The organism is Planococcus sp. MSAK28401 (genome assembly GCF_018283455.1).
In the GTDB taxonomy this organism is placed as follows: Bacteria; Bacillota; Bacilli; order Bacillales_A; family Planococcaceae; genus Planococcus; species Planococcus alpniumensis.
Genome location: NZ_JAAMTH010000001.1, coordinates 2,479,879 through 2,595,221 on the forward strand (window position 1 = coordinate 2,479,879; position 115,343 = coordinate 2,595,221).

At 45.1% G+C, this 115,343-nt stretch carries 113 protein-coding genes (2 of these 113 only partly in view); 28 read left to right on the plus strand and 85 right to left on the minus strand.

Annotated features, from left to right (window positions below):
• Positions 1-343: the 3' end of an LA2681 family HEPN domain-containing protein gene (locus tag G3255_RS12620; RefSeq protein ID WP_211654784.1), read on the plus strand. Its footprint begins 1,058 nt before the window's first position; 343 of the gene's 1,401 nt are visible here — the last part of the coding sequence; its start codon lies off the left edge, out of view; its stop codon occupies positions 341-343.
• Between the two features lie 52 nt (positions 344-395).
• On the opposite strand, the gene G3255_RS12625 is transcribed toward G3255_RS12620, so the two are convergent.
• A complete protein-coding gene (locus tag G3255_RS12625) occupies positions 396-812 on the minus strand; it encodes an Lrp/AsnC family transcriptional regulator (protein ID WP_211654785.1) in 417 nt (138 codons plus the stop codon).
• A 120-nt stretch (positions 813-932) separates the two neighbouring features.
• Here G3255_RS12625 and G3255_RS12630 point away from each other — a divergent pair, with 120 nt between their 5' ends.
• On the plus strand, positions 933-1,694 hold the full coding sequence (locus tag G3255_RS12630) for an MBL fold metallo-hydrolase (RefSeq protein ID WP_211654786.1): 762 nt from the start codon (positions 933-935) through the stop codon (positions 1,692-1,694).
• Positions 1,695-1,743: 49 nt separating this feature from the next.
• On the opposite strand, the gene G3255_RS12635 is transcribed toward G3255_RS12630, so the two are convergent.
• The 5 genes from G3255_RS12635 to G3255_RS12655 form a co-directional block, all read right to left on the minus strand.
• Positions 1,744-2,025, minus strand: a complete 282-nt coding sequence (locus G3255_RS12635) for a hypothetical protein (RefSeq protein WP_211654787.1) — start codon at positions 2,023-2,025, stop codon at positions 1,744-1,746.
• Positions 2,026-2,088: 63 nt separating this feature from the next.
• Entirely contained in the window at positions 2,089-2,271 is a 183-nt protein-coding gene (locus tag G3255_RS12640) for a hypothetical protein (RefSeq protein WP_211654788.1), read from the minus strand.
• A 186-nt stretch (positions 2,272-2,457) separates the two neighbouring features.
• A complete protein-coding gene (locus G3255_RS12645) occupies positions 2,458-3,075 on the minus strand; it encodes a flavodoxin family protein (RefSeq protein WP_283092921.1) in 618 nt (205 codons plus the stop codon).
• A gap of 63 nt (positions 3,076-3,138) precedes the next feature.
• On the minus strand, positions 3,139-4,329 hold the full coding sequence (locus G3255_RS12650) for a MalY/PatB family protein (RefSeq protein WP_211654789.1): 1,191 nt from the start codon (positions 4,327-4,329) through the stop codon (positions 3,139-3,141).
• 75 nt (positions 4,330-4,404) lie between these two features.
• Positions 4,405-6,378, minus strand: coding sequence for an LTA synthase family protein (locus G3255_RS12655; protein ID WP_211654790.1), 1,974 nt, complete (start codon positions 6,376-6,378; stop codon positions 4,405-4,407).
• A 186-nt stretch (positions 6,379-6,564) separates the two neighbouring features.
• Between G3255_RS12655 and G3255_RS12660 the strand changes: the two genes are divergently transcribed.
• Entirely contained in the window at positions 6,565-6,966 is a 402-nt protein-coding gene (locus G3255_RS12660) for a DUF2512 family protein (RefSeq protein ID WP_211654791.1), read from the plus strand.
• Between the two features lie 79 nt (positions 6,967-7,045).
• Here the strand turns inward: G3255_RS12660 and G3255_RS12665 are convergent, their stop codons facing one another.
• The 6 genes from G3255_RS12665 to G3255_RS12690 all read right to left on the minus strand — a co-directional run bounded on the left by G3255_RS12665 (position 7,046) and on the right by G3255_RS12690 (position 12,016).
• Positions 7,046-8,176 (minus strand): GGDEF domain-containing protein, encoded by a 1,131-nt coding sequence (locus G3255_RS12665; protein ID WP_211654792.1) that lies wholly within the window; start codon positions 8,174-8,176, stop codon positions 7,046-7,048.
• 157 nt (positions 8,177-8,333) lie between these two features.
• The gene (locus tag G3255_RS12670; RefSeq protein ID WP_211654793.1) at positions 8,334-8,564 is read right to left on the minus strand and encodes a hypothetical protein; all 231 of its coding nucleotides are present in this window, start codon (positions 8,562-8,564) and stop codon (positions 8,334-8,336) included.
• 76 nt (positions 8,565-8,640) lie between these two features.
• Positions 8,641-9,102 carry a VanZ family protein gene (locus G3255_RS12675; RefSeq protein WP_211654794.1) on the minus strand — a complete coding sequence of 154 codons (462 nt, stop codon included), beginning with the start codon at positions 9,100-9,102 and terminating at the stop codon, positions 8,641-8,643.
• Between the two features lie 51 nt (positions 9,103-9,153).
• The gene (locus G3255_RS12680; RefSeq protein WP_211654795.1) at positions 9,154-11,208 is read right to left on the minus strand and encodes a cell wall-binding repeat-containing protein; all 2,055 of its coding nucleotides are present in this window, start codon (positions 11,206-11,208) and stop codon (positions 9,154-9,156) included.
• Between the two features lie 123 nt (positions 11,209-11,331).
• Positions 11,332-11,667, minus strand: coding sequence for a hypothetical protein (locus G3255_RS12685; protein WP_211654796.1), 336 nt, complete (start codon positions 11,665-11,667; stop codon positions 11,332-11,334).
• Between the two features lie 166 nt (positions 11,668-11,833).
• The gene (locus tag G3255_RS12690; RefSeq protein ID WP_211654797.1) at positions 11,834-12,016 is read right to left on the minus strand and encodes a hypothetical protein; all 183 of its coding nucleotides are present in this window, start codon (positions 12,014-12,016) and stop codon (positions 11,834-11,836) included.
• Positions 12,017-12,145: 129 nt separating this feature from the next.
• Between G3255_RS12690 and G3255_RS12695 the strand changes: the two genes are divergently transcribed.
• Positions 12,146-12,592, plus strand: a complete 447-nt coding sequence (locus G3255_RS12695; protein WP_211654798.1) for a PH domain-containing protein — start codon at positions 12,146-12,148, stop codon at positions 12,590-12,592.
• 70 nt (positions 12,593-12,662) lie between these two features.
• Complete coding sequence (locus G3255_RS12700) at positions 12,663-12,959, plus strand: TIGR04104 family putative zinc finger protein (RefSeq protein ID WP_211654799.1); 297 nt, start codon at positions 12,663-12,665, stop codon at positions 12,957-12,959.
• A 352-nt stretch (positions 12,960-13,311) separates the two neighbouring features.
• Here the strand turns inward: G3255_RS12700 and lexA are convergent, their stop codons facing one another.
• On the minus strand, positions 13,312-15,738 hold the full coding sequence (lexA, locus tag G3255_RS12705) for a transcriptional repressor LexA (protein ID WP_211654800.1): 2,427 nt from the start codon (positions 15,736-15,738) through the stop codon (positions 13,312-13,314).
• A 181-nt stretch (positions 15,739-15,919) separates the two neighbouring features.
• Here lexA and G3255_RS12710 point away from each other — a divergent pair, with 181 nt between their 5' ends.
• Together G3255_RS12710 and G3255_RS20400 are read left to right on the plus strand one after the other, a co-directional pair.
• Positions 15,920-16,165: a hypothetical protein gene (locus G3255_RS12710; protein WP_211654801.1), complete on the plus strand. Its 246-nt coding sequence runs from the start codon at positions 15,920-15,922 to the stop codon at positions 16,163-16,165.
• A 198-nt stretch (positions 16,166-16,363) separates the two neighbouring features.
• Positions 16,364-16,660 (plus strand): TIGR04104 family putative zinc finger protein, encoded by a 297-nt coding sequence (locus tag G3255_RS20400; RefSeq protein WP_211654802.1) that lies wholly within the window; start codon positions 16,364-16,366, stop codon positions 16,658-16,660.
• Here G3255_RS20400 and G3255_RS20080 read toward each other — a convergent pair.
• Positions 16,618-16,851, minus strand: a complete 234-nt coding sequence (locus G3255_RS20080) for a hypothetical protein (RefSeq protein WP_249222120.1) — start codon at positions 16,849-16,851, stop codon at positions 16,618-16,620. The genes G3255_RS20400 and G3255_RS20080 overlap by 43 nt on opposite strands.
• Between G3255_RS20080 and G3255_RS20405 the strand changes: the two genes are divergently transcribed.
• Positions 16,751-17,014: a hypothetical protein gene (locus G3255_RS20405; protein ID WP_442757092.1), complete on the plus strand. Its 264-nt coding sequence runs from the start codon at positions 16,751-16,753 to the stop codon at positions 17,012-17,014. The two genes, G3255_RS20080 and G3255_RS20405, sit on opposite strands and share 101 nt — an antisense overlap.
• A 64-nt stretch (positions 17,015-17,078) precedes the next feature.
• On the plus strand, positions 17,079-17,375 hold the full coding sequence (locus tag G3255_RS20410) for a TIGR04104 family putative zinc finger protein (RefSeq protein WP_211654804.1): 297 nt from the start codon (positions 17,079-17,081) through the stop codon (positions 17,373-17,375).
• A gap of 58 nt (positions 17,376-17,433) precedes the next feature.
• On the opposite strand, the gene G3255_RS12730 is transcribed toward G3255_RS20410, so the two are convergent.
• From G3255_RS12730 to G3255_RS12745, 4 genes are all read right to left on the minus strand, one after another.
• On the minus strand, positions 17,434-18,066 hold the full coding sequence (locus tag G3255_RS12730; RefSeq protein WP_211654805.1) for a hypothetical protein: 633 nt from the start codon (positions 18,064-18,066) through the stop codon (positions 17,434-17,436).
• Between the two features lie 207 nt (positions 18,067-18,273).
• Positions 18,274-18,516 (minus strand): hypothetical protein, encoded by a 243-nt coding sequence (locus G3255_RS12735; protein ID WP_211654806.1) that lies wholly within the window; start codon positions 18,514-18,516, stop codon positions 18,274-18,276.
• Positions 18,517-18,624: 108 nt separating this feature from the next.
• On the minus strand, positions 18,625-22,755 hold the full coding sequence (locus tag G3255_RS12740) for a tetratricopeptide repeat protein (protein WP_211654807.1): 4,131 nt from the start codon (positions 22,753-22,755) through the stop codon (positions 18,625-18,627).
• 497 nt (positions 22,756-23,252) lie between these two features.
• Positions 23,253-24,215, minus strand: a complete 963-nt coding sequence (locus tag G3255_RS12745; protein ID WP_211655869.1) for a N(5)-(carboxyethyl)ornithine synthase — start codon at positions 24,213-24,215, stop codon at positions 23,253-23,255.
• A gap of 442 nt (positions 24,216-24,657) precedes the next feature.
• Between G3255_RS12745 and G3255_RS12750 the strand changes: the two genes are divergently transcribed.
• A complete protein-coding gene (locus G3255_RS12750) occupies positions 24,658-25,263 on the plus strand; it encodes an REP-associated tyrosine transposase (protein WP_211654808.1) in 606 nt (201 codons plus the stop codon).
• Positions 25,264-25,629: 366 nt separating this feature from the next.
• On the opposite strand, the gene G3255_RS12755 is transcribed toward G3255_RS12750, so the two are convergent.
• The 4 genes from G3255_RS12755 to G3255_RS12770 form a co-directional block, all read right to left on the minus strand.
• Entirely contained in the window at positions 25,630-27,897 is a 2,268-nt protein-coding gene (locus tag G3255_RS12755; RefSeq protein ID WP_211654809.1) for a cell wall-binding repeat-containing protein, read from the minus strand.
• A 245-nt stretch (positions 27,898-28,142) separates the two neighbouring features.
• Entirely contained in the window at positions 28,143-28,400 is a 258-nt protein-coding gene (locus G3255_RS12760) for a hypothetical protein (RefSeq protein WP_211654810.1), read from the minus strand.
• A 158-nt stretch (positions 28,401-28,558) separates the two neighbouring features.
• The gene (locus G3255_RS12765; RefSeq protein ID WP_211654811.1) at positions 28,559-28,783 is read right to left on the minus strand and encodes a hypothetical protein; all 225 of its coding nucleotides are present in this window, start codon (positions 28,781-28,783) and stop codon (positions 28,559-28,561) included.
• Between the two features lie 334 nt (positions 28,784-29,117).
• A complete protein-coding gene (locus G3255_RS12770) occupies positions 29,118-31,658 on the minus strand; it encodes an Ig-like domain-containing protein (protein WP_211654812.1) in 2,541 nt (846 codons plus the stop codon).
• 530 nt (positions 31,659-32,188) lie between these two features.
• On the opposite strand from G3255_RS12770, the gene G3255_RS12775 reads away from it, so the two are divergent.
• Positions 32,189-33,013 (plus strand): aldo/keto reductase, encoded by an 825-nt coding sequence (locus G3255_RS12775; protein ID WP_349291437.1) that lies wholly within the window; start codon positions 32,189-32,191, stop codon positions 33,011-33,013.
• A 150-nt stretch (positions 33,014-33,163) separates the two neighbouring features.
• On the opposite strand, the gene G3255_RS12780 is transcribed toward G3255_RS12775, so the two are convergent.
• The 9 genes from G3255_RS12780 to G3255_RS12820 form a co-directional block, all read right to left on the minus strand.
• Positions 33,164-33,838, minus strand: a complete 675-nt coding sequence (locus G3255_RS12780) for a hypothetical protein (RefSeq protein WP_211654813.1) — start codon at positions 33,836-33,838, stop codon at positions 33,164-33,166.
• A 232-nt stretch (positions 33,839-34,070) separates the two neighbouring features.
• Complete coding sequence (locus tag G3255_RS12785) at positions 34,071-34,409, minus strand: winged helix-turn-helix transcriptional regulator (RefSeq protein WP_211654814.1); 339 nt, start codon at positions 34,407-34,409, stop codon at positions 34,071-34,073.
• 58 nt (positions 34,410-34,467) lie between these two features.
• A complete protein-coding gene (locus tag G3255_RS12790; protein WP_211654815.1) occupies positions 34,468-35,292 on the minus strand; it encodes a Cof-type HAD-IIB family hydrolase in 825 nt (274 codons plus the stop codon).
• The gene (locus G3255_RS12795) at positions 35,280-35,909 is read right to left on the minus strand and encodes a cyclase family protein (RefSeq protein ID WP_211654816.1); all 630 of its coding nucleotides are present in this window, start codon (positions 35,907-35,909) and stop codon (positions 35,280-35,282) included. The genes G3255_RS12790 and G3255_RS12795 overlap by 13 nt, the downstream gene beginning before the upstream one ends.
• Before the next feature lie 132 nt (positions 35,910-36,041).
• Entirely contained in the window at positions 36,042-36,578 is a 537-nt protein-coding gene (gene hxlB, locus G3255_RS12800; RefSeq protein WP_211654817.1) for a 6-phospho-3-hexuloisomerase, read from the minus strand.
• Between the two features lie 19 nt (positions 36,579-36,597).
• A complete protein-coding gene (gene hxlA, locus G3255_RS12805) occupies positions 36,598-37,239 on the minus strand; it encodes a 3-hexulose-6-phosphate synthase (RefSeq protein WP_211654818.1) in 642 nt (213 codons plus the stop codon).
• A 337-nt stretch (positions 37,240-37,576) separates the two neighbouring features.
• Entirely contained in the window at positions 37,577-38,782 is a 1,206-nt protein-coding gene (locus tag G3255_RS12810) for a mannitol-1-phosphate 5-dehydrogenase (protein ID WP_211654819.1), read from the minus strand.
• Between the two features lie 6 nt (positions 38,783-38,788).
• Positions 38,789-40,864, minus strand: coding sequence for a BglG family transcription antiterminator (locus tag G3255_RS12815; RefSeq protein ID WP_211654820.1), 2,076 nt, complete (start codon positions 40,862-40,864; stop codon positions 38,789-38,791).
• 574 nt (positions 40,865-41,438) lie between these two features.
• Positions 41,439-43,382 carry a PTS mannitol transporter subunit IICBA gene (locus G3255_RS12820; RefSeq protein WP_211654821.1) on the minus strand — a complete coding sequence of 648 codons (1,944 nt, stop codon included), beginning with the start codon at positions 43,380-43,382 and terminating at the stop codon, positions 41,439-41,441.
• A 473-nt stretch (positions 43,383-43,855) separates the two neighbouring features.
• Here G3255_RS12820 and G3255_RS12825 point away from each other — a divergent pair, with 473 nt between their 5' ends.
• The 4 genes from G3255_RS12825 (at position 43,856) to G3255_RS12840 (ending at position 47,265) form a co-directional block, all read left to right on the plus strand.
• Positions 43,856-44,125, plus strand: coding sequence for a phosphocarrier protein HPr (locus G3255_RS12825; RefSeq protein ID WP_068463656.1), 270 nt, complete (start codon positions 43,856-43,858; stop codon positions 44,123-44,125).
• A complete protein-coding gene (ptsP, locus tag G3255_RS12830; protein ID WP_211654822.1) occupies positions 44,122-45,828 on the plus strand; it encodes a phosphoenolpyruvate--protein phosphotransferase in 1,707 nt (568 codons plus the stop codon). Before G3255_RS12825 ends, ptsP begins: the two co-directional genes overlap by 4 nt.
• Positions 45,829-46,037: 209 nt before the next feature.
• Entirely contained in the window at positions 46,038-46,691 is a 654-nt protein-coding gene (locus G3255_RS12835) for a helix-turn-helix domain-containing protein (RefSeq protein WP_211654823.1), read from the plus strand.
• A complete protein-coding gene (locus tag G3255_RS12840; RefSeq protein ID WP_211654824.1) occupies positions 46,675-47,265 on the plus strand; it encodes a PIN domain-containing protein in 591 nt (196 codons plus the stop codon). The genes G3255_RS12835 and G3255_RS12840 overlap by 17 nt, the downstream gene beginning before the upstream one ends.
• A gap of 144 nt (positions 47,266-47,409) precedes the next feature.
• Here G3255_RS12840 and G3255_RS12845 read toward each other — a convergent pair whose 3' ends face one another.
• The 5 genes from G3255_RS12845 to G3255_RS12865 all read right to left on the minus strand — a co-directional run bounded on the left by G3255_RS12845 (position 47,410) and on the right by G3255_RS12865 (position 52,657).
• Positions 47,410-47,574 carry a hypothetical protein gene (locus G3255_RS12845; protein ID WP_211654825.1) on the minus strand — a complete coding sequence of 55 codons (165 nt, stop codon included), beginning with the start codon at positions 47,572-47,574 and terminating at the stop codon, positions 47,410-47,412.
• A 138-nt stretch (positions 47,575-47,712) separates the two neighbouring features.
• Positions 47,713-48,123: a hypothetical protein gene (locus tag G3255_RS12850; protein WP_211654826.1), complete on the minus strand. Its 411-nt coding sequence runs from the start codon at positions 48,121-48,123 to the stop codon at positions 47,713-47,715.
• 871 nt (positions 48,124-48,994) lie between these two features.
• A complete protein-coding gene (locus tag G3255_RS12855) occupies positions 48,995-50,413 on the minus strand; it encodes an alanine/glycine:cation symporter family protein (RefSeq protein ID WP_211654827.1) in 1,419 nt (472 codons plus the stop codon).
• Positions 50,414-50,768: 355 nt separating this feature from the next.
• Positions 50,769-51,284 (minus strand): DUF6241 domain-containing protein, encoded by a 516-nt coding sequence (locus G3255_RS12860; protein WP_211654828.1) that lies wholly within the window; start codon positions 51,282-51,284, stop codon positions 50,769-50,771.
• Positions 51,285-51,679: 395 nt separating this feature from the next.
• A complete protein-coding gene (locus G3255_RS12865) occupies positions 51,680-52,657 on the minus strand; it encodes a glycosyltransferase family 2 protein (protein WP_349291438.1) in 978 nt (325 codons plus the stop codon).
• Positions 52,658-52,908: 251 nt separating this feature from the next.
• On the opposite strand from G3255_RS12865, the gene G3255_RS12870 reads away from it, so the two are divergent.
• Both G3255_RS12870 and G3255_RS12875 read left to right on the plus strand, forming a co-directional pair.
• A complete protein-coding gene (locus G3255_RS12870; RefSeq protein WP_211654830.1) occupies positions 52,909-54,444 on the plus strand; it encodes a glucosyltransferase domain-containing protein in 1,536 nt (511 codons plus the stop codon).
• Positions 54,445-54,584: 140 nt separating this feature from the next.
• Positions 54,585-55,058: a VanZ family protein gene (locus tag G3255_RS12875; protein WP_211654831.1), complete on the plus strand. Its 474-nt coding sequence runs from the start codon at positions 54,585-54,587 to the stop codon at positions 55,056-55,058.
• Positions 55,059-55,860: 802 nt separating this feature from the next.
• Here the strand turns inward: G3255_RS12875 and G3255_RS12885 are convergent.
• The 4 genes from G3255_RS12885 to G3255_RS12900 all read right to left on the minus strand — a co-directional run bounded on the left by G3255_RS12885 (position 55,861) and on the right by G3255_RS12900 (position 59,223).
• Positions 55,861-56,478: an HAD family hydrolase gene (locus G3255_RS12885; RefSeq protein ID WP_211654833.1), complete on the minus strand. Its 618-nt coding sequence runs from the start codon at positions 56,476-56,478 to the stop codon at positions 55,861-55,863.
• A gap of 177 nt (positions 56,479-56,655) precedes the next feature.
• Positions 56,656-57,237, minus strand: coding sequence for a competence protein ComK (locus tag G3255_RS12890; protein ID WP_211654834.1), 582 nt, complete (start codon positions 57,235-57,237; stop codon positions 56,656-56,658).
• Between the two features lie 680 nt (positions 57,238-57,917).
• Positions 57,918-58,391: a ParB N-terminal domain-containing protein gene (locus tag G3255_RS12895; protein ID WP_211654835.1), complete on the minus strand. Its 474-nt coding sequence runs from the start codon at positions 58,389-58,391 to the stop codon at positions 57,918-57,920.
• 118 nt (positions 58,392-58,509) lie between these two features.
• Positions 58,510-59,223, minus strand: coding sequence for an SEC-C metal-binding domain-containing protein (locus G3255_RS12900; protein WP_211654836.1), 714 nt, complete (start codon positions 59,221-59,223; stop codon positions 58,510-58,512).
• Positions 59,224-59,515: 292 nt separating this feature from the next.
• Between G3255_RS12900 and G3255_RS12905 the strand changes: the two genes are divergently transcribed.
• On the plus strand, positions 59,516-59,815 hold the full coding sequence (locus G3255_RS12905; protein ID WP_211654837.1) for a YrhK family protein: 300 nt from the start codon (positions 59,516-59,518) through the stop codon (positions 59,813-59,815).
• A gap of 238 nt (positions 59,816-60,053) precedes the next feature.
• On the opposite strand, the gene G3255_RS12910 is transcribed toward G3255_RS12905, so the two are convergent.
• The 25 genes from G3255_RS12910 to G3255_RS13030 form a co-directional block, all read right to left on the minus strand.
• Complete coding sequence (locus G3255_RS12910; protein WP_211654838.1) at positions 60,054-61,523, minus strand: TcaA NTF2-like domain-containing protein; 1,470 nt, start codon at positions 61,521-61,523, stop codon at positions 60,054-60,056.
• A gap of 10 nt (positions 61,524-61,533) precedes the next feature.
• A complete protein-coding gene (locus G3255_RS12915; protein WP_211654839.1) occupies positions 61,534-63,348 on the minus strand; it encodes a zinc ribbon domain-containing protein YvbJ in 1,815 nt (604 codons plus the stop codon).
• Positions 63,349-63,370: 22 nt separating this feature from the next.
• Entirely contained in the window at positions 63,371-64,210 is an 840-nt protein-coding gene (locus tag G3255_RS12920; protein WP_211654840.1) for a zinc ribbon domain-containing protein, read from the minus strand.
• A 473-nt stretch (positions 64,211-64,683) separates the two neighbouring features.
• A complete protein-coding gene (locus G3255_RS12925) occupies positions 64,684-65,121 on the minus strand; it encodes a hypothetical protein (RefSeq protein WP_211654841.1) in 438 nt (145 codons plus the stop codon).
• Positions 65,122-65,234: 113 nt separating this feature from the next.
• Positions 65,235-66,794 carry an AAA family ATPase gene (locus G3255_RS12930; protein ID WP_211654842.1) on the minus strand — a complete coding sequence of 520 codons (1,560 nt, stop codon included), beginning with the start codon at positions 66,792-66,794 and terminating at the stop codon, positions 65,235-65,237.
• Positions 66,791-67,351, minus strand: coding sequence for a hypothetical protein (locus G3255_RS12935; protein WP_211654843.1), 561 nt, complete (start codon positions 67,349-67,351; stop codon positions 66,791-66,793). Before G3255_RS12935 ends, G3255_RS12930 begins: the two co-directional genes overlap by 4 nt.
• Complete coding sequence (locus G3255_RS12940; RefSeq protein ID WP_211654844.1) at positions 67,348-67,539, minus strand: hypothetical protein; 192 nt, start codon at positions 67,537-67,539, stop codon at positions 67,348-67,350. Before G3255_RS12940 ends, G3255_RS12935 begins: the two co-directional genes overlap by 4 nt.
• A gap of 12 nt (positions 67,540-67,551) precedes the next feature.
• A complete protein-coding gene (locus G3255_RS12945) occupies positions 67,552-69,249 on the minus strand; it encodes a hypothetical protein (RefSeq protein ID WP_211654845.1) in 1,698 nt (565 codons plus the stop codon).
• Between the two features lie 4 nt (positions 69,250-69,253).
• Positions 69,254-69,736, minus strand: a complete 483-nt coding sequence (locus tag G3255_RS12950; RefSeq protein WP_211654846.1) for a hypothetical protein — start codon at positions 69,734-69,736, stop codon at positions 69,254-69,256.
• A gap of 424 nt (positions 69,737-70,160) precedes the next feature.
• A complete protein-coding gene (locus G3255_RS12955) occupies positions 70,161-73,076 on the minus strand; it encodes an Ig-like domain-containing protein (protein WP_211654847.1) in 2,916 nt (971 codons plus the stop codon).
• Positions 73,077-73,208: 132 nt separating this feature from the next.
• Positions 73,209-74,933 (minus strand): outer membrane protein assembly factor BamB family protein, encoded by a 1,725-nt coding sequence (locus tag G3255_RS12960; protein ID WP_211654848.1) that lies wholly within the window; start codon positions 74,931-74,933, stop codon positions 73,209-73,211.
• Positions 74,934-75,553: 620 nt separating this feature from the next.
• Positions 75,554-76,528, minus strand: coding sequence for a UDP-glucose 4-epimerase GalE (galE, locus tag G3255_RS12965; RefSeq protein ID WP_211654849.1), 975 nt, complete (start codon positions 76,526-76,528; stop codon positions 75,554-75,556).
• A 558-nt stretch (positions 76,529-77,086) separates the two neighbouring features.
• The gene (locus G3255_RS12970; protein WP_211654850.1) at positions 77,087-78,316 is read right to left on the minus strand and encodes a flippase; all 1,230 of its coding nucleotides are present in this window, start codon (positions 78,314-78,316) and stop codon (positions 77,087-77,089) included.
• 23 nt (positions 78,317-78,339) lie between these two features.
• Positions 78,340-79,032 (minus strand): acylneuraminate cytidylyltransferase family protein, encoded by a 693-nt coding sequence (locus tag G3255_RS12975; RefSeq protein WP_211654851.1) that lies wholly within the window; start codon positions 79,030-79,032, stop codon positions 78,340-78,342.
• Positions 79,033-79,037: 5 nt separating this feature from the next.
• Positions 79,038-80,174 (minus strand): UDP-N-acetylglucosamine 2-epimerase, encoded by a 1,137-nt coding sequence (gene neuC / locus G3255_RS12980; protein WP_211654852.1) that lies wholly within the window; start codon positions 80,172-80,174, stop codon positions 79,038-79,040.
• 11 nt (positions 80,175-80,185) lie between these two features.
• On the minus strand, positions 80,186-81,232 hold the full coding sequence (locus tag G3255_RS12985) for an N-acetylneuraminate synthase family protein (RefSeq protein ID WP_211654853.1): 1,047 nt from the start codon (positions 81,230-81,232) through the stop codon (positions 80,186-80,188).
• A gap of 75 nt (positions 81,233-81,307) precedes the next feature.
• Complete coding sequence (locus tag G3255_RS12990) at positions 81,308-82,237, minus strand: polysialyltransferase family glycosyltransferase (RefSeq protein ID WP_211654854.1); 930 nt, start codon at positions 82,235-82,237, stop codon at positions 81,308-81,310.
• Entirely contained in the window at positions 82,230-83,282 is a 1,053-nt protein-coding gene (locus tag G3255_RS12995) for a hypothetical protein (protein ID WP_211654855.1), read from the minus strand. Before G3255_RS12995 ends, G3255_RS12990 begins: the two co-directional genes overlap by 8 nt.
• 128 nt (positions 83,283-83,410) lie before the next feature.
• Positions 83,411-84,214: a DUF4422 domain-containing protein gene (locus G3255_RS13000; RefSeq protein ID WP_211654856.1), complete on the minus strand. Its 804-nt coding sequence runs from the start codon at positions 84,212-84,214 to the stop codon at positions 83,411-83,413.
• The gene (glf, locus tag G3255_RS13005) at positions 84,207-85,331 is read right to left on the minus strand and encodes a UDP-galactopyranose mutase (RefSeq protein ID WP_211654857.1); all 1,125 of its coding nucleotides are present in this window, start codon (positions 85,329-85,331) and stop codon (positions 84,207-84,209) included. The genes G3255_RS13000 and glf overlap by 8 nt, the downstream gene beginning before the upstream one ends.
• A 33-nt stretch (positions 85,332-85,364) precedes the next feature.
• Positions 85,365-86,048: a sugar transferase gene (locus G3255_RS13010; protein WP_249222121.1), complete on the minus strand. Its 684-nt coding sequence runs from the start codon at positions 86,046-86,048 to the stop codon at positions 85,365-85,367.
• An 11-nt stretch (positions 86,049-86,059) separates the two neighbouring features.
• Positions 86,060-86,944 carry a UTP--glucose-1-phosphate uridylyltransferase GalU gene (galU, locus tag G3255_RS13015; protein WP_211654858.1) on the minus strand — a complete coding sequence of 295 codons (885 nt, stop codon included), beginning with the start codon at positions 86,942-86,944 and terminating at the stop codon, positions 86,060-86,062.
• 247 nt (positions 86,945-87,191) lie between these two features.
• The gene (locus G3255_RS13020) at positions 87,192-87,959 is read right to left on the minus strand and encodes a tyrosine-protein phosphatase (protein ID WP_211654859.1); all 768 of its coding nucleotides are present in this window, start codon (positions 87,957-87,959) and stop codon (positions 87,192-87,194) included.
• Between the two features lie 166 nt (positions 87,960-88,125).
• Entirely contained in the window at positions 88,126-88,824 is a 699-nt protein-coding gene (locus G3255_RS13025) for a CpsD/CapB family tyrosine-protein kinase (protein ID WP_211654860.1), read from the minus strand.
• Complete coding sequence (locus G3255_RS13030; protein ID WP_211654861.1) at positions 88,787-89,554, minus strand: YveK family protein; 768 nt, start codon at positions 89,552-89,554, stop codon at positions 88,787-88,789. Before G3255_RS13030 ends, G3255_RS13025 begins: the two co-directional genes overlap by 38 nt.
• A gap of 176 nt (positions 89,555-89,730) precedes the next feature.
• On the opposite strand from G3255_RS13030, the gene G3255_RS13035 reads away from it, so the two are divergent.
• Together G3255_RS13035 and G3255_RS13040 are read left to right on the plus strand one after the other, a co-directional pair.
• On the plus strand, positions 89,731-90,522 hold the full coding sequence (locus tag G3255_RS13035; RefSeq protein ID WP_211654862.1) for an SGNH/GDSL hydrolase family protein: 792 nt from the start codon (positions 89,731-89,733) through the stop codon (positions 90,520-90,522).
• Between the two features lie 12 nt (positions 90,523-90,534).
• Positions 90,535-91,455 (plus strand): LCP family glycopolymer transferase, encoded by a 921-nt coding sequence (locus G3255_RS13040; RefSeq protein WP_211654863.1) that lies wholly within the window; start codon positions 90,535-90,537, stop codon positions 91,453-91,455.
• Between the two features lie 209 nt (positions 91,456-91,664).
• Here the strand turns inward: G3255_RS13040 and G3255_RS13045 are convergent, their stop codons facing one another.
• Together G3255_RS13045 and G3255_RS13050 are read right to left on the minus strand one after the other, a co-directional pair.
• Positions 91,665-92,801: a glycosyltransferase gene (locus tag G3255_RS13045; RefSeq protein ID WP_211654864.1), complete on the minus strand. Its 1,137-nt coding sequence runs from the start codon at positions 92,799-92,801 to the stop codon at positions 91,665-91,667.
• A gap of 36 nt (positions 92,802-92,837) precedes the next feature.
• A complete protein-coding gene (locus G3255_RS13050; RefSeq protein WP_211654865.1) occupies positions 92,838-93,860 on the minus strand; it encodes a dTDP-glucose 4,6-dehydratase in 1,023 nt (340 codons plus the stop codon).
• 385 nt (positions 93,861-94,245) lie between these two features.
• Here G3255_RS13050 and G3255_RS13055 point away from each other — a divergent pair, with 385 nt between their 5' ends.
• Complete coding sequence (locus G3255_RS13055; protein ID WP_211654866.1) at positions 94,246-94,554, plus strand: hypothetical protein; 309 nt, start codon at positions 94,246-94,248, stop codon at positions 94,552-94,554.
• 503 nt (positions 94,555-95,057) lie between these two features.
• On the opposite strand, the gene G3255_RS13060 is transcribed toward G3255_RS13055, so the two are convergent.
• From G3255_RS13060 to G3255_RS13085, 6 genes are all read right to left on the minus strand, one after another.
• Positions 95,058-97,076 carry a bifunctional 2',3'-cyclic-nucleotide 2'-phosphodiesterase/3'-nucleotidase gene (locus tag G3255_RS13060; RefSeq protein ID WP_211654867.1) on the minus strand — a complete coding sequence of 673 codons (2,019 nt, stop codon included), beginning with the start codon at positions 97,074-97,076 and terminating at the stop codon, positions 95,058-95,060.
• A gap of 1,014 nt (positions 97,077-98,090) precedes the next feature.
• Positions 98,091-98,378 (minus strand): addiction module toxin RelE, encoded by a 288-nt coding sequence (locus G3255_RS13065; protein WP_211654868.1) that lies wholly within the window; start codon positions 98,376-98,378, stop codon positions 98,091-98,093.
• A 2-nt stretch (positions 98,379-98,380) separates the two neighbouring features.
• On the minus strand, positions 98,381-98,701 hold the full coding sequence (locus G3255_RS13070; protein ID WP_211654869.1) for a hypothetical protein: 321 nt from the start codon (positions 98,699-98,701) through the stop codon (positions 98,381-98,383).
• 325 nt (positions 98,702-99,026) lie between these two features.
• The gene (locus tag G3255_RS13075) at positions 99,027-99,401 is read right to left on the minus strand and encodes a hypothetical protein (RefSeq protein ID WP_211654870.1); all 375 of its coding nucleotides are present in this window, start codon (positions 99,399-99,401) and stop codon (positions 99,027-99,029) included.
• 237 nt (positions 99,402-99,638) lie between these two features.
• Complete coding sequence (locus G3255_RS13080) at positions 99,639-100,664, minus strand: acyltransferase (RefSeq protein WP_211654871.1); 1,026 nt, start codon at positions 100,662-100,664, stop codon at positions 99,639-99,641.
• Between the two features lie 93 nt (positions 100,665-100,757).
• Entirely contained in the window at positions 100,758-101,723 is a 966-nt protein-coding gene (locus G3255_RS13085; RefSeq protein WP_211654872.1) for a patatin-like phospholipase family protein, read from the minus strand.
• Between the two features lie 1,359 nt (positions 101,724-103,082).
• Between G3255_RS13085 and G3255_RS13090 the strand changes: the two genes are divergently transcribed.
• The 5 genes from G3255_RS13090 (at position 103,083) to G3255_RS13110 (ending at position 106,556) form a co-directional block, all read left to right on the plus strand.
• On the plus strand, positions 103,083-103,823 hold the full coding sequence (locus G3255_RS13090) for a C40 family peptidase (RefSeq protein ID WP_211654873.1): 741 nt from the start codon (positions 103,083-103,085) through the stop codon (positions 103,821-103,823).
• A 224-nt stretch (positions 103,824-104,047) separates the two neighbouring features.
• On the plus strand, positions 104,048-105,088 hold the full coding sequence (locus G3255_RS13095; protein ID WP_211654874.1) for a helix-turn-helix domain-containing protein: 1,041 nt from the start codon (positions 104,048-104,050) through the stop codon (positions 105,086-105,088).
• A complete protein-coding gene (locus tag G3255_RS13100) occupies positions 105,085-105,435 on the plus strand; it encodes an MFS transporter (protein WP_249222122.1) in 351 nt (116 codons plus the stop codon). The genes G3255_RS13095 and G3255_RS13100 overlap by 4 nt, the downstream gene beginning before the upstream one ends.
• Positions 105,436-105,754: 319 nt before the next feature.
• Positions 105,755-106,117 (plus strand): GNAT family N-acetyltransferase, encoded by a 363-nt coding sequence (locus G3255_RS13105; RefSeq protein WP_211654875.1) that lies wholly within the window; start codon positions 105,755-105,757, stop codon positions 106,115-106,117.
• A 43-nt stretch (positions 106,118-106,160) separates the two neighbouring features.
• Entirely contained in the window at positions 106,161-106,556 is a 396-nt protein-coding gene (locus G3255_RS13110) for a hypothetical protein (RefSeq protein WP_211654876.1), read from the plus strand.
• A gap of 161 nt (positions 106,557-106,717) precedes the next feature.
• Here the strand turns inward: G3255_RS13110 and G3255_RS13115 are convergent, their stop codons facing one another.
• Complete coding sequence (locus G3255_RS13115; protein WP_211655887.1) at positions 106,718-107,224, minus strand: GNAT family N-acetyltransferase; 507 nt, start codon at positions 107,222-107,224, stop codon at positions 106,718-106,720.
• 526 nt (positions 107,225-107,750) lie between these two features.
• Here G3255_RS13115 and G3255_RS13120 point away from each other — a divergent pair.
• Complete coding sequence (locus tag G3255_RS13120) at positions 107,751-108,128, plus strand: VOC family protein (protein WP_211654877.1); 378 nt, start codon at positions 107,751-107,753, stop codon at positions 108,126-108,128.
• Positions 108,129-108,180: 52 nt separating this feature from the next.
• Here G3255_RS13120 and G3255_RS13125 read toward each other — a convergent pair whose 3' ends face one another.
• From G3255_RS13125 to G3255_RS13165, 9 genes are all read right to left on the minus strand, one after another.
• A complete protein-coding gene (locus G3255_RS13125; protein ID WP_211654878.1) occupies positions 108,181-108,684 on the minus strand; it encodes a peroxiredoxin family protein in 504 nt (167 codons plus the stop codon).
• Positions 108,685-108,748: 64 nt separating this feature from the next.
• Complete coding sequence (locus tag G3255_RS13130) at positions 108,749-109,414, minus strand: haloacid dehalogenase type II (protein ID WP_211654879.1); 666 nt, start codon at positions 109,412-109,414, stop codon at positions 108,749-108,751.
• Positions 109,415-109,838: 424 nt separating this feature from the next.
• The gene (locus G3255_RS13135) at positions 109,839-110,114 is read right to left on the minus strand and encodes a hypothetical protein (RefSeq protein WP_211654880.1); all 276 of its coding nucleotides are present in this window, start codon (positions 110,112-110,114) and stop codon (positions 109,839-109,841) included.
• A gap of 3 nt (positions 110,115-110,117) precedes the next feature.
• A complete protein-coding gene (locus G3255_RS13140; RefSeq protein ID WP_211654881.1) occupies positions 110,118-110,549 on the minus strand; it encodes a YhfM domain-containing protein in 432 nt (143 codons plus the stop codon).
• On the minus strand, positions 110,546-111,115 hold the full coding sequence (locus tag G3255_RS13145; RefSeq protein ID WP_211654882.1) for an AAA family ATPase: 570 nt from the start codon (positions 111,113-111,115) through the stop codon (positions 110,546-110,548). Before G3255_RS13145 ends, G3255_RS13140 begins: the two co-directional genes overlap by 4 nt.
• 39 nt (positions 111,116-111,154) lie before the next feature.
• Positions 111,155-111,568 (minus strand): NUDIX hydrolase, encoded by a 414-nt coding sequence (locus tag G3255_RS13150; protein ID WP_211654883.1) that lies wholly within the window; start codon positions 111,566-111,568, stop codon positions 111,155-111,157.
• 31 nt (positions 111,569-111,599) lie between these two features.
• Complete coding sequence (locus tag G3255_RS13155) at positions 111,600-112,046, minus strand: NUDIX domain-containing protein (protein WP_211654884.1); 447 nt, start codon at positions 112,044-112,046, stop codon at positions 111,600-111,602.
• Between the two features lie 49 nt (positions 112,047-112,095).
• Positions 112,096-112,467 carry a hypothetical protein gene (locus tag G3255_RS13160; RefSeq protein WP_211654885.1) on the minus strand — a complete coding sequence of 124 codons (372 nt, stop codon included), beginning with the start codon at positions 112,465-112,467 and terminating at the stop codon, positions 112,096-112,098.
• A gap of 21 nt (positions 112,468-112,488) precedes the next feature.
• A complete protein-coding gene (locus G3255_RS13165) occupies positions 112,489-113,199 on the minus strand; it encodes an alpha/beta fold hydrolase (protein WP_211654886.1) in 711 nt (236 codons plus the stop codon).
• Positions 113,200-113,743: 544 nt separating this feature from the next.
• Here G3255_RS13165 and G3255_RS13170 point away from each other — a divergent pair.
• Positions 113,744-114,280: a hypothetical protein gene (locus tag G3255_RS13170; RefSeq protein WP_211654887.1), complete on the plus strand. Its 537-nt coding sequence runs from the start codon at positions 113,744-113,746 to the stop codon at positions 114,278-114,280.
• Here the strand turns inward: G3255_RS13170 and G3255_RS13175 are convergent.
• Both G3255_RS13175 and G3255_RS13180 read right to left on the minus strand, forming a co-directional pair.
• Positions 114,264-115,094: a DUF4037 domain-containing protein gene (locus tag G3255_RS13175; protein WP_211654888.1), complete on the minus strand. Its 831-nt coding sequence runs from the start codon at positions 115,092-115,094 to the stop codon at positions 114,264-114,266. The two genes, G3255_RS13170 and G3255_RS13175, sit on opposite strands and share 17 nt — an antisense overlap.
• Positions 115,095-115,246: 152 nt before the next feature.
• A protein-coding gene (locus G3255_RS13180; RefSeq protein ID WP_211655889.1) for a heavy metal translocating P-type ATPase crosses the window boundary here: on the minus strand, positions 115,247-115,343 show its 3' end. It continues 1,955 nt past the right edge of the window; the window shows 97 of its 2,052 coding nt (coding positions 1,956-2,052); its start codon lies beyond the right edge, outside the window; the stop codon is at positions 115,247-115,249.

A 115,343-nucleotide genomic window follows, 5' to 3' on the forward strand; every position in this document is an offset into this window, starting at 1 on the left:
GTTCGAGGAAGAAGACTTGAAAAAGCCGCTCAAGCCATTTGTCCAGAACACGAAAAACGATGCCTTGAAAGCATTGTACTGGCAGTCGAAAGAAGTGTACGGCTATGAGAAATCGGACGAGCAAAGCCTGTTCGTGAAAAAAGCCTTGCACATCCGCAACCGCATCGACAATAGCTATTTGCAAGTGGTCGAAAAAGCGGAGCCTTTCGAAAAGGACAATGCCCGTGCACAAAGCCACCATATTACGGAAGCCGAGCTTGAGCGCATGACACTCGCCATGTGCCAAAAAGCGCGCAACGGCATGATGTACTTGCAGTTCGCCTTGGCGATCGGCAAGAAATAACTAGAGAAAAAAGCCGTGCAGTTTTTGCTGCACGGCTTTTTGTATGTATAAATCATTGCCCGTATTGCTGGATGGCAATGGTGACTTTGTAGCTCGCGAACTCGTTGATATCGTTGAGGAACTCGTCCAGTTGTTGATGCGTTGGGAAATGGCATTCAATCAAATAACAGCCTTCGCCGCTGGTCTTGAAATAACGGCTGACAGTTTCTGTCCGGCTGTTTAAGTCGTCGAGAAACTTCTGGTGACGGGGTTCGTGCATAATGGCCGTGACAAAAGCATGTACGGGATAACCGATTTTTTCTTTCGGTACCCTGATCGTATAGCCATCGATAATTCCCGCTTCCTCTAGTTTCAAGACGCGTGCAGCGGTCGCTTGCCCGGTCAAATGCACTTTTTCGCCAAGCTCTTTCATCGTCATACGGCCGCTTTGGGAAAGTTCACGCAAGATAAGTTGATCTGTCGGATCCATTGCCAGGTCAATTCCTTTCATTAATCAAGTGAAAACGCCAAAAGACCTTCACGAGGCCATCGTCTCTATAGTGAGTTACAGTATATACTAGGGTCACACCTCATGAAAGGAGTTCGAATCATGAAAATCGAACAGATCCGCAACGCTACTTTACGCATCCAATACGCAGGCAAGCATTTCCTCGTCGACCCGTTTCTCGGCGATAAAGGAAGCTATCCGCCATTCCCGAATTCCGCAAGACAAGATCAAAACAATCCTTTATCGGAATTACCGGTTTCAAAAGAACAGCTCATCGAAGGAATTGATGCGCTCATTATCACGCACCTTCATATGGATCATTACGATGAAGCGGCCAAAGAATTCTTGCCAAAACACTTGCCACTCTTCAGCCAAAACGAGGAAGATGCACAAGTGCTCCGCAACGATGGCTTCACGAACGTCACCGTTCTTGGTGAAGACACAAGCTTCGAAGGCATTCGCTTGATTAAGACACAAGGCGAGCACGGCCGTGGTGAAATCCTGAAAATGGCCGGGCTAGTATGCGGCGTTGTCTTTAAACACGAAGACGAAAAAACACTTTATATCGCAGGCGACACCGTGTGGTATGAAGGCGTTCAAAAAGAAATTGACTTGCATCAGCCAGAGATTATCGTGCTGAACGCAGGCGACAATCAATTCCTAGAAGGCGGCTCGCTCGTCATGGGCAAAGAAGATGTCCTACAAACGCATAAAGCGGCGCCGCAAGCGACATTGATCGCGAGCCATATGGAAGCCGTCAACCACTGGGCCTTATCGCGCAAAGACCTAAAAGCTTTTGCAGACGAACAAGGCTTTTCCGAAAAATTACACGTCCCGCAAGACGGCGAAGCATTCAAATTTTAACCACCAAAAAGCCAGGAACCCAAATTCCTGGCTTTTTCTTATGCAAGGATCAGGCGATCGATGCCGCACGCTTTTCCTTACCGCAGCGTTTGCAGCGATACCAGCGCATAGCCGGAACTTCTTCGACCCGTTCTTGGCGCTCGAAATCATGAAATCCGATCCGGCATAGCCAATGCTTCTCGCGATTCCCCACAAGCTGCGCAATGGCCAACACCACCAACCCGCCGACAATGAAGTAAACCGCAAATCCCTCCAAAGGAGCGAGCAGCTCAGCATCTGCAAACAATAAGATGATGCCCATCAAAATAATAAAACCTGCTAAAGTCTTCATGAACTTCCCCCTTAGAAAATCGACTATATATCAAATCTTGGCTAATATTCATTTACACATTTGCTATAAATGAACGCGCATTTGCTTTACTCCTTTAAAACTAGAGATGAAGCGGATGGCGGTGACGCCTGGGGGACTGAGTGGGACTGGCGAGACAAATGTGACGCGCTTTTTGCGGCACATTGGCTCGACGCCCCCACCAACCCGGGCAGCTGAAAACGCGACGTCCTGTCGCTTCAGCTGCATGACCCGCATCCTGCGGGCCCCAAGCGTGCCCCTTGCAACGGAATCTCCACGCCAGAAAAATTCCACTATAAACTTTCATTGTACTGTAAAACGCGTCCTGAAACAGAGTCTCCAACATTTATATGTATCTGTCCCCCCACTTCCCAATACAAAAACCCCTTCTCAAAAAAGAGAAAGGGCTCTGTTTTACAATGTATTGCCTTCTGCTGGAATCGGGTTCTCTTTCAGCATATTCGCTAAATGGTACGTATTATACGCTAAGCGCTGGATCGCTGATTTGGAGAAGTCGTTGCCATGCCCCGCTTCCAAATACGATGGCCCTGGACCGGCTTCCCCGACCCAATACGCATCCACATTCGGCGGGATGACAAATCCGATATGCGACAAGCCGTACAAGAGGGAGGCTGCTGAATGCTTCGCCCCGTCTTCATTGCCAGTAATGACGGCGCCGCCGACTTTATTATAGAAAATCGCCTGGCCTTTATCATTGGTTACGCTGCTCGATCCATATAAACGTTCGATAGCTTGTGTGGCAAGCGAACTTTTTTCGCCCAGCCAGATTGGCGTCCCGATGATCAGGATATCAGCATCTTTCACTTTTTCCAGAATCTCCGGCCATTCGTCGCCATCTTCCATGTCTTCCTCCACGCCGTAAGCGATGTAGTAATCTGCCAAACGGATGATTTCCGACTCGACACCGAGTTTTTTGTAATGTGTTTGAACATCCTTCATGAATCCTTCAGTATTGGATTCGTCTTCTGAACTCTTCAAAGAACAATTAAGAAATATTGCTTTCAAAGCCATGCAGGCACGTCCTTTCGTTTTCCGTCTCATTTTAGCTTTCCCTGAAACGGCGCGAAAAAAACATTAGTTCACATCTTCGAATTCCTTAGCGATTCGTTCCATTGCTTGTTGGATAAGCGGGCGCGGCGATGGGATGCAGATGCGCTGAAACCCTGCGCCTTCAGGACCGAACATCGTACCGTCCTCCAAAATGACATTCGCTTTATTATAGATGCGTTCATGGATTTCCTTGTCCTCGAGCCCGTAGCCGCGGAAATCGAGCCACATGACGTAAGTCCCTTCCGGAATGCGCACTTTCACTTTCGGCATGCGCTCAGCCAGGAAGTCTTTCATCCATTCGAGCGTGCCGTCAAGGTATTCATTCACTTGCCCGAGCCAGTCGTCGCCTTCTGTATAAGCAGCGATGAGTGCTGCGACTGTAAACGGCGTCGGCAATTGCATGCCGAGTTCCACAGTGAATTTCTCACGCAAGGCTTCGTTTTCGATGATGACATTCGTGCAATGCAGCCCCGCCACGTTGAAAGTTTTGTTGATGGCCGTGCACGTGATGATGTGGTCGGTCTCATCTGCTGCCAGAACCATCGGTGTGAAAGTTTGTCCGCTGCGCACCAAGTCGCCGTGGATTTCATCGGCGATGATCGTCACATTATGGCGCTTACAGATGTCCGCAAGCTGATTCGATTCTTCTGGCGTGAACACGCGCCCTGTCGGATTGTGCGGATGGCAATGAATGAATAATTTCGTATCTTCGTCTTTCGCGAGCTCCTCGAATTCTTCGAAGTTGATCGAGTAATGGCCATCTTCATCCATGACGAGTGCGTTGTTTTTCACGACGCGCCCGTTTCCTTCGACAGCGGAGGTAAATGGCGGATAAACCGGCCGCTGGATAATGACACCGTCCCCCGCTTCGGTCAAGGCTTTTACAGCGATATTCAAAGCGTGCACCGTTCCTGGGCTGAAAACGATGTGTTCTTTGGCGATCGACCAGTCATAGCGCTTGTGGAAGTATTGTTGGATGGCCTCGAAATACGTATCGGGCAAAATCGTGTAACCGAATATGCGGTGGTCAACCGTTTTATGGAGCGCATCGACAATCGGCTGTGCGACCGGCAAGTCCATATCCGCCGTGAACAGCGGAATCGTCTCGTCATCGTAGCGATCGGTGATGCCGAATTGCTTAATCAACTCCGCCCCGTCCCATTTCAGTGAATAGGTCCCGCGGCGTTCGACCGCTTCATCAAAATTATAGTTCATGCAAAAACTCCCTTTCTCGAATGGATACAACACATCTAGTGTACCGCTCCTATCCGGTGAGTTGGTGAATTTTGCTTATGGTTGACTGTTGAATTTTTTAATCATATTGCCGCTTAGCACGTCATCGGACTTCCGGAGTTCTTCCAAGCCAATTTTGAAAACTTCTTTGCACGCTTCGACATCAAGCGCTTCACCGGTTGCTCTCTCGAAACAGCTGCCATTGTCGTATAACCCATCCGAACTTGCGATAAAACTGAGTTCATTGGTGATGAACGAGCCATTGCGGAATGTCGCTTGGGCGTCTTGTGCATTCCACATATTGCTGCCGACAAAATAATGCTCGGCTGGGTCACCGCCAAGTACATCGAGTAAACTTGGAGCGAGATCGAGCTGGCTTGCCACTTGATTGAAAGTTTTCGGTTCAGCTCCAGGAATCTGAAGAATGAGCGGCACGTTTTTATTCGTCTCAAAATAGCTCAGCGGATCATCAGCCTCTGTAAATTCCACAAACGCTTCTGTATTCCCACTCATCCCCGTGCTATGGTCCCCGTAAATTACCAGCATGGTATCATCCAGTATGCCTTTTTGCTCGAGGCCATCCACAAATTTGCCGATCGCCCGGTCAACATAATGAATCGACTGCAAGTAATTATTAAAATGACGATCGTGGTAGCCATCGTATTGGCCTTCTGTATCGAGAAATTGCAGATGTTCTGGCATCTCAAACGGGTGATGGCTCGTTAAAGTGACAATATGTGAATAAAACGGCTCCGTAAATGTTTCCATTTTCTCTAGTGATTGATCAAGCAAGGCTTCGTCATTGATCGCCCAGCCGATAATTTCTGCTTCCTCAAAATCCCCTTCCGAATAAAAACGGTCGATGCCGAGTTGAGGATAAATGATGTAACGGTTCCAAAAACTAGGTTTGTATGGATGAAAGACGCTTGTTCCATAGCCTTGTTCTTTCAATATTGAAGGCAAGGCATCGAACTGGTTTTCCGCATAGAGCATATAAGCGGAACCTGCAGCAGTCGGATATAAGGAAGTGTTCAATAGAAACTCGGCATCTGAAGTCCGGCCAAGCGCCGTTTGTTCATAGAAGTTCGGGAAATAGAGATTTTCCCTCGCCAAACGGTTCAAGTTCGGCGTGATCTCTTGCCCATTCACTTCACGGTTCAGAACGAAATTCTGCAGCGCTTCCACTTGCAGAACGATAACATTCTTGCCTTCCGCCATGCCGGAATATGGACCTGGCATGCGCTCGGCATTGCGCCCGTCAAACCAATCCTGAGTCGCTGAGATTTCATCTTCGCTATACACTTTCCGGTTGATGAAATTATCGTCGATATAGCGTGTGATATTGGCACTGTGGAAGCCGAGCAAACCGGTGAAATTATACACCCGCATATTCGAAATCAATTTATTGAACTGCCACGCACCGCCGTCTTCCATCGATTTATTGAATGGCACCGCTGTCAATTGCCAACCGAGCACGAGCACCAATAACGCCGTCCCGACTTTCGCAAAGCCCGACGGTTTCGTAGCAGCCGTTTTTTTCCGGCTGATGAACAACCAAAGGATTGCCATCAGCAGTACATCTGCCAGTAACAGTGCATCACTTAAGCGGAACAAGGCAAAAATGCTTTCCCCAACATCGCCCACTTGGCGCATTTGCATCAACACCGTTACAGAAATGATGTCTTCGAAATAACGGAAATACAAAGTATCCGCTAAAATGATGAAACTCAGCACCAGGTTGGTGATGGCCATCCAAAACAACCGTTTTCGGCCATGCAACAGCAACAGCCAAAACGTACCAAGCAGGATCGTTCCGACGCTGATCAGCATTACTCCTTCAAAGATTCCTTTGCTCTCTCCCCCAAAGAGCCACGAAAAGAATTGTTGAACGTACGCGAACGGCTCAAGCGTCGTAAACAAGGTGCCGCTTACATTTGAAAAATAATACACTTTTCCAAGCAATAATAAGACAAATAAAGCATAATCCCACTGGTTAAGGAGGAATTTTCCGGCTGATTTCAATTTTTCCAATCACAAAACGCCCTTTTCTCTTTTTCTCATAATATTACCATAATGGTGATTCTTTTCTTCCATTTTTTGAATATTTTTGTGTTTTTTTGCCCACTCTTTTATTCCCAATAAAAAAAGCACGCATATCCTTCTATTGAAACGGGTAAAGGTTTTTATAGCTCATTCCAATTAAAAAGGGGGGATTCCGTGAAACATCTTATTGCACTCGCCATTAAATTCGTCATTATTACACTTGTCTTGCTGGTTATCCTGACATGGGCATTCGATGTCAGCTTCATGAATACTTTGATGATCAGCCTCGCGCTTACTGCTTTATCTTATGCAATCGGCGATTTGCTCATCTTCTTGAATGCAGGAAAACCGACCCACCAATCAACCCGCAATACGCTAGCTACATTTGCTGATTTTATCATGGCACTGGCTGTCATTTTGCTGATTGGCTGGCTGTTGACCGGCGAACTCGCTTCCATGGTCGCCCCTGCACTCGTCAGCGCATTGGTGCTGTCGGCAGGCGAATGGTTTTTCCACCAATACGTCGACCGCAGTGTTGTCCCGTGGTATAACGAATACAAATCGGCCAAAGGTTAAAAAAACGCTATCCCATTACAATTGGGATAGCGTTTTTTTGGCAGCAAATTTGCTTCACGTCTTTCAAAATCACTAAGTGTTAGGCGTTCACTTGTTGTCTCGTCTTCAGTTCGGCACCGGTTTTAATCGATGCGACCGAAACTTTATTGCGGCCGGATTTTTTCGATTGGTAAAGCGCACGGTCCGCCTGTTCGATCAATACATCAAGCGGCTGCTCTGTTGCTGAAATCGCAGCTCCAAGCGAGACCGTTAAACGCCCGCCCGGCTGTTTGTCAGCACCGTAAAACTCATAGTTCTCGATGCGTTCGCGCAAGCCATCTGCCAGTTCGAATGCCTGCTGTTCAGTCGACACCCCCGTGAAGCACAAGATGAATTCTTCACCTCCGTAGCGGGCGATGACATCTTCGGGCCTCGCGATTTCTTCCATCAGCCGGCCGATCGACCGCAGCACACAGTCTCCTGCCGGATGGCCATGCGTATCGTTGTAATTCTTGAAATGATCGACGTCCATCATGACAATCGCCATCGGAACACCGCGATACTTTAATTCACGTACCTGTTCATGGAAAAACCGAAGATTCGGCAAACCCGTCAAGGCGTCATGCGTCGAGTCGTGTTCGAGCGCTTTCCAGCGGATGATGTTGCGGTGTGTATCGTTGAGAATCCAGCCCATCGCCAATACGCCAATCGCCCCCATCAAAGCCATGATAATTGCCATACTGGCAGTCGCTGGAGTTGACCACGCCATCCACACAGATTTAATCACTTCAAATACCATAAAGCCGAGCATCATGCGTTTAATGCTCACCAGCGCATAAGGCGGCCGGTAATTTTTCCAGTCATGGAACAGGCTGCCAATCAACACAGGCAGCAGGATCCCTTGCGAAATGCCTTGCAAAACGGTCGGGCCTTCCATCATCACTCTGTAAATCGCCGGGATAATCAAGGCCACAATACCAGGCAGCCAGCCTCCAACAAAAGCGATGAAATACAAGGGCGCTTCACGAAGGTCGACTCGCATGCCTTCATGAATAAGGGGATTGTACATGATGACAAACGCCAATACTCCCATTAAAAACCCATTCAACAAGGGTGCTTTTCGCGAATTTGCAATGGTTGGCACGACATACTCGCGCGCTTTCAACCCGAGGTACATCATCGCTATAATCAACGCCATATTTTCAAGGAAATAAAAAAAATACGTTTCCATCACTACACCCCACTCTAATCAGTATCCTAAGTTTAGCAGGGATTATGTTTTCGTACATATAGTTTGGAAATAAATTAAAATTTAATAGGTGTTTAATCTGATATAACGCCATAAAAAATACCGCAAACGCTCATTTTTGAGCATTGCGGTACATTCTTTACAGATCCAACAACAATTTCGACAGGCGATGCGATTGTTCGTCCAGCTCTTCATGTTTTTTCACAAGGTCCCCGAGCTTCGCTTTCATTGCGTCGACATCTTGATCGTCTTCGAACTGTTTGGTAATCTCGACCTGTTCCTGCAATACCTGGATCGTTTGTTTTAAGTTTTCACGGTATTCGGTGCTCACCGCAAATTTTTCCTCTTTGTCTTTCAACTTATCTTTCATCGGTATCCACCTCCTGCTTGTTCTATTCCCGTTGTCTGCTATCAAAAACACCGTTTTGCCAAAATTAAAAAGGCCGTTACCAGTTGGTTTCGGCCTTCTTATCGTGTTGCCATTTAATTTTCGCGAATAGCCAGTAGCATAACAAACCTGTCGCTGCCCCTGCACTGTCGATCAAGACATCGCGAATTTCCCCACTACGCCCCGGAATGAATAATTGATGGAATTCATCGGAAGCAGCATACAGCGCACTTAAGGCGAATGCCCACAATGCTGCTCGCCCTGAAGCCATTCCGTTTTTTTCAAGCGCTCGGGCAAACAATATCCCCAGCACAAGATAGGCAAAGAAATGCGCGCTTTTTCGGAATAAGGTATGAAGCGTTTCGAACTCCACCGGGATGAATGATGCCACGGCTTCGAACACTTGCCGGACGATTTCCGAACTGATGCCGCCGGACACGCCGGCTGGTTGATGCGATAAGATAAATATAAGAACCATCCATAGGGCCGGCCACAGCCAGGCCAGCAATTGCTTTTTCATCCTGCCAAATCCTTTTCGTTCTTGTCATGCTTCCATTATAACCTAGCACTTTCAATCGACAAGCGCTTCGAGTGAACGGACCATTTCTGCATCGATCAAGTCTTCCGAATCGACGACCAAAAACGATTCATACTGCGCAAGTTGCCACTTCAATTCTTCAGTCAAGCCGCCATCATCTACCAAATACAGTGAAGCATTCCGTCTCGCTGCAGCAGTCGCCGCAGACAAAGCATCGGTGAAACTCGATGCCGGAGCTAAAACAGCCATGCGGCGCTTTGCATCTTCTTCTTTTGTGCGGGCTTCGATCGACAACCGGTCAGCAGCAAGCACGATATCGCTGCGTCCCGCCATCGCTTCGGTCGTCTCGCGCGGCAGGCGGTTGCCTTTTGATAGCAGAATTGGGTATTGATTCTGCGCCGCGAAGACTGAAGCCAGCGAGACATCTTTGAACGTCGCCCCATCCGCAACGACAGCGCCCACAGAATCAATGCGTTCCGATACCAATGCCGCTGTTTCATAGCGATTGACGCCACCGATCCGCTCGGTTTCCACGTTCATCAAAGACAATGCTTCTAGCTGCGCATCTGAAATGACCGGCGCACCGCCAAGAATAATGGCCTTTTTTACCCCGAGACGCTCGATTTCCGCTTTCGCCGAGGCGTTTAGCCGCCCTTTTTCAGTAAACAGCAACGGCCCGCCTTCCAAATAGGCCAGTGGCGCACCGGATAAAGCATCCGCAAAACTTTCACCTGTGGCGAGCACTACGGTTTCTGCCGAATCCCATACTGCCTCTGACAAGAGGGCTGCCGTTTCGTAGCCATCATCGCCGCTGATTTTCGTCACTGCTGCCGCTTTCGGTTCGGGCTCTCCACTGAACGCCGCGATGCCGCTGCCGCCATAGACATATACGGTGTCATTTATAGAAGTGAGCAGTTCACTGCCTGAAGGCACGCTCTCCTGTGCCACTTGGTTTCCATTTGCATCATAGAACTTCAAACTCCCGCCGCCAAGCACCACAGCACCGCCAGACGGAGACAGCGCCGCCGCTTCAACGGAATGCTCCAGCACTTTATTGAACCCACCGTTTGGCGCCATCACTTGCAAAGCACCGAGATGATACGAATTGCCGAGCGCACTTGTCCCTTGCTCCTGAAGCAATAGTAAGCGATGATCGTTTTGCTGCTGATGGCTCAGTGAGGATTCAGTCACGACCGGCCGGTAGCGGTCCTCAAGTGCACGGAATGATGCCGAGCGAATTGGCTGGCGCAGGCGTTCGCCCCCCTTTGCATTTAAAAAAGCCCATTCTTCGGAATCCACAAACTCGACAATCGCCCCGTTGGAATCGGCCCCGGCTAGCCTCACTTCTTCTGACGCCGGCAAAGCTTTCTCATATTTCACTTTTGCTTCATCCAGCGAGCGCGCCACCAGTGTCGGCGCATCCAGCTCTTCGTTCGGCGCTTTTATATAGTAGACGATTCCGTCTTTTACTGTGTATGGTTCCAGTACGTTGTCCGACTTCCAATTCTTGCCTTTTAAAAGTGAGAATCCATGAAGTACCGAACCATCAAAATACATCAAATACCCAGTTGAAATAACTGCTTGCCGCAAATCGCCCCCCGCTATATCTGCAACCGGCGGGCCGTCGAGTTTATGCACAAGCATTTGCGCCCCGAGATTGCCAGTGATGATGACATGTCCCGACTCGAGCGCGAGCTCCGCCCCAGAACTGCTCATGCGAAAGCCATCCGGAAGAGCAAACGATGCTGATTCTTTGCCGTCCACTAAATCATGAACCGACACTTCATTGCCGGATATCATGACAAACGACTGATCGTCAATTGCATAACGGGCTCCTGCTAGCTCCTTGCGCCATAATTCATTGCCCTCTGCGTCATAGCTGACGATTGCCTGCGCTTCCATCTGGTTCTCGAGCACCGCTATGATTTGTTTGTCCACAACGGAAAACTCGGCCGCTTTGATGCCGTCTGGAAGCTTAACCAGTTCCCGGTATTCTGTTTCTGAGGCAAGTGCTTCTTGCGTAAACATGCCCACTCCCCCCGCCGCTGCGAGCAAGGCTATGCCTATTCCCATTTTGACCTGTTTCATATATGTCCCCCTCTTCTCCTCGCTGTCTTCTGTTAGCCTAATGATAAAAGGTTAAGGAAATGTTAAAAAACCGATAAAACGCCCCGTCTGGATTGTCGGAATCCAGACGGGGCGCCTATGAGATCATACCGTTTCTTCGCGTTTCGGATGCGGCTGCCTGATATCGACCGCATACACTTCGATTTTGTTGACCATCAAGTCTTTAATGCCGTAGACCGGGCGTTCGCGGCTTTCGGCATCCACGAAGAATTCATTGCGTTTTTCTTGTAAGAAGACGCCAATCGGCTTATTGGCATCGGCGATTTGAGCCGCCGCATAGTGGAAGGACGTCTCGAAATACAAATTGGAGATTTCGATCGCCTTCAAGGTTTCTTCGTCTTTATGTAAAACGAGCACTTTATAGTAATTGCCGTACTCGTCGCGCACTAAATCCTGTTGTTCGATGTTCTGCATGCTCATCCAAATTCCTCCTTCAACTAGTGTCGATTGGAATTGCCTCAGTTATTCCTATAGATAGAACAAGGTGAGCTTAAACCATTTTTTCGAGAAGCTAGTTAATTCAGTGTCCGGCCTGAGTTTGAGAGTGAGAGGGGTACTAGCCAGCAAGGGAAAGGGGCGCTGCCGCTTACCGTTTATGCTTGCTCCAATCATAAGGTTCTTGCGTCCAGTCCAAAAATAAATAGATCGCAAATACCATACTGGCAAATAGCAGGCTATCTCCCCAATGGATTTCACCTTGGGAGAAATAATCTTTGACCGATAAGCCAATAAAAATTACCAAAGCTATTTTCATGTTTTTCTTTAGCATATGCTCTCTCCTTCATTCTTGCTAAGCCTAATTTATCATCCATTCGTTAATGTTCGTTTCAGAAAATGATCCTGAATTAATGAAGCTTTTGGCGTTTTCATCCGTATAGATGCATAGAGGTGAGCATATATGACTTTTCGTTCGAAAATTGACTCGTTTTTTATCCGTTTCATCCTGTCGGCACTCCTGATCATCGCTGCAGTCTCGTTTATTCCGCTATTTTTTGAAGGTGCTCCATTTTCAGCTTTCGTGATCGTCACGGTTACTTTCTCCGTAGCCACTGCCCTTATTCTGTGGATCGCTTTCGCCATCCGCTATGTCTTTCTGGAAAATCATCTTCTCGTAAAAGCCGGCCCTTTCAGAAGCCGCATCCCTTACGACAGCATCTCGAAAGTCACTGCGACACGCGATATTTTCACGGGCTACCGCCTATTGTCGTCGCGGGATGCGCTCGAACTGATCAACAACAAAACAATATTGGGAACGGTGAAAATCTCGCCCGAAAACCAAGGTGCTTTTATTGCCGAGCTGAAAAAGCGGTGTCCTGATTTGAAGGTTGATGAAAAGATTTCTTGACCGGTCCTCAAATAAGAAAAACAAGAGTATGATGAAAAAAACATGATGTTTTAATCGAAAGGAGTCTCTCATGCCAAATTGCCAAAACTGCGGTTTTAAATGGAGTTGGAGCGATATGATCAAAGTTGCCCTGAAAGGAAACATGCCTTGTCCGAATTGCCAAAAAGACCAATACGTCAAAAGCGGCCGGAATCTCTTCGGGGCGTTTTTGACGATGATGCCATTTGTGCTGCTGTATTCCTATCTTACTTCCGATTTCGGTTTCAGCTGGCCTTTGGCAATCACCGCGTTCGCCTTTATTATGACGCTTAGTACAGTCATGGGGCCATTCTTCTATAGATTATCGAATACGAAAGAAAGTATTTAAAAACAGCCCGCGGGTTATTTTTACTGATTCTAGAAAAAAGTAAGAAGCCATGTTTTACGAAGCTTATCGCTCGCGCCCAAGCCTCCTCAGCCGCTACGCGTCTTGCGGGGTCTCGGTCGTCTCCCTGATCCACAGGAAAGATAAGGTCAACCTACGGAAGAACTTATCTTTGCGAAAGTAATGCGCAGCATTATTGAGCAGACGGGGTTACGAGCGAACGCTTCTCCAAATACTTAGATAGATCATTGACTTTGAACGGCGAAAAGATGGTCCCATTTTAATTCATAACTGATTAATAGACTTCTTCAACACTGTAAATAAAAACAGCCCGCGGGCTGTTTTTTAATGCCTTCTATTTTTTCATTACACCAATGACCCGTCCGTTGATGTAGACGTCTTCACTGCGCATCATGATCGGTTCAAATTCGGGGTTTTCCGCGACGAGCAAGATCTCGCTGCCCATCGGCATATACTTTTTCATCGTCGCTTCGCCGTCGATGACCGCGATGACGATGTCACCGTTCGATGCCGTGTTTTGCTGGTGGACGACGACCATATCGCCTTTATCGATGCCGGCGCCGATCATGCTGTCACCTGTCACCGTCAGCAAGAAACTGTCTTTCGGCGAGACAAGCCAGTCGCGCGGCAAACTGTGCGCGGTCTCGTAATTTTCAGAAGCAAGCGCAGGAATGCCGGCAGCGACGTTTCCAATGAGCGGCACTTCCGCCAATTCATGCACCTGAATCAATACGTCTTCGCCCGCTTCACGCACTTCGATGTCCGCACCCGGTTCTTGGGCGTACTCGTAATCGCGGCCGTTCTTCAAGTTTTTATATAAGCTGCGCTGCTTCGTGTCCGGCAAAAAGCGCGGCTGGCATTTCGGCAAGTCCTGCACTTCTTCGCCTTTTCGGTCGATGATCTTCACCGATAAGCCGTCCGTCGCGATGCCGTAGAACGCCTGGCCATCCGCTTCCAAATAACTTTTCAATTGAGTCACCGCGTCATCGATGCCTGTTCCGAAACGTTTCACTTCAGCGATAATATATGGCCGCGGCACGCCGTCTACATAAATTTCGACCGCGATATCACAATAGCCTTTTTTCGAAAACTGTTGGACCGGGTATTCGAGCTGCATCATCTCATACGGGTAGCTGTAGGTTTCATGGAGTTCACGGAGGAGCCATTGACGGGTCAATTCCTCTTTGGAATGCAAATCGATCAATTGATCAGCCAAGCGGTACTCGGTCATGCTGATGGATTCGAACGGGCGAAGCGCTGCGTCTTTTCTTAGGCGCAAATGCTTGCGGTCGATTTCCTTAATGAATTTCGACGGCTTTTTCACCGACGACATATACAAGAGTTCATTCGCGCGCGTCATGCCGACGTACAATAGCTTGCGTTCATCGGAATCGATCGTCTTCTGGTCTTCGGCATCATCGTAAAGCTCCTGCGGAATGACGCCTTGATTCAAATCGATAAGGAAAATCACTTTGAATTCCAGGCCTTTGATCGAATGCATCGTCACCAGCTTCACTTTATCTGATTCAAAATCCGGCTCATTGCTTTGGAGGATCTCGCACGAAATGCCTTTAGCCGCTAAATCCGCGGCGGCGCTTTCGACCGAGCGTTTGCCGCGTGCGACGATGCACATTTCCGATAAGCGGTAATCGCCTCGCAGCCGCTCGATTTCTGCGGCGAGAAAGGCCACTTGCTGCTCGGGCTGCATGAAGAACTGGTAAATCGGCGGGTGGCCGTGCCGGTCGATGAGTGCCGGCTTGACGAAATCGACGTTCGACTGGATGGTTTCGTCCGCTTCGATCAAATCGAACGCAGCTTGCGAAATCTCCGTCGTCGTCCGGTAGTTCTTGCTCAAAGTCCGTGATTTCCCGCTCATGTCATAGCCGATCGTCGTATACGGCCGCCCTTTGCCGAGCCAGGAATCCGGGTAAATGCTTTGCGTATTGTCCGCCACAAACATCAGCGAAGAATGAGTCTTTTCCTTATACAGCTCTTTCAGGAATTCAAGCTGCACACGCGTCAAATCCTGGCTTTCGTCAATGATGATATGGGTATACTTGCCGCCGTTCGAACGCCTCATTTCCTCAAGCGCCAGTTCGTTCATTTGCTTGAATGAAACGAGTCCTTCTTTTCCCAGAAATTCACGGTATAATCTCGCTACTTCAAACACCGCTTCACGGGTCGGCGAATTTTTCAATAATTTTTGCGGCGTCCCGCTATTTCCAGAAGCCCGCCCGATACGGTCGACCGATTGGTAGGTCTCGATATCCGTCATCGTACATGCCGTAATCCATTCCGCCTCATCTTTCAAGAACTTTTGGTTTTTCGGCGTCAACAGCTTCACATCCGGATGGGATTTCTTCACTTCGTGGATTGCCTTCGTGAGTACTTGCCATTCCTTTTCTGCTGGTGCAATGGACAGCTTGCGGTTCGTGCGCCGCAAGTATTTCATAAATTGCCCGTACATGAGTGAATCGATCGTCGCGATCTTCACTTCTGCGTTCGATGAAAACAGCCGCTCCGCCTCTCCTGCAGCCGCATCCGCCAAACGCTCGTATTGAAATTTTATGTAATTGAGCAAAGTCTTGTTATACGTTACCAATAAAATCTGGTCATCTTCCTCGTGACAATAATGATCCATCAAAAAATGAATCCTCCGAATCGCCACCGTTGTCTTGCCAGATCCGGCCACCCCTTTTACCAACATCGGCCCGCCCGGCTCCACTTCCACAATGCGCCGTTGCTCCATATTCAATTTCATCTCTCGCACCCTCTCCATTTACAACTTATACCTTTATTCTAAGAATATTGTCATGCAATAGCAAGGTCATACTACACTTAATCCAGCTTATATATTGGCCCATTGACAAACTATTTATCCATAAGGCATCTTAAACCGCATAAAAGAGGTATACTAGGCAAGTAGCGAAGGAGTGGTTCTGATGATGAAAATATTGGATGTTCCGACACGGCCGATTTCTCAAGTGATGCGTTCACCGCTGGAAATTTTCCAACTGGCCCGTCAAGAAGGAACCGGCGTTTACATCTTCAACGACGAACAAGTGGCTGGCGTCATGATCAGCCAGGAACAATACGAATCGCTGAACAAAGAAATCGAATTTCTCCACGACCAACTCGCCCACCTCGTCGCTGAAAAGCGCATCTTGGATAAAGACGGGCACAAGTAAAAATAATTCCAATCTTGAAATCACCGCCATTTCTTTTACATAGAAATGGCGGTGGTTTTTTTATCAACTTATTTTCGTTAGGCAAATCAATTTGAAGGGTAGGATTCCTTAATTTATTCCCAATAATTTGGATTACTTCTGAAATCAAGGGTATATAAAAAAAGACAAGTAAAAATTCACTACGGAAGGACCATGACGATGCCTCATTGCGAAAACTGCGGAACTAAGTGGAACTGGGCCGACACGTTAAAAATCGGCTTCAAAAACAATAAAAAATGTACGAATTGCGGGGAACGACAATACGTCGTGCCTGATCTCAGCCTCAAAACTTACATACTGTATCTTTTGCCTGTAATCACCTTAATCGTATTAAATATTCTCTTTGAGTTTTCGACGGGCCTTTTCATAGCACTGGCAACCCCTTATATACTCGTTGCCATTGTTTTCATGCCTTATACAATTAAACTCTCAACAAAGCAAAAACCCATCTGGTAAAAAATCAATTGTCGAAAACCCGTTGAAGAAAGGAAGTATTTTATGCCCCATTGCCAAAACTGTAATTTCAAATGGAGCTGGAAAGATGTCATGAAGCTCAGTTTGAAAGGCAAGAAAGAATGTCCGAACTGCCATAAAATCCAGTACATATCGGCCAAATCGAATTTCTGGAGTACTTTTTTGACTTCCATGGTTTTTCTCCTTCCCATGAACTTCCTGCATGCTTATTACGAAATTAGCTGGCTATGGATTTTCCTTGCTATACCGATTTACATACCGCTTGTTTTGCTACTGATGCCTTTCTTTTACAAACTATCGAGCACACAAAAACGCTTCGGCAAAACGGTCGGATAATCAGTCATGTGCATCTAAATCTTTTAAGTCTATGTATATACGGTTACCAGAAAGGATGAACCCTATGCCTCACTGTCAAAATTGCGGATACCAGTGGAACTGGAAAGACATGTTCAAGCTCAACCTTAAAGCAAAGCAAGAATGTCGAAATTGCGACACTCTCCAATATCCAACATATCAATCGCATTTCTGGAGCTATATGCTGTTCCTCATTCCTTTTGTTCTGGTGTTCAATTACGTCCGTATCTATATGGAAGCGGGTTGGGCGATTCTTATCCTTATCTTTTTGGTGCATATAACGCTTGCTTTATTAGTAATTCCATTTTTGCTCAAGTTATCGAATACGAAACATAGTTTTTAACAACATTTTAGAGCATCAAAAAACGCAGCCGGTCGATGGCTGCGTTTCAAAATTTCCGCTATCTGATGTCTTCGATTAGTTGATCTTTATCATTAAAATCAATTTTACCGATTTTGCCTTCTTGCGGCACGATTGCCCTGCCCTCGAAATCATATTCGTCCGCCTCGCCCTCTGCTTCGTATAATACTTTGAATGTAAAACTGTACAACGTATCTCCGTTGTCACTTTGTACAATATCGATGTCCGAAGTGCTTATTCGGTAGTCGCTATCACTAAAACTATAGTAGAATGCACCGCTTCTGGAAAAATTATCATAACCATTGTCAGTAAAATACGCCGCGTAACTTTCTTCCATATAATCCGTTAAGTTCGTGTATGCAGGGGATTTTAGAAAGTCGTTATATTCTTCCTCGCTCGGATCCACGGGTTGCTTTTCAGCCATCGCATCCCATAAGTCCCTGTATTTTTCATCCGGACCATTGAATTCTTTTTCAATAACCGCGCGGATCGCTTCTTCGCTTTCATCGATCCTCTCTTCAAGTTCAGTCGTCTCCGTTGATTCCACAATTTCTTCAGATTCCGTATTCTCCGCCGATTCTTCATTTGAACAGCCTACCAGCATCATGCTCAGAAAAAGCAATATCACTGCGCATTGCAGTAAATTTCTGTACCGACTGAATCCGCTCTCCATGGCCATTCCCCCTTTCCTTTCAATGAAAATCGAATTCCAAGAAAGCTTATGACAACTATACGTTGGAACTCTTGAAAAGATTCACTTTTCTTACAATTAACTGACAGGTTCACTGCAACTTTCGAGTTTTTCTATCGGCTTATTCGAAGCAAGGGAAATCTATCTCCACATACCAGAAAAGCATAAAAAACACCTGAACAAAATTGTTCAGGCGTTGACTTTGGGTGTCTCTGGATGCAAATAGCTGTCAATGAACTGCGCCGCTTCTTCAAGCGTTTTGTATTCCCACGTCATGCCATTGGACAGGTCGCGGATGACCAGTCCCCCGGTGCTTGGCTCACACTGAACGATAAGCGTTTTACCGTCTTCGGAGTTGAAGGTCTGGGTAATGCGCACGCCGCGATATTCGAGAAGCGTGGATAAAAATGTGCGGATACTCTCTAACTTCATACGGAACGCCCCTTTCAGGTTTGTGGTCCGTGGCTCGTGATCCGTGCAGTCTTATTCTCCTACAGACTACCATAATCAAAACCGAATCACGAGAGACTATCTTCCTCTTTATGGACTAGAAAGCTCCACAAGAAATGAAGCAAATAGGTCCTCTTCCACTGCCATCTCCCAAATCGCGGAAGCCTCTTCCGTCTCGAGTAGTTCCTTTAGAATCGTCTTTGCGGCCAGTGGCTGATGGCGTGCAGCTTGTGCGCGGGCCAATTCATACTTCGCCGGCACAAAGCCTGGCATATCCGCAAGCAACGGCTCGACCATCTCTTTTGCCCGCTGCCCGTGGCGTTTCGTCGAATAGCTTGACGCCCGGGCGAGGATCAGCCATTCCGCGTAGTGCATTTCTTCCGGCAGGCTATCCTCCAATTCAATGCGCATTTCAGAATCCAGGGACTCCAAAGCATTCCATTTGCGAATATAAAGATCCGGATTGAATGGTTCCAGTGCAATGGCGGCATCCAATTTTTCAAGCGCTCCCGGAATATCCTCTTGAATTTCCAGCGCCTCGCCCCACCAAGCCAGCATTTCGGCATCAAGCGGCGTCGTTTTTTTGTAGGTTTCCAAGCGGTTCATGACGGACTCATAAAATTTCGGTTTTCCGCTTTCTTCCGCCAATTGAAGTTCGGCAAAAATCAGCATTCGCTGCGCTTCTCCAGGGGCTTTCGTTTTCGCGTATGGCTTTAATTCATCGACCGCTTCCTGTGCCATGCCGCGGTTTAAATAAAATTGCGCAAGTTGGATCGCTGGGTCTTCACGATCTGGTGCAAGCTTGGCTGCAGTTTCGCAAAGCGTGATGATAGTGCTGGCAAACATCAATCGTTTGCTGCGATGGCGCATGCGCTTGATGAATCCGGCTGGCGGATCTTCCTCCAGCTGTTCAAGCCGGTTCATCATCACACTGCCTGCCAATTCATAGGCAGTGGCCTGTGCATCTGCCGGCAACCATTTCTGCAAATTGCGCTTGAGGAAGGGAATCTTTCCGAGCTCTTCCAGTGTCAGCACGTATTCGCCGTACAATTCCTCTTCTTCAGGCGTTTCCACAAGCAGCTTCTTGAGCTCGTCCAGCGCACGTTTATGCTCGCCGTGGCGATTCAAAAATTGCACATATTGAAAACGGGAAGCAAAAGCACCCGGTTCTTTAACTGCCTGCAAAAATTGTGTCTCCGCCTTGTCCAATTCACCCGCTGCTTCTTGGACGTGGGCCTGTGCAGCATATAGCCATTCAGCCGGCACCTGGTCCTCGATTCGGTCGAGCAAGCGGTTTAATTTTTCTATCTCAGCTGGGCTTGCGGCCAATTCGGCCAAATCTGGCAAGACAGCGGATAAAGGTTCAGCTGCGATAAAATCCAGCGCTGCCGCAAATGCTTTTTGGTTTTTCCCACTCTCTCTATAGCAGCGCACTAACCCGCCCAGAGCCGGTGCATATCCAGCTTCCTGTCCAGCCGCCCGTTCATACAATGCAGTGGCCCTTGCGATCGCGCCACTCGTTTCGGCTAGCTGGCCTTGTTTGAAGAGAGCCAACGGGATATCTCCAGCCGCCTCGTAGAGATGTTTTGCAAAACGTGCATTCCCAGCCAATTCATGAAGTTCTGCTTCCAAACACAGAATCTGCGGGTCACCGGCTTTTCGCAACTCTTTCAATCCGGCGATGACCCTGTGCCGCAAACTCGGGGCAGCCCCAAACTCGCTATAGCGTTCAGCGAGCATGTACAACTCTTCCCCTTCAGCAAGCTTGAAGCCGTCTTCGATGATTTTCAATGCTTCCCCAGCAGATGCCAGATCCTCCGATTGTTCTAGGATCAAGTCAGCGGCACGCATCCGGTAGCCGGCATCTGCCCGTTCCATGTCTTGCTTTAAAAATGCTAATGCTTCGGTGCTGCGCTTTTGGCCGTATAAAGCTTGTGCGATGTGGACGGGTGTGAATAAATCTTTGGGATCTAATTCATAAGCACGCCTGTAAGCGGCCTCTGCTTGATCAAACTGCTCCTGCTCAATTGCGATATGGCCCAGATAAACATGAAGGATATCTTGATCCAATTTATTCTTTAAACCTTCTTCGATAATCTGTTGCGCCTCCACCCAGCGCTCTTTTTCCATGTACAGCTCGGCTATGCGCAAATAGGCAAAAGGCTGTTCCGAATCCAAAGCGAGTGCTTGGCGATAGCTGTCCAGTGCTTCTTCCGTTTTATCCAATGCCTGCAGGCAGCGGCCCATTTCATAGAGGAAGTAGCCATCGTCCGGATGAGTTTGGCTCAACTCCGTAAAGCGGCGGTAAGCCTGCTCGACAGCACCGTATTCATATTGGATGAGGGCGTGGGTAATTTGTGCGTACATGTCTTCCGGCAATTGGCCAATTGCGATTTTCGACCATTTATAAGCCTGGAAAATGCGCCCGCCTTCCAAATAGCAGCGCGCCAAATGGCTATAGGCGAGGGGCTGGTAATGGTCGAGTTCAATCGATCGTTTCACTAAAGGAATCGCTTGCTCCACTTTTCCTTCATTCATGGAAATGGCCGCTTTTAAAAACAATGCATACGGGCTTCTGGCATGTGCTGGTTCCCGCAAAGCGGACAACGCTTTTTGGCCTTGGTCTTTTTGGAAATATAGATGCGCTTCCAATAATTCCAATTCCGCATCGTGGGCATCGAACTCAGCTCTCAGCTGCTCCAACCATTGTTCGTGCCACTCGACGGACTTGCCGGCAAGCGCCATCGTCAATCCGATGGCCGCTGCATAGCGCTGTTCTTCGTGCTGCTCCAAAAAATCGACAAATTGCGGTTCATTGATCGGCTCGACATCAAGAAGCGCATAAATTTCCGTAAAGAACAGGTGATCTGCATCATTCAGTATTTCCAGCAATTCCTTACGGCCATCGTCCACAAACGCCATGCTCAGCGAATCCGTCATGCGGAACATTTTCGGCACTTCGTCGTAGGCAACGAGGAACGGGCCCAAATCATTCGGGTCTTGAATGACCAAAGCTTGCAAGCGGTCATCGTATCCAACCACGACCTGCACATGGGCGCTGTTTTCGATCATCATGCTGAGCAGCACGGGAACGCCGGCATCGATGAAAGTTTTATAGCGCTCAATCGTCCCTTTAAAGTAGCGGGCAGTAAAGCCGAGCGTCTCCATATAGGACATGGTCGTCTGCAATTTCGAACCCGTCACATCAAAGACGTGCGCAGCGATGTCGTCTTGCGTCGCCGGCTTGCCGAATGCTTGCAAAATCAACGATAGTGAGGCAGGGACACAATAATTAAGTTTCTGCACTTCGGGGGTCAACGAGAGTTTTTTATACTTGCCGTTCGGGTTGATCTCGACTTTGGTATAAAGACTGTCTTTCAATTCCTGGGGATGCTTGGCGACCCATTGCTGCAGTGCATCGAAGCGTTCCAATTCGTACAAGCAATGTGCTGTCAAATGAATAAACAGCTTTTTACGCGAATGATAAGGGTTCTGCTCGACCGCCGCTTCCATCTCAGCCAAGGCTTCTTCAAAACGGCCCAACTGATGCAATCTTCCAATCTGTTCCGTGTGGAAAGCATGGACTTTCGGGAACTCCTCAGCAGCCCCGATCAATAACTCCAGCGAACGGGCCGGGGCCCCACGCATCGCTAGTAGGTCTGCATACAAAAGGTGAATGCTTGTACTCCAACGGCTGTTCGTATCCGGAAGTGCCCGTACCAAAATGTTCTCTGCGCCGTCCCAGTCTCCGCTATGGAGAGCGAAAAATGCTTCCTGATCCGGTCGTGCACCGCCGAGCTCTTGCAGGCGTGCCAATTGCTCGGCAGCTTCCGGGATACGATTCAACTGGCAATAGACCTTCATCAATACATGATGCGCGTGTATCAATTCTTCGTCTTGATAACTATCGGCATGAATGCCTTGCAGCCGAGCGAGAATCTTCTCTTCCGCTTCCAGGCTGCGCCCATTTTCCATAAAACGCACGCAATGCCAGGCAAATGACCGCAACGTGCCAAAGCGTTTATAACTTGCCGTCGACAGTAAATTGCTATAGCCATATAAATCCGATTCATCCGCCATGCGGATCAAGCGATAGAATTCCTCTTCATTTGGGATACTTGTTAAAAACTCCTTTGCCGCTTTTAGCGATTTCTTCTTCCATAACTCCCCAATGACGCGAACCAAATCATCCGCTGTCTCAATGTGAACAGTCGCCATCATGTCTCTCTATCCCCTTTTTCATATAGTTTCTTCAAAATTTCAAACAGCAACTGCCTATCTTTTTGATTCTTGAGATTTTGCTTATTAAATTACATGGCGGGATGCGTGAGGGCTCCCGGTTTTGTCACTTGGCATCTTCGACATTTTTTTATGAAGGTCATTCAATAAATACAATACCCTGAAAATACAGCCGAATAAGATGCCAAAAGCCAGAATCCCACCCACTAGAGATCCCAGCATCAATAACAAATAACCCAAAATCGAGCTGAAAAATATAACCGAAAACAGTTTCATGTCATGCCTCCCTTGATTTCTTTGCCGTGAAGGAAGCTTTTTAGAAAAAATGATCAAAAAAATTTTATCACCACGACATAGATCAATTAACTTATTATATAGCGCGCCCCACTAGGTAGCAATGACTATTTTCTGAATGAATGTCCATAATAAAATCCGCCCATGTCAATGTGACAAAGGCGGATGATCGGTTTCTACTATTATTAAATTGCCATTCCACGCGCTTGGCGGAATTCGGTAATGCGCTGGTCTTTGATGATGCCGTCTTCGATGACAATGGCACGTTGAACCATTTCGGACATATGGCCTTCAAGCAATTCATCGAGCATTGGCGCAAAGCCGTTGCTGAGCACTTTCGTGATCGTATGCGGGAACATCGCCGGCGTGTTGTCGACGGCATAATGGATGACGCCGTCTACTGTGTAGACCGGGTTGTCGATCGTTGTCGGCGTCGAAGTCTCGATCTCGAGTTCCGGATCGCAGCTGACGTCAATGATCATCGCGCCTTTTTTTAAACGCTTCAAATCTTCACGGTAGATGATGCGGTCGGTGCGCGTCGTGTCCCACATGATGCAGTTGACAAGCACATCGTAATCCACCATCTTCTCGCGGAACAACGCTTCAGCGCGGCGGCCGTAAACATCCACATCCGCACCCAATCCGTGAAGGATGCGCATCGCGCCTTTAGCGGTATGGCCGTTGCCGAGAATCGCGACACGCGTCTCGTACGGCATCTTGCCACAATGCTGATAAGCCTGCAGCACAGCCGCTTCGCCTGCCACTTCACGGTTGCGATAGAAAATATAACGTCCGCCTTCAAATAACTCTTCCCAAGCGACGACCGTATGCTTGCCGGCAATGGCGCCGTCAGTGAACTTAACATCCTGGATCGCATGCGCCCAGCCGATCAACAACTTGCCGTCTTCCAATTGATCGAAATAATCCGCAAAACCCAGTTTCACATCGACAATCGCATCACAAGACAAGACCTCATCACGCGTGGCAATATTCACGCCCACCGCCCGATAATCCTCATCTGTCAGCCCCAGCACATCACCGTAGCCTTGCTCAAAATACAAGCGCTCCGGATGGGCCACCTGCTTCACATCTGCCGGCAAAATCGCCCGCCGCTTCTCGTTATTCTTGCGGCTAATTACAAATCCCATCGTCTTCAAAATTCATTCCTCCATTTTCTCTCGGCAAAGCCGTTATTCTCATATTATCATGAAAACCCTTTCAACGCCGTATTCTGACAGTGGTGTTTTTTGGGGGCGCCGGGAATGTCCGTTTTCTCTGGTGTGTCCCTGTGCACCACACAATTCGACATACTCGCATGCTTGCTGTGTAGAGGTTTTGAGGCTGTAGTTTTTGGTTTTGTCCCTGTGCATCACACAATTCTGTATACTATTTTTCACCCGTCGATTATACTGAACGAGATTACATTTTCTAAAAGAAAGAAGGGATTTTTATAAGCACATTTTTTATTCCTCCGTCTCCAGTTTCCTTATTCCCCAGCAGTTCTTCAGCCTCTACCCGAAACGCCCCGATTCCCGAACATCCTTACTGCCACCAACTTTCCAGCACCTCCCGAACGGACGGTGGCAACTCATGACGAGAAGACGCGAGTTCAACCCCGATTCCTATTACCACGTCATCATGCGCGGCAACAACCGGCAGCCCATTTTCAGCACAAAAGAAGATATGAACGAATTAAAACGCGCCTTTTTATACACCCACGAGCGCTATCCGTTCACCATTCTCGCCTGGTGTTTCATGACCAACCATTATCATATTTTGATTAAACCGAAAGAGGATTCGCTCAGCAAAATTATGAGCATGATCAACCGCCGCTATAGCTACTCCTACAGCAAGCGCTACAATCATGTCGGGCGCATCTATCAAAAGCGCTTTTTCGCGAAGGAAATCGCTTCGGCGCATGGCTTATTGGTCGTCAGCAGCTACATCCACCGAAACCCCATTCAGACATCCACGCCACTGGTCGCGCGCCTTGCGCATTATCCGTATAGCTCGTTTCCGTATTATTGGGACGAAGATCTGCCAGCTCCTCCGTTTTTAGATCGCTACTTTCTCTCCACGCTGATGCCATTTCCTCACGAAAAAACGAACGCGGCTTATTGCCAATATTGCTTGAAGTATCGACAGAAAGTGGAAGAAGACATGAAGACAGAAGAGCTTGAAGCGCCTGAAATATAGGGTGTGAGTGACAATGTGTCCCTGTGCACCACACAATTTTGGTGTCGTTCTTTCTCGGAATACCAGGCGCCGCGGGGGCTCGGTGAATTTCTTTTTCTGATGCGTCCCTGTGCGCCACACAATTTAAAGAAGCATCCAACCGTTTTCACGGTTGGATGCTTCTTTTTTCTGCTGAATTGTGTCTTGCACAGGGACAAGTGAGCAACGGAATACCGCTACGGCACGATTCTCCCCTCGTGAATTGTGTCTTGCACAGGGACAACACCTAAATCCGCTCGAATTGTGTGGTGCACAGGGGCGATCAAGTACCGAAACCCCGCCACCACAACATTCCTGCTCCGAGAATTGTGTGGTGCACAGGGACAACTACTGCTGCTTCCCAAGCATTCCTTTTACGTCTTCCGAAACCGCGCCCGTTCCTCCGAATATCGAGAAGCCGCGATATGTCGGCAGCTGTTGTTCGGTCGCAGGCGGGATTTTATCAGGGCGCACGAGTAGAATCGGCGCGTCGTTTTTCGCTGCTAAAACCGATCCCGTCAAGGCATCCGGGAAGTTCAAGCCCGTGGCGATAAATGCACGGCTATCGCCGAGTGCAAGCTGTGTTACCACTTCGTAGCCTGTGTCATAGCGCGTTTTGCCGCCGAAGCGTTCCGGATTCGGCAAGCGGCCGAATACGTCGTCACTCACCGCACCGATTCCGCCGATGACATAGCTGGAGGTGTAGTTTTCAAGAGCATCCGCCGTTTCTTTCGGCAACGCCTTGCTGCGCGTTAACAGGATCGGGATGCCGTTTTTCGCGGCATATGGCGACACCGACAAGACGTCCGGGAAGTTCAAGCCGCTTGCAACGACGGCACGGTTAGCGTCCATTTTCTCTGCAATCAAAGCCGCTGTCTCGTAGCGTGTTTTGCCGCCGATGCGTTCGGTCGCAAGGTTCATTCCAGCCAGTTCCGTTTTGACCGCATTCGACACAGCCCCGCTGCCGCCTAGAATAATCGCCTTGTCGGCGCCCAGACGTTGGATTTCTTTGCGTGTGTCGGCATGAAGTTCAGCGGAACGGGTCAATAAAATTGGCGCATCTTCTAGATAAGCAAGCGGCCCTCCGGCCAAAGCGTCCGGAAAATCAGCGGCAGTGGCGATGACCACTGTATCAGCCGACTCCCAGCCGGTTTGTGAAATCGCGATTGCGGTCTGGTAGCGGTCGATTCCGGAAATGCGCCCTGGGAGTTTCTCAGGTTGTGTTTCTTTCACGGTGATTTCCAGCGCTTCGCTTTGATTGCCGTAGCGATCGCGAACCGTCAAGGACAATACGCTGCCGGCTGCTTGCTTCGGAATGGCCACGCTGAACTTGCCCGCTCCCGCATAGCCTTCTGTACGCGCGATTTCACCATTTTCATTTTCCACAGTAATCACGGCGTCTTCCACCGCTTGATCCAAAGTGCCGGTAATTTCCACCGAGCTATCGTAGACATCGCTGACAGCCGGCTGTGCGATGTCAAAAATCATCAACGCCGCTTCTGCATCGATGCGCCCGTGGCCGAAATATGGATCTTTCCCGGCTGCGCCGAGATCGATCGAAGTATCATACAGACGCTGTGCGATCTCTTCATTCGATAAATCAGGCTCGTTCGCTTTCACGAGCGCAGCAATTCCTGCCACGACTGGACTCGCCATCGAAGTCCCGCTCATCGAAGCGAAGCTGCCCCCGGCGATCGTCGACCAAATGCCGGTGCCGGGTGCTGAGATATCCTGGTCGGCTCCGTAATTTGAGAAACTTGAAAACCGATCGGCGCGGTCCGTCGACCCAACCGCCATGACGTTTTCGTAACCCGATGGATAATGCGTATCGTCTGTAAAATCATTTCCGGAAGATGCAATCACCATCGTGCCGCGTTCATGCGCATAATCAATTGCCGCCTGATAAGGTTCGCTCCAATAATAATTTCCGAGGCTCATATTGATGATGTCGGCTCCTGCGTCTGCCGCGTAATAGATGCCTTCAATCACGTCCGAAGTATAAGCCAACTCATCTTCAAACACATCAATGGCCAGCAAACCGGCTCCCGGTGCAACGCCTGTGCCGTATGTCCGGTTATTATGCGCAGCGCCAATGATGCCCGCAACATGCGTGCCATGATCGTCTTCGCTCATGCTCGTGGCAGTGGTATAAGAACTTACGATTTGGCCTTTCAAATCGGGATGATCCAAATCAAACCCATTATCGAGCACGGCGACCAACACATCCGTCGTCCCCATCGTTCTCGTCCAAGCCAGTTCCGACCCGATCAATCCGTGATGGTACTGGAAGGAATAATACGGATCGTTCGGCACCGCCGTCGTTTTGAGCAAATGGTCTGGCTCGACCTTCGTGACGCCGGCTGTGCTGCCGAGTTGTTCTATGTAATCTTCCATGCTTTGCCCTTCCGGCACCTCGACCGTCACGACTTCATTCGCTGTGTTGATGTTCAAGGCATCGATGTTTTCTCCTGTCAGCGCCTGGCTGCTGGTTCCTTTTTCAAGTGTGACGATGACACGATCAGTCTGATTGCCTTCATCCGCTGACGCCAATCCCGCGGCCTGAAACACCGCCGCTCCCGTAAGCAACATAATTCCGAATTTCTTGGATGTATTCAAATTGTTGACCCCTTTCGCCTGTTCTCCGTGGCTGGTAAATTCCCGCTTATTGTAACATCATTATTTTCCAATTAATAGTAATTCACTTTCTTATTTGGCAATCATTTCTTTTCTAAATCGCCTGAAGCAAGTCAAATTGTGTGGCGCACAGGGACGCCAAAGCATTCCGCGCATCAAAAAACCGCATCCCCGCGCCTTTTCGGCAATGGGGATGCGGTTGGAATTGTGTGGTGCACAGGGACAGTTTACACCGCCTGCTCTTGCTTTTTCCACCGGTAATAATTATATCCAGCATCAAACAACACCGTTAGCACAAACACCACCGCGACAACCTGCAGCTGCGTTTCGGTAAAGACCTCCAGCTGATAGATCACGCCATACATCAGCAGCATAAATGGGATTCCCCATAACGCGCGAATAAATCTTCTTCTATAAGAAAGCCTTTGATAAAACAGCACAAACCCTTTATCTTTTTTCTCCTTGTCCTTCAAAATGAATTTCATGACAATGTTCACCACGATCACAATGATCAATGGAACGATTAAGTAGCCGAATATACCGATCTTCTCTTGTAAATTGTGTGATGCACAGGGACACACCAACAGTAAAACCTTGCCACAACAGCATTTCAGTCCAGCAAATTGTGTGGCGCACAGGGACATCACGAACCCATCCGGCGAACCCCGAACACCAGTCCAGCCACACCACCAATCACAGCTCCCACATACGCCGCCAGCTCATATCCTTCGAGCCCGAGATGCTCATGAATGTCCAATCCGCCCAAAAACGTACCGCCGATGACCAGTCCGAGAAAAGCGCCAATCAAGACCCCAGTAAACAATCCGATCAAAGCTCCTGCAAGTTTCGACGCGCCTCCATGTTTCATGGCCGTTTCCTCCTTATCCATTTTATCCCTTTCCCCGTATCTTCTCCACACACCTTCGGATTCCTCTTCTTATCTAGCCGTGACCTCTGATACAACCGATTCTGTGACTTAAATAAAGATGGATTACCCTGACTATTCTCTTTTGTCTGGCGCACCCGAAAAAAATACCTTCCCTAACCAAAAACCGTATTTCCACGCTTTTTCAGCAGTGGAAATACGGCTTGAATTGTGTGGCGCACAGGGACGCTCGCTCACGCCGTGAATCAATAAACCGCATCCCGCCGCCTTTTTGGCAGCGGACATGCGTTTGGAATTGTGTGGCGCACAGGGACAATCAATCTTCCAATTCTTTATCCAATAAACCTTTCACCTTATCTGACACCGCGCCCGTTCCGCCGAAGATCGTGAAATCGTCGTAATTCGGCAATAGTTCATTCGTCGCTTCCGGGATTCTATCAGGAAGAACCAGGAGGATCGGGGAATCATTTTTTGCTGCCAAAACAGAACCGGTTAACGCGTCCGGGAAATCTAGCCCCGTAGCAATATAGGCTTTATCGGTTTCAATCATTAGTCGCGTAGCGATTTCATTGCCTGTCTCATAGCGGTTTTTGCCGCCATAACGGGTTGGATCCGGCAATTCATCGAAAACATCTTCATTTACTGCTCCAATTCCACCGATAACTTGAGTAGAAGTCACGTCTTCCAACGCTTGTTCCGTCTCAGCGGGCAAACGGTCTGCGCGTGTTAAGAGAATCGGTACGCCGTTTTTCGCCGCATATGGAGAAGCTGACAACACATCGGGGAAGTTCAAGCCGCTTACCACTACCGCTTCATCGGATTGCAATTCTTCAGAAATCAAAGTCGCCGTTTCGTAACGCGTTTTGCCTCCAATTCGGTCAATCGCTAAATCCATGCCTCTTAGCTCCGCTTCAACGTTTGCAGAAATGGCTCCTGTGCCTCCGAGAATGATAACTTTCTTAGCTCCCAAGCGTTCAATTTCTTCTCTCGTTTCAGTCCCTAATTTATTATTGATCGTCAAGAGCATCGGTGCATCTTCCTGATAGGCAATCGGGCCGCCAGCGAGTGCATCCGGGAAGTTACGTGACGTTGCCAGGACTACTGTATCGGCTGAATCCCAGCCTTTTTGAGAAATCGCAATTGCCGTCAAGTAACGATTAATTCCTGAAATCCGGTCGGTCACTTCCGCTTCGACCTTAACGACTGTCGTGGTCGCTTCGTCACTTTCATTCCCCGCGTCATCAATCGCAATCGCCGTCAGCACCGTGTCGCCATCTTGCGCGTCAATCGGCAAAGTGAACGATCCGTCACTGCCGGCTTCGCCTCTCGCCAATTCTTCGGAGCCGGCCCAAATGACGACCGTGCTTCCCGCTTCAGCCGTTCCGCTGACGCTTGTCGATTTGCTGGTCACTTGATCGAGCACCGGCGCATCCGGAGCTGTCACATCTTCCACAGTGACGACGGTCTCGTCGCTCGTGTTGCCATCTTCATCTTCCAGCACCACCGTGATATCCGTTCCAGCTTCTTGCTCCGGAATTTCCACAGCGAAGTTGCCGTCTTCATCCACCACGCCTGTATACGATCCGTCTGGTGTCGTAACGATGACTTCTGCCCCCGGCTCACCGGATCCTGTCACTTCTGTCGCGCCTTCCTCTACACCATCGACATCCGGCGCATTCGGTGCGGTCGTATCTTCAACGGTAATGACGACAGCTTCACTGGTGAGCCCCGCGTCATCCGTCAAAAAGACGCCGAGTTCCGTGCCGCCCGGCTGTTCCGCAATGTCCACTTCAAAATTGCCGGACCCGTCCACCGTGCCGCTGCCGATCACTTCATCTTCTTTGGTCACCGTCACTTCAGTTCCCGGCTCACCGGTTCCCGTGACGGATGTATCCCGGTCGGTCACACCGTCCACATCCGGCGTTTCAGGTGCTGTCACATCACTCACCGTCACTTCCAACGCTTCGCCTACAGGATCTCTAGAAGAAGTATACGCTTGGACCGTCAACACAGTTCCCGCTTGTTGCTGAGGGATGTCGACGGAGTAGGGGCTATTGGCGTCGCTGTCGACTGTGCCGCTGCCGATTTCTTCATCGCCGTCAAATACCCGGATTTCTGTCGCGGAACCTCGCTTCTTGATTCCTTCAACGACTGTATCCTGATCCGTCACCGTGCCTACGGACAAATCAGTGTTCTCCAAGTTGTATAAGGAAGCTTGGGCGCCTTCATCCGTCAGTACGAACACATCGACCAGAGGAGAAGATGTCGCAGCTCCGAAGAACTCCAGTTCACCCGAATCGCTCACCGGCAAGTCTTCGCCCAGCGCGTTCAAATCAATCACCAGCTCAGCGCTTAACGTAGACGCGACGCTCAAGTTGAGAGCCTCAAAACTCGTGCCCGTGATGAGCCCGGTGGATGGATCGACATCCAAATCATCCCCGCTGATCGTGCCGCTATTCACAGGAATCAAGCCAAGTAAGAGCCGTTGTTCATACTCGATCTGTGCTGCGTCCTGGAAATTCGGCAGCGCTAAAATCTCCTGGAATGCTTCCGGGAGCTGGAAATTATAATATTGTTCGTTAAGCGCCCCGACATTCAGCAGCACTTCCCCATCAATGTCCAAGGTCAACACGCCGGTCGTCGAATTATAATCCGCCCGCAAGCCTTGGTCTTCAAGCAAGGAAATGTCCGCCAGTCCCGCTGCTTGTGCGGAGTTTTGTTGAAGCGAAATACCGTTTTTGCCGGTACTGAGCTCAGCCGACAGCGGCGACATCGCCAACACCCCTGCCATCAGTGCCACCGAAAATAGTTTCGACCTGCCATTCAACGTTAATTTCTTTCCAGAATAACTCTTCATTCATCTTCCTCCTCTTTTTTTGGTTAGCCAAAAATCAAGTTATGGTTGAACGAGTAAATTATTTCCTTTTTAAATTAAAGCCTCCTTTTTTTACTATATTTAACATAAAGGCATTAATAACTGAATATTAACACATTTATCCTTTTCCGCAATTAATAACCCAGGTGCCAAAAAGCCTCGAGCTGCAGTGATTTCTGTTAACAAAAAATAATACAGAATTTTCTATTAATAATTATTGCTAGAACCGCAAATAAACATCAAATCAAAATGAAATACAGGTCATAAGTTTGTAGCATTTGAAATTTTTGACACCTAATAGTAAAAATAACCATTTTTCAACTCGCCGCACGAATAGCTCATTAAATTGTGTGGCGCACAGGGACAAGCGCTCACCAAATCCCCTCTACGACAACAATCTCTCCACTCAAATTGTGCCGTGCACAGGGACACAAACAAAAAAGCTTAGACCCTCTAATTTTAGGGTATTCTAAAGATTGTTGTGATAAAAACACGAAAAGGAGAAATGTCCCGTGAATCATGTAACATTAAATAATAAACTCGAAATGCCCCAACTAGGATTCGGTGTATGGCAAGTCGACAGCGATCAAGCCGCTGAGGCCGTAACGACTGCACTGAAAACTGGTTATACATCTATTGATACAGCCATGATCTATAAAAACGAAGAAGGCGTCGGACAGGCGTTGAAAGAAACAACTGTCCCGCGTGAAGATTTGTTCATCACCACAAAAGTGTGGAACTCTGACCAAGGCTACGACAGCACTTTGCGCGCATTCGACGAAAGCCTTAAGCGCCTTGGCCTCGATTACGTGGACCTCTACCTTATCCACTGGCCGACACCTGAATTCGACAATTACGTCGAGACGTATAAAGCGATGGAAAAACTATACAAAGACGGCCGCGTCAAAGCGATCGGCGTCTGCAACTTCCAACCTGAACATCTGCAACGCTTGTTGGATGAATGCGACGTACCGCCGGTGCTAAACCAAATTGAATGCCATCCGTACTTGGCACAAAATGACGTAAAAGAATTCTGTGCGCAGCATGATATTTTCGTTGAAGCATGGAGCCCGCTTGACCAGGGGGGCGAAGTACTGAAAGACGAAGTGATTCAACAAATCGCTGAAGCACACAAAAAATCACCAGCTCAAATCGTCTTGCGCTGGCACCTGCAAAACAACACAATCGTCATCCCGAAATCTGTCACGCCGTCCCGCATTGAAGAAAACTTCAACGTCTTCGATTTCGAATTAAGCGAAGAGGACATGAACCAAATCAACGGGTTGGACAAAAACCGCCGCAAAGGCGCCCACCCGAACGAAATGAACGTCCGTTAATATCTCCATAAGAAAAGCCCGTTCCTTCCCTGGAACGGGCTTTTTTTGTTTGAATTGTGTGGTGCACAGGGACGAACGGGCGCACAAATACCGCCGCAACAGGATTTCCGGCCGGCAAATTGTTTGGTGCACAGGGACGTATTTAAACCATCACCGACCTCTTACTTTATTAACAGTATCCTGTGCTTCCTCATAGCTGATAGACAGCTCTTCTGCTGCCTCCCTTACAAACTTCTCCTCATCAAAGAACTCTTCTGGATCTACACTGGCACGCTCGTCTAGTACCTTATCTAGTATAAAATAATACACGTCACGTTCTTCCTTAGTAGGATACGTGCCTTCTTCATAGTCGGCGGGAATTTGACCACTCCTTACTGAACCCAGCTCAATGACAAGTTCGTGGTTCGAGTAATCACCCGCTTCCACCTCACTTGATCGCGCCCAATTCCCATAGGGAGAATGTTGGCCCTCTGCGAACGTCCGAAGTTCATCTATGGACCGCTCATCATCAATAACGTTAATCAAAACAGAATTGTACGGCCCGTCATCCTCAGCCTCATCGACTGCATCGGTAATCAATAATTCAATCTGTTCTTCAGAAATAAAAATATCGTCAGGGAGCACCCAGTAATCCCGGCGTATAATTCCCGCATCTTCAAAAACGTCCATTTCTACAATGCTGTATTCAGGGACTTCCAGCTCTTCCGATTCAGTAACTTGCTCACTTGTATTTGCAGACTCAGTCGCCTCTTGTTCTGCCTTTTCTTCACTGCACCCTGCTAAAAGTACAGCCGTTGCCATCAATCCAATATGCCATTTCTTCATCTATCGAACCTCCAATAACTTTACAACTGCTCAACACAACTTCCAAAATGTTCCTACAAGCAACCCTCGTACGATTATCAAGCAACTTCTAGATCTATGCAAATATTTTTTGAAATTGTGTGGTGCACAGGGACGCAAGCAAACCCCCAAAACAAAAAAACCGCATCCCAGCGCCTTTTCGGCTGCCAGAATACGGTTGGAATTGTGTGGTGCACAGGGACAGCACCAACAACTACTCTTTCAAATTCCGCTCCATATACCCCTTGCCCCAGTCATACATCGAGTCGAGAATCGGCATCAAGCTCTCGCCTTGCTCCGTCAGCGAATACTCCACTTTTGGCGGCACCACCGGATACACTTCGCGGTGGACGATCAAGTGATCTTCAAGTTCACGCAGTTGGTTGACCAACATACGCTGGGTGATGCCCGGCATGAGTTTTTTCAACTCGCCGAAGCGCTTCGTGCCGGATTTCCCTAAATGCCACAACACGAGCATCTTCCACTTTCCGCCGATGATGGAAAGGGTCAATTCTTTTTCGCAATTAAATGTCTTCTCTCCCAAATTGGGCATTCATTTTCCCTCCATCGTTCACGCATTTCATTATTATCCGTCTACTGAAACCCATAGCTCACTGTGCCGAATCAACCGATGCTGTCCGCGGTTCCAAAATGAATTTATTGAGTACATGCAGCACGCCTTCTTCGTTGTTCGACAAACTGATGTAGTCCGCGAGCTCTTTTAATTCGTCGACGGCATTGCCCATGGCGATGCCAAATCCGGCTGCTTTTACGAGGTCCGCATCGTTATGGTTGTCGCCGATGCCGATGACTTGTGAGCGGTCGATGCCGAGCTCTTCGGCCAAGAAGTTCAAGGCGCTGCCTTTATTCGCTTCCGGATGTGTCACTTCGAGGTAGCGCAATTTGGATTTCTCGATGCACGCTTCATCGCCGAGCATGGTCTGCAATTCTTTCTGCACCGGCGCGAGTGCTTCCGGTTCGTCGATAAACAGCAATTTCATGAAGCCGTTTTTCGCGAGCTTAAGGAGATCCGGTTCGATTTCATAGCCGACGCCGACTTCTTCGGAATACGCTCTGACTTGTTCGTTATCAACGGCGCTGTAGAGCACATCGTCTTGATACACTTGGATATGCATTTGCTTCTCCGCTGCCAAATGAATGCATTTTTGCGCGATCTCGAACGGCACGACGCGCTCACGCAGCACTTCTCCGCTCATCGCCGATTTGATCATCGCCCCTTGGTACGTGATCATTGGTGCATCGAGGCCCAACTCCAAGGCAATGCGCTGTGCGGACGGATACATTCTTCCCGTCGCAATCGTCACCACCACCCCAAGTTCCATCGATTGCCGAATTGCTGCCATCGTATCCTCTGTCACCGTCAACTCATCGTTCAGTAATGTTCCATCTAAATCAATTGCGATCATTTTATACATAAGCTCGCTCCTTCAAATAATAAGACTCTTGCGGGTGAGGCATCCGTGCCGATTAACTTCAATGGCGCCGCGACCATATAATAGTCGCCTTGTGCGACATCCTTCAACCGCAAACCTTCTATAATAATGATGTTGTTCTTGAATAAAGTTTTATGTGTTGGATGGCCTTCCTGGCTTCTCTCAATGCCAAGCGCATCGGTGCCGATGCCGCGGACACCGATTTCGGCCAAACAATTCGCTCCGTCCTGCGCCAAATACACAAACTCAAAATTAAAATGGTCGTCAAACGAATTTTGTGTTTTCAGCAGAACGAAATCATTTTTATCGATTTCAAAGCCTTCCAAATCCGCGCGTGAAATTCCGCCTGTCACCTTGGTCAAATCGACCACTTTGCAATCACCGACCAAACGCTCCAGCGGAATCGATTCAAAGGTCTCGCCGCCCGGCAGCATATGCAACGGCGCGTCAATATGCGTTCCGGTATGAACGTCCAGCTCCAACCGCGTTTCTGTTACATAGCCATCGGTTCCTTGATGGAACTTTGGCTGTTTTTCCGCCGTGTCCTTATAGACGGCCATGCCTTCAAAAATAGCACCCGTCACGTCATGTATTTTCATCAGATCATCCTTTCGCACTGTCCTCTATTCTATCAATTTTGCACCTCTGCGAGCGAGTTGTCCAATAGGTAAGCTTGGCATAAAAAATAAGCTTGAGACGGAATCGCTTCCAGACCCAAGCTTACTTCTCTGCTATTCCAAATTGGCGTGTGTGCCGAACATCGCATCGGCTGTAATGTCTTGCTGCTCCATATACGCCAAGACGAGCGCGTCGTACACCACCAATAGCGATTGCTCGAACAACGAACCCATTGGTTGGATGGATTTGCCGCTCGCGCCTTCCGCTTTGGCTTGCGCCGGAATGGTGAGGTGAAGATCGGCAAGCTTGCCGATCGACGATGCCGGATTAGTTGTCACGGCCGCGACCGTTGCGCCGATTGTTTTGGCTTTCTCCGTCATCGCAAGCAAACTGCCCGTTTCGCCGGAGCCCGAGCCGACGATGAACAAATCCTCTTCCTCCAAACTCGGGGTCACCGTTTCGCCGACGACATAGGCGTTCAAGCCCATATGCACCATGCGCATGACGAACGCTTTTGCCATGAACCCCGAGCGACCGCCGCCTGCGACGAAAATCTTGTCGGCTTGCCCCATCGCAGTAACCAACCGGGAAGCTTCCGCATCACTCACTTGCCCGACTGTATGCGCAAGTTCGGCTGAAATTTCATTCATGAATCCAGAAGCGTTCAATTTAAACCGTCACACTTTCGTTCATCAGCGCTTTGATTTTCGCCGCTTCTGATTGCTTATCGTCTTTAGACGTGATGCCGCCCCCGACGATAATCAAATCCGGCTGCGCTTTGATCACTTCCGGCAAAGTTTCAAGTTTAATGCCCCCAGCAATCGCCGTTTGCGCATTTTTCACGACGCTTTTGATGGTGCGCAAGTCTGCGAATGAATCTTTGCCTTCTGCCTGCAAATCATAGCCCGTGTGGACGCAAATATAATCCGCTCCCAGCACGTCCAGTTCAGCGGCACGTGTTTCGATGTCTTTCACAGCAATCATATCGACCAGGATCTTCTTGCCAAGTTTCTTCGCTTCTTCCACCGCGCCTTTAATCGACGAATCTTCCGCCTGCGCAAGAATCGTCACGATGTCCGCTCCAGCAGCCGCAGCATTGCCGACTTCATAAGCCGCCGCATCCATGATTTTCACATCTGCCAATACTTCCAAGTGCGGAAACGCCTCTTTCACTTCGCGTACGGCTTTCAATCCTTCTTTATTAATGACTGGTGTGCCCAGTTCCACGATATCGATCGACCCTTCAACTTCTTTGATCAATTCGATGGCTTGTGGAATATCTACTAAATCCAATGCTAGTTGTAATTTCATCTATGTGTAGCTCCTCATATGCGTATTTTGATGCTCCCCAAGTGTAAGTCCTGCCCTGCATCTTGGGAAGTACGCACTTTAACCGCACATACAGACAAAAAGTATACCGTCACGTGTGAAATTGTGTGGTGCACAGGGACGAACGGACAATCAAATGCCGCTGCGACGGGGTTTCGGCCCGTCAAATTGTGTGGTGCACAGGGACAAGCAAGAATACTCCCCGTCGAAATTGTGTGGCGCACAGGGACGCAAACCACCATCCTCAACACAAAAACCGCATCCCGGCGCCATTTCGGCCACCGGGATGCGGTTTGAATTGTGTGGTGCACAGGGACAACTACTTCTTCATCGCCCCATACTGGCGCACAACTTCTTTCGCCAGTTCGCTGTCGGCTTCGAGTCCGCTGACTTCTGTCAATACGCGCTCCGGCCCGCCTTGTGCGATCATTTCCTGGATTTTCACCGCTTCTTCGTCTTCTGCATAATCGAACAACAACGCTGCCGCGATCGCTTTCGCGAGATGCGAATACGCTAATCCTGCTTTTTGCGCTTGCACGGCCGGGCGCACGAGGCGGTCTTCCGGCCCGAGTTTGCGGATCGGCGCGCGGCCGACGCGCGTGACGCCGTCGTTCAAATAGCTGTTTTTAAAGCGTTCGATGTTTTTATCGATATACGCGAGGTGTTCGTTTTCGTCCAAGCCGTATTGTTTCACGAGGTACGCCCCGGTCTCTTTCAAGGTTTCCCGCACTTCCTGCTCGATTTTCGGATCATCCAAAGTTTCATCAATCGTCGTTTTGCCCGCGAGATAGCCGTAATACGCGATAACCGCATGCCCCGTATTGACCGTGAACAGCTTGCGTTCGATAAACGGCGCCAAGTCGTCGACAATCGTCATGCCGGAAACGTGAGGAATGTCTTCAGTCGTCTCGACAACCCATTCGTAATATGGCTCGACCAAGACATCAAGCGAATGGCCTTCCTGGATCGGTACGATGCGGTCGACTGCCGAATTAAAGAAATACACTTTCCCCGCGAGATCCGCTTTCGCTTCGTCGCTCAAATGGCTTAAAATATGCCCTTTCAAAATATCGGTCGCGCCGATCTGGTTTTCACAGGCAATGATGTATAATTTTTCCGAACCCGCGCTCATGTCCGTCGCCACATCCAAATCAGACGCCGGCACCAAATCCGGTCCCGTCGCCAAATTGCCTTTGACGCGCGCTTCGATTCCACGCGCGATCAACGGCGCGATGCGCGGCAAGATGTTCGGCCCGATCGCCGTCGTCAAATACGTCGCTTCCATGATCTTCGCAATGACTGCGTCTTCGTCTTTCATATTATTAATCCCCGACACATTCTCCACCAAGACGCTCTCTTCTCTCTCCTGCGCCATGTTGACGCGGTACTGGCCTTGTTCGTTCAACCCGTCGATGACTTGTTCCGCCACATCGACGAAACTCACGTGATAGCCGGATTCCGAGAACAACGCCCCGATAAACCCTCTGCCGATATTTCCTGCTCCAAAATGGATCGCTTGTTTCATTTCGAATCATTCCTTCATCAAATTATTTTGTAAGTATTCGTAAAACAACTCTTCCAACTTGCCGCGGATGACGCCTTCATTCGACGACGAAAAAATCATCATCGCGGCTTCGCTTTCAATCAGGCTCGAACTAATCAAGCTCATGATTTCCTGTTCGCGCTCGCTTAATTCCAGCGGCGTCAGCATCAACAACAAATTCGTCATCTGCACGTCGCGGCCGTCCATCCCTTTAACCGCACTCGGCGTATCCAAATGCACCACTTGGAACATCAACTGACCTACCGATTCATCTCGGCAATGAAACAGCGCCATATTGGTCCCCGGAATCCCGAGGCCGCCTTTCGTTTCGCGGTCTTTTAATTGCCGCAAGGTGCTCGCCGCATCCAGCAAACCGCCGGACTCCATCCCGTCCAATACATCCGAGAGCACCTGCCAATAATCGGTGCCGCGCATTTTCACGACCCCGAAATGCTCGAGTATCGCTTCCATGCCAGTTTGCACTTGCTTGATGTCGAGCAGCAAGCGCCGGAGATCCGGCCGGTGTTTCCTGCCGACTTCACTCAAATCGTCCGCCGGCAAATACTGCTTGTTGCGCGTCACTTTCTGGATATTGTGCTGCAAGTAATTTTCGATATGGCTGATGTCCTGATCGTTCAAAAGTGGACTCACCATCAAATAATCCACATCGGTCACCGGCAGGCGGATCGTCGAAATGACCAAATCGTAGTCCTCAAAATTCGCCGTCTGGAAATCGTGAATCGACAAAATCTTCACCGTATCGATTTCCGGCAGCTCTTTTTGGATGCGGCTCGCGAGCATTTTCGACGTGCCGATGCCGGTCGGGCACACAACGACTGCGTCGATCTGCACGCGCTCTTCATTCATCAATAAGGCCGATCCGAAATGAAGCACGATAAATGCCACTTCATCCGCCGAGAACTCGAGGTCGTCAAACTCCGTCTCTAAAGTCTGCTTGACCGCGAGAAACAGCATCGGGTATTTTTTCTTGATCTCGTCCGTCAACGGGTTGAACGATTCGAGCTTTTGCTTGAGACGGAAAATGAGCGGCTCCATATGCGCAAGCAAGCCTTGGTACAAGGAGAAATCCTTCGTCAAATCAACGCCTAGCTGCGCCGACACATCGCGAATCATGTTTTTGACGAGCTTCCCAAGCAGCACACTATCGTAATACAGCACGTTCGAGGCCTGGATTTTCGAGCCCTTCAATACCACTGCGAGAAACTCGATATCGCGCTCCGTCAACTCCACGCCAAGATGTGCATGCAAATCTTCACAAATTGCTTCGATGACGTGGTACTCACCGTTCGGCTCACCCACCGGCTCTTGCGCCTCCAGCAATAAGCCATTCTCGGTGCGCTGCAGCGCCAACGCGAGATGCACGACCAATCCCGTATAATCACTGTCCGCCAAACGAATCTGCTCGTCGCTGATGTGTTCGCCGACCAATTTATTCGCCGCCGCGAGATAGTCCGGTTTGAAATAGCCGAGCACTTTTTCGTCCTGGGTCTTGCCCCGCTGCAAATAATACAGGCTTTCAATGAGCTCTTCGTAGAAATGAATGAGGAAATACGCCGCCAGCGCATGGCGTTTATGCGCTTCCGCCCCATCCACTTCCACGCCGACACCGCGCTGCCTGGACAAGGTGACCGAGAACTTGCGCAGCCAATTGCCAAGCTCGTCCAAATAGGAAGTCAGCGTCGTCGTGCTGATCCCGAGTTGATTCGACAGCACCTGCTTTTTAAAAAACGCGCCTTCTTCCATTAAGATGACCAATAAGCGCAGCTTTTTCTCCTCTGGCGTCGCTTCCGGTGCGCTCGATGCCGCAAGTTTCTGCATCAGCCGGTAGATTTTCTCGTTATTGCCATCAATAAACAGCGCATCCGCCGCATTGCGCTTCATCCCGAGCCCAAACTGCTCCAAAAGCTTATCCACCGATTTCAAATCCCGCTGAATCGTCCGCGCGCTGACGTCGAGATACGTCGCCAAGGAATTGACCGTATGCTTCGCCGACATCCGCGTCACCAGCTCAATAATCGACTTTTCCCTAACCGTGACAAACATCCCCTCACCTACTCCCTTGTCACCTTTCGTTAATGAAGACTTTGTAAAATAAAATACTGAGTCATAAACCGTGTTTTCCGAAGCTTACCGTAGCCAGGAATCGAGCGGACGCTTCTCCAAACACCTGATTAATTCACTGATCATTCTTCCTATGGCTAGAAAAACTTATTAACGTACTATCTTCATTTTCTCACTACTATCCACATTCCGCAAAACAGCTAGCCTCTCATAATACTTATATTGAACTCATTCTCGGTATTCTGAAGATGGCTTTAAGTACCATAACCCGATGAAAAATGGAGCAAACCTGCGGAGCAAAAAGTACTGCTCCTACAGCGCTGCGCACTGCGTCACAAAGGTATTGCCCTCGCAAGCTTCGACAATACCTTGCCTGCGGGAAAGCGAGAAAGGCGAGACCCCGCAAGAAGCGCAGCTTCTGAGGAGGCTTGTCGCTCGCCCGCGGCAAGCGCAGCAGGTTTGCGGAATGTGTTAATTGAAATACTTAACTAAGTTCTTATAAACCAAAGAAATAGCACAAAAAGGCAGGATCTCCCCTGCCTTTTCGTGGTGTAATTTATTTACTGTTCAAGATGTCGAGCAGTTCTTTAGAAGATTTCGCGGCGACGAGTTCGTTGACGTTCGACTGCTCGGCGCAGATGACCGCGATGCCTGACAGGATCTCTAGGTGCGTGCCGTCTTTGCCAGCGATGGCGAAGATCAATTTCGCTTTCTCTCCGTCAAAATCTACCCCGTCCGGAACTTGGACAACCGTGAAGCCGGATTTGATAACCGCTTTTTTCGCTTCTTCGGTGCCGTGCGGGATCGCGACATCATTACCCATATAGGTCGTCGTGATTTCTTCGCGCTTCAACATTTCATCGACATACGATGGTTCCACGTATCCTGCTTTCACAAGTGCATCACCTGCGAAGCGGATTGCTTCTTCTTTATTGCGGAAGCGTTTATTGATGAAAATATTGTCTTCTGTGAGTAGTGGAGCGTCGCCTTCATCGCCAGTCGCTGCGTTCGCTTCGCTGTCGTCGACCAATTCACTCTGCTCTTCTGTCACACCGTGTTTCATGCGCTCGATCAAGCGGTCGTATTCCGGGCTCGACAAGAAGTTATCGACCGAGATATGGTATGCATCCGGGCGTTTGTCTTTTGCACGCGGCGTCAATTTATCCTGCGTGATGATGATTTGCGAATCGGCAGGGATGGACGAAATCGCGCTATTGGTGACTTTGATGTGCATGCCCGCTTCTTTTACTTTCTTACTCAAAAGCGAGGCTCCCATTGCGCTCGACCCCATCCCCGCGTCACACGCAAAGACGATTTTTTGGACATCGTCCGGGAACGTGCCAGCTGTAGAAGCCGTTCCTGCAGCTCCAGCGCTAGCGCCAAGTGCGCCGGCAACCGAGCTCTTCTTGCCTTTCATTTCTTCCATGCGTTTCGTTGCAGCTTCGACGTCTTCATCAGATGCTGTGTCTTTGCTGCGCTTCAACACGACCGCTGAAATTAAGAACGATACAGTCGCTGCAACCAAAATCGCCGTGAAGTTTGCGACATACGCCATGCCTTCAGGCGGTGTGACCGCTGCGATGGCGAAGATACTGCCTGGTGATGCCGGCGCAACCAAGCCGCCGCCCATCAAGACCAACGTGAAGACGCCGCTCATGCCGCCAAGGATGACGGACAATAAAAGCATCGGTTTCATTAACACGTACGGGAAGTAAATCTCGTGGATCCCGCCGAGGAATTGGATGATAATCGCACCAGGTGCCGATTGTTTCGCAATGCCTTTGCCGAAGAACATGAACGCGAGCAAGACGCCAAGACCAGGTCCTGGGTTCGCTTCAAGCAAGAACAGAACCGAACGGCCCGCTTGCTGCACTTGCTCAAGCCCAAGCGGCGTCAGGATGCCGTGGTTGATTGCGTTATTGAGGAATAAAATTTTCCCCGGTTCGATCAAAATACTGGTTAATGGAAGCAAGCCTGTTTCAAGCAACCAGTCAACGCCCGCGACCAATACTTGCGTCAATGCGCTAACGGCCGGCCCGATACCCAGGAAAGCCAGTAGCGCAAGTGCGCCGCCGAGGATCCCGGCTGAGAAGTTATTGACGAGCATCTCAAAACCGGAGCGGATCTTGCCTTCGATCAAACGGTCAAACTGCTTGATGACCCAAGCCGCAAGCGGACCCATGATCATCGCGCCGAGGAACATCGGTGTATCCGGTGCCCCGACGATAACCCCCATCGTGGCGATCGCACCAATCACGCCGCCTCGCTGGTCGTGCACAAGCTTACCGCCCGTATAACCGATCAATAGCGGAAGCAAATACGTAATCATCGGACCGACGAGTGACGCGAATTCCTCGTTCGGGAAAAAGCCCGTTGGAATAAATAATGCCGTAATGAGCCCCCAGGCGATAAACGCGCCGATATTCGGCATGACCATCGAACTGAGGAAGTTACCAAACTTCTGGACATTCACTTTAGCGCTCGAACGTTCACGTTCCATTCCTTTCATCCTCCTTCTATTGGGCTCTTGCCCTTGTGCTGTGTTTGTTTTGTTAATTCAGATTATACGCTCTTTGTGTAAGCGCATTCAATCTAATGAAAAACCAACTTTGTCGCCGCTGTCCGGACAAGGCTGTCGTTGCCGTAAATTGTGTGGCGCACAGGGACGAACCAAGAGCGGAATCCTGCTACAGCGCGAATGTGATACGCCAAATTGTGTGGTGCACAGGGACCGCTCAAAACGTCCAGCGAATTGTGTGGCGCACAGGGACGAACAAGCACCAAAACCCCGCCACAACGCCATTTCCACGCCCCGAATTGTGCCGTGCACAGGGACATGTCGCCGCCTCAACGACAACCCTGTCGTTTTTGATCCCACCTTCAAACGGCGCCCTGCTATGCAATTTCCACAGAAACTGTCATAATGGAGGGTGAATTCGCTTACATCTCACCCACCCTAAGGAGGAATTATTCATGGTAGAAAAAACATTCACAATCACAGACCCGGCAGGTATGCACGCACGTCCAGCTTCAGCACTCGTAGGTTCGTTATCCAAATTCCAATCGGACATCACGATGGAATTCAAAGACAAAAAAGTTAACTTGAAATCAATCCTCGGCGTCATGTCACTTGGCGTGCCTTCTGGCTCAACAGTCCAGATCGCCGCTGACGGTGCAGACGAAGCGGAAGCGATGGAAACAATCGAACGCGTACTTAACGAGCAAGGAATCTCGAACGAATGAACCGCATCTCCGGAATCGCAGCCTCTAACGGCATCGCTATCGCCAAGGCCTTCCGCCTGGAAAATCCGGAACTGACAGTCGACAAGAAAAACGTAGCGGATACACAGGCGGAAATCCAGCGCTTCGGTCAAGCAGTTAACGAATCGATCGCTGAACTCGAAGTCATCAAAAAACGCACCGCTGAAGAAATCAGCGACAAGGAAGCGGCCATTTTCGGCGCCCACTTGCTCGTCTTGGAAGACCCGGAATTGATCGGGCCGATCACAGACAAAATCAGCAACGACAGTGTCAATGCAGAGTTCGCGCTTCACGAAACTTCGACGATGTTCGTCGACATGTTCGAAGCGATGGACAATGAATACATGAAAGAACGCGCCGCTGATGTGCGCGATGTCACGAAACGCGTGCTCGCCCATCTTTTAGGCGTGAAGATTCAAAACCCAAGCATGATCACCGATGAAGTTGTCGTCATCGCAGAAGATTTGACGCCTTCGGATACGGTGCAATTAAACCCGAAATACATCAAAGGCTTCATCACCGATATCGGCGGGCGCACGTCACACTCAGCGATCCTTGCCCGCACATTGGAAATCCCGGCAGTCGTCGGCGCAAAATCAGCGATGAGTTCCATTGATAACGGCACGATTGTCATCATTGACGGATTGGAAGGCGAAATCCTTCTCAACCCGGACGAAGCGACACTTGCTGAATACAAAGAAAAACAAACAGCGTTCGCCGGCCAAAAAGCCGAATGGGCCAAGCTGAAAAATGAAGCAACGCTCACGAAAGACGGCGTCGAAGTCGAACTCGGCGCGAACATCGGCACGCCGAAAGATCTCACCGGCGTTCTTGAAAACGGCGGCGAAGCGATCGGATTGTACCGGACAGAATTCCTGTACATGGGCCGTGACGAGTTCCCAACCGAACAAGAACAATTTGATGCTTACTCAGCTGTTCTTAAAGGCATGGAAAACAAACCGACCGTCGTGCGCACGCTCGACATCGGCGGTGACAAGGAATTGTCGTACTTGAAATTGCCGAAAGAACTCAACCCGTTCCTAGGCCTTCGCGCCATCCGTCTATGCCTCGAGATGCCGGACATGTTCCGTACGCAATTGCGCGCATTACTCCGTGCAAGCGTCCACGGGAATCTCAAAATCATGTTCCCGATGATCGCGACACTCGATGAGTTCCGCGAAGCGAAAGCTCTTCTATTGGAAGAAAAAGCGAAACTCGAATCAGAAGGCGTCGAAGTGAGCGATTCAATCGAAGTCGGCATCATGGTAGAAATCCCGTCGACAGCCGTCATGGCAGATACTTTCGCCAAAGAAGTCGACTTCTTCTCCATCGGCACGAACGATTTGATCCAGTACACGATGGCCGCCGACCGCATGAACGAATCCGTGTCGTATCTCTATCAGCCGTATAACCCAGCCATCCTGCGCCTCGTGAAGACCGTCATTGACGCGTCCCACAAAGAAGGCAAATGGACCGGCATGTGCGGCGAAATGGCAGGCGACGAAATCGCCATCCCGATTCTCCTCGGCCTCGGCCTGGACGAATTCTCGATGAGCGCTTCGTCCATCCTAAAAGCCCGCTCCCAGCTAAGCCGCCTATCCAAAGCGGACATGGAAGGGCACACCGAGCATATCCTAGGTCTCGCGACTTCCCAGGAAGTTGAAGACTACGTCAAAAACCTTTAATGCAAAAAAGCCGTGAACTCATTGGAGTTCACGGCTTTTTGAATTGAATTGTGTGGCGCACAGGGACACTCAAGCACCAAAACCCCGCTGCGACACGGATTTTACCTCGAGAATTGTGTGGTGCACAGGGACCCGCTCAACCAAATGTCTATTTTGTTGATTTTGTTGACTTTAATTCGTATAATTAATAGCAAATAGGAGGTGGAAAAATGATTCCTACCATCGATCAAGAACAAGAAAAGCTCTGGGCTAGCGTCGAAACATTGTCTACAATCAATACCGAACAAGCCGAAGCTGTGTTAAAAACGACAGTCGAGCGTTCCTTAAGCCAATTGGGCTTTACAACTCCTGCAATCTCGAGTCTCTCATTAAAAATAGCCGATCCCCAATCGGTATTAGACTTACATCAAATAGAACGGAAAATAAAGCATCAACTAAAGAATAAAGATCGGGAACTAGCTTATGAACTGTTGATTGATTATCTTTCAAAACTAAGTGAGATGACCGACAAAGATCCGTCAGTAATCCACAAAAAGCTGATTGCTTCCCTCATGGCGAACAGCGCTAAGAACTCGCTAAGAGCATCTCTCGTTAATCGCCCAATTAGACATCAGAAAACAGAAAACTCTTTTTACTCTCCTAGTGAAGCAGCTGAGAAAATCGGATTGAGCGACCAAACGATTAGAAGGATGTGCGAGAAAGGTAAATTTGCCGGTGCCTATAAGACAAATGGCGGTCATTGGAGAATTCCAAAGGCAAACTTCATCACAACAGATCAACAAGATAAGCGTGCAAAAGCTTTCTTCGACCGAATCGACGTCAAAAACCATAAAGCAGGGAACGTAGATGAATTTGATCTATGATTCGCCTATACGACCAAAAGTTTTCATTGATACCACCATATTGTGCGGAGCATTGCGAACCGATGGAATCAACCGAAAAATTTTACAAGCTGCTAGATTTCCACATTTCTTTCAACCTGTTTTTTCTAAAGTATGCTTGTTCGAATTCGTACGCAATGCGGCTGAAGGGTTAGGTAAAGGAAAAAATCGTGTGGCTTATTCATCAGATGATATCGAAGAATTTTTCCAAGTATTTCTAAACCCCATCTTTGAGTACTATGAGGGTCTGCCGGTCAATAGCATATTAGGGCGATATAGCGTGGAAACGATTCTTCGAGAGCATTTATCTATAGGTGACGTCTTGATAGAATTAAGTGGATGTGACTGTTACACTGCACAGACCATTGCTGAAAAGCAGGAAATGTCAGAACCACTTTCTAAATTTGATCAAGATGATTTTCATGTGTGGGTAACTGCCATACAGGAAAACTGCAACTTCATATTGACTTCTAATCATCGGAGGTTCCCTGCTGAAATAGGAGAAATCAAAAGAATACATCCGGCCCGTTTTTACGAAGAGCTATTGAATACATGAGATTAATTGCAAAAAGCCGTGAACTCAAATGAGTTCACGGCTTTTTGACGATTGAATTGTGTGGCGCACAGGGACATCCAAGCAGCAGAATCCCGCTGCGACGCGGATCTTCCCTCGTAAATTGTGTGGTGCACAGGGACAGCTTCAGCCCTGTATTTTTTTCGCCTTGCTGCCTGCTGGCACATGCCACTGCGGAGCCAACTTCTCCAGCTTGTACTTTTTGTAGCCGTCAATATGTTCCTTATAAGTTTGCAAATAGGTCTTGTTCGGGATCTCCATTGTCATTTCTTCTTTTACAATCGCAGTCATCCGATTCATCCTCCTCGATTTTGGTCCTTACAAGTATTGATCACGCGGCTAACAACTACTTTATTTACACATTGCTGTTGTTGCTAAAATAAATGCATACCTTCCCTATTCAATAGCCACAGGATCGATTTGCCGTATTCACTTTTTTCGCGGCAGCACACTGAGCGCATCCGTCAAGCGTTCAACAAAATCAGCGAGGGCTTCCTTCGAAGTAATCCGAAGCAAATGCTGTCCGCCTTCTACTGACGAACTTTGGGAATAACTCGTCGGCAGCAATATCGGGTGTTCAATAAGCGCTCGCATAAAACTCGGCATTTGCCCCACCGGAATTAGGATCTTTGCTTCATTCAACCCTTGTTGCTCGTCCCGGTACAATTGAACGGAAACGTCCCGGTCGGATGGAAAACCGATATACAACTGAGGAACTTTATGCCCTTCGCTTTCAGGCGAGATGCCGGCCGCACCATTCCCCGTCTTCTCTACCGATTGTGCGGCCAACATCTTGGCTGTCTTATCGTCTGGTGAAGTCATCTGCTGTGTGTTCATCATTTCAACCATTCCTCCGCTCGATTTAATCGATCTGCCAATACACGCCTTCTGCTGTCATCCCAAGCAACAAAACTTCATCTACCAAAGCTCTTTTCTGTTAGGTCACCAAATGAATCAAAAAATCAATTCACAACCGCCAATAAATAATCGAAAGTCAATTATTTATCAAAAATATTATTTCGTATAACTAATAACACTACAATAAACCTACAACAGGGGCCAAAATATGTAAAGTAGTCTATGAAAATTCTCATAATTCAGATATTAATTTGTTTTTCTTATATACTTTTAATGGAAAATAACAAGTCTAGCGCTTTAATTAGACAAAGTCAGAGCTCTTCAGACACCACTGTTTACAGCTTTCGCATCCTTCCGCTCGTTAACCACCTTTTAGAAATACCCTGATAGGTTTACAATAAAAGGTAAATTGAAATAATGATTTTTCAAAACTTTTTCTGTTCGTTTTCACTCATAATGTTCAAGGCAAGCTATCTATAACCATCCACTCTACTCCATAAACATTCAAAGCTGCATTAGCTATCGCCCCTGTTGCCGCCATCGCTCACCGATTTCCTGTTCACCGGATATATAAAAAAAACATTCTGTTCCCGTTTTTCTTTAATTCTTCCCCTTAGCCTAAAATCTAGCAAGTATTTCCTCACACAGCTAGAGCCTCCCCTGGGCTGAAAAGACAAAATTCACCCCAATGCAAAAAGCCTTGAACTCAATCGAGTTCAAGGCTTTTTGCGCTAAATTGTGTGGCGCACAGGGACATCCAAGGAGCAGAACCCCGCCGCTATGCGAATTGCACGCCGGAAATTGTGTCGTGCACAGGGACAAAGTCGATGCACAGGGACAAAACCGATAAAACCTACGATTCATACCCTTCCCTAACCGCTTTCTGGCGTTTAGCGCGTTTCTTCACTTTCCGATCCTTCCGGTAATACTCATCCGACGTAAAGAACTCGTTCTTCAACTCTTTCACTTTGTTGCTCAATAGCAAAATCGCGATGATGTTCGGGATAAGGATGGCCGCAAGCATGATGTCGAGGAAGCCCCAGATGACTTCAGCTGCACCGACAGCGCCCAAAATGACGGCGAATATGTATACCACTTGCATGCCGTATGCTGCTTTCAAGCCGAACAAGAACTCCGCTTGCTTCGCGCCGTAGAACACCACGACCAGAATCGTCGAGAGCACGAAGAAAATGAGTGCGATCGTCACGAGAATGGCGCCGAAATCACCGAAATACTGTTCAAAGGCCAAGCTTGTCAACGCCGATGAATTTTCCATCGCGCCTTCTTCTGTCCACACGCCGGAAGACAAAATAACAAACGCTGTTGCCGTACAGACGATCAACGTATCGACCACTACGCCAATGACGGCCCAGAAGCCTTGACGCACGGGATGGTCGGTCGTCGCAGCTGCGTGTGCGATGGGTGCCGTCCCAAGTCCCGCTTCGTTGGAATAAAGCCCGCGGGCAAAGCCCCAGCGGATAACTTCCACAATCGCCGCACCGGCAAATCCGCCCACAACAGGCGCCGGTGAAAAGGCGTTGTTGAAAATCAGCATGAAGAATTCAGGTACCGCTTTGACGTTCATCAATAGAATAACTACAGCCCCGCCGACATACAATAACGCCATGAACGGAACGAAAATCTCCGTCACTTTACCGATGCGCTTGATGCCGCCGAAGACGACGATCGACACAAGCACAGCGGTCGCAATGCCCGTCCACAAGACAGGTACATTAAATGTCGCTTGTACTGTATTGGCAATGGAGTTCCCTTGCACCATGATGCTCGGGATCAATTCGATCATCAATGCGAACGAGAACCAAATCCCAAGCCATTTCATGTTCAAGCCCTTTGTCATGTAATACATCGGCCCGCCGACAAATTCGCCTTTTGCGTTTTTCTCGCGGTACTCAACCGCCAGCACACTTTCCGCAAACTTCAGTGCCATACCGATCAATGCGATGACCCACATCCAGAAAATCGCACCCGGTCCCCCGAACATGATTGCTGCCGGCACCCCGACAATGTTCGCCGCACCGATTGTCGATGACAAGGCAGAGGTCAATGCCTGAAACGGCGTGACCGTCCCTTCACCTTTTGGCCTCCTGAAAATGCTGCCGAAAGTTTGCCCTACTATGTAGCTGAAATAACGAAACTGAAAAAATCCTAATTTAAAAGTCATATAAAGTCCAGAAATCAATAACAATGTGATGAGCGGAATGCCCCATAACCATGCTGAAAAATCAGCAACTCCCTCTAAAAACTGTTCCAACTGTTTTCCCCCTATAATATTTCAAGATATGAAATATTTCCCTCGATGCACAAGGGTTAAACGGAAATAAGGAAATTTTTTTGTAAATTTAGAAAAACTCGGCAAATTCACCTAAGCTGGAAAGCTACAGTTAATCCAATGCTCCTCCCATAATACACAAAAGCCTCGGACTCCATCAAGGAATCCAAGGCTTTCGTCTGATAGGTAATGAAATTAAGGCTGCACTCAATCTTCAAGGATGCTTTTTACACGAGGCGCTTCCTGCCTGTCCTTTACCAAAGAACATATTACCTCGCCATTTGCTTAATGTAATCCTCAAATAACATTACAACCCCAGCGATCTTGGATTGCATTTTTAGAAATTATCTTCCACATACCGAGCTTCCTGCTCTTCCGACAACAAGCCCGTCGCGCGTCCGACCGTGCCGTTATGCCATTCCCAGATGGTGTTGTGCACGTTGACGGCATTGGAGAAATTGCCTTCTTCCCAAGCGGTCAAGCTTTGCTCATAGAATTCGTACTCCTCATAAGCGCCTTCATTGGCCCGCAAGATTTTCAGCATTTCATCGATCCGCTCCGGCGTCATCTCGATGGCTCCGCGCTTTTCGGGTGCCTCGATTTTTTGATGCGTCATTTGGTGAAGATGAATCTGGAATTCCCCTTCACTCAAGCCCACCGTTTCCACCTGCTCATTCGCTTTCGGCGGTTCGGTATCTTCTTCTTGTGCCAGCTTCTCATCCGCCTCTTCCGCAGCTTGCGAGATTTGCTGCTCGTCGCTATTGGTTAAGCTCTTATACGCCCAATACCCAGCTCCCGCGAGTATAGCCAGCCCCACCAGGAGGATAATGATCGTTCGTAATACAGTCTTCAAATAAACACGTCCTTCCTTTCATCGGGCTGTTCACCCAATAAAAGCGTTTTTAAAATCAGTAAGGACTATTATACAGTAAAAATCTATGAAATGCTGTATTTCTACTATCTTTATTCCTATTAATCATAGTGATAGACAGTAAACTATAACTTATACTTTCCCAATTATTTATATTTCATCCAATTTTATAATATGCGTTTTGTGTAATAGCAGAGTAAAACTTTGAACATTGTCGCGCATGATTGAACAGCTTCTTAAGAATTGGTATTTTCGCGTAATATGCGCATCTGGCAATCTGTCTGCTCTTATATGGAATCTATCACTGACAGATCATAAAATAAGCAGCCCTCCCCTTATGGGAAGAGCTGCTTATTTCCTTACTATTTCGTTCGAACTTAACCATCTCGGCGCATTTCACTTTTTCGCAAGGCGATCGGCGAATAGTATTCATCAATCAGGTAGACGGGGCGGTTTTTTGTCTCATTGAAAACTTTCCCTAAATACTCGCCGATAATCCCAAGGGAAATCAATTGGATACCGCCTAAAAACAAAATAACGGTCATCAGCGAAGGATACCCTGGTACTGAACCGCCAAAAACCAAAGTGCGGATAAAGATAAACAACATGAACAAGAGCGAGAGTATCGAGATTACAGTTCCGAAAATAGAAGAAATCCGCAGTGGTGCTACGGTCGATGAGGTCAGCCCATCAATGGCTAAATTGAACAATTTCGGATAGTTCCATTTGGTGGTGCCGGCTACCCGTTGTTCGCGGTCAAACAGCAATTCCTTTTTGTTGAAGCCAATCCAGTTGAACATGCCTTTTGTATAACGCTGGGACTCACGCATCTGCCTTAATGCTTCGATGCATTTGCGGTCCAGCAAGCGAAAATCGCCGGTATTATTTTGCGTCGGGATATGGGAGACTTTCTCCAAGATTTTGTAGTACGAATTGGACGACCATTTTTTGAACCAGGTTTCTCCTGCCCGCGTCTTGCGTTTGGCAAATACATCGTCGTAGCCCTTTTCCCAGTAACGAATCATTTTTGGAATCAGTTCAGGAGGATCTTGCAAATCGGCGTCGATGATGATGACCGCATCACCATTAATATGGTCAAACCCGGCGAGCATGGCGACTTCCTTGCCGAAATTGCGCGATAAATTGACATAGGAAATTTCGGAATGCACTTTCGCCAATGTTTTCAGCATAGCAAGCGTATTGTCGCTGCTGCCATCATTGACGAAAAGAAATTCGAATTGATAGTTCGGTAATTTCGCCGTAACGCTTTTCAAGCGATGGATAAGCGGATTCAATACTTCTTCTTCATTATATGCAGGAATAAGAATCGTAATTAGTTTCTTAATCTGTTTCACGCCCTCTTTACTTGTTAAATATTGTATCATTATGATAACAATTTCTTCTCTGAAAAGCGAACAAGAATTTATTGGCTACCATATATACCGGACAACTTTTCAAGATCTAATCTGATAACTCCTTCATTATATGGTACAATTTTGAAGGTTTTATTTTGCCTAACAATACAGTCCAACCAATCGAGTTTTTAAAACAACAAGACTGTTTTTTGTACATACTCGCATGCCTATCTATTTAAAAGGAGAATTTTATGCCAGAACATTTATTACTTCGACTAAAAAACAATATCAAGCCGCAATGGAAGACAGCGTTTTTTGCCGCTATCATCACCGGCTTTTTGACCCACCTATACATCTTCACCAATACTTTGCCAAACCATGACAGCTTGCTCAATATTTACGGTTCTCAGAAAAAATTCGCCCTCGGCCGGTTCTTTCTGTCCCCCTTTAGCGGCATCAGTTCTTATTTTGACTTGCCGTGGGTGAATGGCACTTTATCCATTTTCTATTTGGCGCTTACGGCTGTGGCTCTCGTCGAATTATTCGACTTACGGAAAAAACTATCCATCGTCTTGACCTCCGGATTGCTTGTCACATTTCCAACCGTCACTTCGACCTTTTCCTATATGTTTACAGCTGATGCTTATATGCTTGGCTCGTTGACGACCGTACTTGCATTAATCCTCACGAAGAAATACAAATACGGGTTTTTGCCCGGTGCACTCCTTTTCTATCTCAGCGTCGGGGTCTATCAGGCGAATTTGCCATTCCTGCTGACGCTTGTCACCGTCTTCTTGATCGCTGAAATCCTCGGCCGGCAAGTGGACTTAAAAACGGTTGGAACTCACATCTTGCGTTTTTTTGCCGTCACCGCTATCGGTATGTCTTTATACGGCATCACATTTAAACTTTATACCAACTTCTTCGCTGGAAAGATTTCTGATTATCAAGGCTTGAGTGAAGTAGGAGACAGTTCGGTAACATTAGCTGAACGCTTCACTTTAATCAATGACTCGTTCCAAAAATTCTTCTTCCGCGGTTTCATCACGGATATGCCGGTCAACCTGTTTGAAGTGTTAAATGTTACCACGTTCGTCTTGATCATCTTAGGATTCAGCTGGTTTGCCATCCACCACAAACTCTACCGCCACGGGGCATTGTTCGGAATTGCGATTGTCTTATTGCTGAGTTTGCCATTATCGGCTTATTGCTTGTATTTCGTTTCAGCTGAGGTCAGCTACCATATGTTGATGGTCATGGCATTAATCAGCATTTACTTTTTACCGATCGTTTTCTACGACAATTATGTTCACGTCAAATTCACAACGCCGTTCTTGGCCTGGAGCACTGTACTGGTGTCCGCGGTATTAATCTTCAACTTTGCAATCATCGCCAACATCGCCTATTTCAATATGAACTTAAAATACGAACGATCCTATGCATTCTTGAACCGCGTAGTGGACCGCATCGAAGAAACCGAAGGCGCTTCTGAAATTACTACACTCGCGATATTCGGACGGATCTCCATGGACCCGAGCGTCAGCAGTGAAGAAGTGCCAAATAGTGTGCCCGCAATGACCGGCATGCTCGGCAGCCGCTTCTTAGCCCACCCTGCTCATTACAAGCGGATGATGAAAAACTATTTCGGCTATTCTTACGACCTAGCCACAACAGAAGAGAAAACAGCCATCGAAGCCAGTAACTTGTACAAAGAAATGGAAAGCTGGCCCGCCGCAAGCTCTGTTCGTCGCATCGACGACACCATCATTATCAAACTGGATGACTGAAACCAAACCGCCCGCCGAGTGCAATGAATTCTTGGTGAGGCGGTTTGGTTTTACGATCAAGCTGATCAGGCAGCTTGGGAGATGCTAGCTCCACCACCTGCACCACTAAACTATTCATCCGCTGCGGAGGAAACCATTGCATGAAAGCCAAATACATCCCGGCCATCTTGTGGGCTCTATTCATCTTAATCGCCACCAATAATTACAATTTCACGGCGCTGTTGGCGAATGACATCAACTTCAATGTCCGGCTGTTTCCGAACCTGTCGGACCTACTCATCACGAGCGATATCCATCTTGACAGCAAGCTTTACGTCTTCCAGAAAACCGGTCACGCCTTGTCATTCGGCATTTTGTATCTATTAATGAATCAAGCCCTTAAAGAACGCCACGTCGCCTTCGCACTGTGCAGCATGTTCGCCTTTTTCACCGAGTTCCTGCAGCTGTTCTTTGAGCGCAGCGGCAGGCTTGTCGATGTACTTATCGACATTGCCGGCATTTACGTGGCGTATTGGTTGAGCGAATACGTCAAAATACATGGCGGCATAGTGCCGGCTTTCTTCGTTGCTACAGAGAAACTAGCGAATGTGCTAAAAGATGATAAATCACATTAGTCCTAGACGACCAAAAGCCGAGTATCTCGCGACAACGAGATACTCGGCTTTTCTGCCTAAAACGAAATCCTTGAATTCCAACCTAAAACACCTAAATCGTTAATATCGGTTTTTAAAAAACTTTAAGAAAAAATCTAGTTTATGAACTGTCTAGATAATAAGAATAGCCAAGGACTCACTAAGAGTAGAGCGCTTAGATACATATAGTTCTGTTTTCCAAGTCCCATCGCTATTGCCCAACTAAATAAACTACATAAAGACGTCAGTATTAGAGTCGTAATGATTCCATATTCCTGGAAAAAAGGTATGGTGAAAGACAAAATACCAATACCAAGTAAAGTCCAATACATTATATAAGGTAATTTTTTGTTTTCCATTGCGATTCCCCCTAAGAATCCATTCCCCTTATATTTAGTCCTAACAGTCATTCGTTAACTAATGTCCTTCGAGAAATGCTCCGTTTATTAACTTTTGGTCTCAAGACTCCCACAGAAATAGTTACTCATATTTATTCCAACTTACTAAAGCATCTTGAACAATAGATAATTTGGTCAGGACCCCAGGCTTTTAAAAGAACATACCCATTTGTCTTTTTCGGTGTAACGATAATTGCCATCTTCTCATCTTTTTCAACTTCTCTTCCGCAATTTTCGCAAGTAAATTTATCGCCAATAATATATATCCGCCCTCTCATAGAATTCTAATTTAGCAACTTATTACCTTCACCTTTTAACTACGTTTGAACAAGAAATCCGTTTCACAATTCAAATCCTCTCGAAACTGTTTCCTGATTCTCCACCATTTAGCCAAACAACTTCAATAATTCCTTAAACTCCTCAATCACATAATCAAACTCATCCACTTCCCCAAACCCATACGCCGCATAGACGAATGGAATATCCGCCTTTTTCGCCGCTTCCCGGTCGCCATTCGTATCCCCGACATATACGGCCTTCGCCACATCATTTCGTTCCATAACCAGCTGGATATTCTCGCCCTTCGACAAGCCTGTTCTCCCCGGGTTCTCGAAATCAAGGAAATACTTATCCAACTCGTGGTAGGCATAGAAGCTTTCGATATAGCCTTCCTGGCAATTGCTGACGATGTATAAATTGTATTGCTGCGCGAGCCTCTTCAGCACATGCTCCACACCGGAATAGAGTTGCCCGCCTTGTTTTCGCAAATACGCACTCTCTAACTCCGATGCCTTCTCGGTATACGTACGATGCTGCTCGTCCGATAGATGAGGAAATAGCTTCTCCCTGGTTTCATGCGCTTGCAGCCCCATGACGCCGCGTATATCCTCTTTCGTCAAGTTTCCCTCTGCGCCGCTTTCCTCAAGCGCCTCATTCCATGCCTTCAAAACGACGTCGAGCGAATTCCATAATGTGCCGTCCAAATCAAAAATGATGCTGTCCATATGTATGACTTCCTTTCCACTGCATTTTCTCCATTCTACCGCAACAAATTGTGTCGTGCACAGGGACGCAACTCGAGACGAATCCCGTTCTATCAATCTTCTCTACTCCCGAATTGTGTGGTGCACAGGGACAAAAACAAAGAAGAGCAGGCACACAGCCCACTCTCCCCGTCTCATCTATTCCCCAGCCTTATGCTCATAATTCACGTGCCCCGCCTGCTTGACCAAATGATACGTCGTCTCCGGCACTGTCCGGCCGCTTTCGAAAAATCGTTTTTGCGCTTCCATCTTGAACTGGAGCTCGTACGCTTTTTCCATGCGACGCTGGATTGACTTCTTGCTGCCATCAAGGATGATCGAACTGCCGTTGCTCAAATTGACTTTCGTCGTACAGCCATCGATGCTGATGCATTCCATAATGTGCTGCAAGGACAGCCACACACAGCCCTCCAACAGCGCCGACTTGCTTGGCAATAAAATAATCCCTTTATCGCGATCGATGATGATCGGGTTCTTATTGAGCTTCCCAAGAATCGCGGCCGATCCTTCCACCGCACCGCGCATGCTAGAGCCTCGGAAGCGCAAATTCGTATCGATTAAATCGAAAGGCTTCGACTCGACTTTGATCATGCCATCCGTATGGTAAATCACTGAATTCAAGCAACCATTTTCATCGTAGTCCGGCAAAATCAATACGGTATCTTGCCCGATTTCCTTTTCAAAGTTCATTTCCAACTTGAAATTCTTCCGTTTTCTCATTTCCGTATCCCCTTTTTTTGAGTTTTCGCTTATCTCTTTCACTAAAAAGGAGTATACTAACTAATAGTTGGTACACTCCAACTGGTGCCTCCGGATGTCTGTCTCCCAAGACCATTACATCCGGAGGTTTCTTTTTGCCTTCATCCCCCTATGCGTGAACACAGCACACCTCCCCATTTCTATATTCATCGTCAGTTTCGAGAACAGCTATCCGGTTCAACAATATCCCGCAATCCTTATCGCGGCATATCATCTTCTTCCACGTTTTAGATAAACCCCCATCAGCCAGACATCCTCTGGCACTTCGTCAATCCAAGCGGACCCTCGCAACCGTTGATCTCCAGCGAATTCTCTTGGAAATCGTGCGGCCGCTAAAGCGGAATTAATTTGTCACTCTATTCTAACTTTTATTATTATATAGTTTATTAGCATCACTTGTATACAATTAATTTCCTATTTTTTATGAAAATTTACACTTTATAAATAATTTTATTTTCAATTTAGAAATAAGTCATTTCAACGCTTCATTTCGCTATTATTCATCTTAAGTCATGCGAAAATAAGCGTGTTTCCTCCGTTTCAGCTTACCTCAGCTTTCTCGATTTCATCAAAAAAAGCCTGCATTTCAGCAGACTCCCCTCCAACAATCAGCAGTAACAATGACAAACCGTCCAAATCTTTCACACTTCCATCTTCCCAACGACAGCCCACCGCCCCCAGCCTTTTTCAATCTGCTCCAGCTTCTCGTTCCAATAATTCACATACAGCTCGTCCGCTTTTTCGTGTGTGAAAAACTGACGGTGCTGCTGCTCCGTTAAATAGTACGCCGGCAGCTCTGTAACGCCGAGACGCCTCGCTTTCGCCACGCGGTGATTGCCGTCGATTAACTTAAAAAATTCCGGACGCATCCAAGCGACAATGACCGGTTTCGTCAGATCCGCCTGTGGAATCCATGCCTCATCCAAAGAGTCCGAATCCATCCCCTTTGAAGGCGGCTCGATTTGTACGACCGACAAATCGACTTGATCCAAATTCTTGTCAATCCACGATTGCACGTGCGTAATATTCCATGTGAACGGAAAACCGCCGAAATTTTCATCATCGATTGCCGGCACACAAGGCGTAAAGTTTCGATTCGCTTTTAGTTTTCTCATCCGCTTACCTGCCTTCTGAATTGTGTCATGCACAGGGACAAAACCTGAACACGCTACAGTACAAATCCCACTCTATCGGCTTTTCCAGCCTAATGAATTGTATGGCGCACAGGGACACTCACCCCGATTTCCCGCAGCACTTCTTGAACTTCTTCCCGCTGCCGCAGACACATGGCTCGTTGCGCCCTACCTGCCCCGGTAGCGGCCGCAAGAATTTCTTTTCCAGCTGGAACAACTCATATGGGGTATGCCCACGGTTAATCTGCTGGCGCGTGTTGTTGTGAAGATGCGTCACGATCTGCATCAAAGACTGTACTTGCTTTGCCGTTAGCTTCAGATCTCTCCGCTCAAATTCGGATAAGACTTTCTCCGGCGAAAACGCGTCTTCTGCCATCATCTGGATATCTTCAGCGATACCTTGTGAATACTCTTCTTGAATGCCCTCAAATTTGGATTCAATCCACTCCTGCAACGCCCAATACTCATCCGGCTTATGGAAATAATGCGGGTCGCTCCATAGTAATAATTCCTGCTGTTTCGGCACGTAATACGGTTTGCCTTGCTGGCGTGCCCAATGCGAATTAAATTCGTCGAATTCCACAATCCACTGCCCCACGAAAAAATTCCCAGGATATAAATAGACAAACTTCTGTTCCAAAGCTGCTTTTGCCAAACTGCCTCCAAACGGATCTTCTATCCACTGTTTGATATCAGATTCAGTCACTTGCTCTTCCGTCTGCGCAGAAATCATTTCCGCCACTTGGCCAAATGGCGCGATCCCATACAACTGCACTGCTGCCGAAATATAGTCGATCCATAATGTTTTATTCAAATCCCCACTCCGTTCTTATTTCGTCTCATTTATTGTATCTTTCAAAAGAGGACTTTCCAACATACAAACTAACGTTGCAGACATGTGTATATTATCAATTTTCCGGGCCATCAAAGAACTACCTGTGTCAGAAAACCATACCACTTCGCGCAAAACCGGGAAGCGCTTAAGATCGAAGAAGAGAAGTTCTTTTATTTCTTGTCATTTTCGGGTATATAGAAAAATGAAGCAAGACAACATCGGGAGTGAAAAGATTGAATTGACACTGTGTCTGTAGGAGGTGCATCCAGCAATGTCACAACAAACCGGCAATAATGATTCGGAAATTGAGTTCAGTTCAAAGAACCATGAAGTCATTATTCACCACCGCTATAAGTTCTATTACAATGTAAACGATGTGCTGATTGCAGTTTGGTTCATCCTTGGCAGTACGCTGTTCTTTTGGAAGGAAACTGAAACGATAGCAATCTGGTTTTTCCTTTTCGGAAGCATCCAACTGCTCATTCGCCCACTGATGCGAATTTTCAGGGAAATTCACCTAAAGAAGATCCGGTCAGGTAAAGCTGATTCTGACGATAATATCAGCAAATGAATAGTCGACACACATGGTTCTTATAAAGCCCTATATCCACTTAGCTCCTATTCGCCTTTTTACCGAACAAAAGAAATAGATAAAAGCCAGCTATCGATGTATGACCGATAGCTGGCTTTTTCACTTGAATTGTGTCGTGCACAGGGACAAAAAAGATCCAACAGCTGTGCAAATCCCCACATGGCAACAATGATGTTGTCAGAATAGTTCCATGCACAGGGACGAACGCCCCCACACATCAATCCCGTGTAGTATCGATAATATCAATCCTCGAAATTTTGAGGTCTCCGCTATCTGTTCCCTGCACCTCGTACTTTTTGCTTCGTTTGTAATTCGTCACTTCGCCCAAGTGATTCGTGAAGTCGAATTCCTCATAGGTCGTGACGAACGCTTTGTCTTCCAGAATTTCCACACCGACCGCTTCGTCAATCCAAAATTCATACATGTAATAGTCGTCCCCGATATTTCCAATAAAGTCGACCAGTTCTTTGCGGGCGACACTACCCTCTTTCAGGTATTCATCAACAACGGAGAAATCTTTTGCATTCAATGAAATTTCGTAGGCGGATCGGAAATCTGCGATGAAGGTTTGCAGTTGTTCTTCGTTTACCGATTCTGCTGTCTCCTCTTCCGCTACTTCCTCTTCCGCCGCCTCTTCACTTTCTTTCTCATCTTCCTTTTCTTCGGCCTTTTCCTTTTCCTCATCCTCAGCGACCGCTGAATAAATCGGAAGTTGAACAAAACTGCCGGCTGCTGCTTCTATCACTTCCGACTGTTCTACGTCACCTTTTTCAGTCTTTCTCTCGGCGAACAACTTGATTGTTTCTTCTGCGTCAACAGGACCGACGAAAGGCAAGTCTTTTACCGTTTTTCCGGTTGATTTCTCATTGATGTAAACTATGGCCTCTTCGTCATTCGACCAGATTTCAACACCCATGTCTTTGAGATTGAAATCAAGCAGGACTTCATCGCCTTCTGTAATTCCACACTCGGACTCCACTATTTTTTCGACTTCGCCATTTTTCATCGATAAAGAACAGTCATAGACTCCCGGCAAATATTGCCCGAGTGGGAGTTCACCATTTACAGTAGCAACAGACTCATCCCCCAAAATGAACTCCATGCCTTCCACGTCTGAAGCAAGCTCCACGTTCATTGGAATCGCTTCGATCTCAATCCCTGGATACATGCCGATGAATTTGCTTTCCTTCACCTTGAACAATTCCGTACCATTTTCATGAAGCACGACTCTTGTAATGCCATCTTCTACAACTCCACTGCCAGCTTCATAGAAACGGGATTTAAACTCCGTTAAATCCTGTTCCACTAAATACTCTTGAAAAGCGGTGAGATCTGAGACCGTATCTTTGGGAACGATGATTTCTCCCATTGCGCTGTCCATGTCCCCTTCGTATAAGCCTTGGAGAAATGCATCTACTTTCTGTTGTGGTTCTGTATTCGCTTTAATTATTTGGTGTCCAGCGACTCCACCTGCCGCAAGCAGCACAACAAGCGTCACGCCTACTTTTTTCTTTAAGGTCAACGGCTTACGAGCTGGCTTCGGTGCTTGTTGCGGGACTGGAGCTTTTGGCTGCACTGGAACCTGCTGGGGTTCGACTTTTGCTGTTTGCTGCTGGGTCCCGCATTCCGGACAAAAAACCTGATCCGCATCTAGTTTGTGACCACATTCACTACAAAAACGATTCATCTTTTCCCTCCTATATTTCTTTTGTTGATATTAACTCGTAAACCTGAAGTCCATCAGCCTCTTCCGTAATTTTCGTGACTGTTCGATAGGTTTTTTCACTACTTTTCTCTGTACCATGAATGATAAACGTTTCAATAGTAGTCACTTCATAATACTTTCCGCCAACCGATTCAATGTTTTCTAATGTAGTATCTAAGTGTTCTTCCGTGATTCCTTTTTCATACATGCTATCGACGAATGCAGACTGCTCTTTCGCTTTTGGGCTGCCTTTCAGTACAAATTCGGACACGACTGAGTAATCTCCCTGGTTGATGGCCGCGACACTGGCGTCGTTGTAATCACTCATGAACCATTCCACTGTTTCATCGCTATCAGCGAAACCTCCAGTATCTTCTTCACTTTCTTCTTCGCTTTCCTCTTCAACTGCTGTTTTTGAAGTCCCACTGGATTTATGCATTTTCTTGCTGCCTTCAACTGTTTTAGTCGGTGCTACGTCGTACATCCATATATCATCGTTGTACGAAGTCACCATCCACTTTTCTTCATCTTGGTCATAGACAAAATTCATGGAAACGTCCTTGATGATTTCTTCAGCTTCTGGGGTATCAGACACGTAATACTCGGCTCCGTCAATCAGAAGTTCTGCACTGAGCTCTAGGGTTTTCCCGTCATCTAAAATCGCAATCGAATCTTCATCGATGCCGACTTCAGTCAACGCTCCCATAAAGTGGTTTTCGTATTCCTTCATCCACTTAAAATCTTCCTTAAATACAGCAAGCTGGTCTTTTTCCACGCTTGTAAATACGGCTTCATCTCGCTTAGCAAATGCCTCCACGTACTCTTCAGCGAAGACTTTTAACTGCTCAATCAAAGCTGGCTGGTGTTTTTCATCCAGACCAGTAAAGTCTAAGTTTTCATATCCAGAAGTAATCTTTACCGGTTCGGATAGTTGTGTGCCCCATGGGAAATCTACCTGAGCTTGGGCAGTCACGCTGCCATCCATTAACAGTGGCCCGATTTCATCGGTTTCACCCATTTCATTCACTGGAATTTCTTTCTCTCCGATCACCACTTTATTCGCTTCTGGCGTATCCACAACAAAAGTATCCAAGGCAAATACCACTGAAGTGAGCGGCAGCTCTTCGTAAATTTCCTCTGGCTCCGATGAGGCCCGGTTCAATCCTACATATAAATCAAATGGATAGGTGAATTCGGCAAACTCGCCTTCATAGATAAACTCAGCTTGATGGTAACCAGGAGTAATGCCGCTAAATATGTATTCATCGTCTTTAGCTTTGCTCTCCTCCACCAATTCCCCATTCAAGCTCAATGATAGCCCTTCATCAGCAAAATAAAACGACACTTTCTGAACCGGAATAACAACTCGATGGGCATTGAAAACACCCATCACTTTCCCGTTTTTCTCAACGTTCGCGACATCTTCCAGCTCATAAGGTGTGATATCGCCATACTCTTCGATAAACGCAGCTGCCTCTTTGGTCGTCATCTTCTTGCCATTTGATAACTGGACCTGTTTGGCCAAACTTTTTGCATCTTCATTTTCTAATGCTTCGAAGAATTTGGACACCGCTGTCTCCGCCGATGCCGTCTTTGTCCCCCATGAATAGACTCCTACTAAAGATGCGATGAGCAAGATGCCCACTGCGCCCAGTATTTTCGTTTTTAAGCTGAGGGGTTCTTTATTTTTTTTCGGCGCAGGGGAATTCGCTTTCAACTTGTCTTTAGAAAGCGGCTTTCCGCACTCCACACATACTTGGTTGGCTTGGTCATTTTCATGCCCGCAATTTGTACAAAACGTCTTCATATTTTCACCATTCTTTCAGAATTTAAAAAAAGTAAAATAGCTCGTTTAAATCATCCATATAACGCCCAATAGTTGAGTCAAAGAAAACGGTCATAATGATGAATGTACCCACCGTGAACAACACGATGTAAGTAAGATACGCATAGTACGAATCAAATGATTTTGTTGTTTTCTTCAATAAGGCTGTGACCAAGTACAATGGCATAACCGAAATGGCTAAGCTCAAGCTGATGAACAACATTAAATTCCCGAAAGTCATGGAGCTGATTAGCAATAAAGCATACGCCAGCACTACAAGTGCAACGGATGGGACCATCAAAGTACCAAAGCTGGTCACAATGCTTTTAAATGACTCATCTGGTCCGGCAAACTTATTGACCACAAAGATGCAGGCTGCAGCCAAAGCGAAAAGGAACCCCAAAGTTAGAACAGTACCAAAAAGGACCGAGAAAAACGAAGGCATAAGACTTTGGGAACTACCGAAAAAATCGCCAAAATCGTCCATTGGGCTAATGGCCATGCTCAGGTTCTTATAAATGGCTAATGAGAAAAACAACGCGAAGATTCCCATGGTGATAAGTGCATTGACAAACTGATCAGCCGACTGGTCTACAATCAATCCTGGTTTCTTAAAATAGCGCAAGAAATAATTCCAATATTGCTTCGACTGTACTTTCACTTTCTCTACGTGCTGGTTTGGTTCAGTGGGTACGGGGTTAACCGCAGCTGCTGCGTTATACCCGGCCGGTTCTGGTGCTGCTGTTGCTTGAGACTCCACGTTCGGATTTGCGACGAGACCCGCTCCACACTTTCCGCAGAATTTCCCCGTATCTTGTTCATGTTGACAATTTGGACATTTCATTTCTGTTCCCTCCTGTTAATAAGTAGTAGATAAAATTAGGTACAATTGCAGGAATTCAAAAGGTACACGTTTTTTAATATAGACAGTACCTTTTTACTATTATAATAGAATCTACCTGTAAGTAAAGGCAATATCAGTAAAAAATTAGATAGTACTACATGTTCTCTAAATTTATGTTCCGCTGACTAAATGCTCAATAATTTGGTCGATTATTTTCAGGCTATATCACACTTTTTAGAAGGGATGTACATGCTCAACTACAAAGAGGCAAGCTTATAGAAGAACATAGCAGTTCTAAGCTTGCCTGAATCGGTCCTCCTTAATATTCATTACATCACTACAAGTCTGCAATCCTAGAAAAACAGACTCGTTTGGATTCTTGAGTCGACTCTACAAATTTTTATACTCAGCCAACGACTCAAGGTCAAAGACTTACTTGATATCTAAACCTTAGATGATCTTGCTTTAGTTTTTTACTTTATATCAGTTATGTACCATAAACGATCTTTCTTCTTTAAATAAAAAACTAGATGTTCTTCTTCACTAACTCCTTCATATTCAGTTTTCACTTTTGCATACACTATTGCTTCTGTCCGTAATAAATCTGATTCACTGGGTTGCACATCAATGTACATTCGAGAACCGGTATATCCTAGTAACTCTTCTGATAAGGGCATAAAATTAATTAAAAGGTCTACCACATCAACTCCTAAAAGAGCACTACTTATTGCTCCTGTAAAATTAAATGTGTTTTTGATTTGATCTACCTCTGGATGGTGAATCATACTTATCATTTTCTTTATATCTTGCCTATTATAAGCTTCTGAAAATTCCTGTACGCGGTCTTCTGGTTTTTCAAAGTATCCCATGTATGAGAGAAATACTCCGGCACAAATAAGAATGATTAGCAATTGCCCTAATCTCCTCATAAATTCACCTCGATTTTTATTATTTTTGATATGAAGACATAGTGGTAAAAGATATAAAAAAAACAGGCAGCGAATAAAGCTGCCTGTCCGTTATATCAGACCAGCACCGTCCGGCCACTTCTTTTCTTCGATTGTTTTGGATCGATCCCGGCATGATCATGCTGTCTACCCGCGGGTACCGCCCGTTCTTTGCCCCAAGCCCGTATGCTCTCAATTTGTTCCGGGCTTGTTTGCGAGAGTGGCACGACGTTTTGGAAATAGTCGATAAACGTTTGTTCGTCGATGGAATCGTCTCCTTTGACTACTGCCTGTTTAACCACTTCCCTGACTGCGGCTTCCAAATCCGATCCCGCAAAACCGTCCGAGATAAACACCAGGCGTTGGATTAGCTCATCCGACAAATCCATTTTCAACCCTTTTTCGACATAAATACGGATGATTTGTTCCCGCTCTTCCGGCGTTGGCAAGTCTACAAAGAACAATTCGTCAAAACGGCCCCGCCGTAATAATTCAGGAGGCAATTGAGAGACATCGTTCGCGGTTGCAACGATAAAGACACGTGCCAAGCTTTCCTGTAGCCAGTATAAAAATTGGCCGACAAGACGTGTAGAAGTCCCTCCGTCCCCGCCGCCTGTCGCTCCTGCCAATCCTTTTTCTATTTCATCGATCCACAGTACACAAGGTGCAACGTGATCTGCCGTGGATAATGCTTCTTTCAGCCTCGACTCACTTTGTCCTAGATACTGGCCATGGATCGTCGATAAGTCTAAACGATAAAGCGGTAAATTCCAGCTTGAAGCAATGGCTTTTGCAGAGAGTGATTTTCCACAGCCTGGCACTCCTACCAACAAAATGCCTCTTGGCGGCCGGATGCCCCGTTCCCGTAAATCAGCGGTTAGGAGCTTTTCATTCGCTTCCAGCCACTTCTTCATGCCTTCTAAACCGCCTATTGCATAATCCGCTTTTACCGGCACACGTTCAATGCCTGAAATATCAGAAAAAATACGATCTTTGGCATGCATTAATTCTTTCAAATCCCCATGAGTGATTGAACCGTTAGCGAGAAGTGTGGCAATAACGTTTTCTGCCTCAATTTGGCTGATTCCTGCCAGAATCGCTGCAGCTTGTTTTTCTTCCTCGTCCCCCCACTCAATGAGCATTTCTCCACGGTAACCGGTAATTTGATCCCGGATAATTTCGAGCATTTCATCTTCGTTCGGTGGATTTAAGGCAATCGACATACCTGAACGTTGCAGCGGAGCCCATACCGGTTTATTAGTGATGACGATAATGCTCCCCCCTGTCTCAATTGCCATCATGGCGAGATCTTGGAATTGCCGGGCGATAGGGGTGTCATCTTCCAAGTCCTGGACTTCCGTATAAATAAAAGTCAAATTCTGTTGTTGGCTTATTTTTTGATTGGCAAAATCTAAACCTCCCATCACTGACCGGTCTTCATTTACCAATCGATTGGTGTGGATGTCCCGGGTTCCTTGAGAAATCGTATGGCTGAAAACCGGCAAAGCCATTTTTTCTGCAATCTCGGCTGCGATTTCAAGCGCTCGTTTATGTTCGGAAGTCCGGATGGTAATAAAGGGGATTCGCGCTTTTAAATATCTTTCCAGTGTGGCATAACAACTCGCAGCATCGTTCATTTCCAGATCACCCTTCTCTTTTTAGTAGAATTCCGCACAGAAGTTTCTTGTCCTGCAGTTTCTGGCGTATGCCCCATCTTGCTCAAAGGAACTGTGACTTGTCTTTCTGTATCAAAACCAGTGATGGGGTTATTTTTTATTAACAGCCGCAAGTGTCCAGTACGGTCTGTCTTCGCGCTGTCGGTCAAGGAATTCTGTGCACTTTCCGCAAATTCTCTCACCACTTGTTCAAGAGCTCTTTGTACTTCATTGGGAAAAGCAGGCAATTTAGCAAACCTTAGGCAAAAAGATAATCGCTTGCGTAGAGTTAAAATGGACCCGACCATCAGCGTCTCCTCGTTACCGCTGCGATTTAATGCTAATTGAAATTGATTTGATGCGCTTTTCAGCTTAAGGTCCATCACATCGTAAATTTTTTGGACAAACCGTTCTGCTACCCCAGGTGTCCACTCGATACTTCCCTGTTCCATTGCCGCTATCGTCTCTTCATCTATTTGTTCCGACTTCATTGACTCTAGAAAGTCTAACCATTCCGTATAAGTTGCAGGCGGCTTCATAGTTTTGTTCGCTTCCGTCTAACAAGGTTTGCCGGGGGTTTTAAATCCCACTCAGGAAACTGTGTAGCAAGTGCATCATTAACAGTTTCCTGTCCCACGATTTTCAGTAACGGTTCGGCAGTTTCAGGTTGTATCACCTTCGATTTATTGCGATTGACTACTCCTGTAGCTTGATCATTGACTGTCATCTTTTTCACCCCTTAGCTTATAATCGCACGGCCATTGTCATGGCTTGAGAATGCATATTGTTCCGGATTGATCGAATCCAAGAGTTCAGAAACAGTAGGCGCATGAGCATCTTCCGCTGCATACTCCTGGCGCCAATCGGCCACTTCAGCTAGCGAAGCGCGCAATATGCCTTTACAGTTCTCGAAATATGCTTGGAAATCTTCTGCAATTTTTTCTTTTTTCTTTTGGATTCCTTTATATCCCATATAAATATAACCACCGCAAACCAATGCAATGAGAAATAGAAACGGCATATTAAATCCCCCATAAACGAGTACAGCAGCTAGGCCCATCGCGATATAATGATTTTTTTCGAATTTCATTTTCGAAAGATGTTCATTTTTTCTTTTTTCAATATGGGCAGAGAGCGAATTGACCAATTCGGTTTCATTCCCACCGTCCTGAGTGACTCCTTGCCATCCTTCGATTTGAAGCGTAATATCCATCGGTACGAGAGAACGCACTTTAGCGGTAATATCGTCATGGGCGTTTTTAATCCAGTCTTTTGACCAGGCAATCGAGAATTTTTGGGTAGCCAGTGAAGCGTTGGAGGTTTCTGGATGCATCGCGAAATTCGTCAGCAATTGCGTAAAAGACACGCGTTCTTCCAATGATTTTTCGTTATTAAAAAGGTTTCGCGCCTGCTGCTCATCTCCATTTTGTTGAATGATCAATGACAATAACCGTTCTTCTTTACGCAAGGGCAGTTCTTCTTCGTCAAATTTAGTGACTAACTTGTCCAGCATCTCATCGACCGCAAAAGCCACAGTTTTAGAAGGCGTAACCTCCTGGTTGAAAATATCTGCAAAATAGTCATGAATGATTCGATGGAGTTGCGCGCCTTGCATACTGCCGCTCATCTGCCCCCAAGTCGAGCTGTACTTTTGTAAATATGGATAATCATCCGACGGTAAATCTTGCATTTTCGATATCAACGCTTCTTCCCACTGAGCATTTTGCTCTTCGACAAAGCCTTCCTTTTCAGCCAATTCCGAAACCCAGGCCTCTACTTGATGAGCACATTTCACGCGTGCATCCGGTCCAAATACTCCATTGGTGAAACCGTCAATCATAATGACAATTTCCCGTTCAAGTTCTTCGGGGTTCTGTAATCCGAAATAATGACTGACCCATTGGCTGCTCGCTTGATAACGTGCCCCTCTTCTAGTGACTAGAGCGAAAAATAAAGCCGTTTTTTCATTATCACGGCGCATCGCTTCCTTCATGGCTTTATCAGCTAGTTCTTTGTTGTCATTCAACCAAGCCGCTAAAGCGATCAAAGCAGGAGCTAGCCAATAACGAGGAGATGCAAGCATATGCTCTTCAGTAGAATTCTCGATTTTTTCTTTCTTTACAAGCCCTACATCCACAGCCTGTAAAATACCGCTCACTCGCCGTCTTACTTCGCCATAATGCCCAAACTCCGATTCCAATTCCTGCCGAACTTTTACAATTCGGGTTTCGGCTAACTGAAGGTTTTTGCCTAGCAAATCACGCTGGACATAATCCTGGAATTCTTGGATCAACTGATTCAAATTGTTATGCACTTCATATAAATCCATATTGACAGCGTCCACTTGGCTAGTTAAGTGTCCAATATTCTGATCTAAAGAATTTAAACTGTTTTCTATATAATTTAAATCCGCATGTGAAATTATTTGTTCTGTCATATTATCACCCCTTAATGACAGCTACAGTGCCATTTGCAGAAACAGCCCGCAGCTCATCAGTATAAACTTCCACAAACTCATATCCCGGATGTTGCGCTAAGCTTCTTGCCCGCTCTAAAGATCCAGGCAAGGACGCCCCTTTTTGAAAATGCTCCACGACGTCCAAATTCAGATCGAGCGTATGTACCACATACGGATTTCCTAAAAAACATTTGGCTACAATCCCCTCCAATAATTGACTAGGGCTTAGTTCTGGAAATTCATTTTGAATGGTTTGCTTCAATTCATCAATTTTCGTTTGACTAGAAGCGACACCCCCAGCATCGAGTTTTGTCATAGCGCTGATAAAAGCTTCAGATCGCTTCTGTCTCAAGCGTTTATCAAGCGCAACTCCTGTCAATTGCTGTGTCCACGTGACCGTTTTTTCTACTGATAAGCTGTGTGGAGCCTTTGGTTTTACGTTCGGATGAATAATCGACCTTTTCATCTTTCTCCCCCCTGTTTGTATAAATTTTAAATACATCCGTACTTCTTCTTGCACTTAACTAAACTACCAGTGAAATTTTTCCGCTAGTTACCACCGCCAGAATTATTTTTATTTTCCAACAATATAACATATAAGTGGTTAATTGTGATTAAAAAAATAATTTTTATAGGATTTAATATTCATCAGTAATGCGAATAACCAGGTACGTGTGCTCATCGATTCATAGTTTATGAAGCCAAATAAAAAAACCGCTAAGTTATACACTTAACGGTTTTGCGTTATTAAGAAACCCTTGGGACCAAGATTCCTCCAAACATAACCCCTCTCCAATCCAAGGTTTTTGCTGCATACAGCAGTGGAGTAGTATTTCTTTCTTTGTCTCATTTTAATCCGTTACTCTTTTACGACAGCGTTCTTTCTTCCATCAATTCTTCAAAGATTCATCCAAATGTTTTTTAACGCTATCTGACACAGCGCCAGTCCCGCCAAAGATTGAGAAGCCGTCGTAACTTGCCAATTGTTTGTTGGTCGCTTCCGGAATTTGCTGCGGGCGCACCAACAGGATTGGCGCATTATTCTTGGCAGCCAAGACAGACCCAGCTAAAGCATCCGGGAAGTTTGAGCCGGTTGCGATGTACGCTTTGTCAGTACCCAGCTTAAGTTTTGTCGCTACTTCATAGCCTGTCTCATAGCGGTCTTTTCCGCCAAAACGTGTAGGCTTCGGCAAGCTGTCAGAAACAGCCTTGCTGACAACACCAGTGCTGCCGATAACATAAGTAGAAGAGATGCCGTCTAATGCCGCTTTTGTTTCATCCGGCAGGCGATCTGTTCGCGTTAATAGGATCGGCACGCCATTTTTCGCTGCGTACGAAGAAACCGAAAGAACATCTGGGAAGTTCAAACCATTCGCAATGACTGCCTGATCAGAATCCATTTTCCCAGCAATCAAGGCCGCTGTTTCAAAACGAGTCTTGCCGCCAAGACGCTCAGTAACGAGCCCCATTTTCTTCAGTTCCGTTTCCGCTTCCGCTGAAACTGCGCCCTTGCTGCCAAGGATGATGACCTTTTTGGCCCCGAGGCGTTCGATTTCTTCTTTTGTTTCAACATTCAATGCTTTGGTACGTGTCAAAAGAATCGGAGCGTTTTCCTGGTACGCAAGCGGCCCGCCCGCTAATGCATCCGGGAAATCGCCAGCTGTTGCCAAGATGACTGTATTCGCGGTTTTCCATCCTTCTTTTGAAATAGCGATTGCAGTTGTATAACGGTCTGTTCCAGAAATACGGCCTGCCAGTGCCGGCAAGGATTTTTCGACCAACACTTTCGTTTCAGCACTGCGGTTGCCTGAACTATCAATTGCCACTACCGTCAAAACAGTGCCGGCGATTTGCGGTTCAATAGCCAAGGAGAACGCTCCCTCTATAGAGGCTTTCCCTCTAATAAGTTCTCTTGTTCCCACTTTAACTAAGACGTCACTGCCAGCTTCCGCTGTACCGCTGATTGTCGAGCTTCTTTCAGTCATTTTATCAACGACAGGCGCAACTGGTGCAGTTCCATCTTTTACAGTAATATTTGCAGAGTCACTAACATTTCCTGCTTTATCTGTTGCTGTGATGGATAGTTTCGTTCCCGCTCTTTGTTTTTCAATGATGACTGCAAAATTGCCATCGGCTGTTGTTTTTACCATGCCGATTTCTTTAGCTCCAGCTTTCACATTTACAGTAGTTCCACCTTCTGCCTTCCCAGCTACTTTGATAGATTGATCTGTCACTTCTTCAACTGTAGGGATTGCTGGAGCAGTGACGTCAAAAACTGTGATCATTGCCGCTTCACTTACATTTTTAGCTGCATCGGTGGCATTAATGGACAGCTTGGTTTCTGCTTTTTGTTTAGCAATTGAAACCGTGAAGGTTCCATCCGCTTTCGTTGGCCCCGTTCCGATTACTGTTGAGCCTGCTTTTACTTGAATTGTAGAGCCAACTTCAGCCTTCCCTCTCACTGATTCGGATTGATTTGTAACTGGGTCTACAGTTGGGACTACAGGTGCTGTAGCATCCATCACTGAAATACTAGTGGATTCACTTGTGTTGCCCGCAACATCTGTGGCTGTGATTGATAGTTTTGTTCCTGCTTTTTGCCTTTCTATTTCCACTACGAATTTTCCAACAACATCAGTTGTGGCCTTTCCAAGACTTTTTGCACCTGCTTGGACATTTATCGTTGAGCCTGCTTCTGCAGTCCCGGTCACTTTCGTGGAAGCATCTGTTACTTTATCTATCCTTGGGCTGCTTGGCGGTACAGTATCTATTGGCGTCGTATCAGTTACAGTCACTTTTACTGTTTGAGAGGACCCAGCATCAAATTTAAAGACAAGCTTAAATTCACCTAGGGGTTTTTTATTCAAATACTCCTCTTTTAATTCAACAGTATCATTTATTAACAAATAGTCTTTGCCTTCTACTAATTGCGTTTCATCATCGGCTATTGACAACAATTTATTTCCATTCAAGGAAAGCGTGAAATTCACTTTTGCTCGTTTAAACCAATCAAAAGTTACGTTAGCCGGCGAAACTATTGAGTTCTGAAACAATCTGCCAATCTCAAATTGCCGATCTGCATTTAGTACAATTTCGTATGCTTCTTTTTTCGAAAATAAAGAAGTGCCTACCTCCAATACATATTTACCAGGTGATAATGTATTCAGAAATTCCTTCATATTTTTATTTGAACTTTTATTGTATTGAATGGTCTGATTGATACTAGAACCTTCTACGGAATAGACCATCTCTCCATTTGAATCTTTGAGCATCCAATTGATATCCGGTAAATTGGTTGGTGATGTCTCTAATGAAATGGCATTCGGTAAAGTTAAATTAGAGGAACCATTTTGATGGGGGTTGAAATACATTTCCTTAATTTTTAAAACTGTCTGTGTTTTAAATGACCATTCTTTTTTAAGCGAATCTTCTTTTCCTTTTGTATCTATTTTTTTCGCTTTTACGGAAACGTGATAGGTACTTTCTGGTTTCAATTTTTCTTTTGGAATAATAAAAATATTTTTTCGTGAATTAGAAGGATCGTTTCTATTGTCAATCAAATAAAACTCTACATCCCGCTTGTCGCTATCCCATAAGTGAACTTCTTCAGCTAGTAATTTAGCCGTTTCCTGGTCATGGACACTTAAGCTAATTGGGAATCCAGAATAGGTTCTTCTTTTATTAAAAAGGGATAATGGACTTGGTGATTCGTCATCAAACCAAACAGGAGAAACATCAGTTTGTCCATCGTATGGATAAGCCACTGCAGTTCCGTTATCAAAGCTCCCCTTAGTAGCATAATTCAATACACTGACCCCCAAGTGATTATAGCCGATCCCAATGTCCTGATAATTGGGATCTACGATGCTCATTCTATGGTAGGGTGCATTCAGTAAACCTTCTGCCGCTCCTTTGGCCATAGTTAGTCGGGCAATTCCTTAATCAACCGAGCCTACATACCCGAAATAATTCGCCCGTTCTGTTGGACCATAACCTGTAAAACCCAGCCCATCAGCTTCCTGATCATGGGCACCTAAGAAACCATCTCCGTTCAACAGTTTATAATTGCTATGGGATTGAGCTGCTTTTCTAAGTTTTTCATCATGACGAAACTCCACTAAGCCTAGGTTTCTTCTCATTTCGTTCAAATAATTTAAAGCTTCAGCAGTTTGACCATCCAGCGATGCTTGCTCTTTTCCATAAAAAGGATCGCTGCTATCAACAAGCATGCCCTTCACCGTCACTATAACTGTTTTTTCAAAGCCTTTGTATTTCACTTTAACGCTTGCTACGCCTTCTTTCCCGGCCTTCAAGACGCCCTTATCGGAAATGGACACGACCGACGAGTCACTCGATTCCCAAGAGCTTAAACCCGTTACGTTTTCTCTCGACAGATTGTCAAAAACAGCTGCTGCTTTGAGAATTCCTTTTTCACCTTTCTTTAATGCCATTGCTTGGCTGGAAGGCAGAATTCCTTTCAGCACTTTCTCTTGTTTGTCTGGTGCACCTATAGCATAGAGTTTCCCTCGACTCGTGGAAACATAAATGGTACCGTCAGCATTGATCGCTGGAGTATTCCCTGCTACTCCTGCTAAGTCCATATGCCATTTTTTCGTACCTTTATCACTAACCGCATAAAGAATTCCATTCCCTTGGTCGCCAGCAGTGAAATATGCAACTCCATCTTTATCGATGACGGTTCTGCTTATTTGATTTGTATTGATAGCGTATTTGCTTGCAAACTTCCATTTTTCTGTACCATCGGAGTTTAAGGCCATCAACTGATTATCATAAGCAAAGTAAACCACACCGTCTTCATCTACTGATGGCACACTGTTTCCAACAGTATTAGGCAGTTCTTTTTTCCATTTCAACTTTCCTGCGGGATCAATAGCGTATATCGCTCCCCGAACAGTTACATAGATCGTTCCGTCATTCGCTACCACCGGAATGGAGTTGGAAACATCGTGTGCCAGCTTGTACGCCCACTTAAGCTTCCCGTTAGCATCGAGGGCTGTCAATTGTTCCTGCTGCCCGCTTCCTGCCAGAACATAAAGCATGCCATCATGCCCTAGCACTGGAGTCTTGTTATCACTGTAGTCCGTGTATGTCCATTTTTCTTTCAGATCCGCATCCAAGCCGTGAACTACGCCACTCCCTCCTAAATACGAAGTACCATCATTCCCGACTGCCAAACTGCCCCAGTAAGGAGTACCTAAATCCGAAACGGCTCTTTTCAATCCATCAAGTCTAAATTCATATGCATTCGTCGTTTTTATATACAAGTTTCCCGTGGAATTAAGCACAGGAAATAGATAATTTGCGTCTCCATTAAATGATAGTGGTTTTGACCATTCTTTTGTTCCATCTGAGTTGACAGAATATAATTGACGATCTCCTCCCCCACTAATTACATATACACTGCCCTCTGCCCCAACAATCGGGGAAGACATCTCTATCCCAGCTCCTGCCTCATCAGTTTCGAAAATCCATTTCACTCTAGCATCATTAGTGCCGATAAAAGACGATTCCCCGGTAGTATTCAATACCGTCGACTTTATAGCATTATTCTGATAGCCCAAACTACTTGCTTCTGTTGGAGTGGCCTGGATATTGAGTGTGCTGATAAATAACAATAATATAACACCAAGTTTCATTTTCATTTGGTTGCGGCCTCTTTCTGTCCCGTTAGTTTTTACTAGTCAATTGCTTAAGGCGAATTCTCTTTTTATAAAGAATTTGGCGACAGGATTCTGTCAACTGTACTTACAAGAATCCAATACACGTAAGGATTAAAATTAATGTTGTATCCTTACAGAGAATAAAATACTCCCTCATTTCAATTTGAAATTTCTATAAAAGTAATATAATTACTTTAAACTATTACTATTTAACCACTTAACATATTATTGGTCAACATAAAGTATTAGTTCAAACAATCCGGATATATAAAAAACCTAATTATTATTATTCATTTTTTATATCTTAAAATGTAAACTATTTAAGGAATAAGCAACTATGCGCGTAATGAAATCAACAAGTGCTAATAATAGAGCCACAACTTGCAGAGTAAAGAACTACAAATATATAAATCCATTCCATAGAAGCGCTTTCCCCAACTGTCATAAGGATAAAATTCCTGTCTTAATATCTGAATAATTGTATACAGTTAATAAAACTATAATTAATCAGAATAAAATAACTAATTTGATTTTCAATTATTCTTAATTTAGTATAATAAAAAGAGGCATCGATTCAATGAATCGATGCCTCTTACCTAAATCTAGTTAGTTTTTTTCGAATGCCATCTCCAAGCACTCTCAATAATCTCTTCCAAATCAAACTGAGGTTTCCAGCCAAGCTTTTTTTCAATCTTCTTAGAAGATGCCACTAGAGTTGCAGGATCCCCTGGCCGGCGATCAGCGTATTCGATGACAGCTGATCTTCCAGATACTTTTTCGCATACTTCAATGATTTCTTTCACGGAATAACCCGCGCCGTTCCCGAGATTAAATACCTCATTGGCTACTTCTTTGTTAACCAAACCTTCATAGGCCAAGATATGTGCATTAGCTAAGTCAGTGACATGGATATAGTCTCTTACACATGTACCGTCTGGCGTATCGTAATCTGTACCAAATACAGAAATTTGCTTGCGCTCACCGAGCAAATGCTGCAGAACAATGGGAATTAAATGCGTTTCAGGATCATGACTTTCTCCAATTTCTGCTGATTCATGGGCTCCAGCGGCATTAAAATAACGTAAAACTACATATTTTAAATCGCATGCATATGAAATATCAGACAAAATATCTTCAATCATCAATTTTGATTTGCCATAAGGATTAATTGGATTGGTAGCTGTATCTTCTGTAATCAGGTTTGTATCTGGAATACCATACGTAGCAGCAGTTGACGAGAAAATGAATTTATCCACTCCATATTCTACCATTTTATCTAAAAGAGTAATTGTAGCACTGACATTATTCTTATAGTACTTTATAGGATCTTGTACAGATTCACCAACCAAGCTATTTGCCGCAAAATGGAATACCGCGTCAATCTTGTATTTATTGAAGATGCGATCTAACACGACTGAATCTCCTAAATCACCTTTTTCAAAGTTAGCTTTATTGTTTAACAAAAAATCATGACCAGTAGTTAAATTATCTAAAATGACTACATCGTATTTACTTGTTAATTCTTTAACAGTGTGGCTACCGATATAACCTGCACCGCCGCATAGTAAAATTCCCATCTTATTCATCCTCTTTTATGTAATGTTAAATTTTAGTTTAAGCTAGTCAAATTTATCCCGCACATGTGACTTACAAATAGTCTCTAGAGAGTGCAGTAATCCGAAGACTCCCGCGTAATGTGATTCAATTTATCAGCGACCATGGATGCTATCAATTTATAGACATGGTAGAAAGCCGTGTCCTTCGACAGACTATGTGTCGTCCGACATTGAACCATCCAGGCTTGGATGTAAGCCGGTCGTTTTTTATGCTAAGACAATCTTTTCTCTTCCACAGCGCTTCTTATTTTACGGATATCGATTGAAAATCGAGCGCCGTTTTTTCAATTTCAACAAATGTATAACATTGTAACCCCCCCACCTAAAACGCTCCAGGTATAAAATGAGGCTACCACAAGCGTTTTTAGTGAAAGTAGGATTCAATCAATACCATTCATTCTTAGTGAGATGAAGGAAGTTATTAGTGGTCACTCCTCTGTTTTCTTAGGTTGAAAAACACATTATGAGTGTACCCCGAACATTTTTTAGTTGTCTAACTTAATTCTACAATCTGATATACTAAAAAAACTTATAAACTTTGAGTTTAAAAATATTACAAACCATAATATACCCGAGTATATTTACGACAATCATAGAGGTCATTGTGGCGAAAGCTGCACCGTTAACCCCGTAAAGTGGGATGAGAATATAATTCATCGAAATATTTAAAGTAAATGCAAATAAATTAGCATAAATATGGAACCTAGGCTTGCCGGTCATTGCTAGCATTAGCCATACACTTCCTACGGCTACATTTACAAACTGACCAATAGATCTCAATAGTAGCGCAGTTTTCGCTTCAACAAATTCTTGTCCAAATAATTGCAACACCATCGTACTTGTAAGGGTTAATATAACAATAAAGACTAGAGCTATTAATCCTAGTACGCGTGTAGATTTAATATACAAAATTCGCAACTCTTCTATTTTTTTCGAATGGTAGAGTTTAGAGATTTGAGGACCAAAAACTGTATCAAAGACTACTAATATCATAAACAAAAGATTAGCTACTTGAATCGCTATCTGATAGATTCCTACATTTTTCATGTTTGTCATATTTCCCAACATGATTATATCTATTTTATCCATTGCAACTCCCATTACTGCAGCAAGTACTAATGAGGCAGAATACAATAAATATTTTTTGTCGAATTCGATTTTTTTGAAATATGTTTTGTTTTGCACAAAATATAATACATTTGATAAGATAAAGGAAACGTATACCCCGATTACTATTCCAATGAAGCTTTTTCCGAAAATGTAATACAAAAAAATTATCAGGATAATTCTTACCAAAACTGAAACAAAGCCGTTTATGAAAAAATATTTTTTTATATTTCCACTAGCTCTATAGATTCCGAAGAATATTTGTTCCATCGAGACTAACCAAATCAACGGTAACATAATACGGACAAAGTCGTCAGTAATAAAAAAAAGAGAAACGATTACTAATACTAAAGAAATTGAAGCATTAAGAACAAAACTTAAACTTATAAACTTTTGTTTAGTTTTAGGTATATAGTATACTAAACTGTTATCAAACCCTGCTTTAGCGAAAATCATCAGTAGTGTTACTATTGAAAATGCATATGTATACTGACCGAACAGTTCTGCCCCATATAGTCTTGTACAAACTAAAGAAAAAACCATTGTGAAAATAACAAAAGAAGCTTTTCCGAAGAAGGATTCAATCAGCTTGGATCTGAAATCTCCACTATTTACTCTATTTTTTTCAAATATTCTTTTCAATTTATTACTTCCTTTTTCAATCCTTAATCCTTTAACCGCAAACTAAAAACATTTAAATCAAATAAATCATCGATATCAATATCATATTCTTTAGCCATTATATATGCTGATTTATTGTCATTCAAGCTACTATTTACCGTGTAATTAATATTATTTTTGTTAATATAAATTGCACCATTTACTTTATATACTTTTGAAAAATCCTGTCTTCTAACTGTACTTCCAGTATCAAGCAACCTTTCTAATATTCCTTCTTTAGTGAGGGTTCTCATCAAGATAGGATGTTCATTTACTTCCGATACACTGACCAAACTTTCTTCATTAGTATTAATAATTTTTTCGATAGCTTCGTCTATATGCCAATGTCTTCTCAAAGGCTGCGTTGGTTGCAAAATGACAATATAATCATAGGTTTGTTTAGAACTCTGCAGATTTTCTAAAGTGTAGATGATGGAATCAATAGTTTTAGAGGTATCTGCTGCCAAATTTGCTGGTCTTAAAAAGGGAACTTCTATGTTATTATCTATCGCAACGTTTTTTATTTTTTCACTGTCTGTTGAAACGATTACTCTGTCAAGATATTTTGACTTCTTTACCTCATCAAAAGTATATTCAATGAGAGGTTTCCCATTTACTTGAACAATATTTTTATTTGGGATTCCTTTACTACCACCGCGTGCAGGGATAATAGCTAGAAAAGTTTTTTCTTTATACATTAATTTCACATCCTATAGCTAACATCTATAAACCTTTTTTGTATATCAACTTCACTTACGAATATTTCTTCTAGGATTTGTATAAATCTTTCATCACTTCTGCCATCACCGAAATTAACAGGAAAATTACGAATATTTTCTAACTGACTAAAGGCATTTAAAATGCTACCTTTATCTTCCTTGACATGAATAATGTGCTCTTCCCCACCAATAAGATACCTGCCACTTTGTCTAGTTCCTAGATCTATTGAAGGAACACCATATAAACCCGTTTCTCTGATTCCGGCGCTAGAATTTCCTATCATAAAATCACTATTTTTTAATAAAGTTAAAAAATATTCAAATTTCATAGATGGGAATATTTTAAAATTAGAATTGTTATCTAGCTTTTTATACTCTTCTAAAATAACTGAACTTCCAGCATCGTTATTAGGATAAATTACAACGTATTTTTTCTCTGATTCGATTAATGCATCCAATAACTCTTTAGTATTTGATGCTAAAAATTCTAGTTGAGTGGTTACGGGATGATACATCACTATTGCATAATTCTCGAAATCTATATCGTACTTGCTTTTTACTTCATCTATAGAAGGCAAATTATCAGAAACCATAATATCCATGTCGGGTGAACCAATTATAAATATACTTTCTTCACTTTCCCCTAATTGAATGACACGATTCTTGGCTTCTTCATTACTTACAAAGTGAATATGAGAAAACTTGGTAATCGCATGTCTTATTGATTCGTCAATAGTACCTGAAACTTCTCCGCCTTCGATGTGAGCTACCCTAATATTGTTAAAGGCACCGACTATAGCACCCGCTAAAGCCTCTAATCTATCTCCATGAATAACTATTAAATCCGGCTTATGTTCTTGTACGTAGTTACTCAAGCCCGAAATCGTATTGCTCAAAGCAATATCCATGGTTGAATTATAATTTTGATTAATATAATGATACATATTTTTAAATCCATCTTTTTCTAATTCTTTCCAGGTTGAACCATATTTTGACAACATATGCATACCTGTCACAAAAATATTCAACTCAAATAATTCATGAATCTCAACTTGCTTCATTAAAGACTTAATTTTTCCATAATCAGCTCTTGTACCTGTTAAAAATAATATCTTTTTCATGGCTTCTCCATTCACTCTTCTATGTTATCCCACTTCAGATGTTCATCGGCTTCAATATCTATTGTTGCTTTCTTCCCAAGTAAAGTAGTATAGTGCTCTGCTTTGATTTCTCCAGTGCCTGGTCTTTTTGCCCAAATATTTTTTTCACTTAATGTATCCCCTGCTTTAATATCTTGTATGGCCACAATTGTTGAAAATGCAAAGTCACTAGTTACCTTCTCTTCAGCCGCCGCTTCTTTCTTACCTCCACGCATTTCTGCAATTTCCGCACTTCCCTGGATCAACTCTGATAAAGAAGTCGGATCCATAGAACAAACAATATCAGGGCCTGGGCGGTCCATCGAATCAGTAAAGTGTCTTTCTAATACCGACGCTCCTAAAGCTGTTGCCGCTAAGCACGCATTATTATTAATAGTATGATCGGATAACCCAATTACTGCATTTGGAAAGGTTTTCTGGAGTTCTTGCATACCACCCAATCTTACAAGTGAAGCAGGTGTTGGATAAATATTTGTGCAGTGCAACAAGCAATACTGAACATTATACTTTTCTAAAATTTCTACAGTTTTTCTGACGCTTTCAATATCATTCATACCGGTTGATACAATCATAGGTTTACCATAAGAAGCGATCAACTCAATTAATGGATAGTTATTACATTCACCCGATCCAATTTTATAAGCTGAGACGCCCATTCTTTCCAACCTTTCAGCAGCAGCTCTAGAAAATGGAGTGCTCAGGAAAATCATTCCTTTTGACTCAACATATTCTTTCAAAGTCGTTTCATCTTCTTCATTTAAGGCACATCTAGCCATTACGTCATAAATCGAAACATCGGTATTACCAGGAATAACATTTTTTGCACCTTTACTCATTTCGTCTTCAACTACATGTGTTTGGTGTTTGACTATTTCTGCTCCTGCATTGTGAGCAGCATCCACCATTTCTTTAGCAACGTTCAAATCTCCTTCATGATTTATACCTATTTCTGCAATAACTAATGGTTTGTAATCGACTCCTATTTTTCTATCTTTTATTTGAATCAATGGTTTTCTCATGATTTTCATTTCCCTTCCTTTTGATATCATTGTATTACTAAGAAGCTTTTAGATATTAATAAATAAAAAAATAAATTAATTCATTTTTTTATATGTACTGAAGAAATCGGGATATAACTGTATCTTTTCTGTTGCCTTTATATTGTCAATTACCCCACTACATACTGCTATTGCTTTATCGAAGTCAAGGTCTAGGTAATTCAACACTTCGCCCGGAAAATCTTTTTTTACTATAACAACGTCATCAAAATTATAGGTTGTTTTTTCTCTAGGGTGCTGTTTAAAGAAAACTTTATAATTTTCACGGGTATATTTAGTGACTATATCACTATATAAACTAATTTTTTCCGTTTCAACGAGGTATCCATCTTCTGATAAAGGCTGAGTAAATATAATTACCATCTTTTGTTCAGGGATGATTACTTTAAAATCTTCGAGCCCAAACAATTTAATAATTTTGTTTTTTTCGGTATCCTTTAAATCACTTAATACTAAGTTAGATATTTTCCAGTTCACAAATGAGGGGAATTTTTCAGGATAGGTTGCTAAAACTTGCTTGACATTATTATTCAACACAAAATCTTGCTTGCCAAATAGCATTAAATTAACAATGCTTTTAACGTATTTTTTTTTGGTTTTTACATCATTTTGGTATACGCCGTAATGTGTTGTGCCATCCTCTATTAAGTTAATACCTTTCTTTCTAAATACTCGGTAAAAATCATATTCTGGTTTTTTGTAAATAACCCAGTGAAAGAAGTATATTTCTTCATAGAAATTTGAATTTAAAATTTCATTATAACTTTTCTTACTATTTGTAATTAACTCTAATTCAATACCTTCAAAAAGAACATTTATTTTACTTCTCATTTTTTTTATTTCTTCTGTTTTTAATTCTGAATCAACACAGATAATCGTTCCTTTACTTTCCGAGTTAATAAGAATATTTAAAGATATAAAAATATGATAATAGGATCTACACAAAAAAAGTTTTTTTTCACACATCTTGTTTTACTCCTTTATAAACTAGAAAACCGAGTAAAAATAAAAAAATAGGATTTGTTATTGTTAATCCATTTATACCCATTATTATTAGTAAGATGATTAACTTATTACTGTTCTTATTATTTCTTAATATTGAATATATAAACGCATAGATTGGAAAGCATAATATCCCAAGTTCATATAACAGACTTCCATGCATACTAACTATTTTGCCATTTGAATTTTCTAACCTCCATGCTGGTTCAATAAAAATACTTTTATTATTCAATACCTCATTCTTATAGTAATCTCCCCAAGTATGGATTCCATTTGGCAATAACAAATTTTCTAAGAAACCTTTAAGGGAAATATATAAATGTGCAAATCTAATATTTAGGCTAATATCTGATAAAAGTATTTTCAAAGGATCTTGAATTAAACTAAGTAGCATTAAAGATAATCTACTATCAACGTTAATATACAAAACTAATGTCGTAATTAGCACACCCATTAAAAGAGTTGTAAGATACAAAATTAATTTTTTAAAATTAATCTGTTTAATTCCAAAGAGTAATAACACAAACATTGAATATATAAATCCAACCGCACTTTGAGAAAGTATTAATGATATTAAAATAGTAAAGTAAATATATTTCTTGTTTTTATCGTAGTTAATGAGTATAAGCATAATCGTCATTAGAATCAGAGTTATAGAAAAGTATGCTGGTTCATTTGAAAAAGAAATTACTCCTCTTCCTTCAGAAATTACATTTCTCATTTTCCAAGATGAAATAAAAGCAGGGTAAAATAACTGAGTTATTCCACCTAAAACCCATATAGCGTAAAACAATTTAATGGCTCTTTCCAAGTGTTTTTCACTAATACTTTTAAAAATTAAATACGCAGCTAAAGGCAGAAAAATTAAGTTTATGTACCCGTATACACCTCTTACAAAAGAGACGTTTTCACCATTATCATATATGTATAGAATTAATAAAAAAAATATCACAACTACCATATAAAGCTGAAAATCCACAAAAAATTTGGGTATTTTTTTTCTTGTCATGGTTTCTATACCTATTATTAATAAGGCAAAGATTAATGAATAAATTTGTGTGTCAGAGTTAGATCCAATTCCGAAAAAACGCAAATACGGAAAAAAAATGGAAATTAGAAATAAGTAGACTAGAACTTTCATTTAACTAATTTTCTTCTTTCACTTTTCTGCCCTACCAATTTTCTCAAAATGAATTTTCTAACTTTCCCTAACCATTCTGTACCTTCTAAATTATAAACATTTAATTCTTTTACTTTATTCGTTTTTTCCTCTAACCAAACGTTAAACAATCTCTCACTGATAAATCCGTAAATCCTCTGTTGATACTTGTCATATCCTGTCATATCAGTACGTTTTTCTAATTCGAATAAGATATTAAATAACCACTCTGAGTATTCGTCGAACCAACTTTTTTTCATTACAAACATATTATATAAATATATTTTCTTCCTATTTACTACCGTGTTAAAGCTGTCTGTATATGAAGGATAAATTTCTTCAATGATCTTTTTAGTTTCTTCAAGGTCTTTTATATAATGTGCATTACCGTAATGTGACCATACAGTTTCTATATAATAATTTCTTTTCACAGGCAAAATAACATCGAATTTTTTGCAATACTCCAAAATTTCTTCCTTATTCAATATCGTCTCTATTTTTTCTCTTTTTCCAAACAACCGCTTTAAAGTGTTTTGGGTTGTGAAATATCTCCTGTAGTGACTCATACCAATATACTCGCAATCAAGGTTTTTCCAAGCCCAGTAAAGTCCTGTTAGCTCACAGTAATTAGAATTTTTATTAGATATGTTTTCTCCTGTATTATCACCTTGGAACCCAATATCCTCTTTGCCTTCTTTACCTACATGTATGGGCAAGTATATATCATCCATAGGCATGGCATATTTTTTGTGCGTAGCTACTAATATTTTTATATCAGACATTGTTTTTGAATTCCTTTTCTACTTGAGTTAAAGCAGCAGCAATTACCTGATGCATATCGTAATATTTATAAGTAGCTAATCTCCCACCGAACACTACGTTTTTCTCTACGTCTGCGAGTGCTTTGTACTTTTTATATAGCAAACTGTTTTTATCGTCATTAATAGGGTAGTAGGGTTCTTGTCCCTTACTCCATTCGCTCGGATATTCTCTAGTTATTATTGTGGCTTCTTGATTGCCAAACTCAAAGTGCTTATGTTCAATAATTCTAGTGTATGGCGTTTCTCGATCTGTATAATTGACTACTGCATTCCCTTGATAATTGGGGATATTCAACTTCTCACTATTAAATGTTAAACTTCTATATTCCAATTCACCAAATTGAAAATTGTAAAATTCATCTATCATTCCAGTAAATACAATCTTTTCTGCCTTTTCTTCGTAGAATTCTCTTTGTTCAAAAAAGTCAACTTCTAATTCAACTTCAATTCCCTCAAGCATTTTTTCGATTATTTTAGTGTATCCTCCAACTGGGATACCTTGATATTTGTCATTAAAATAATTATTGTCATATGTGAACCGAACCGGCAAACGTTTGATAATAAAGTCTGGTAACTCAGTGGCTGGTCTTCCCCACTGTTTTTCAGTATAACCTTTAATTAGCTTTTCATATATATCAGTCCCAACAAGAGAAATTGCTTGCTCTTCTAAATTTTTTGGGTTTTCAATACCCGCATTTTTCTTTTGTAAGGCGATTTTCTCTTTCGCTTCACCCGGAGTAATTACTCCCCATAACTTATTAAAAGTATTCATGTTAAAAGGTAAATTATAAATTTCACCATTGTAGTTGGCAACTGGAGAATTCGTATATCTATTGAATTCCACAAAGCTATTTACATAATCCCAAATTTCTTTGTTATTGGTATGAAAAATATGTGCTCCGTATTTATGTACGTTGATTTCATCAACATTTTCAGTATATACATTTCCTCCAATATGTTCTCTCTTATCAATTACAAGACTAGTTTTACCCCGTTTTTTAGCTTCATGTGCGAACACAGACCCAAACAGTCCAGCCCCTACTATTAAATAATCATATTTTTCTTTATTAACAACCATCAGTGACCCTCTATTCTTCTTTTATTAAGTAATTCAGTATGCACCTTTTCTCATTAACACTTGGATAACTGTTTTGAATAGAATTTTAATATCCATCCAAAAAGATTGACTATACATATAATGCAATTCTATATCGACACGCTCTGGATAATTAATATTGCTTCTTCCGCATGTTTGCCAATGCCCTGTTATTCCCGGTTTTGCAGATAAAAACAATTCTTTTTTTTCTTGATACTCATCTAATTCGACTTGCACAATGGGTCTTGGTCCAACCAGACTCATGTCCCCCTTTAGTACATTTAAAAACTGTGGCAACTCATCTAAACTCGTTTTTCTAATAAATCTACCAAAAGCAGTTATTCTCGGATCTTCTTCAGGCTCTAATTTATAACTGCTATTTACATACTTTTCATATAATTTAATATCTTTTCTCAATACTTCTTCTGCGTTAGTAACCATTGAACGAAATTTATAGATATAAAAAACATTTCCTTTTTGCCCAATTCGCTCTTGTTTAAAAAACATTGGGCCTCTATTACTACCCACTGTATAAAAGAAAGATAAGGGAAGAATAACTATTAATAATACTATTAATCCTACTATAGAACCGATAATATCAAGTGCACGCTTTGCTAAAATATACCAAATAGTAATATTGGCTAGTTCACTTTTTGGTTCTGAAGCGCTAAATATAATTCCAGATTCTTCTGTTCTCAAATTTCTGCCCCCTATGCTAATTCTTTAGAGAATTCTTTTTTTAGTTCTTCAATAAAATTCAATAAATCATCTTTAATGACTGGGTCTTGTAAAGCAAATTCAATTGTTGTTTTTACAAATCCTAGCATCTCACCAACGTCATAACGCTTTCCTTCAAAATCATAAGCAAAAACATTTTGTACTTCATTTAATTTTTGTATTGCGTCTGTTAATTGTATTTCTCCTCCTGCTCCCGTTTCTTGTTTGGCTAGAAGACCGAATATCTCAGGTGTCAAAATATACCGCCCCATAATAGCTAAATTGGAAGGGGCAGTTCCTTGTATAGGTTTTTCCACAAACTTATTTACTGAATATAATCTGCCATTTGACGAATTCGGTTCAATGATTCCGTATCGGTGAGTATCCTCAAATGGAACTGTTTGAACACCTATTACCGAGCTTTGTGTGCTTTCAAATTGTTCGATCAATTGCTTTAATCCAGGTTTTTCAGCTTGAACAATATCGTCTCCCAATAAAATAGCAAATGGCTCGTTGCCAATAAATTTTCTCGCGCTCCATACGGCATGCCCTAGCCCTTTGGGTTCTTTTTGACGAATATAATGGATTTCTACTTTTGATGTTTTTTGTACTTTTTCCAATAATTCTATTTTGCCTTTTTCAAGCAAATTCGCTTCAAGTTCAAAATTATTATCAAAGTGATCTTCAATCGCTCTTTTTCCTTTGCCAGTCACAATTATTATATCTTCAATTCCAGAAGCGACAGCTTCCTCGATTATGTATTGTATTGTAGGTTTATCTAGGATGGGTAACATTTCTTTGGGCATTGCTTTAGTGGCGGGCAAGAATCTCGTCCCTAATCCGGCAGCGGGTATTATTGCCTTGGTTACTTTTTTCATTAATTGATGGCCTCCAATGGTAGTTTATTTTTTAAATTTGTATATCAGTCAGTGCAGTAAGTATTACATAGATGACTCGCTTTATTTCAGTAAAAAAGTATTGAAAATACTAATAAAAACTATGAGTATACACCTTATTTCAATTAATACTTTATACTCTATTAATGGAAATACGTTGCTAATTTTAACATGTATTCCCGATTAAAGATAGAGTATAAATGTAAAATTAATACTATAATATTATTTTTTAAGCAAAGATATTCCACCACTTGCCCTTCTCTATGTCTTGTGGCTCAAGAACATATAAATCTTGATCTAGTAATATCCGGTCATTATTCTCTAATAGTATGTCAACCATAATGTGCCGTTTCTTTCTTTCAAGGACATCAAGCCCTGCATTAAAGTGAAATGGACGTACATCCTCACTGTGTACATCTGACCCATATATGTGAATTAGATTTGCATCGATAAGCTGAAGTGCCGTCTTTTGAATGCTTTTACCAAAACTGCCAGACAATGATCCGGCTGTTACTTGTGCCATTGCACCGTGGACCAGCAATTTTTTTAAGCGTTCAGGCTTTTGAATAATTCCTTGGTTGCGTTCTGCATGGGCAATAATTGGAATGTAACCTGAAGTGATCAATTGCTGAATGACTGGCACTGTATAAACAGGGATTCCGTTTGACGGAAGCTCGAGTAGAACATAGCGTGATTCCGCCAAAGTCAAGGCCTCGCCATTTGTGAGCCACTCTGGGAGCTTGTCCGATAAGCGACATTCCTGTCCGCTGTAGATTTCTAGCGGCAATTGCGCTTCTTTCACATAATCCTTCACTATTTTCAACTGTATTTGAAGTGCAGCTACATCAGTCTTGAAGTTAGGGTGATGTCCGTGTGGAGTAGCAATGATTCCAGTCAACTGCTCTTTGACAGCCATATCCAATAGCCGCTTCGTATGTTCCATTGTGGCTGGGCCATCGTCCAGCGCCGGTAAGATATGTGCATGCGTATCAATCATTCGTGGTTCCCCCTATTATTAAACACTCATTTTCAGATCCAAGTATTTTTTTTTGTATTAAAGGAGTCTTATGTAAACTATTGTTTGCTAAATGAATGCCCAATAATACATTTTGAAAAAATTGGGTATCGGAATTAAAAGAAAAAGTAAAAGGGGATAGCCCCTTTTACTCAGCCGTGCCGTAGTATTGGTAATAATGGCTATCTTTTGCTAGCTCAAAATTGTTTAATACGGCGCCGATCAACTTGCTGTTAGATGCTTCAATGGCTTCTTTTGCTTTAGCTGCCATTTCTTTGTCTGTGCTGCCAGAGTTAATGACTATAATCGCACCGTCACACTTGTTCGCCAACACCTGTCCGTCAGTTACTGACAGAACAGGCGGAGCATCGAAGATCACAACATCATATCGTTTTTTCAAATCCGCAATGAGCATCCCCATTGCGTTAGATGCCAATAGTTCTGCAGGGTTTGGCGGAATCGGCCCGCATGTCATCAAATCTAAGCGCTCAATCTTTGTTGGACGGATTGCATCTTCAACAGTTGTTTGACGCGTTAGAACATTGGATAAACCAATGGTGTTTGGCATATGGAATGTATAATGAGTTGTTGGCTTTCGCATGTCGCCATCGACAAGCAAGACATTTTTTCCTTCTTGTGCGAATACCGTTGCTAAGTTCGCTGACGTTGTGGACTTTCCTTCGCCCGGTGCAGCAGATGTGATCACGATTGAGCGAAGCTCTTGATCTGGCGAAGCAAAGTTGACATTGGTCCGCAAGGTACGAAATTGTTCAGAGACGATTGAGCGAGGAGTCGTATGCGTAATGACTTTACGCGCGGTTTCCTGCAGCTGTTTCTTCTTGGCCATTTAAATTCCCTCGCTTTCTTCTATTAGTAGTTGGAGCTGACTGCATTTTTGCTTCTTCTTTGATTGGTGAGATCACACCTAGTAACGGGACACCTAGAATGTCTTCAATGTCTTGTTCTGTTTTCATTGAGGTATCGAGGTATTCACGCAAGAATGCAATACCCACTCCTAACATCAATCCGACTACTGCGGCAATCGCCATATTCAAAATAGGATTCGGTTCGACTGGGCTTGGATTTTCTTTCAGAACTGCCGGTGATAAAATTGATACGTTATCTACGTTCATCAACTCACGAACATCACTTTCAAAAACTTCTGCTGTTGTATTGGCGATTTCAACCGCTTGGGCTGGATCTTCATCACGTATTATGACGTTCACAACTTGTGAGTTTTCGGCAGTATTAACTGTAATTTTCTCAGTTAATTCCTCCGCACTTAAATCCAAGTTCATTTGTTCAATGACTTGATCAAGGATGGCCGGACTTTTAATAATCACAGAATATGTGTTAATGAGCTGAAGATCGGTTTGAATATTTTGGTTGGTTAGTTGTGATGCTTCAGTTTGCTCTTGGTTGACGAGGATTTGTGTTGAGTTTTCGTAAATCGGCGTCAAGAACAAGAATGAAACTGCTCCAGCAATAGTGATCGCAAGAATCGTCGTTAGGGTAATAATCCCTAGGTTCTTCTTTAATGTTTTGAATAAGTCTTGTAAGCTAATAGTCTCTTCCATGTAGTGAATGGCTCCTTCTATTTCAATTTAATTAGGGACAAATTTAAACAACATAAGACAGTATATCACAGGAATATATCATTTGGACTTCCAAATTTAAAAAGATTTATAGGAACAAGGGTGGATTTATGCTATCTTTAATTTATATAAATGGCTATTTTTGAAAGGAGTAAAATATGAAACTGTATAAATTAGGAGGGGGCATTGCAGTCCTTGCCTGCCTAGGAATCCTTGTCTATTCTTACTTATCTTGGCAGGATAAACTTCAAGGAGCAGGCACACCGGGACAGGTTGCAAGCACTACAACTGAAACCCCCAATACTAAAACTGAAACTACCCAAACTAGGTCAACTAGTGACAATGCTGTGAACATCAACTTGATCGCTAATATGGATGAATCGGTTGAAGAACTTTTTCTCCAAAAGAATTCAGACGGCGAATCACTCCAGTTGTTAATCGCTGGGTCTCAGGCACTTGAATCGGGGGAACCTGGTTATGCGGACCGATTGAAAACGTCTTTAGAAGAAGCCTATAGCAGTTCGATCGAAGTAACGATCGAATCTATAAACGGAACTTCTGAGGCCCTTCAATACGTCGACCTTACTGAAGGCTACGACTTGGTATTGCTTGAGCCGCTTACTTTGATGAATAATGACCGCCTTTCTATTGAAGAAGAACGTGAAGATGTCCAGGAGTTCACGACGCGTCTAAAGCAAGAAAATCCAGACGCCCTTGTCATTCTCCATGCCCCACAGCCGATCTTCGGTGCCGGCTATTACCGCGCGCAAGTTCAGGCTCTCGAGGAATTTGCCAATTTGTATGGCTACCCGTATATTGAACATTGGGATGCATGGCCGGACACAGATGATATTGCTTTAAAGGAACATTTGACTGAAGATGCCGTCCCAAATAGCAAGGGCGCTGAAACTTGGGCAACCGAATTAAGCAATTACTTTATCGCGAACTAACGGAGGATAAACATGAAAAAGAAACGCAAATGGCCCAAGTACTTATTGATTGGCTTTTTACTATTGTTACTCGTCGGGGGCGTTTACGCCTATAATGTCTACTCGAATTTCTCGACGACACTTGACACTATCCATGAGCCTGTCGACCGCAAGACCCCATCCGTCAAACGGACAGACATCGTCGAATTTGATGAGCAAGATCCGTTTTCGGTGCTGCTGCTCGGTGTCGATGAACGAGAAGACGACCGTGGCCGATCCGATACAATGGTCGTCATGACGATCAACCCGGCAACAGAATCAACGAAGATGGTCTCAATTCCACGTGACACCTACACTGAAATCATTGGACGCGGCACAACAGACAAGATTAACCACGCTTATGCGTTCGGCGGCATTGAAATGTCGATGGATACGACCGAAAACTTGCTTGATATTCCAATTGACTATGTGGTTCAAGTCAATATGGAAGGGTTTGAAGATATCGTCGATGCAGTCGATGGTGTCACCGTGAACAACTCCCTTGCATTCGATGGATTCCAGGAAGGCGAAATCGATTTGAACGGCGAAGAAGCACTGGATTTTGTCCGCATGCGTTATGAAGATCCACGCGGTGACTTTGGCCGCCAAGATCGCCAAAAACAAGTGATCCAAGGAGTTATGAAAAAAGGCGTATCCATTAACAGTCTCTGGAACTACAAAGACATTTTTGACGCCCTTGGACAAAACGTCCGCACCAATATGACCTTCGATGACATGGTCGACGTTCAACGCAATTATCAGGATGCTGTCATGAACGTTGACCAAATGATCGTCGAAGACGGTTACGGCGAAACCATCAATGGTATTTGGTATTATATTATGGACGATGCAGAACTCGCAGAAATCCAATCGACGTTGAAAGAGCATTTGGAATTGGACGAAGCAACCGAATAATAATAGAAACAGCTGCACCTATGCCTTTTTCTAAGGCGGGTGCAGCTGTTTTTTATGCAGTAGAATTTTTTTGAACTCGAAAGAACTGAAGTTTCAGCTTAAGTATCAACTTTAATAATAAGACAAGAAGTAAATTTTTCTACTCTGCTTCAGCTTAACTGTGAGAGGACTGATTATTTTAGTGCGGCAAGTTAGCAACTGTCTCAACTTTATTGAATTTTATTATTTACTAAAACAAGAAATTCATTCATCACCGCATCGATTTCAAATTGACGTGCTTTTAGTTTGCAGCGCTCCGCTGTTTTGCGGTAAGCATTTTCCGACACCAGCAGATTCTTTACCAACTCGCCGATTTCATACGTTTCTGGCGCTTCCCAGTAAGATTCACCCACTTCATAAGGCGGCAAGTCGTGAAAATACCCTTCAGACAAGGCTTCTGCGTCATTCGCGCGGGATGTGATTCCCGGAACGCCCGAGCTGCAGGCTTGGATCATCATGGCACCGGAGCCGATAAAACAAAAGCAGTCTTTGACTACGTCTTCCATCCAGCCGCCTTTTGGCATCGAATGAAGAAAGATATGGTCTTTCGCTTCGGATTCACTGATGCTTTTCCGCAAGCGCGCTTCGTCCGGCCCATCCCCGTATATATGGTAAGTGAACTCCGGATCAATTTGGATAAGCTCTTCCATCAATTCAATGACTTGTGCGTAATGGGTCGTGAAAGCTTGAATCGCCCCGACCGAGACGATGCGCCTCGAGTGTGGGCTGCCGTAATCAACTTCATGTCCCGCTTGTTCAATCGGCGGCGGCATGAATTGTTCCGGCACTTTTGCCTCGAGCGCACGGGCTGTATAGCGCCGGACGGTCGGGTTCATGAACACCAATTTCTGATGAAAGTCTTTGTCGATTGTTTTCAAGGCACGAATGACTTTTTTATTGCGTTCGAGCTTATACAGTTCTGGCTGGTAGACACCCGATAAACGCACATGCGCGGGCAAAGCATACGACAACAGCAAACTGGACGGGCTGAACGAATAGGCCAAATCGTATTTCTCGGAACGCACGAGCTGATGAAACACCGATAAGGCGAGCGGCGGTTCTTTGCCATTGTCGCGGACGATGACTTTGAGCCCGTCGATTTGTTGGAGATGCTTCAAGAGAGGGCCTCCGCTGCTATAGAGATAAACACAAACTTGATAGCCGTTATCTGCAAGCCAGCGCGCCATGCGGACGATCAATGCCTCGACGCCGCCTGCTTTCATATGCTTATGGACGAGGGCGATTTTTTGGACTTTCCCGTTCGCCCTTAGAGAGCTTTCCTTATCAACTGCTTCATATGGAATCATGGGACACCTCTTGGCAACTGTCGTTTGGATGATGCATCAGACCACTTCCCATAGCCGCTTTTTCGAAAGCATCCATTCGATCGTTTCGCGGATGCCTTGGTCAAAACCGGTCTCAGGAGCGAACTCGAGCTGTTGTTTCAATTTATCTGCAGAAACTGCAAATCGATGAGGTGCCTTGGCCCCGCCTGCCGGTTCCACAAAACGGATGCGATTTTGATAGCTTTCATTTCCCGGGAAATGACGGTCGAGCGATTCGCAGATTTGTTCCACAATCTCGAGCGTCTTGAGCGGTGCATTGCCTCCAGCGAGATAGGTCTCGCCAGCGTCTCCTAGATGGAAGACGGTATCGGCAGCACGCCAAAAGTCATCAATATAAAGCCAGTCGTGGACATCTTCCCCTCCTGAATAAACGGGAATGGTGCTATCGGACAAGGCTTTTTGCAAAATGATTGGAATGAGCTTGTCGTCTTGCTGATGCGGGCCGAAGACATTCGTCGCCTGCAAGATGACCGTATCCATCCCGTAGCTTTCGTGGAATCCGCTGACCATCAAATCCGAACTCGCCTTGCTTGCAGCATACGGGCTGATCGGGTCGTATTTATACGTTTCGTCCGCAAAACCGTCTGCTCTCGGCCCGTATACCTGATCCGTTGAAATATGCATAAATCGAGAGTCTCTGTATGCCGCTTTCGGTTCAAATGGGCCGTCCATCCACTGCTTGCGGGCGGCATCGAGCACATGGAACGTGCCGAGCACATTGGTTTCTGCAAAGATGCCTGGATTGCGCATCGATTCGCCGACATGCGTTTTTGCCGCAAAATGGACGACTTCGCTGATTTCGTAATGCTCAAATACTTGTTCGACCGCATCTCTATTGCGGATATCGATTTGGTGGAACGCATAGCGTTTGCACGCAGCTAACGGCCGCAATAATTCAGGAACGTTCTCCACTTCATGGTCAATCGCCACTACTTGGTAGGCTGGGTATTTAACCAATAATTCGTGGATAAAGCGCGATCCTAAAAAGCCGTTTCCTCCCGTCACTAATATCGTTCTCATATTTGATCGCTCTCCCTTTCCGTTCGCTTGGAATGTCGAAACGATTCCCATCCTGCCCCTACCTCTTCCGCCGTTTTCTCTACTGTATCGGCTAGAAGTTAAATCCAAGTTAAAACTCGCATTTAAAATAGTGGTTTAATTATACATAATCATTAGGTATTATGGAATAGATTTGGTAAATTAAATTAGACTTTAGTTTTAACTATTGTAAGATATTATCCATTTTCATATTAATTTCAAAACAACTTAGCAGTTAATGTGTTCCTGAAGGCATTATTGCTATTTAAAAACTGTTCTCGTATAAGAATTTAGATAAAAAGAATTAAAGATATGGTTATTTTCGTTAGCAGAACGAGCGTTATTTTAGAAGAAAGCCAGACTGGGTATGGTATGGGGAGGCAAAAGAAAGGAGAGTTGGCGTATCGAATTATCGATTATTATGTATATCCTTTTAATAGGCGGCGCGCTCATTACGGGGGCATTGGCTGCGATTGTATTTATGGGCGTTTATCGTAAGTACAAACGCGTCGGCTCCCTGGTAGGTATCATGCTGCTTCTGTGGATTGTTTATCAGATGGTGACGCTGTCGAACATTTCCGGTCCACTTACTGCGATTGTATTTGTGATTTATCTCTTTTTCGGGATTGCGGCGTATTGGAGGTTAAGAAGTGAAGGAGTTATTTCTAAGAAATAGATTGCTTAGTGATTACTGATTACCTATACTGCGAGATAAATCCGAAGGATCCGATTTGGAGTATGTGGATGCGGAGCCGCAGTGTCCGCTTTGGGTTGAGCTCTCGCAATAAGCCAATAAGATCACTTGTCTTATTGCTTCGCTTCACCCTCGGCGCGGAACTGCTTGGAGATTTCGTTGCGATATGATAGTGACATGCAATGGGGTTTGTAGTTTTCACACGCCTGTCTCTACGCTTATTTGCTTGGTTGATGCGCTAAAGTCGCTTTCTTCCCCTGCACTTTATGACACCGTACTGCCCTATATTAATAGAGATGCAGCGAAAGGCGGGGACGCTGGAGGGATTAGGACGAGCTGAAGACCCTGCACTGAGCGCAAGCGAGGGAAGCGGCTGAAGCCGGACCCCTCAGCAAGCTTCCGCCTGCAGCGGAAGCTCCCCGCTGCTGCTTCCTATAGAAACCAAAAAAACAGACCCGAGAAAAAATCTCGGGTCTGTTTTGCGTTTACTGGATCGTGTAGCCGTATTTCGCGAAGCCGTTTTGTGTGACTTCGATATACTGGATGGCTGGCTCGCATTCTGCCAGGCTTTTTGCTGAGTTTGAGGTTTCGAACACAAGGTTCGGGTTGCCTGCTACGGGCGCAAATTGCCAGTTGCCATCCGCCGATGGATCGATTGTGCCGACTTCTAAAATATAGTCTTGGATTGCTTGACGGTTCTCGTAAGCAAAGTCGATCGATTCAGTCCCATTGCGGACACCTGGGAAGTTTCCGCTCGCCCGGTAATTGTTCGTCACAACGAGGAATTCCTGGTTCGGGTCTATCGCTGTTCCTTCGTATTGAAGATTCTCGATGCGTTCGGCGCCTTCATTAACAACTGCGCCTTCTCCGTCGTATTTCGCCGGCTCCGTGATATCGATATCGTATGTGACGCCGTCGATGACATCGAAGTTATACGTACGGTAGTTGTCATTGATGAATGTTTGTTCGCCCGTTGCGGTCGGGTCGATTTGCTTGAACTGGCCAGCCGACATTTCGAGCCATTCTTTGAGGTCTGCGCCGGTTAATTTCAGAACGAAGACAGTGTTGTCATAGACATAAAGGTCCGCGACGTTTTTGATAGCGATTTCGCCGGTTTCGATATTAGTGTAATAATCGCCGCCGTTGCGCCCGCCTGCTTTAAACGGCGCTGCTGCGGATAGTAATGGAAGATCTGCGTTTTCCGTTCCAGCGAGTTGCTGCTCGGCGTACCAAAGTTGTGCATTGTTGACGATCTGCACGGATGGGTCATCTTGCACGAGTGAGAAATAGCTATTGATCGGTGCTGTTGTTTCGCCGACAGGGCTGCGGATGTATTCCACTGTGCCTTCGTGCGTTTCTTTTACCGCTTCGATCACTTGCTCTGCCACTTCATCAGTCGTGGAATCAATGGCGCGCAGTTCCGCTTCCCCGTTCGTGATGCGCCATTTCTTGCCACGCGGCTCCAGCGTCAAATCGATGACGCCGAGATGGCTGCCAAATTTACCAGGCATGACGACAGGGACGCCGTTGATCGTGCCTTTTTCCTGATCAACATTTTCGAGCTCGCTGAACGATCCCGGGAACACGTCGTGGTTATGGCCTGTGATGATCGCATCCACGCCTTCCACTTCGGTCAATTGATACGTGATGTCATCTTCTTTATCGGTATGGGTTTCATCGCCCATTCCGGAGTGGGAAAGAACGACCACGACATCCGCTCCCGCTTTCTTCACTTCTGGAATGAATTTCTCCACGGTGTCGGCTGCATCTTCTGCGATGACTTCCCCTTCAAGATGCGCGCGGTCCCAGCCCATGATGCCAGGCGCTACAACGCCGATGACGCCGACTTGGATTGTGTGCTTTTTGCCTTTGCGGTCCTTGACTTCTTTATCCATGATTGCGTACGGCGTGTAACGGTTCTTGCCCGTTTCTGCATCGTACACATTGGCGTTCAATACTGGGAACGATGCTTCTTCCAATGCGTTATCGAGATAATCGAGGCCGAAGTTGAACTCGTGGTTGCCGAGTGTCGATGCATCGAAATCAAGCGATTCAAGCGCAGCATATGCCGGGTGCAACTCGTCGTCTTCGAGCGGGTCGACGTTGACTTTATATCCGCCGAACGGAGTGCCTTGGATCAAGTCGCCGTTATCGAACAACAAACTGTTCGGGTTTTCTTCGCGTGCATCTTCAATCAAAACGCCGGTTTTCGCAAGCGATAATGAATTGGATTTAGCGTCACGGTAATAATCGTAGTTGACGAAATTTGTATGTAAATCTGAGGTGCCGAGAATCTGCAGTTCCACTTCTTTCGGCTTGCCGCCGTTCTTTTTCCATTTGTCCATGCGTTCTTTGTAGCTTTGCCCATTGCCTTTCACGGTTTTTGGCGCTTTGTCTTTCACCACTTCGTGATAATCCCCCGCAGCAATCGCCGGAGCTCCTGCCGTTAAACTGCCAAGCGCCAACACCGAAGCGGCGAGCGTCAAGGATAGTTTCTTGCTCATCTGTCCATCTCCTCTTAGTTCATAATGGTCAAGCTTGTTCATTATACTACTTCGGATTTCGGAATAGAATGCGTTTACACAAAATTGCATCAATTGTAACAAGATTTACTTTTTGGATAAGTTTTGAAAGGACCTTGGAGGATAAATAGTCATCCTGAAGTTATAGCTAAATGATTAGTTGTGTGAGATGGGATGGCTTCGGCTTTTATCGATAGTTGAGAGAGATATATGAGAGGGGTTCTATTTTGGGCGTCTCTTGAGAGAGCCGCAGTGTCCGCTTGGGGTTGAGCTTTCGCAATAAGCCAAAAAGAACACTTGTCTTATTGCTTCGCTTCACCCTTGGCGCGGAACTGCTTTTATATATCACTGATTGCAGAGAGATAGATCGGATTTGTTCCATAGTTGCATCCGCTGCATAGATCGCTTATTTCTGGGGCTTATCCCATATTGCTAGATACATGAGAGGAATTCGATTTGAGGTGTCTGTTTGAGAAGCCGCAGTGTCCGCTTGGGTTGAGCTTTCACAATAAGCCGGGAAGAACGTCCGTCTTATTGTTTCGCTTCACCCTTGGCGCGGAACTGCTTTTATATATCACTGATTGTAGAGAAATAGATTGGATTTGTTTCATAGTTGCATCCGTTGCATAGTTCGCTTATTTCTGGGGCTTATCCCATATTGATAGATACATGAGAGGAATTCGATTTGGGGTGTCTGTTTGAGAAGCCGCAGTGTCCGCTTGGGGTTGAGCTTTCGCAATAAGCCAAAAAGAACACTTGTCTTATTGCTTCGCTTCACCCTTGGCGCGGAACTGCTTGAAGATATCGTTGGATATAGCGAGACCGACTAGATTTGTTCGGTATTTTGCATCCGCTGTTAGATGCAGCTTAGTATTCGGGGAACTTCGATCCATAAAAAAAGAGCAGTCGTTGTGACTGCCCCTTTTGTTAAGGCACTCAAGTGCTTGCCGGTCAAATAAGGCATTATGAGCAACTTTTGACACTTCATCTAGTGTGTTAAAGCCGATTTTCAGCTTCTTTGTATACTTTCTTCTTATCCCGTTTGCCTATGATGACAATTTCAATCAATTGCATTTCGCCATTTACTTCCCTAAAAATCAAACGAAGGCCTTTTTGATTATTCTTCAATTTATTGCAGCCCGCTAAGTTTCCATGTAATGCTTCGCCCGCTTGCATACCTCGCAATCGAATGCGATCGAGGGCTTTGTTGACGAACACTTTTTGATCCCCGTCCAGCGATTTGTAATCATTTGCGGAGTGCTCTGTCCATTGAAGTTTGTACAAAGTTATTCCCACCCGTCATTTTCATCAATAACAGGCATTTCTTCGGCAATGGCGCCACGAACTTCCAGATCCGTCAATGTCTTCACGTTTTCTTTCAATAAGCGCTCAGCTGCTTCCATTTCAATAATCCGCTCGTACAGCACCGATACTTCTTCATTAAGGCCATTGTATTGTTCTTTCGTCAACATAACACCCGCAATTTCTCCTCGGTTAAATACATACACACCGGCATTTGATTCTTTCGCTTCCCGGAACACGTCAGTAGGAGACCGTTTCACATCACTGATTGAAACGGTTTTATTCTGGATGGTTTTTAAAGCCATGTTTATCCGCCCCTTCGCTTTTACTATATCTTATTATATTATTTTTAAAAGTTTTTTAAAAGTTTTTTATCTTGTTGTTTAATTGTTTCATTTTAACGAGTTGCCGGACCCCCTTCTCCCTCCTGCGAGAGAACTTCAACGTAGATTCTATCAGCACTCCCCTATTTGACACCCACAACCACAGGGTCTCATCCTTGCCATTCAGCAATAAGGATTCACCGCAAAGACGACCAGTGCCATAACCACCATGTCTATACGAATTTTCATTTTTTAGCCCAAAACAAAAAGCCCTGCAAACTGCAGAGCTCAATCACCTTTATGCACCCTATTGAAGAATCTTTTTCAACTCTTGCGTCTGTTCTGCTGTCAGCCTGAAAAATTCCTGGTTTTCTTTGTGGGACAGGACGTTGCGTTCATTGGACATAACAGCCCGGCCATTGTCGCGGTACCAGACAAAACGGCGTACTTCTTGAACTCCGTCGTCTGGGCGGTCGATGGTGAAGACAGCTTGTGGTTCGATCGACAATCGGTCAAGCGACTCAAGCTCTTTCTCGTTTTGTAGAATTGTTTTGAGTGACACAACGGAAGCACGGTCCTTAATGTCTTTTTGGAAATGGACACCTTCTGTCATGCCATCCGTAAACGGCACTCCGACCCGAATGACTTCGTTGTGTGTACATGCCGAAAGCATAATCGCCATTGCTATCATAATTCCTAGCCAAATTGACTTTTTGATGCTATCACCCCTTTATACCCATGAACCAGCCTTAATTTACAATTAAATACAGCTTATCATGATATCTCATCTAATACGAGTTATTCTAATAAATTCATCAAATTTTTAACCAATAAGTCTCCCTCTACACTGCAACATTAATCAGCGGTCCATCGTGTATAGAGTTATATAGGCATAAGTGCTTGTCCTTCTCTCAGCAGCCTATGGCACTAGCCGTCTCACTACCGGCGTCTTCTGCATCAGGCGGATGATGATATACGACAGGATGAAGATGACGATCCACGATAAAGGCACACCGATTCCCACATTAAGGGTCGTTTCGTTGAAATTAACCAATCGGTTCAAATAGGTCTGAATCAGCGGGTGGATAATGTATACGCCAAACGTTGCCGTGCTGATGCGCGTAATGAGCAGCGTCGATTTCAAGTTTTTGCCGAGCTGCTGGAACGCTACGAAAACGAATAACGAAACAAAGATAGCGTGCGGGTAATAATGCTCGTAGTAAAAGTCATCGAAATCGCCGGCTTCACGCCCGGCATTGGCCGAGACCGTACCGTATAGCGTAACCGCGTAGCCAATAATTGCGAGGACCCCGAGCGTCGGAAGCCAGCGCTTTGGCAGCGGGTACATCACGAGATAGGCGCCGAGTAAGAAATAACCGATATACGGCGCGAACAATTCTCCAGCGAAAGCGACTTCATACCCTGTCACGCGCGTGAAGATTGGTGCCGCAGCCGAGAACAAAAACCAGAACGCGAAGAAATAATGGAACATTGTCTTGTCCATATGCTTAACGAGGATGCGCAGAAACGGCGCCATCAAATATAGCCCCGTAATGATGTAGAGAAACCAAAGATGGAAGTAAATATCGTCCGAGAGGAAAGCGCCGAGCATTTGACTGGGTGTGTATTCCTCTCCGAGTTGAAAAATATTATAAGCCAAGTAAACGGCGCTCCAGAACACGAGCGGCAACAAGACTTTGCCGAGCCGCTTGCGAAGAAATTCGCCGATTGGTTCTTTGCTGTCGCGCGTGAGGAGCAATGCGCCGCTCAGCATGAAGAAAATCGGCACGCACCAGCGAAGTGCGCTGTCGATCGCGTTTGCGTAATGCCATTCCCAATCGCCTGTTGTGTAATTATTGATGATTTTCGATGCGACGTGGACGCCGACGACCGTAATGATCGCGAACACCCGCATCCAGTCCATATAGCCGTATCTCCGTGCCATTGGGTTGACCTCTTTTCACTATGGTTCCTCGCTTATTTTACCCGAGCCACCTCTGTAATTACCACGACAAACGCATTACACTTCCATGACAAGTCATAACAAGCGGCACAATTTATCGAGTTCAGCGCTTTGCGTTTCAATCATCCGCTGCCCGACCCGTCGAAGCCGTGCGAGGTTTTCAGGCGTAACGCGGTCGAGCTGTTCAATGCCCGAATCGTCTGCGGGCAGTTTTTCCTGGAAGCGAAAATAACGCTGATCAATTCCTTCATCTTTCAACAGGTGGCGCAGCTGATGGTCGACCGAGTCGGAACTGCCGTCCATCATGACTTTCAACAACGAACGTGCCCAGCCGTAATGGAACCATGCGCGCCAACCGGTCACTTCCACTTCGCGCTGCGCTTCCCCGGTACCGAGCGACACGAGCAGAAAATCTTCTTCTTCGCCTCCGTAGAGTTCGAGTCCTTCGGTGTAAGCGCTTAGCCCTGGGTCATTGGCGAACACGCCACCGTCGATGAACGCGGCTTTCGGATACTCCGGAATCTTCGCCGGCGCGAAATAACTCGGCGCAGCAGTAGCTGCCCGAATGATGTGGCGAATCTCACTGTCGGGCTGGCGTTTATTCAAATTGATGACGGTGCTTTTGAAAAAATGGGCATGCCGGCCGTGGATATCATAGCTCGGGATGACGGCTGGCTGGAGCAAGTCGGATAATTTCAATTGCTTGAAGTAATGCTTGAGGACTTTTTCAAATTCTTGATGGCTGTACTGAGTATGAAGAAAACGGCCGACAACACCGAACGAACGGTGAAGGAAGGATTTCCGGAACATGCGCTCAGCTTCTGTTTCGTATAATTTGAGGATGTCATTTGCTGTGTAGCGCGGCTTTTTGCCGTCCGGCACCAAGAGGCCGAGTGCCAGGATCGCGCCGGTTGAAGTGCCTACGAAGATATCGAATTGTTCGGAGACGGGTTTCCCTGTCCGCCGCTCCAGTTCACACAGCATCATCGCCGGCAAAATCCCCCGTATGCCTCCCCCATCGATCGATAGAATCTTCTTCATAGGTACAGCCTCCTTCTATAGAGATATGTTTCGTTTCTTCTATTAGTTAATGAATGAATGAGTGAACTCTAGGATAGATGAATTGAGAATGTTGGATATGGAATCCGGTAATGCAGCGCTTGGCGCTTTGGGCATGGCTTTCGTGATGAGCCCGGAAAACCACCGGTCTCATCGCTTCGCCTAGCCCTTGGACGCGCCGGCGCTTGGGTCAGTTCATTGTGAAGTGGGTGGATCGCTTGGATTTCATTGTTTCTAGTTTGGGTGGCACACAGAATGCGAGACTGCTCCCAGCGCTTCACGCTGAGTCGCGGTGAGTTGATTGAAAATGTAACGATTCACTTGAATAGATTGTGTTGTTTTTCTGGCTGGTTATTTCGCTTGGCGCTTTGGGCATGGCTTTATTGATGAGCCCGGAAAACCACCGGTCTCATCACTTCGCCTAGCCCTTGGACGCGCCGGCGCTTAGGTCAGTTCATTGTGAAATGGGTGGATCGATTTGATTTCATTATCTTTTATTTGTGGTGAAACGAAGAATGTGAGACTGCTCCCAGCGCTTCACGCTGAGTCGCGGTAACTTTTATTAGCGGTGAAGTGAAGTTTTAGATTCAAGTTGCGATTCGTAAAATCTACTTTCTTCTATATAAGCAAGCACAAGCTCAAATTCACAAAATAGTATCTGCGATCAATGCCTACACATCAATGAAATATGCCATCTACTTATTCATCTAAAACTAGAGATGGAGTGGAAATCGGCGACTCCGGGAGGATCAGCGAGACAATTGAGACCCTGCATGAGCGCAGCGACGAAGCGGCTCAATGCGAGCCCTCCGGAAAGCGTCCGATTGCAGCGCAATCTCTTCCCCACTCAACTACTCCTATTAATCCCCGTATACCCCTAACCCACAAAAATAAAGCAATGAATGGATTGTTACAGTTATGTAACAAAGCTTTATTGCTATAGTTTTTGATTTTTCTAATAACTATATGATTATTTTAGCTGAAAAACTGCTGCGAAAGGGCTTGGTGTCCCGATATGGAAATTAAAGGCTCTAATATTTAGAATAATTTCTGCTCGCCCGTAATATTTTGTGAATTCAAACACGCAAAAATCACTCGTATTTCCCCTTTCACAAAGAAATAAACATCTACTTGTAAATATTACTACCTTTAAAACCCTTGATATACCTAGGTTTATGAGGCGTCATTCACTTGTAATATTGCTGTAACCTAATTGAAACTCCACAGACATTGTTTTTGTAGGAGGCAGTCTATATAGTAAGTGGCAGAGCAAATTAATGATAATCCTTATAGCCACATAACATAAATTTAAAAAATTAATCCTTCGGAGGTACTGACAATATGAAAAAAGCATTCTTTACACTACTAGCAGCAGGCGCATTGGTATTTTCTAGTTCAGCTACAGACGCACAAAATACAGCACAAGCACAACAGCCACAGACAGAAGTCGCACAGAAAGCATCTGAGCCAGCGATCGTTCAAGTTTCCAACAGCACATACAAATTCAAATACGCTACAAACGTCCGCAGAGATGCTGGCACAAGCCACGGTGTGATCCGAGTTGCTTCTAAAGGCGCAACTGCAACAGTTACTAAATCTGCTTCAATCGGAAGCGGCACATGGTTCAAAGTTCGCACAGGCGGAACTCACGGTTGGGTACATAGCTCACTCGTTACAAAATCATCAGGTTCTGGCGTTGTCCAGGCTTCTGCTAAAACAGCAAGCGTTTCTTCTTCAGCAGTTGTTTCTCAAGCACTAGCGCTTAAAGGCATCCCGTACCGTTTCGGCGGCACAACAAGAGCTGGGTTTGACTGCTCAGGATTTGTACAATACGCATTCAAACAAGCAGGCAAAAGCGTTTCACGCACAACGCTTTCTCAATATGCTCAGTCTTACAAAGTTTCAAGCCCACGCCCAGGAGACTTGGTCTTCTTCGCGAACACTTACCGCCCAGGTATCTCACACGTTGGGATCTACATCGGGAACAACCAGTTTGTACACTCTGGCGGTTCTAAAGCAGAAGTGAAAAGCTTGAACGGCCCTTACTGGGGAGCTAAATTCCACAGCTTCAGACGTTTCTAAGCTAAATATGTGATTCAGGGAGTATCCGAAATCTCGGGTGCTCTTTTTCTTTTGCCATTTTAAGGGCGAACTTCTTGTTTTGCACAAGATTTACTCTCTTCCTTCTATATAATAGTACGCACCTTTTCATTCACTCAAAATAAACCGAATTTAAAATTCAATTAATATTGAATTATAGATTCCATTCCTTTAGAATAAAGAAAATGCTTATAGGGGGTTTTGTAATGAAGATTATGGATGCTGCTTTACCGGAAGAGTCGATTCATCTAGCTGTCGAACAGTCGCCGGTGTGGGAATGGATTGTCGGAATTGCGGGCTATACGCACGGGCAATTGCGCCATACGTTTGAGATGGATGAGGAATGGAACGAGGATGCGGAAAGAATGCCTGCTTCTTTGCACGATTCCTTGGCGAAGATTCAAGAGACGAATTTATGGTATGGCCTGCTTTTACTACAAAATGAGTTTGGGGCTCGTTCTATTGATGAATTTGCTGAGCGGTTGACGGGTATGTCTGATGAGCAGTTTTATGATGTCCTGCTCCCTTACCATAGCCGGTCGGCGGAAGTGTTGCGCAAAGAGACGGCGCAGCGGCCAAACGATGATGCCTTATGGGTACAGTATGCGGATTTGTTTGAAGGGCACGCTTATCTTGGGGGCTATGTGCGCGAACTCCACAAACATTCGAAAGCCCAGCTCAGTGAATTGTTTTTCACGGTGTTGAACGGATGGCAGAATTGGATGGCCGAAAAATCGTTTATTGCGAAATGGCTACAGGCTCTTGTCTTTGAAGAAAAGCAGCATCGCGGGCTCGAGTCGGCGAAAGCCGCGAGCGAAATCAAGCGCGTGGCGGGTGCCGACTATGCGCCGGAGCCTTCCATTTGGTCGGTGAAACTGATTCCCCATGTGTCGTATCGGCCCTGGCTGCTGACGATTCGCACCGCTGATGTGAAGTTGTTTTTCTATCCGGTCAGCGAACAGCACCTGCTCGCCCCTGGAGTGCCGCCGAATGAATTGATCCAAGGGCATAAAGCGCTTGGCGATGAACTGCGTTTGCAGCTATTACATCACTTGCGACAAGGCCCCGCTTCCCTTCAAGAGCTCAGCGGCCAGTTCGCCATCTCCAAGACGACCTTGCATCACCAGCTGGCTTTATTGAAAGCGGCGAAATTCGTTCAAGTGGAGAAAGGCGTTTATTCAATCCGGTTGGATCAGCTCGAGGCGTTTTCCAGACAATTGACCCGTTATTTGGGCCTGGATGAGTGACAGGTTACTCACGTGCCTTCAAGTCGTTATGGGCCGGTGAAGTCATCTCGGAATTTGGTGGTGCGGCCGGCGCCATCGTCAACGGGTTGTTGCTATACGAATTGACCGGCTCGCGCGAATGGATGGGCGTTTTATGGCTCGTTTACTTCATCCCTTCCCTCTTGTTGCAGGGAGTCAGCGCACCGTTTTTGAATCACGTGCGAAAAGACCGGATGCTGCGGCGCATTCAATTGATCCGTGCGGGTGCCTATTTATTGCCGCTTGGCGGGTTTTTCATGGGCAACGAGGCAGGAGTCATTGCCGGTCTGATCGTTTTGCAAATCGTTCTCGGACTGCTTCAGCCGTAAGGAGCAGAAATGGCTACATGGATCATCTTCCAGCTGAAAATTTAGGTAAATTTTCATGACAACCGTTTCCATATAACTATTTTTATAATATTCAGTTTACTTTACAAAGAAATTTGGGTATTGTGTAGTTGTACTAGCCATCACTGAATTCAAATAAAGCGCATTGTTGATTTTGAACATCCATCCAATGATGAATAAAACGGTCGTATACACCAGACACCAGTGCTGGAGGTGGCGCCAAAAAGAATGTCCTATTCTTTTTGGCGCTTTTTTAATGGCCTGTTCATTGATGAAGCATACTTGAGAAGGAGGGATTTGAATGATGATCGAATACGAATCACGCCACCGGGAAACTGTATTGCGCTTGCTTTCCCATTTACCATCGGCCCGTAAAGGAGTTCCTACCCAACAAATATTGAGCACCTACGAAAGGCTGCCGGATCGCCGACTATATGTATGGATGGAAAATGAAAAAGTGATTGGAGTGATTGGCATCCACATACAAAAACAGACTTTCGCTGTCCATCACATCGCTGTTCATCCTTCCCTCCGCAATCAGGGAATCGGCAGTTCACTGATTCAAGCCGTTCAAGAAGAACATATTTCCCAGGCAATGTGCTCCACTCAAGAGACGAAGGATTTTCTGGACAGTTGCTGGCACAAGCAATCTCAATTTAGTTGATTTTCACTACGCAGTCCTAATCCTGGCAGAAAGGAAGAATGACATGGACACTTTAAGAGCAAGCGCAGTGGAACAGGTCAAATCCTACTTAGATGCTGAGGTGGAAATTACTGCAGGCCAGACATTCGTAAAAAAATCACGTGAAATGAAGATTTATCGAGAGCAGCAATGCTTTACATGCATCATCGAGCACGATATCTCGTTCGGGAAAGTGAATGCTGACGGTACGGCATTGAACCGTGCAGAGATTTTTCTATTGCCGGAAGAGTATCCTTCTTTCCTGTTTGCCTGGAAGAATTTCCGCATCCCTTTGCCTACCGATTATCGCCAATGGCAACAGGTCAATCCACATATCGTCAGCATGTGCATGGAGTCGGTCGAAGCGCCAGAAGATTTCGCAGCCCGCTTGTCCGCTGCCTTCAGTACCTTGAAGACATGATTTTTTCACTAAACGCAAGTAGGCTTTCATTGCCCGAGCGATACTTCAACACGGATTTGCATCCGGTTGAATTGATATAAAGCGACTCCCGGCTCAAGCACTTTATGCTTGTTCCGGGAGTCGCTGTTTTGTTGGCGTGAATTCAGTTTTTTTCATCCCAATTAGATATTGCGCTTATACCGAAGCGAGCGCTGGTTTTCGCCTTCGGGCATATCGTAAGCCGCTTCCTCGGATTGAAACACAAAGCCGCGTGCTTCGTAAAACGGAATCGCCATCCCATTGCCTTTTGCGACCGCTACCCATTGCGTTTGGGCACCATGGGCTAGCTGGTCTTGTGTGATTGCTTCCAGCAGTTTCGTGCCGATGCCTTGATATTTGCGGTCCGGATCCAAATAGAGAACATAGACTTCCGCTACGGTTTTATCGGTGAAGCCGCCACCGCCCGCTCCAATTACTTCTCCGTTTTCCACTGCTACAAACCAGCCGTTCCAGTCTTGGCTGGTATTGTGGATTTCACCCAAAATGCGTTGTTCGTTATAAAACTTCTCGATGACGCGTTCGATTTCGTGTTGCGGCAATAAGCCCGGGTAAGTGCTGCGGTTGCCGGCTGCGCACACTGAACGAATGCCCGTCGCGTCTTGTGCTAATGCTTTCCGGATGTCCATTATGTAATTGCCTCCTTATCTGCTGAACAAGTACGACAAGATCAACCCGGTGATAATACCGAGAGCAAAGAATAGAATGAGTTTCGGTGTTTTTTTCACGTGTCTCCTCCTCTTTTATACTTACTCTAATTAGTGTATCAAACTTACAGAGCTTGATTTGAGATTGTTCCATTTTTATGAAAAAATGGTATTTATCAAGTTACTTTATTAGCTTTGAGAATTGAATCAAACAAGGGGTGATTTATCTGAACCAGCTATTATTGTCCAAGAAATTCATCCCAGTTTATTTTATCGTTGGGTTTCTTTCTATCTTATTATTCCGGTTCTTGGAGTCTTCTTGGATTGAAGTGTTCCTTTTGACCTTTGCTTGCTTTCTAGTTGGAATCCTTTCTTTTATCGAAAATTTTATTGTTTCCCTTGGATTAAAACGCAGCTCCTAAATGGCTGTTTGTTATAAAAGGGTTTTCCGTGTCCCCATCGAATTATTAGGATGACAAGATTCATCACTTTATGCGGAGGTGGAAAATCAATGATTACAAAAATCGGGCAGGTCATGGTGTATGTGCGTGATCAGGACGCAGCAGTGACGTTTTGGACGGAGAAGATGGGTTTTACGGTCTTACATGACAAAGAAAACGAGGGCATGCGGTGGATCGAAATTGCGCCTCGGGAAGATGCGGAGACGAGCATCGTGCTGCACGACAAGAATTTACTCGAACAGATGGATACCGGTTTAAGTTTAGAGACGTCGTCGCTATTGTTTTACGCGAGTAATTTCGAACAGCTGCGCAACGAGTTGGCTGAAAAAGGCGTCACGGTCGGTGACATTGTCGCGATGCCGACGGGCCGGACCTTCAATTTTGCGGATGCAGAAGACAATTATTTCGCAGTGCTGGAGTCGAATTGAGCCATGAAAAAAGAGCTTGGAGAATTGCCTCCAAGCTCTTTTTTATAGGGTCTTATTTTAAGTTTTTGCGAATGTATGCAGCGATTTTGCGCAATTCTTTTGCGTGCGGACGGCCGAATGGGCTCGTTTGCTGCTGCTGGTACATGATTTTGCCTTCTTCATCGAGCAAGTAATACGCCGGCTCGCCGTGAATGCCGTGATCTTCATACGGTGAATCTTCTCCATGATAATAGACGCCGTATTGGTTCAGTATGTCTTGCTTCGCGTCACCCAAAATCGGGAACGTCAAGCCGTGCTTTTCTTTCATTTCATTGAGATCTTTTGGGTTGTCTGTAGAAATAGCCGTGAAATGGATGTCCTTGTCTTCGAAATACGACAAGCTGTCCTGAAGGTCCTGCAATTCCTCGTTGCACGCTGGGCACCATGATCCTCTGAAGAAAATGACGAAGCGCCAGCCTGGGCGTTCTGATAAGTCGTGTTGAAGCGTATAGTCTCCGCCTTCTGCGCGCGGCAATGTAAATGATGGGGCTAAATCCCCTAATTGTAGTCTATTCATGTAAATGCCTCCTCTTATATAAGTAGTTTACCCGGAATGATCAGCTTTAACCTTTTTATAGGATTTATTTCCATTTCAATAAGCCGTTTAAATCCTCAAAGACATAATCCGGCTCCAGGCCAAGCTGTTCGACCGGTGCCTCTTTGCGGTTGATCCAGGCAGTGCGGAAACCAAAATTCTTCGCACCCGAAATGTCCCAGCCGTTGGAAGACATGAACAGGATTTCGTCGCGCTCGATGTTCAACTGGTCCAAGACGTATTGATAAGCGGCCGGTGCGGGCTTGAACTGCTTGATTTCATCGACGCTGACGGCTTTGTCGAGCAAGTCTTTGATACCTGCATTTTCAATCAACGGGTCAAGCATATCGTGAGAGCCGTTCGAGAACACGACGAGCTGGTGGTCCTGCAGCTGTTTCAGTACCGCTTCTGATTCTTCATAGAGTGGCAAATGCAAATAGGCGTCCATCAATTGCTGCTCGATGTCTTCCGTCGATTCGAGCCCCTCGTCTTCGAGTGCGTATTTCAAGGCGCTGTGGGTGACCGCGTAAAGCGTATCGTATTTCCCCATGAGCTGGCGCATCATAAAATATTCGACTTGTTTTGTGCGCCAGGTCTGACTAATCGCTTCGCCGTGCCCCGGAAACACTTCCTCGCATTGATCTTTGATGGCGATGACGTCGAACAATGTGCCGTACACATCGAAGACGAACGCTTTGATCGGTTTGTCCATATGATCGTCCTCCTCTGGTTTTCGCTGATAAATTCCACTGCTTTTCCTTGTATCCCCTTTTAGACAGAAAAATAACGGCATAAAAAAAAGCATCTTCTGCAAGATGCCGTTGGAGTATATTTCAGGTTGTCGAGAAACTTGAGAAACCGTATTTTCCGAAGCTTATCGCTCGCTTTCCGTGGGGCGGGAATCGAGCCTCCTCGGTTTGCTCCACTTTCGCTATGCTCAAGCGTCGCAAATAAATGAACTCAGCAAAGCTTCGCTCATTCATTCCCTGCGGGGTCTCTCAAACCCGCTAATCCCACAGGAGTCGAGCGAACACTTCTCCAAATACTGGGACAGTCCATTTATTTTTAAATGTAGAAATAAAGTCCCCTTTTTTCATCTAGTAGACTATAAACTTATCTAACTCTCTGAAATGTATTTAGTTGTCACGGTTTTTGTCATTCTCAAAGTCTCTGACAAACTTTTCATCTTTCTTCTTTTCAATGAAACTCCAGACGGCAAAAATCAATGCGGAACTCACGAGAACAAGGAGCGAGGCAGTAAAGACAAAATCGAAATCCATCTCTTGCACCACTTGGTCGGCGCCAGCCCGTTGGATATGGTGTGCCCAACTGCTTTCATAGTCCATGAAGCTGAATGATAGAATGAGCCCTATGACGACACCGCCTACGATCGATAAGAAAAACTTCCTCATCCATCATCCTCCTCTATGATCAGTCAATCCATCGAGTAGATTTTCTGATGACAGATAGCGATAGAGTGCTTCGGCATCTTTTGCTTTTAGCGTGTAGAGCGTGTGGGTATCCAACTCGTCCATGACAGAACCTTGATCTTTTGCCACCCATAGATAGAATGTCTTTCCCCCGAACTCTAGTTCAAAATCCGGATCTACTACATCCGCGATGCCCTGGAGTTTATCGGCACGCGAAATGGCACCGGCAAACAACTCGATCGTTTGTGCATCCGTCACTTCAGTGCGCGTATTTTCTTTCACTTCCCCGAAGCGTTCCATTTGGTATAAGACGAGTTTGTCAGCTTCCTGTTGTTCGGCACTAATCAAACCGTTCTGGCAGGCTGACAAGATGAAGGCTACGAACAAGCAAATAAGCATGACCGGCAGTTTCTTCATGAGCCTTCTCCCCTTGCGGCTAGTTCACGGATTGCTGAAATAGCGGCTTCGATTTGTTGTTCATTCGCTACGGTAAACAAATAATCCGCTTCGCCTGGCGTGGGCGTGACGCCAGGGTTATCAACGGATTCAGCTTGTTGACGGACAAGGACATCTTTAAATGAAGAAACGGTGCGCAAGATGGCAGTGTCACGCACAGACTGATCGATTCTCGTTTCAAGCACATCGTCCGCGATGCTAAAGTTCACCAAAATGGTCGTGAAGCCTTTCGTTTGGTAAAACTTCAGCAGTTTCAAACGGCCTTGGCGGTTTCGATTGGCGTTGCACAAAATGATGTGACAATCGGTTTGAGTAACCGCATGATTGACGATGGTCTGCGTCAGTGCATACTTGATCGCATTGGCTCCTTCTTTCGGGACCAGCGCCGGATAATAGCTTTGCAGGATTTCTGCATGATTGTCCTGATCGACGACGATGGCATTGCCAAGCTTCCGCTCGAGCGCTTTGGCGAATGTTGTTTTGCCGCTATGGGTTTTGCCGACCGTGATGACCACAACTCTGTTCACATGCGCAACTCCGTTCGTATGGTTTGTGAAAATGAATGATTAAATAGAAGCCGCGCGATTCATGAACCCGATGAGGTGTTCTTGGTCTTCTGGGTAATCGTGAAGCAGTTCTTTCAATTCGGCTTCTGTTTTCCACGTGATTTCCTCGATTTCGTTGTCGGGGTCCTGGAAACAAATATTGCCTGAGATAACTTCGCATAGAAAATAATGGCTGGTGACTTCGTAGTTGCCGATTTGCACATTTTTCGTATGAAGCTGTTGCTTCACATCGATGCGAAAGCCGGTTTCTTCCCACACTTCCCTCACGCACGCTTGTTGCGGGGATTCACCTGTTTCAATTTCACCGGACGGGATGCTCCATTTGCCGGATGCCTTCGATTTCACCATGAGGATCTTCTCTTGGTCGATCACCACTCCAGCCGCACCCTGCCAAACTTTTTTTGTTTCTTTCACAGGTCTCCCCCCCCCATAGTAGTTTAATGCCTTAAATATAATCGAGAATTTTGATATCCATTTCATCGAGTACGCCAATTTCCTCTTTTGTATCCCAAAGCTTCATTTCCGTTGTTTCGTCATTTGGAATAAAGGGCTGCAATTTCTCTACCGTTCCAAGAAAAATCGGATTGTATTTGATTTCCCGGGTTTCAGTATGCTGTAGTTTGAGCAAGCCTCTGAATTCCAAGTCTTCAACGACCTGGCCGGATTCTTCGTACAATTCCCTTACGGCACATTCTTTCGACGTCTCGCTGCCTTCTCTCCTGCCCGCTGGCAATTCCCATTGCTCGCGCCATTTATTGTAAACCATGAGCGTTTTGCCGCCACATTTGATGGCTGCAAATGAACCTGCAATTGATTCAAACTGATGGATCTCATGTTCCTCCATAAATAGAAAGTCGAGAAATTGAAAACCATGGCTTCTTGTTGTGTTCATCGGTTACTCTCCTCCGTGATGCTCTGTGCTTACAAGCCATCAAACTTTATCATTCCGTGGTCAACGCGAATTCCTCAACTTGCCCGTCCCATTTGATCTCCACGTCCAACTCTTCATCTTGTTGAATAACCGCACAGCCTTCGCAGGTGCTCTTGCCGACCAGCACTTCGCCTTCATCGACCGAGACATTTCCGCTCGATGCGCCGGCAGTCGATTCAATTGAATAAATGATGGTTTCAGGTGGCGGCTCTTCGCCGGTATAGACGATTTTCCCTGTCGCTTCCTTGCTGTCCTGTGAAGTGGCGTCAACGGTGTAGAAGACATCCCAATTGTCACCGCTTCCTTTGAAGTCGTAACGGTCGGCTTCCGAACAGCCACTAACAATGAGCAGTACAATCAAAAGTGAACCAAGTTTTTTCATGAGATACGCGCCCCCTACTGATTAGTCGACGTGGCTAAGGAACAATTCAAGTGTTTTGGCATGCAATTCTGCTTGTTCGGCATGAACCAAATGGGACGCGAACGGAATAATCGAGACGCGCACATGGTCATGCTTACCAGGATAATAAAGGACGCCTCTCGTTTCGTTCGGGTTGCCTTCGCCTGCGATGTAGAGGATCGGCGAATCAATAGAAGATAGATCCTTCGTTTCTTCGAAAGGATACCAATTTTCGTGCTTCGCCATTTCAAAGAATTGCCGCCAATTGCCATTGTGCAATTGGTCGAAATAAGCGGTCGCTTCCTCGTATTGAAGCAATTGCTGTTGGTTGCTCGCTTCCTGTTCATGCAGTTGCGTCCAGTCACCCGGCTTTTCTGCGGTCACCCCAGAGATGGTCAGGCTTTTTACTTTCCCCGGAAAACGTTTCGCAAAAAAGATGGCTACTAATGCGCCGAGCGACGCTCCGACAATATGCGCCGATTGGATCCCTAAATGTTCAAGTGACTCCGAAAGATCTTTGGCACTGTCTTCAAAGAAATTACTTACATCCTCAGTTACGGAGTTTCCATGGCCGCGAAGATCCGGCACGATGACCTGGAATTGTTCCTTGAAATAATCACGCTGGTATTCAAAATCGGTGAGCCCTGTTTGCAACCCGCTATGAAGGAAAACGATCGGCTCCCCTTCGCCGAAACTTTCTGCGTGTAAGATCATTTGATCTCCCCTTGTCTTTGAATAATATGACCGCGTGCGCAAACATCAAAATTAGATAATATTGAAAATATGGTTATTTCTAGTGTAACGCACTTTCACAGATTATTCAGTATAAAGTGGCAGTTTTTCATGATTATAAGTGGTATAATAGAATTACCAAATAAAAAGATATGCATGCCTAACGCCAGGCGACAGCCGTGCAATTCGATTCACCCTCCTTTCCTGCTTATTACATAAAACTTGAGGAGGGGTTCCGATGAAGCGCCATTTGTTTGTGCTGTTTTTAGCCGGTGCGTTATTGCTTGCAGGATGCGGCGAACAGAACGACAAGCCACAATATGAAGCTGGAGAACCAGTGATTGCGGCTGTTGCTTAACACCGATGGGGCACGAGATTTTGATTTGCGCCGCCGAATGCAAAAAAGGACAAAGCAGCTGCTTTGTCCTTTTTTTTGGCTCTGTCTGTGCACTCTAGTTTCAGTCAGCTTTATTTTGTATAGTTCCATAGACTTCAGCTTGTTACAATGATTGCAGGGGGAATCCGCATGTACAAAGTTTTTTTATACATATTAGTTTTTTCTATATTGGCATTCATTGTATGGGGGAGTTTCTTCTGGCTACAGGTAAAAATCACTTTAAGTTTGATTGCATTGACGTTTTTGCCGGTTATTAGTAAAAAACTCTATAACGACGAGGCGCTATTCCGAAAAGGCAAAGCAGCGCTCTATGCTTCACTGCTTTTGACCGCCTTCATATTGCTCTCGACTATTAGTTCAATGATTATGGGTAACGGTGCAGATTTCGCAGCGTTATGGCTTACCATTTTTTTGTTCTTGGTTTTCCTATTTGGATCCGTCGTTTACGGGATTCCCGTTTCATCATTTTCTGATTTGGCGACTTCCGGTGTGAAACGCTATCGCTTTCCGCTTGCGTTCCTCATCCATGTAGAATTCGCGCTGTTTTCTTATTTATTTCTCGGGACGCTTATGTTTTTCACGTTATTCGTGGCCGTAGTGTTTTTCCTGTTCGATGAGCTTTTGCGAAAAAGGGAGACAACCCGTTCGCTCAAGTCTTTGGCCTGACAAACGCAGCTTTACGGGCAGCGTCGGAAAGGTCGATATGCGGAAGTTGTTGATGGATCAGCCCAAAGATTTCTTCAATGAGCGTTTCCAGTTCTTTGATGGCATCAGACGGTTCTTGAAAAAACACAGACTCCAAACGGGCGCCACAATTGTCCGGTTTGATTTCCATTAACGTGAGTGAATTACGCTGCCATTTAAACGCCGGATGAGGAATGAATTGTCGATTCAAGCCGAATAGCAAACCCATAATATTCGTTTGGACGGAGACGACCACTTTATAGAACATGAGCCAATCCTTCCGGTGAACGAGCGCTTCGCGGTTGTTCCAACGGCTTCCGAAGTCGCTATAGTGGTTAATCACTTCCACTTGCAATTCTGGCGGATAATGCTCGACATCTTTCTTTAATTGCTCGATCGTCTTATCGCCATAAAGCGCAATGCCGTATTGTACGGAAGCGGCTATGCACTGCATGTCTGGGTTGACCTCGAGTTTTTGGGTTACTTGATGGATGGTTTGGTGAATCGTTTCGGTGAGAAAACTGCTAATTTCGAATTTCACGCCGTTTACTGTGTAGGTTTCAGCCCACTCTTCCTCTTCATACGGGTGAAACTCCAATAGTTTGCCGTCCAGTTGATCGATGATTTGTTTACGTTCTTCTTCCGATGGCGCTTGCTTCCAAAAGAGGAGCAATTCAATATCCGAGAATTCGTCCTGCCAATTCCGAGACACCGATCCCGCGAGCATGATCGCTTCAATATTTGGGATACGCGCGTACTGTTCAGCAGCTTGCACCGCCAGTTTTTTTAGCTCCATTCCATCTCTCCGTTCGCTCTGATATTGGCAATCGGCCAAATCTTATTAGTTTTATTATATAATTTTCTTTCCACATTTCCTATCCCTATTACATATCAAACAGAAATAGAGCGTCCACTCAAAATGAATGGACGCTCTGTTTTTTCTTACTTTTAAGCCTTCAACAATTTCGCATTGATGGCGACGATGACGGTACTCAAGCTCATAAACACCGCGCCGACTGCTGGGCTGACGATGATGCCCCACGGC

What these genes read in the sequence shown, in the direction of transcription:
- G3255_RS12890 (WP_211654834.1), bottom strand. Translation starts at nt 57,237, where the DNA reads ATGAGAAAACGGAAGAATTTCAAGTTGGAAATGAACTTTGAAAAGGAA.
- G3255_RS12815 (WP_211654820.1), bottom strand. Translation starts at nt 40,864, where the DNA reads ATGTTTGTCACGGTTAGGGAAAAGTCGATTATTGAGCTGGTGACGCGG.
- G3255_RS13085 (WP_211654872.1), bottom strand. Translation starts at nt 101,723, where the DNA reads ATGAAGAAGATTCTATCGATCGATGGGGGAGGCATACGGGGGATTTTG.
- G3255_RS12960 (WP_211654848.1), bottom strand. Translation starts at nt 74,933, where the DNA reads ATGAAAATGAAACTTGGTGTTATATTATTGTTATTTATCAGCACACTC.
- G3255_RS20080 (WP_249222120.1), bottom strand. Translation starts at nt 16,851, where the DNA reads ATGGAAGTCAAAAAAGTACTCCAGAAATTCGATTTGGCCGATATGTAC.
- G3255_RS12810 (WP_211654819.1), bottom strand. Translation starts at nt 38,782, where the DNA reads ATGAAACAAGCGATCCATTTTGGAGCAGGAAATATCGGCAGAGGGTTT.
- G3255_RS13105 (WP_211654875.1), top strand. Translation starts at nt 105,755, where the DNA reads ATGATGATCGAATACGAATCACGCCACCGGGAAACTGTATTGCGCTTG.
- G3255_RS12875 (WP_211654831.1), top strand. Translation starts at nt 54,585, where the DNA reads ATGAAAGCCAAATACATCCCGGCCATCTTGTGGGCTCTATTCATCTTA.
- G3255_RS12905 (WP_211654837.1), top strand. Translation starts at nt 59,516, where the DNA reads ATGTCACAACAAACCGGCAATAATGATTCGGAAATTGAGTTCAGTTCA.
- G3255_RS12885 (WP_211654833.1), bottom strand. Translation starts at nt 56,478, where the DNA reads ATGGACAGCATCATTTTTGATTTGGACGGCACATTATGGAATTCGCTC.
- G3255_RS12985 (WP_211654853.1), bottom strand. Translation starts at nt 81,232, where the DNA reads ATGAGAAAACCATTGATTCAAATAAAAGATAGAAAAATAGGAGTCGAT.
- G3255_RS12735 (WP_211654806.1), bottom strand. Translation starts at nt 18,516, where the DNA reads ATGAAGTTAGAGAGTATCCGCACATTTTTATCCACGCTTCTCGAATAT.
- G3255_RS13060 (WP_211654867.1), bottom strand. Translation starts at nt 97,076, where the DNA reads ATGAGCAAGAAACTATCCTTGACGCTCGCCGCTTCGGTGTTGGCGCTT.
- G3255_RS13125 (WP_211654878.1), bottom strand. Translation starts at nt 108,684, where the DNA reads ATGAATAGACTACAATTAGGGGATTTAGCCCCATCATTTACATTGCCG.
- G3255_RS12835 (WP_211654823.1), top strand. Translation starts at nt 46,038, where the DNA reads ATGATTCCTACCATCGATCAAGAACAAGAAAAGCTCTGGGCTAGCGTC.
- G3255_RS12910 (WP_211654838.1), bottom strand. Translation starts at nt 61,523, where the DNA reads ATGAATCGTTTTTGTAGTGAATGTGGTCACAAACTAGATGCGGATCAG.
- ptsP (WP_211654822.1), top strand. Translation starts at nt 44,122, where the DNA reads ATGAACCGCATCTCCGGAATCGCAGCCTCTAACGGCATCGCTATCGCC.
- G3255_RS13075 (WP_211654870.1), bottom strand. Translation starts at nt 99,401, where the DNA reads ATGGCGATTATGCTTTCGGCATGTACACACAACGAAGTCATTCGGGTC.
- G3255_RS12630 (WP_211654786.1), top strand. Translation starts at nt 933, where the DNA reads ATGAAAATCGAACAGATCCGCAACGCTACTTTACGCATCCAATACGCA.
- G3255_RS12665 (WP_211654792.1), bottom strand. Translation starts at nt 8,176, where the DNA reads ATGGAAACGTATTTTTTTTATTTCCTTGAAAATATGGCGTTGATTATA.
- G3255_RS13050 (WP_211654865.1), bottom strand. Translation starts at nt 93,860, where the DNA reads ATGAGAACGATATTAGTGACGGGAGGAAACGGCTTTTTAGGATCGCGC.
- G3255_RS12740 (WP_211654807.1), bottom strand. Translation starts at nt 22,755, where the DNA reads ATGATGGCGACTGTTCACATTGAGACAGCGGATGATTTGGTTCGCGTC.
- G3255_RS12895 (WP_211654835.1), bottom strand. Translation starts at nt 58,391, where the DNA reads ATGAGAAAACTAAAAGCGAATCGAAACTTTACGCCTTGTGTGCCGGCA.
- G3255_RS12750 (WP_211654808.1), top strand. Translation starts at nt 24,658, where the DNA reads ATGACGAGAAGACGCGAGTTCAACCCCGATTCCTATTACCACGTCATC.
- galE (WP_211654849.1), bottom strand. Translation starts at nt 76,528, where the DNA reads ATGGGAATTTTACTATGCGGCGGTGCAGGTTATATCGGTAGCCACACT.
- G3255_RS12820 (WP_211654821.1), bottom strand. Translation starts at nt 43,382, where the DNA reads ATGGAACGTGAACGTTCGAGCGCTAAAGTGAATGTCCAGAAGTTTGGT.
- G3255_RS12850 (WP_211654826.1), bottom strand. Translation starts at nt 48,123, where the DNA reads ATGATGAACACACAGCAGATGACTTCACCAGACGATAAGACAGCCAAG.
- G3255_RS13095 (WP_211654874.1), top strand. Translation starts at nt 104,048, where the DNA reads ATGAAGATTATGGATGCTGCTTTACCGGAAGAGTCGATTCATCTAGCT.
- G3255_RS20400 (WP_211654802.1), top strand. Translation starts at nt 16,364, where the DNA reads ATGCCTCATTGCGAAAACTGCGGAACTAAGTGGAACTGGGCCGACACG.
- G3255_RS12700 (WP_211654799.1), top strand. Translation starts at nt 12,663, where the DNA reads ATGCCAAATTGCCAAAACTGCGGTTTTAAATGGAGTTGGAGCGATATG.
- G3255_RS12790 (WP_211654815.1), bottom strand. Translation starts at nt 35,292, where the DNA reads ATGTATAAAATGATCGCAATTGATTTAGATGGAACATTACTGAACGAT.
- G3255_RS12645 (WP_283092921.1), bottom strand. Translation starts at nt 3,075, where the DNA reads ATGGCTTTGAAAGCAATATTTCTTAATTGTTCTTTGAAGAGTTCAGAA.
- G3255_RS13070 (WP_211654869.1), bottom strand. Translation starts at nt 98,701, where the DNA reads ATGGCTTTAAAAACCATCCAGAATAAAACCGTTTCAATCAGTGATGTG.
- hxlB (WP_211654817.1), bottom strand. Translation starts at nt 36,578, where the DNA reads ATGAATGAAATTTCAGCCGAACTTGCGCATACAGTCGGGCAAGTGAGT.
- G3255_RS12760 (WP_211654810.1), bottom strand. Translation starts at nt 28,400, where the DNA reads ATGAAATTCATTTTGAAGGACAAGGAGAAAAAAGATAAAGGGTTTGTG.
- G3255_RS13160 (WP_211654885.1), bottom strand. Translation starts at nt 112,467, where the DNA reads ATGAAAAAACTTGGTTCACTTTTGATTGTACTGCTCATTGTTAGTGGC.
- neuC (WP_211654852.1), bottom strand. Translation starts at nt 80,174, where the DNA reads ATGAAAAAGATATTATTTTTAACAGGTACAAGAGCTGATTATGGAAAA.
- G3255_RS12990 (WP_211654854.1), bottom strand. Translation starts at nt 82,237, where the DNA reads ATGTGTGAAAAAAAACTTTTTTTGTGTAGATCCTATTATCATATTTTT.
- G3255_RS12710 (WP_211654801.1), top strand. Translation starts at nt 15,920, where the DNA reads ATGATGAAAATATTGGATGTTCCGACACGGCCGATTTCTCAAGTGATG.
- G3255_RS12995 (WP_211654855.1), bottom strand. Translation starts at nt 83,282, where the DNA reads ATGACAAGAAAAAAAATACCCAAATTTTTTGTGGATTTTCAGCTTTAT.
- G3255_RS13000 (WP_211654856.1), bottom strand. Translation starts at nt 84,214, where the DNA reads ATGTCTGATATAAAAATATTAGTAGCTACGCACAAAAAATATGCCATG.
- G3255_RS12650 (WP_211654789.1), bottom strand. Translation starts at nt 4,329, where the DNA reads ATGAACTATAATTTTGATGAAGCGGTCGAACGCCGCGGGACCTATTCA.
- G3255_RS12670 (WP_211654793.1), bottom strand. Translation starts at nt 8,564, where the DNA reads ATGAAAGATAAGTTGAAAGACAAAGAGGAAAAATTTGCGGTGAGCACC.
- G3255_RS13080 (WP_211654871.1), bottom strand. Translation starts at nt 100,664, where the DNA reads ATGGCACGGAGATACGGCTATATGGACTGGATGCGGGTGTTCGCGATC.
- G3255_RS13020 (WP_211654859.1), bottom strand. Translation starts at nt 87,959, where the DNA reads ATGATTGATACGCATGCACATATCTTACCGGCGCTGGACGATGGCCCA.
- G3255_RS12690 (WP_211654797.1), bottom strand. Translation starts at nt 12,016, where the DNA reads ATGCTAAAGAAAAACATGAAAATAGCTTTGGTAATTTTTATTGGCTTA.
- G3255_RS13035 (WP_211654862.1), top strand. Translation starts at nt 89,731, where the DNA reads ATGAAACTGTATAAATTAGGAGGGGGCATTGCAGTCCTTGCCTGCCTA.
- G3255_RS12920 (WP_211654840.1), bottom strand. Translation starts at nt 64,210, where the DNA reads ATGAAATGTCCAAATTGTCAACATGAACAAGATACGGGGAAATTCTGC.
- G3255_RS12845 (WP_211654825.1), bottom strand. Translation starts at nt 47,574, where the DNA reads ATGACTGCGATTGTAAAAGAAGAAATGACAATGGAGATCCCGAACAAG.
- G3255_RS13040 (WP_211654863.1), top strand. Translation starts at nt 90,535, where the DNA reads ATGAAAAAGAAACGCAAATGGCCCAAGTACTTATTGATTGGCTTTTTA.
- G3255_RS12685 (WP_211654796.1), bottom strand. Translation starts at nt 11,667, where the DNA reads ATGAGCATGCAGAACATCGAACAACAGGATTTAGTGCGCGACGAGTAC.
- G3255_RS13135 (WP_211654880.1), bottom strand. Translation starts at nt 110,114, where the DNA reads ATGAGGAAGTTTTTCTTATCGATCGTAGGCGGTGTCGTCATAGGGCTC.
- G3255_RS13055 (WP_211654866.1), top strand. Translation starts at nt 94,246, where the DNA reads ATGGTATGGGGAGGCAAAAGAAAGGAGAGTTGGCGTATCGAATTATCG.
- G3255_RS13030 (WP_211654861.1), bottom strand. Translation starts at nt 89,554, where the DNA reads ATGGAAGAGACTATTAGCTTACAAGACTTATTCAAAACATTAAAGAAG.
- G3255_RS12840 (WP_211654824.1), top strand. Translation starts at nt 46,675, where the DNA reads ATGAATTTGATCTATGATTCGCCTATACGACCAAAAGTTTTCATTGAT.
- G3255_RS13130 (WP_211654879.1), bottom strand. Translation starts at nt 109,414, where the DNA reads ATGGACAAACCGATCAAAGCGTTCGTCTTCGATGTGTACGGCACATTG.
- G3255_RS12765 (WP_211654811.1), bottom strand. Translation starts at nt 28,783, where the DNA reads ATGAAACATGGAGGCGCGTCGAAACTTGCAGGAGCTTTGATCGGATTG.
- G3255_RS12950 (WP_211654846.1), bottom strand. Translation starts at nt 69,736, where the DNA reads ATGAAAAGGTCGATTATTCATCCGAACGTAAAACCAAAGGCTCCACAC.
- G3255_RS13110 (WP_211654876.1), top strand. Translation starts at nt 106,161, where the DNA reads ATGGACACTTTAAGAGCAAGCGCAGTGGAACAGGTCAAATCCTACTTA.
- G3255_RS12730 (WP_211654805.1), bottom strand. Translation starts at nt 18,066, where the DNA reads ATGGAGAGCGGATTCAGTCGGTACAGAAATTTACTGCAATGCGCAGTG.
- G3255_RS12975 (WP_211654851.1), bottom strand. Translation starts at nt 79,032, where the DNA reads ATGTATAAAGAAAAAACTTTTCTAGCTATTATCCCTGCACGCGGTGGT.
- G3255_RS12930 (WP_211654842.1), bottom strand. Translation starts at nt 66,794, where the DNA reads ATGAACGATGCTGCGAGTTGTTATGCCACACTGGAAAGATATTTAAAA.
- G3255_RS13170 (WP_211654887.1), top strand. Translation starts at nt 113,744, where the DNA reads ATGTACAAAGTTTTTTTATACATATTAGTTTTTTCTATATTGGCATTC.
- G3255_RS12940 (WP_211654844.1), bottom strand. Translation starts at nt 67,539, where the DNA reads ATGACAGTCAATGATCAAGCTACAGGAGTAGTCAATCGCAATAAATCG.
- hxlA (WP_211654818.1), bottom strand. Translation starts at nt 37,239, where the DNA reads ATGAAATTACAACTAGCATTGGATTTAGTAGATATTCCACAAGCCATC.
- G3255_RS12915 (WP_211654839.1), bottom strand. Translation starts at nt 63,348, where the DNA reads ATGAAGACGTTTTGTACAAATTGCGGGCATGAAAATGACCAAGCCAAC.
- G3255_RS13165 (WP_211654886.1), bottom strand. Translation starts at nt 113,199, where the DNA reads ATGATCTTACACGCAGAAAGTTTCGGCGAAGGGGAGCCGATCGTTTTC.
- G3255_RS12770 (WP_211654812.1), bottom strand. Translation starts at nt 31,658, where the DNA reads ATGAAGAGTTATTCTGGAAAGAAATTAACGTTGAATGGCAGGTCGAAA.
- G3255_RS13175 (WP_211654888.1), bottom strand. Translation starts at nt 115,094, where the DNA reads ATGGAGCTAAAAAAACTGGCGGTGCAAGCTGCTGAACAGTACGCGCGT.
- G3255_RS12675 (WP_211654794.1), bottom strand. Translation starts at nt 9,102, where the DNA reads ATGAAAAAGCAATTGCTGGCCTGGCTGTGGCCGGCCCTATGGATGGTT.
- galU (WP_211654858.1), bottom strand. Translation starts at nt 86,944, where the DNA reads ATGAAAAAAGTAACCAAGGCAATAATACCCGCTGCCGGATTAGGGACG.
- G3255_RS12625 (WP_211654785.1), bottom strand. Translation starts at nt 812, where the DNA reads ATGGATCCGACAGATCAACTTATCTTGCGTGAACTTTCCCAAAGCGGC.
- G3255_RS13155 (WP_211654884.1), bottom strand. Translation starts at nt 112,046, where the DNA reads ATGAACACAACAAGAAGCCATGGTTTTCAATTTCTCGACTTTCTATTT.
- G3255_RS20405 (WP_442757092.1), top strand. Translation starts at nt 16,751, where the DNA reads ATGAAGCTCAGTTTGAAAGGCAAGAAAGAATGTCCGAACTGCCATAAA.
- G3255_RS12695 (WP_211654798.1), top strand. Translation starts at nt 12,146, where the DNA reads ATGACTTTTCGTTCGAAAATTGACTCGTTTTTTATCCGTTTCATCCTG.
- G3255_RS12745 (WP_211655869.1), bottom strand. Translation starts at nt 24,215, where the DNA reads ATGGGATTTGTAATTAGCCGCAAGAATAACGAGAAGCGGCGGGCGATT.
- G3255_RS12935 (WP_211654843.1), bottom strand. Translation starts at nt 67,351, where the DNA reads ATGAAGCCGCCTGCAACTTATACGGAATGGTTAGACTTTCTAGAGTCA.
- G3255_RS12945 (WP_211654845.1), bottom strand. Translation starts at nt 69,249, where the DNA reads ATGACAGAACAAATAATTTCACATGCGGATTTAAATTATATAGAAAAC.
- G3255_RS12870 (WP_211654830.1), top strand. Translation starts at nt 52,909, where the DNA reads ATGCCAGAACATTTATTACTTCGACTAAAAAACAATATCAAGCCGCAA.
- G3255_RS12795 (WP_211654816.1), bottom strand. Translation starts at nt 35,909, where the DNA reads ATGAAAATACATGACGTGACGGGTGCTATTTTTGAAGGCATGGCCGTC.
- G3255_RS12635 (WP_211654787.1), bottom strand. Translation starts at nt 2,025, where the DNA reads ATGAAGACTTTAGCAGGTTTTATTATTTTGATGGGCATCATCTTATTG.
- G3255_RS12780 (WP_211654813.1), bottom strand. Translation starts at nt 33,838, where the DNA reads ATGAAGAAATGGCATATTGGATTGATGGCAACGGCTGTACTTTTAGCA.
- G3255_RS20410 (WP_211654804.1), top strand. Translation starts at nt 17,079, where the DNA reads ATGCCTCACTGTCAAAATTGCGGATACCAGTGGAACTGGAAAGACATG.
- glf (WP_211654857.1), bottom strand. Translation starts at nt 85,331, where the DNA reads ATGGTTGTTAATAAAGAAAAATATGATTATTTAATAGTAGGGGCTGGA.
- G3255_RS13045 (WP_211654864.1), bottom strand. Translation starts at nt 92,801, where the DNA reads ATGATTCCATATGAAGCAGTTGATAAGGAAAGCTCTCTAAGGGCGAAC.
- G3255_RS12640 (WP_211654788.1), bottom strand. Translation starts at nt 2,271, where the DNA reads ATGCAGCTGAAGCGACAGGACGTCGCGTTTTCAGCTGCCCGGGTTGGT.
- G3255_RS13090 (WP_211654873.1), top strand. Translation starts at nt 103,083, where the DNA reads ATGAAAAAAGCATTCTTTACACTACTAGCAGCAGGCGCATTGGTATTT.
- G3255_RS13140 (WP_211654881.1), bottom strand. Translation starts at nt 110,549, where the DNA reads ATGAAGAAACTGCCGGTCATGCTTATTTGCTTGTTCGTAGCCTTCATC.
- G3255_RS12680 (WP_211654795.1), bottom strand. Translation starts at nt 11,208, where the DNA reads ATGAAACAGGTCAAAATGGGAATAGGCATAGCCTTGCTCGCAGCGGCG.
- G3255_RS13025 (WP_211654860.1), bottom strand. Translation starts at nt 88,824, where the DNA reads ATGGCCAAGAAGAAACAGCTGCAGGAAACCGCGCGTAAAGTCATTACG.
- G3255_RS12785 (WP_211654814.1), bottom strand. Translation starts at nt 34,409, where the DNA reads ATGCCCAATTTGGGAGAGAAGACATTTAATTGCGAAAAAGAATTGACC.
- G3255_RS12825 (WP_068463656.1), top strand. Translation starts at nt 43,856, where the DNA reads ATGGTAGAAAAAACATTCACAATCACAGACCCGGCAGGTATGCACGCA.
- G3255_RS13120 (WP_211654877.1), top strand. Translation starts at nt 107,751, where the DNA reads ATGATTACAAAAATCGGGCAGGTCATGGTGTATGTGCGTGATCAGGAC.
- lexA (WP_211654800.1), bottom strand. Translation starts at nt 15,738, where the DNA reads ATGAAATTGAATATGGAGCAACGGCGCATTGTGGAAGTGGAGCCGGGC.